This window comes from Streptomyces vulcanius (assembly GCF_042653945.1).
GTDB lineage: Bacteria > Actinomycetota > Actinomycetes > Streptomycetales > Streptomycetaceae > Streptomyces > Streptomyces mangrovi.
Genome location: NZ_JBHSFK010000017.1, coordinates 1 through 115,343, shown reverse-complemented (window position 1 = coordinate 115,343; position 115,343 = coordinate 1). Strand labels below are relative to the sequence as shown.

The 115,343-nt window shown below is 73.1% G+C and carries 87 protein-coding genes and 2 pseudogenes (1 of these 89 running past the window's edge); 25 read left to right on the top strand and 64 right to left on the bottom strand.

Features of this window, described 5'->3' with window-relative positions; genetic code table 11:
• Together ACFPIH_RS25655 and ACFPIH_RS25650 are read right to left on the bottom strand one after the other, a co-directional pair.
• Positions 1–1,255, bottom strand: the 5' portion of a protein-coding gene (locus tag ACFPIH_RS25655) for an ABC transporter substrate-binding protein (RefSeq protein WP_381167219.1). It extends 470 nt beyond the left edge of the window; 1,255 of the gene's 1,725 nt are visible here — the first part of the coding sequence; its start codon is at positions 1,253–1,255; its stop codon lies off the left edge, out of view.
• A 53-nt stretch (positions 1,256–1,308) separates the two neighbouring features.
• The gene (locus tag ACFPIH_RS25650) at positions 1,309–2,205 is read right to left on the bottom strand and encodes a proline iminopeptidase-family hydrolase (RefSeq protein ID WP_381167217.1); all 897 of its coding nucleotides are present in this window, start codon (positions 2,203–2,205) and stop codon (positions 1,309–1,311) included.
• Between the two features lie 239 nt (positions 2,206–2,444).
• On the opposite strand from ACFPIH_RS25650, the gene ACFPIH_RS25645 reads away from it, so the two are divergent.
• Positions 2,445–3,215: a FadR/GntR family transcriptional regulator gene (locus tag ACFPIH_RS25645; protein WP_381167215.1), complete on the top strand. Its 771-nt coding sequence runs from the start codon at positions 2,445–2,447 to the stop codon at positions 3,213–3,215.
• A gap of 21 nt (positions 3,216–3,236) precedes the next feature.
• On the opposite strand, the gene ACFPIH_RS25640 is transcribed toward ACFPIH_RS25645, so the two are convergent.
• Positions 3,237–3,458, bottom strand: a complete 222-nt coding sequence (locus ACFPIH_RS25640; RefSeq protein WP_381167213.1) for a hypothetical protein — start codon at positions 3,456–3,458, stop codon at positions 3,237–3,239.
• A 151-nt stretch (positions 3,459–3,609) separates the two neighbouring features.
• Here ACFPIH_RS25640 and ACFPIH_RS25635 point away from each other — a divergent pair, with 151 nt between their 5' ends.
• Positions 3,610–6,465, top strand: a complete 2,856-nt coding sequence (locus ACFPIH_RS25635; RefSeq protein ID WP_381167211.1) for a LuxR C-terminal-related transcriptional regulator — start codon at positions 3,610–3,612, stop codon at positions 6,463–6,465.
• Between the two features lie 8 nt (positions 6,466–6,473).
• On the opposite strand, the gene ACFPIH_RS25630 is transcribed toward ACFPIH_RS25635, so the two are convergent.
• From ACFPIH_RS25630 to ACFPIH_RS25510, 25 genes are all read right to left on the bottom strand, one after another.
• Positions 6,474–9,830 carry a phage tail family protein gene (locus ACFPIH_RS25630; RefSeq protein ID WP_381167210.1) on the bottom strand — a complete coding sequence of 1,119 codons (3,357 nt, stop codon included), beginning with the start codon at positions 9,828–9,830 and terminating at the stop codon, positions 6,474–6,476.
• On the bottom strand, positions 9,827–11,965 hold the full coding sequence (locus ACFPIH_RS25625) for an ATP-binding protein (protein ID WP_381167208.1): 2,139 nt from the start codon (positions 11,963–11,965) through the stop codon (positions 9,827–9,829). The genes ACFPIH_RS25630 and ACFPIH_RS25625 overlap by 4 nt, the downstream gene beginning before the upstream one ends.
• A 1-nt stretch (position 11,966) precedes the next feature.
• Positions 11,967–13,904 (bottom strand): hypothetical protein, encoded by a 1,938-nt coding sequence (locus ACFPIH_RS25620; RefSeq protein WP_381167206.1) that lies wholly within the window; start codon positions 13,902–13,904, stop codon positions 11,967–11,969.
• Between the two features lie 22 nt (positions 13,905–13,926).
• Positions 13,927–14,469, bottom strand: coding sequence for a hypothetical protein (locus ACFPIH_RS25615; protein WP_381167204.1), 543 nt, complete (start codon positions 14,467–14,469; stop codon positions 13,927–13,929).
• A 13-nt stretch (positions 14,470–14,482) separates the two neighbouring features.
• The gene (locus ACFPIH_RS25610) at positions 14,483–15,706 is read right to left on the bottom strand and encodes a hypothetical protein (protein WP_381167202.1); all 1,224 of its coding nucleotides are present in this window, start codon (positions 15,704–15,706) and stop codon (positions 14,483–14,485) included.
• Positions 15,707–15,726: 20 nt separating this feature from the next.
• The gene (locus ACFPIH_RS25605; protein ID WP_381167200.1) at positions 15,727–16,857 is read right to left on the bottom strand and encodes a hypothetical protein; all 1,131 of its coding nucleotides are present in this window, start codon (positions 16,855–16,857) and stop codon (positions 15,727–15,729) included.
• Complete coding sequence (locus ACFPIH_RS25600) at positions 16,854–18,149, bottom strand: hypothetical protein (protein ID WP_381167199.1); 1,296 nt, start codon at positions 18,147–18,149, stop codon at positions 16,854–16,856. The genes ACFPIH_RS25605 and ACFPIH_RS25600 overlap by 4 nt, the downstream gene beginning before the upstream one ends.
• Complete coding sequence (locus ACFPIH_RS25595; RefSeq protein WP_381167197.1) at positions 18,124–19,566, bottom strand: hypothetical protein; 1,443 nt, start codon at positions 19,564–19,566, stop codon at positions 18,124–18,126. Before ACFPIH_RS25595 ends, ACFPIH_RS25600 begins: the two co-directional genes overlap by 26 nt.
• Positions 19,567–19,621: 55 nt before the next feature.
• A complete protein-coding gene (locus ACFPIH_RS25590; RefSeq protein WP_381167195.1) occupies positions 19,622–21,766 on the bottom strand; it encodes a putative baseplate assembly protein in 2,145 nt (714 codons plus the stop codon).
• A complete protein-coding gene (locus ACFPIH_RS25585; RefSeq protein ID WP_381167193.1) occupies positions 21,763–23,841 on the bottom strand; it encodes a baseplate J/gp47 family protein in 2,079 nt (692 codons plus the stop codon). Before ACFPIH_RS25585 ends, ACFPIH_RS25590 begins: the two co-directional genes overlap by 4 nt.
• The gene (locus ACFPIH_RS25580; RefSeq protein ID WP_381167191.1) at positions 23,838–24,299 is read right to left on the bottom strand and encodes a GPW/gp25 family protein; all 462 of its coding nucleotides are present in this window, start codon (positions 24,297–24,299) and stop codon (positions 23,838–23,840) included. Before ACFPIH_RS25580 ends, ACFPIH_RS25585 begins: the two co-directional genes overlap by 4 nt.
• Positions 24,296–25,021, bottom strand: a complete 726-nt coding sequence (locus tag ACFPIH_RS25575; protein WP_381167189.1) for a phage baseplate assembly protein V — start codon at positions 25,019–25,021, stop codon at positions 24,296–24,298. Before ACFPIH_RS25575 ends, ACFPIH_RS25580 begins: the two co-directional genes overlap by 4 nt.
• An 8-nt stretch (positions 25,022–25,029) precedes the next feature.
• Complete coding sequence (locus tag ACFPIH_RS25570; protein ID WP_381167187.1) at positions 25,030–26,220, bottom strand: phage late control D family protein; 1,191 nt, start codon at positions 26,218–26,220, stop codon at positions 25,030–25,032.
• Between the two features lie 5 nt (positions 26,221–26,225).
• Positions 26,226–26,927, bottom strand: coding sequence for a CIS tube protein (locus ACFPIH_RS25565; protein WP_381167185.1), 702 nt, complete (start codon positions 26,925–26,927; stop codon positions 26,226–26,228).
• Positions 26,927–27,124, bottom strand: coding sequence for a putative phage tail protein (locus ACFPIH_RS25560; RefSeq protein WP_381167183.1), 198 nt, complete (start codon positions 27,122–27,124; stop codon positions 26,927–26,929). The genes ACFPIH_RS25565 and ACFPIH_RS25560 overlap by 1 nt, the downstream gene beginning before the upstream one ends.
• A 53-nt stretch (positions 27,125–27,177) precedes the next feature.
• Positions 27,178–27,693: a phage tail protein gene (locus ACFPIH_RS25555; protein ID WP_381167181.1), complete on the bottom strand. Its 516-nt coding sequence runs from the start codon at positions 27,691–27,693 to the stop codon at positions 27,178–27,180.
• A complete protein-coding gene (locus tag ACFPIH_RS25550; protein WP_381167179.1) occupies positions 27,690–29,537 on the bottom strand; it encodes a phage tail sheath subtilisin-like domain-containing protein in 1,848 nt (615 codons plus the stop codon). The genes ACFPIH_RS25555 and ACFPIH_RS25550 overlap by 4 nt, the downstream gene beginning before the upstream one ends.
• Positions 29,538–29,616: 79 nt before the next feature.
• Positions 29,617–30,081, bottom strand: a complete 465-nt coding sequence (locus ACFPIH_RS25545; protein WP_381167177.1) for a phage tail protein — start codon at positions 30,079–30,081, stop codon at positions 29,617–29,619.
• Positions 30,082–30,125: 44 nt separating this feature from the next.
• Entirely contained in the window at positions 30,126–32,183 is a 2,058-nt protein-coding gene (locus tag ACFPIH_RS25540; protein WP_381167175.1) for a phage tail sheath family protein, read from the bottom strand.
• A 15-nt stretch (positions 32,184–32,198) separates the two neighbouring features.
• Complete coding sequence (locus tag ACFPIH_RS25535; RefSeq protein ID WP_381167173.1) at positions 32,199–32,915, bottom strand: hypothetical protein; 717 nt, start codon at positions 32,913–32,915, stop codon at positions 32,199–32,201.
• Complete coding sequence (locus ACFPIH_RS25530) at positions 32,912–33,535, bottom strand: Pvc16 family protein (RefSeq protein ID WP_381167171.1); 624 nt, start codon at positions 33,533–33,535, stop codon at positions 32,912–32,914. Before ACFPIH_RS25530 ends, ACFPIH_RS25535 begins: the two co-directional genes overlap by 4 nt.
• A 247-nt stretch (positions 33,536–33,782) precedes the next feature.
• Complete coding sequence (locus ACFPIH_RS25525) at positions 33,783–35,300, bottom strand: alpha/beta hydrolase (RefSeq protein ID WP_381167169.1); 1,518 nt, start codon at positions 35,298–35,300, stop codon at positions 33,783–33,785.
• Between the two features lie 125 nt (positions 35,301–35,425).
• Entirely contained in the window at positions 35,426–36,748 is a 1,323-nt protein-coding gene (locus tag ACFPIH_RS25520) for a vWA domain-containing protein (RefSeq protein WP_381167167.1), read from the bottom strand.
• The gene (locus ACFPIH_RS25515; RefSeq protein ID WP_381167166.1) at positions 36,745–37,992 is read right to left on the bottom strand and encodes an AAA family ATPase; all 1,248 of its coding nucleotides are present in this window, start codon (positions 37,990–37,992) and stop codon (positions 36,745–36,747) included. The genes ACFPIH_RS25520 and ACFPIH_RS25515 overlap by 4 nt, the downstream gene beginning before the upstream one ends.
• 111 nt (positions 37,993–38,103) lie before the next feature.
• Complete coding sequence (locus ACFPIH_RS25510) at positions 38,104–39,612, bottom strand: hypothetical protein (RefSeq protein WP_381167164.1); 1,509 nt, start codon at positions 39,610–39,612, stop codon at positions 38,104–38,106.
• 196 nt (positions 39,613–39,808) lie between these two features.
• Between ACFPIH_RS25510 and ACFPIH_RS25505 the strand changes: the two genes are divergently transcribed.
• Both ACFPIH_RS25505 and ACFPIH_RS25500 read left to right on the top strand, forming a co-directional pair.
• Entirely contained in the window at positions 39,809–42,586 is a 2,778-nt protein-coding gene (locus ACFPIH_RS25505; protein ID WP_381167162.1) for an MGH1-like glycoside hydrolase domain-containing protein, read from the top strand.
• Complete coding sequence (locus tag ACFPIH_RS25500) at positions 42,583–44,031, top strand: alpha-amylase family protein (protein ID WP_381167160.1); 1,449 nt, start codon at positions 42,583–42,585, stop codon at positions 44,029–44,031. The genes ACFPIH_RS25505 and ACFPIH_RS25500 overlap by 4 nt, the downstream gene beginning before the upstream one ends.
• 45 nt (positions 44,032–44,076) lie before the next feature.
• Here ACFPIH_RS25500 and ACFPIH_RS25495 read toward each other — a convergent pair whose 3' ends face one another.
• From ACFPIH_RS25495 to ACFPIH_RS25460, 8 genes are all read right to left on the bottom strand, one after another.
• Positions 44,077–44,616 carry a DinB family protein gene (locus ACFPIH_RS25495; RefSeq protein ID WP_381167158.1) on the bottom strand — a complete coding sequence of 180 codons (540 nt, stop codon included), beginning with the start codon at positions 44,614–44,616 and terminating at the stop codon, positions 44,077–44,079.
• Positions 44,617–44,688: 72 nt separating this feature from the next.
• Entirely contained in the window at positions 44,689–46,443 is a 1,755-nt protein-coding gene (locus tag ACFPIH_RS25490) for a hypothetical protein (protein ID WP_381167156.1), read from the bottom strand.
• Positions 46,440–49,997, bottom strand: a complete 3,558-nt coding sequence (locus ACFPIH_RS25485; protein WP_381167154.1) for a vWA domain-containing protein — start codon at positions 49,995–49,997, stop codon at positions 46,440–46,442. The genes ACFPIH_RS25490 and ACFPIH_RS25485 overlap by 4 nt, the downstream gene beginning before the upstream one ends.
• A gap of 5 nt (positions 49,998–50,002) precedes the next feature.
• Positions 50,003–51,175: an ATP-binding protein gene (locus tag ACFPIH_RS25480; RefSeq protein WP_381167532.1), complete on the bottom strand. Its 1,173-nt coding sequence runs from the start codon at positions 51,173–51,175 to the stop codon at positions 50,003–50,005.
• Between the two features lie 35 nt (positions 51,176–51,210).
• Entirely contained in the window at positions 51,211–56,217 is a 5,007-nt protein-coding gene (locus ACFPIH_RS25475; RefSeq protein WP_381167152.1) for a hypothetical protein, read from the bottom strand.
• Positions 56,214–57,068 (bottom strand): DUF4132 domain-containing protein, encoded by an 855-nt coding sequence (locus ACFPIH_RS25470; protein ID WP_381167150.1) that lies wholly within the window; start codon positions 57,066–57,068, stop codon positions 56,214–56,216. The genes ACFPIH_RS25475 and ACFPIH_RS25470 overlap by 4 nt, the downstream gene beginning before the upstream one ends.
• Positions 57,069–57,180: 112 nt before the next feature.
• Entirely contained in the window at positions 57,181–57,570 is a 390-nt protein-coding gene (locus ACFPIH_RS25465; protein ID WP_381167148.1) for a cold-shock protein, read from the bottom strand.
• A gap of 88 nt (positions 57,571–57,658) precedes the next feature.
• Positions 57,659–58,522, bottom strand: a complete 864-nt coding sequence (locus ACFPIH_RS25460) for a LysR family transcriptional regulator (protein ID WP_381167146.1) — start codon at positions 58,520–58,522, stop codon at positions 57,659–57,661.
• A gap of 68 nt (positions 58,523–58,590) precedes the next feature.
• Between ACFPIH_RS25460 and ACFPIH_RS25455 the strand changes: the two genes are divergently transcribed.
• Entirely contained in the window at positions 58,591–59,454 is an 864-nt protein-coding gene (locus ACFPIH_RS25455; RefSeq protein ID WP_381167144.1) for an EamA family transporter, read from the top strand.
• A 6-nt stretch (positions 59,455–59,460) separates the two neighbouring features.
• On the opposite strand, the gene ACFPIH_RS25450 is transcribed toward ACFPIH_RS25455, so the two are convergent.
• Positions 59,461–59,856 (bottom strand): DUF5997 family protein, encoded by a 396-nt coding sequence (locus tag ACFPIH_RS25450; RefSeq protein WP_381167143.1) that lies wholly within the window; start codon positions 59,854–59,856, stop codon positions 59,461–59,463.
• A 58-nt stretch (positions 59,857–59,914) separates the two neighbouring features.
• Between ACFPIH_RS25450 and ACFPIH_RS25445 the strand changes: the two genes are divergently transcribed.
• Complete coding sequence (locus ACFPIH_RS25445; RefSeq protein ID WP_381167141.1) at positions 59,915–60,670, top strand: LysR family substrate-binding domain-containing protein; 756 nt, start codon at positions 59,915–59,917, stop codon at positions 60,668–60,670.
• A gap of 5 nt (positions 60,671–60,675) precedes the next feature.
• Here ACFPIH_RS25445 and ACFPIH_RS25440 read toward each other — a convergent pair whose 3' ends face one another.
• On the bottom strand, positions 60,676–63,462 hold the full coding sequence (locus ACFPIH_RS25440; protein WP_381167139.1) for a beta-L-arabinofuranosidase domain-containing protein: 2,787 nt from the start codon (positions 63,460–63,462) through the stop codon (positions 60,676–60,678).
• Positions 63,463–63,743: 281 nt separating this feature from the next.
• On the opposite strand from ACFPIH_RS25440, the gene ACFPIH_RS25435 reads away from it, so the two are divergent.
• A complete protein-coding gene (locus tag ACFPIH_RS25435) occupies positions 63,744–72,521 on the top strand; it encodes an amino acid adenylation domain-containing protein (RefSeq protein WP_381167137.1) in 8,778 nt (2,925 codons plus the stop codon).
• Between the two features lie 189 nt (positions 72,522–72,710).
• The gene (locus tag ACFPIH_RS25430; protein WP_381167135.1) at positions 72,711–73,769 is read left to right on the top strand and encodes a lactonase family protein; all 1,059 of its coding nucleotides are present in this window, start codon (positions 72,711–72,713) and stop codon (positions 73,767–73,769) included.
• A gap of 138 nt (positions 73,770–73,907) precedes the next feature.
• On the opposite strand, the gene ACFPIH_RS25425 is transcribed toward ACFPIH_RS25430, so the two are convergent.
• The 3 genes and pseudogenes from ACFPIH_RS25425 to ACFPIH_RS25415 form a co-directional block, all read right to left on the bottom strand.
• Positions 73,908–74,831 carry a sirohydrochlorin chelatase gene (locus ACFPIH_RS25425; protein WP_381167133.1) on the bottom strand — a complete coding sequence of 308 codons (924 nt, stop codon included), beginning with the start codon at positions 74,829–74,831 and terminating at the stop codon, positions 73,908–73,910.
• 188 nt (positions 74,832–75,019) lie between these two features.
• A complete protein-coding gene (locus ACFPIH_RS25420) occupies positions 75,020–76,030 on the bottom strand; it encodes an N-acetylglucosamine kinase (RefSeq protein ID WP_381167131.1) in 1,011 nt (336 codons plus the stop codon).
• Positions 76,027–76,404 (bottom strand): annotated as a pseudogene (locus tag ACFPIH_RS25415) (uracil-DNA glycosylase); the annotation flags it as partial. The gene ACFPIH_RS25420 and the pseudogene ACFPIH_RS25415, both read right to left, overlap by 4 nt.
• 234 nt (positions 76,405–76,638) lie before the next feature.
• Here ACFPIH_RS25415 and ACFPIH_RS25410 point away from each other — a divergent pair.
• On the top strand, positions 76,639–77,316 hold the full coding sequence (locus ACFPIH_RS25410; protein ID WP_381167129.1) for a uracil-DNA glycosylase: 678 nt from the start codon (positions 76,639–76,641) through the stop codon (positions 77,314–77,316).
• Between the two features lie 676 nt (positions 77,317–77,992).
• On the opposite strand, the gene ACFPIH_RS25405 is transcribed toward ACFPIH_RS25410, so the two are convergent.
• The 5 genes and pseudogenes from ACFPIH_RS25405 to ACFPIH_RS25385 all read right to left on the bottom strand — a co-directional run bounded on the left by ACFPIH_RS25405 (position 77,993) and on the right by ACFPIH_RS25385 (position 81,947).
• The gene (locus ACFPIH_RS25405; RefSeq protein ID WP_381167127.1) at positions 77,993–79,207 is read right to left on the bottom strand and encodes an MFS transporter; all 1,215 of its coding nucleotides are present in this window, start codon (positions 79,205–79,207) and stop codon (positions 77,993–77,995) included.
• A 125-nt stretch (positions 79,208–79,332) separates the two neighbouring features.
• Positions 79,333–79,929 carry a TetR/AcrR family transcriptional regulator gene (locus ACFPIH_RS25400; protein ID WP_381167125.1) on the bottom strand — a complete coding sequence of 199 codons (597 nt, stop codon included), beginning with the start codon at positions 79,927–79,929 and terminating at the stop codon, positions 79,333–79,335.
• 51 nt (positions 79,930–79,980) lie between these two features.
• Positions 79,981–80,592, bottom strand: a complete 612-nt coding sequence (locus ACFPIH_RS25395) for a hypothetical protein (RefSeq protein ID WP_381167123.1) — start codon at positions 80,590–80,592, stop codon at positions 79,981–79,983.
• Positions 80,564–80,766, bottom strand: a pseudogene (locus ACFPIH_RS25390) (uracil-DNA glycosylase); the annotation flags it as partial. The gene ACFPIH_RS25395 and the pseudogene ACFPIH_RS25390, both read right to left, overlap by 29 nt.
• A 95-nt stretch (positions 80,767–80,861) precedes the next feature.
• Entirely contained in the window at positions 80,862–81,947 is a 1,086-nt protein-coding gene (locus tag ACFPIH_RS25385; protein WP_381167121.1) for a WD40/YVTN/BNR-like repeat-containing protein, read from the bottom strand.
• A 300-nt stretch (positions 81,948–82,247) separates the two neighbouring features.
• On the opposite strand from ACFPIH_RS25385, the gene ACFPIH_RS25380 reads away from it, so the two are divergent.
• The gene (locus tag ACFPIH_RS25380) at positions 82,248–82,832 is read left to right on the top strand and encodes an Rv1733c family protein (protein WP_381167119.1); all 585 of its coding nucleotides are present in this window, start codon (positions 82,248–82,250) and stop codon (positions 82,830–82,832) included.
• Between the two features lie 311 nt (positions 82,833–83,143).
• Here ACFPIH_RS25380 and ACFPIH_RS25375 read toward each other — a convergent pair whose 3' ends face one another.
• A complete protein-coding gene (locus ACFPIH_RS25375; RefSeq protein WP_381167117.1) occupies positions 83,144–84,811 on the bottom strand; it encodes an acyl-CoA dehydrogenase family protein in 1,668 nt (555 codons plus the stop codon).
• Between the two features lie 81 nt (positions 84,812–84,892).
• Between ACFPIH_RS25375 and ACFPIH_RS25370 the strand changes: the two genes are divergently transcribed.
• Positions 84,893–85,675 (top strand): PaaX family transcriptional regulator C-terminal domain-containing protein, encoded by a 783-nt coding sequence (locus ACFPIH_RS25370; protein ID WP_381167530.1) that lies wholly within the window; start codon positions 84,893–84,895, stop codon positions 85,673–85,675.
• Positions 85,676–85,764: 89 nt separating this feature from the next.
• Here the strand turns inward: ACFPIH_RS25370 and ACFPIH_RS25365 are convergent, their stop codons facing one another.
• Both ACFPIH_RS25365 and ACFPIH_RS25360 read right to left on the bottom strand, forming a co-directional pair.
• Complete coding sequence (locus ACFPIH_RS25365) at positions 85,765–86,568, bottom strand: pectate lyase (RefSeq protein ID WP_381167115.1); 804 nt, start codon at positions 86,566–86,568, stop codon at positions 85,765–85,767.
• A gap of 64 nt (positions 86,569–86,632) precedes the next feature.
• Positions 86,633–87,610, bottom strand: a complete 978-nt coding sequence (locus ACFPIH_RS25360) for a pectate lyase family protein (protein WP_381167113.1) — start codon at positions 87,608–87,610, stop codon at positions 86,633–86,635.
• A 308-nt stretch (positions 87,611–87,918) separates the two neighbouring features.
• On the opposite strand from ACFPIH_RS25360, the gene ACFPIH_RS25355 reads away from it, so the two are divergent.
• Positions 87,919–89,220 carry an extracellular catalytic domain type 1 short-chain-length polyhydroxyalkanoate depolymerase gene (locus ACFPIH_RS25355; RefSeq protein WP_381167111.1) on the top strand — a complete coding sequence of 434 codons (1,302 nt, stop codon included), beginning with the start codon at positions 87,919–87,921 and terminating at the stop codon, positions 89,218–89,220.
• Positions 89,221–89,284: 64 nt separating this feature from the next.
• Here ACFPIH_RS25355 and ACFPIH_RS25350 read toward each other — a convergent pair whose 3' ends face one another.
• Positions 89,285–90,628, bottom strand: coding sequence for an FAD-dependent oxidoreductase (locus ACFPIH_RS25350; RefSeq protein ID WP_381167109.1), 1,344 nt, complete (start codon positions 90,626–90,628; stop codon positions 89,285–89,287).
• Positions 90,629–90,774: 146 nt separating this feature from the next.
• On the opposite strand from ACFPIH_RS25350, the gene ACFPIH_RS25345 reads away from it, so the two are divergent.
• Complete coding sequence (locus tag ACFPIH_RS25345) at positions 90,775–91,368, top strand: DUF6214 family protein (RefSeq protein ID WP_381167107.1); 594 nt, start codon at positions 90,775–90,777, stop codon at positions 91,366–91,368.
• 9 nt (positions 91,369–91,377) lie between these two features.
• Here the strand turns inward: ACFPIH_RS25345 and ACFPIH_RS25340 are convergent, their stop codons facing one another.
• A complete protein-coding gene (locus tag ACFPIH_RS25340) occupies positions 91,378–92,031 on the bottom strand; it encodes a DUF305 domain-containing protein (RefSeq protein WP_381167105.1) in 654 nt (217 codons plus the stop codon).
• Positions 92,032–92,222: 191 nt separating this feature from the next.
• Between ACFPIH_RS25340 and ACFPIH_RS25335 the strand changes: the two genes are divergently transcribed.
• A complete protein-coding gene (locus tag ACFPIH_RS25335) occupies positions 92,223–93,725 on the top strand; it encodes an LVIVD repeat-containing protein (RefSeq protein WP_381167103.1) in 1,503 nt (500 codons plus the stop codon).
• On the opposite strand, the gene ACFPIH_RS25330 is transcribed toward ACFPIH_RS25335, so the two are convergent.
• From ACFPIH_RS25330 to ACFPIH_RS25305, 6 genes are all read right to left on the bottom strand, one after another.
• Complete coding sequence (locus ACFPIH_RS25330) at positions 93,713–94,387, bottom strand: TetR/AcrR family transcriptional regulator (RefSeq protein WP_381167101.1); 675 nt, start codon at positions 94,385–94,387, stop codon at positions 93,713–93,715. The genes ACFPIH_RS25335 and ACFPIH_RS25330 overlap by 13 nt on opposite strands.
• Before the next feature lie 151 nt (positions 94,388–94,538).
• On the bottom strand, positions 94,539–95,246 hold the full coding sequence (locus tag ACFPIH_RS25325) for a phosphatase PAP2 family protein (RefSeq protein ID WP_381167099.1): 708 nt from the start codon (positions 95,244–95,246) through the stop codon (positions 94,539–94,541).
• 319 nt (positions 95,247–95,565) lie between these two features.
• Positions 95,566–96,501: a M56 family metallopeptidase gene (locus ACFPIH_RS25320; RefSeq protein WP_381167097.1), complete on the bottom strand. Its 936-nt coding sequence runs from the start codon at positions 96,499–96,501 to the stop codon at positions 95,566–95,568.
• Positions 96,502–96,579: 78 nt separating this feature from the next.
• Positions 96,580–97,128, bottom strand: a complete 549-nt coding sequence (locus ACFPIH_RS25315; RefSeq protein WP_381167095.1) for a DUF5134 domain-containing protein — start codon at positions 97,126–97,128, stop codon at positions 96,580–96,582.
• Between the two features lie 238 nt (positions 97,129–97,366).
• Entirely contained in the window at positions 97,367–98,122 is a 756-nt protein-coding gene (locus tag ACFPIH_RS25310; protein WP_381167093.1) for a VOC family protein, read from the bottom strand.
• Between the two features lie 198 nt (positions 98,123–98,320).
• Positions 98,321–98,713, bottom strand: coding sequence for a VOC family protein (locus ACFPIH_RS25305; RefSeq protein ID WP_381167091.1), 393 nt, complete (start codon positions 98,711–98,713; stop codon positions 98,321–98,323).
• 79 nt (positions 98,714–98,792) lie between these two features.
• On the opposite strand from ACFPIH_RS25305, the gene ACFPIH_RS25300 reads away from it, so the two are divergent.
• Positions 98,793–99,329 (top strand): GNAT family N-acetyltransferase, encoded by a 537-nt coding sequence (locus ACFPIH_RS25300; protein ID WP_381167089.1) that lies wholly within the window; start codon positions 98,793–98,795, stop codon positions 99,327–99,329.
• On the opposite strand, the gene ACFPIH_RS25295 is transcribed toward ACFPIH_RS25300, so the two are convergent.
• Positions 99,313–99,984 carry a glycerophosphodiester phosphodiesterase gene (locus ACFPIH_RS25295; RefSeq protein ID WP_381167087.1) on the bottom strand — a complete coding sequence of 224 codons (672 nt, stop codon included), beginning with the start codon at positions 99,982–99,984 and terminating at the stop codon, positions 99,313–99,315. The genes ACFPIH_RS25300 and ACFPIH_RS25295 overlap by 17 nt on opposite strands.
• A 263-nt stretch (positions 99,985–100,247) precedes the next feature.
• Between ACFPIH_RS25295 and ACFPIH_RS25290 the strand changes: the two genes are divergently transcribed.
• The 4 genes from ACFPIH_RS25290 to ACFPIH_RS25275 all read left to right on the top strand — a co-directional run bounded on the left by ACFPIH_RS25290 (position 100,248) and on the right by ACFPIH_RS25275 (position 104,158).
• Positions 100,248–101,645 carry a DUF6421 family protein gene (locus ACFPIH_RS25290; RefSeq protein ID WP_381167085.1) on the top strand — a complete coding sequence of 466 codons (1,398 nt, stop codon included), beginning with the start codon at positions 100,248–100,250 and terminating at the stop codon, positions 101,643–101,645.
• A gap of 41 nt (positions 101,646–101,686) precedes the next feature.
• On the top strand, positions 101,687–102,433 hold the full coding sequence (locus ACFPIH_RS25285; protein WP_381167083.1) for an SDR family NAD(P)-dependent oxidoreductase: 747 nt from the start codon (positions 101,687–101,689) through the stop codon (positions 102,431–102,433).
• A complete protein-coding gene (locus ACFPIH_RS25280) occupies positions 102,430–103,500 on the top strand; it encodes a threonine aldolase family protein (protein ID WP_381167081.1) in 1,071 nt (356 codons plus the stop codon). Before ACFPIH_RS25285 ends, ACFPIH_RS25280 begins: the two co-directional genes overlap by 4 nt.
• A gap of 82 nt (positions 103,501–103,582) precedes the next feature.
• Entirely contained in the window at positions 103,583–104,158 is a 576-nt protein-coding gene (locus ACFPIH_RS25275) for a transglutaminase-like domain-containing protein (RefSeq protein WP_381167079.1), read from the top strand.
• Between the two features lie 19 nt (positions 104,159–104,177).
• Here the strand turns inward: ACFPIH_RS25275 and ACFPIH_RS25270 are convergent, their stop codons facing one another.
• Positions 104,178–104,906 carry a lysophospholipid acyltransferase family protein gene (locus tag ACFPIH_RS25270; protein WP_381167077.1) on the bottom strand — a complete coding sequence of 243 codons (729 nt, stop codon included), beginning with the start codon at positions 104,904–104,906 and terminating at the stop codon, positions 104,178–104,180.
• 188 nt (positions 104,907–105,094) lie between these two features.
• Entirely contained in the window at positions 105,095–105,511 is a 417-nt protein-coding gene (locus ACFPIH_RS25265; protein ID WP_381167075.1) for a DUF4395 domain-containing protein, read from the bottom strand.
• Positions 105,512–105,586: 75 nt separating this feature from the next.
• Between ACFPIH_RS25265 and ACFPIH_RS25260 the strand changes: the two genes are divergently transcribed.
• The 4 genes from ACFPIH_RS25260 (at position 105,587) to ACFPIH_RS25245 (ending at position 108,741) form a co-directional block, all read left to right on the top strand.
• Positions 105,587–106,000 (top strand): TlpA family protein disulfide reductase, encoded by a 414-nt coding sequence (locus ACFPIH_RS25260; RefSeq protein ID WP_381167073.1) that lies wholly within the window; start codon positions 105,587–105,589, stop codon positions 105,998–106,000.
• A gap of 208 nt (positions 106,001–106,208) precedes the next feature.
• The gene (locus ACFPIH_RS25255; RefSeq protein ID WP_381167071.1) at positions 106,209–106,718 is read left to right on the top strand and encodes a flavin reductase family protein; all 510 of its coding nucleotides are present in this window, start codon (positions 106,209–106,211) and stop codon (positions 106,716–106,718) included.
• A gap of 218 nt (positions 106,719–106,936) precedes the next feature.
• Positions 106,937–107,725, top strand: a complete 789-nt coding sequence (locus ACFPIH_RS25250; protein WP_381167069.1) for an electron transfer flavoprotein subunit beta/FixA family protein — start codon at positions 106,937–106,939, stop codon at positions 107,723–107,725.
• 53 nt (positions 107,726–107,778) lie between these two features.
• Positions 107,779–108,741 (top strand): electron transfer flavoprotein subunit alpha/FixB family protein, encoded by a 963-nt coding sequence (locus ACFPIH_RS25245; RefSeq protein ID WP_381167067.1) that lies wholly within the window; start codon positions 107,779–107,781, stop codon positions 108,739–108,741.
• A 58-nt stretch (positions 108,742–108,799) separates the two neighbouring features.
• Here the strand turns inward: ACFPIH_RS25245 and ACFPIH_RS25240 are convergent, their stop codons facing one another.
• On the bottom strand, positions 108,800–109,723 hold the full coding sequence (locus ACFPIH_RS25240) for an endonuclease/exonuclease/phosphatase family protein (protein WP_381167065.1): 924 nt from the start codon (positions 109,721–109,723) through the stop codon (positions 108,800–108,802).
• 183 nt (positions 109,724–109,906) lie between these two features.
• Here ACFPIH_RS25240 and ACFPIH_RS25235 point away from each other — a divergent pair, with 183 nt between their 5' ends.
• On the top strand, positions 109,907–111,223 hold the full coding sequence (locus ACFPIH_RS25235) for a DUF6986 family protein (protein WP_381167063.1): 1,317 nt from the start codon (positions 109,907–109,909) through the stop codon (positions 111,221–111,223).
• 17 nt (positions 111,224–111,240) lie between these two features.
• Here the strand turns inward: ACFPIH_RS25235 and ACFPIH_RS25230 are convergent, their stop codons facing one another.
• The 3 genes from ACFPIH_RS25230 to ACFPIH_RS25220 all read right to left on the bottom strand — a co-directional run bounded on the left by ACFPIH_RS25230 (position 111,241) and on the right by ACFPIH_RS25220 (position 113,499).
• Positions 111,241–111,630 (bottom strand): VOC family protein, encoded by a 390-nt coding sequence (locus ACFPIH_RS25230; protein WP_381167061.1) that lies wholly within the window; start codon positions 111,628–111,630, stop codon positions 111,241–111,243.
• Between the two features lie 86 nt (positions 111,631–111,716).
• Positions 111,717–112,454, bottom strand: a complete 738-nt coding sequence (locus ACFPIH_RS25225; protein WP_381167059.1) for a hypothetical protein — start codon at positions 112,452–112,454, stop codon at positions 111,717–111,719.
• A gap of 7 nt (positions 112,455–112,461) precedes the next feature.
• Positions 112,462–113,499: a LacI family DNA-binding transcriptional regulator gene (locus tag ACFPIH_RS25220; protein ID WP_381167057.1), complete on the bottom strand. Its 1,038-nt coding sequence runs from the start codon at positions 113,497–113,499 to the stop codon at positions 112,462–112,464.
• Positions 113,500–113,732: 233 nt separating this feature from the next.
• On the opposite strand from ACFPIH_RS25220, the gene ACFPIH_RS25215 reads away from it, so the two are divergent.
• Positions 113,733–114,677: an ROK family protein gene (locus ACFPIH_RS25215; protein WP_381167055.1), complete on the top strand. Its 945-nt coding sequence runs from the start codon at positions 113,733–113,735 to the stop codon at positions 114,675–114,677.
• The last annotated feature ends 666 nt before the right edge of the window (positions 114,678–115,343 follow it).

Below are 115,343 nucleotides of genomic sequence, written 5' to 3'. Positions count from 1 at the left end.
CGTCGTCGTCCTGGACGACGATCCCGACCTCCTGCCCCGCCGTGCCGGACTGCTTCACCAGCTCCTTGGCCTTGGCGAGGTCCGCTGCCGTCCAGGTCTTTCCGCCGCCCTTGGTGTAGTCGCAGGAGTCGACGTGCCCGGGGAAGCCCGGCGGCAGGACCGTGCAGGCGGGGGAGGCGAGGTTCGTGCCGCCGTACAGCCGCACCACGGCGGACCGGTCGACGGCCCAGTTGATCGCCTGGCGCGCCAGCTTGTTGTTGAACGGTGCCATGTTGACGTTCAGCGTCGCGTACCAGAACGCGGTCAGCGGGTTCACATGCGCCCGGGAGGCGTACTTGGTGCCGATCTCGTTGAGCCGGTCGGCGGGCGGCGGGTCGTACATCCAGTCCGCCTGGCCGTTCTCGACGGCGGTGACCTCGGACTCGACCGTCTGGCCGAAGGTGTAGTCGATGGCGTCGGGGTAGCCCTGCGGCTCCGCCTCCCGCGACCACTCCTTGAAGTGCGGGTTGCGCACCAGCTTCAGCGCCCGGTTCGGGTCGTAGGAGGCGGCCATGTACGGGCCGGTCGTCGGCAGCGGCTTTGTGCCGGCGTCCTTCGCCGGAGAGTCCTTCGGTACGACGCTGGCGTGCGGGACGGCCAGCTTGTACGGGAACTCGGGGTCCGCCGCCGTGAGGTTGACGGTGACCGTGTTCGTCTTCGCGTCGCCGACCACGCCCTTGTCCAGGGTGCAGGAGGCCGGCGTCTTCAGGCAGGCGTCCGCGCCGACGATGCCGTTGTAGAAGGTGCCCGCGGTGGGGCTCGACACCTTGAAGATGCGCTGGAAGGACGCCACCACGTCGTCGGTGGTCAGTGCCTTGCCGTTGGAGAAGGTGATGCCCTTGCGGAGGGTGAAGGTGTACGTCTTGCCGCCGTTGGTCACCTTGGGCATGGCCGCGGCCAGGTCCGGTACGACGGTGAACGACTGCTGCCCGCCGACCTTCTTGAAGGAGAGCAGTCCGTCGTACATCGACTGGAACAACTGCCAGTACTGAAGTGTGTAGTTGACCTGAGGGTCGAAGCTGCCCGCAGCCGCGTGCGCGACCAGTTGCAGGGTGCCGCCCTTGTGCTGCGGCTGGAAGGCGGCCGAACCCGCGCCGGAGGAGGACGCGGTCGGGCCGGAGGACGATTCGTCGCCGGAGGACGAACAGGCGGCGGCGGTGAGGGTGAGGGCGACGGTGGCGGCGGCGAGGGCGGCCCGTCTCGATCTGCGGGACATGGTGAGGAACTCCCGTCGGGGGATCAGTCTCTGGCGTCTGAGTCGGTGGACTCTCAGTCGGTGGAGTCGAGGAACGAGCCCACGACCCGGAGGTAGAGCTCCTCCTCCTCGACGTGCGGCATATGGCTGGAGCGCTCGAACATGTGCCAGCGCACATCGGGGATGTGGTCGGCGAAGGGACGCAGGGTCTCGGGAGTGGCCTCGTCGAAGCGACCGGACACCAACAGGGTCGGCACCTCGATCTGATGCAGCCGGTCGATGACCGACCAGTCCTTCAGCGTGCCGACGACATGGAACTCGTTAGGGCCGTTCATCGTGTGGTACACGGTCGGATCGGCCGCGATGTTGTCCCAAGTGGCCAGTACTTCCGGCGGGTTGGGCACGAGACGGCACACATGCCGTTCGTTGAAGACCTGCTCGGCGGCCCGGTAGTCGGGGTGGTCGGTGGTCCCGGCCGTCTCATGGGCGTGCAGGGTGTGCTGGACCTCAGGGGGCAGCTCGGCGCGCAGTTCGGCCGCCGCCCGCAGCCACAGCTCCATGGAGGCGGGGGAGTTGGCGATGACCAGCCCGCGCAGCCCGGGAGGGCGGCGTACGGCGTGCTCGGCGGCGAGCATGCCGCCCCAGGACTGGCCGAGCACGTGGTAGGCCCCTGCGATCCCCAACTCCTTGAGGAGGTTGTCGAGTTCGTCGAGGAAGAGCTGGACGGTCCAGAAGTCCGCGCCCTTGTCCGGCAGATGCGTGGACGCTCCGGTGCCGAGCTGGTCGTAGTGGATCACGGGGCGTCCCTGCCGGGAGATGCCCGCGATGCTGAGGGTGTAGTGGTGGCCGGCGCCGGGTCCGCCGTGCAGGACGACCAGGGGTGTCCTGCCGGGTTCGCCGGTGATCCGGTACCAGGTGGACCAGCCGTTGAAATCGACGGTGTCGGTGTGGTTCGGTTCGGGGATCGCCACGGGAGAGCCTCCCAGACCGGCCGGAAACAGCCGATCGCTGTCTGAAACATAATGGGTGTGACGGTTGGATGAGATGGTGATTGGATAAAAGGTCAGTGCACAAGACCTTTTGGTGGGGCCGGGGCAAGTCGTAACGGTGCGTTTACCTGGGCCCCGCGCGTTAACAGAAGCGGCTATCAAGGGGGACTCAGCTGACATCCGTACCCGAGGCACCCGAACCGGCGGGCGAGTTCTCCCGGGTGCTCGACCGAGTCCTCCTCAGCGGTGCGCCCTCGCCGGAGCTGCGCCCGGTGCGCGTCGCGTCCGCGGTCGACGAGGTCTCCGACCGGCTGCTCACCGCGATCGCCGTCGGGGACTTCCTGCCGGGGGAGCGGCTGCCGGCCGAGCGTGAGCTGATCCGGCTGCTGGGGGTCAGCCGACCCACCGTGCGCGAGGCGATCGCCCGGCTGCAGGCCGTGGGCGTCGTCGAGATCCGCCGTGGCCGCAGCGGCGGCGCCTACGTCCGCGACAGCTGGACCGAGTCCTCGGCGGCGGCGGTCCGGCACACCCTGCTGCCCCGCTGGGAGGAGTTCGAGCAGCTCTTCGACCTGCGAGGGCTCGTGGAGGGCATGGTGGCCGCGACGGCGGCCCGGCGCCGCCGCCCCCGCGACCTCGAACCCATGCGGGACGCCCTGACGGCCTACCTCGCGTCCCGTACCCCACGCGACGAACAGACCGCGGACAGCGCCTTCCACCAGGCAGTCTGCGCCGCCACGGGCAATCCGCAGATCGTCATGCTCAGCCGGGACCTGCTGGCGCGGATCAGCCTCGGCTTCCCCGTCGAGCCCTGGGGCAAGGGCGAGCGGACCCACTTCCACCGGGGCAGCCACGACCACAAGGCCCTGTACGAGGCCATCGAGGCCGGTGAACCCGAGCGGGCCGAGAGAATCGCCCGGGACCACTTCACCATCAGCGCCGACATGATCCGGGACGTGCTGGCACGAGTCCGGGGCGCCGCGGAACCGTCCTGAGCGGAGGCGGACCGGAGTCCGTCAGACCTCTTGGGGAGCGAAGAGTTCGAGGTGGCCGCACTTGCGGCAGCGGAACGCGTCGATGCGGAAGCGGGGCCGGCCGAAGCGCTTGGCGCCGCCCATGGGGCCCAGCTTCAGCGGTCCCGGTATCCACCGCGCGAAACCGCGCGAGTGGTCGCCCGAGTCCTCGACGAATCCGGGTTCCAGGTCGAAGCCCTGGCACTGCGAGCATCTGATCTCCATGCGCGCACTGTAGAAGGAGAAGGTGACGCGGCGGCGGGGGCCCCGGACCGAGAACGGGTGAATTTCCGGCTCCGCACGGTTGCTTGGAGTAGTCGCGTGCCAAACTGGCACAAAGGGGGGAAGCGGCACCGGAAACGCGGGGGCGTCGCGTTTGCTGCGCCGGGGCGTCGCGCGCGGTGTGCTGGGGAGGATCGCGGAGACAGCGGTACTGGTCCGACTGCTGCGTGACGCGGTGTCAGGACAAGGTGGTGCCCTGTGCGTTGCCGGTGAGCCGGGAGTCGGCCGGACCACCCTGCTGCGCGGCGCCCTGACCCTGGATACCCCGGATCCCACCCCGCGCACCGTGCATATCACCGGCACCGAGGCCGAGTCGGGGCTGCGCTACGCGGGTCTGCACCAGGTGGTCCGGGCGCACCGCGCCGCCCTGCCCCACCTCCCCGTCACCCAACGTGACCTGCTGGACCGGCTCCTGGCCACCGGACTGCACCGCCCCGAGGACACCGGACTCGCCCTGGGCGCCGCGCTGCTCGGCCTGCTCGCCACGGCCGCCGCCGTACGGCCCCTGCTGCTCGCGGTCGACGACGCGCACCTCGTCGACCGGCCGTCCCTGGAGGCGCTGCTCTTCGTCGCCCGACGCCTGGCCGACGAGCCCATCGCCCTGCTCCTCACGGTGGAGGCGGACCGCACCGGCGCCCCACCGCCGCTGCGCCCCGCCGCGACGGGCGTACCGCAACTCCGGCTCGGTCCACTGGACCCGGCCGACGCCCGCACCCTGCTCGGACGGTCCGCCCCGCATCCCCTCGCCGGACATGTCGCCGACCGGCTCCTCGCCGTCGCCGAGGGCAACCCGCTCGCCCTCACCGAACTGCCCGCCGCCCTCACCTCCGCCCAGTGCTCCGGGAGCCAGCTGCTCGACGACCCGCTCGTCCCCGGCGAACGGCTGCGCGACGCCCACCTCCCCCGGCTCGTCCGCCTTCCGCCCGCCACCCGGAACGCCCTGCTGGTCCCCGCCACCGCGGGCGACCTCCCGGCCGACGCACTCCAGCGCGCCCTGGCACTGCTCGGGCACGCCCCCGACGCCCTGCTGCCCGCCGAGGAACAGGGCGTCATCGACGTCCGCGCCGGACGCGTGGCCTTCGCCGACCGCCGGCTGCGCCTCGTCGCCCGCCACGACGCCTGTACGTCCCGCAGGCGCGGCGTCCACCAGGCCCTCGCGCAGGTACTGACCGACCCCGCCGCCGCCCGCCACCGGGCCCTCGCCGCGGGACCGGGCCCGGACGGGACCCTCGCACGGGCCGTCGAGGCCGCGGCGGCCGAGGCCGAACGCACCGCCCCGGACCTGGCCGCCGAACTCTACGAACGCGCGGCGGGGTTCGCCGACGACCGCGACCACGCCGCCCGGCTGCTGTGCCAGGCCGCGCACGTCCGGCAGCGCGCCGGAGCGGAGGAGGCCGTACCGATCCTCCTGGGCAGGGCCACGGCACTCGCCGGCGCGCCCGAACTCCGCCGTGAACTGGCCGTCATCCAGGCCCGCCGGCGCGGCACGACCGCCCACCCACGCACCGCCCACCGGGCACTGCGGGACGCGGCGGGGCCGCTCACCGGCTGCGAACCGGACCGGGCGGCCCGGCTCCTGCTCGAAGCGGTCGACTCCGCCGTCCACGCGGCCGACAGCCGGGCCGCGCTCGGCAGCGCCTGGCAGGCCTACCGCCTCACCCGCCTGGGCGGCTCCGACCTCGCCGAGGCGGCGGCCGTCCAACTCGCCCAGGTACTCGCCCTGCGCGGCGAACGCGGCCAGGCCCGCGAACTGCTGCTCGCGGAGTCGGCCGGCGAAACACCGGGCGTGCTGGTGGGACGGGCCGAGGTACTGGGCCGGCTGGAGGAGTACGAGGCGGCATGCGCCTTGCTGGCCAGGGTGCTTGAGGAGACACCGGGGGTGGCTGGGATGCCCGGAGCGGAACAAGGGGGCAGTGTGCTGGGGGAGTTCGGGCGGTTTGGTGGGGTGAGTGGAGTCGAGGGTGGTGCCGTCGGTGGTTTGCGGGGTGGGGCTCTGGGGTGTCGGGCCTGGATCCGGCTGTGGACCGGTGACTGGTACGGCGCGCGGGCCGATGCCGAGGAGGCCGTCGCGCTCGCCGAACAGCGGCGGGACACCGCCCTCCTCGCCCAGAGTCTGGTCGCGCTCGGCCGGCTGGAGGCCGCGCAGGGGCGGGTCGCGGAGTGCCGGGCCGTGCTGTCCCGCGCCGCCGGCGTGGCACAGGTGCACGGCCTCGAACTCGTCCGGGGCCAGATCGCCGTCACCGAGGGCCTGCTGGCGCTGGGGGCGGGCAAGTACCAGGAGGCGGTGGCCGGTTACGAGCGGGCCGGCGCACTCGCACACGCGGCGGGCATCGAGGACCCGTCGGTGGCGCCGTGGGCGGCGAACCTCGTCGAGGCGTATCTGCGCAGCGGGCGTAGCGCCGAGGCGTACGCCGAACACGCCCGCTTCGACGCGGAGATGCGGCGCGGCGGACCGTCCTGGGCCCTCGCCGTCAGCGCCCGCTGTCGAGCCCAACTCCTGGAGGCCGACGGGGCGAGCGCGCCGGGCGCCGTGGAGGCGGCCTTCCACGAGGCGCTGGAGTGGCATGCGCGGGGCGCCGTCGTCTTCGAACAGGCACGGACGCTGCTCTGCCACGGACAGTGGCTGCGCCGCACCGGCCGCACCGCGGAGGCCCGCGCCGGCCTCGACGAGGCCCGTGCCGTGTTCGCCGCCCTGGGTGCGGTGCCCTGGGAGGAGGCCACCCACAGCGAACTCCGCGCGACCGGCACCCGCACCGGCCGCGACGAGGCCTGCGGCCGACTCACCGAACAGGAAACCCGCATCGCCGCCCTGGTCGCGGGCGGCGCCACCAACAAGGAAGCAGCCGCGGCACTGTTCCTCAGCACGAAGACCGTGGAATTCCATCTGGGGAACGTGTACCGGAAACTGGGCGTGCGGTCACGGAGTGAGCTGGCGCGGCGGGGGCTGTAAGAGAGGGTTCATTTCCTTCGCCGTTTGAAGATCATTTTGATCTTGGTCCCGAGGGCCAGGTGCTTGATGGCGTGATGGATACGGCTGCCGAAGACACGATTGACCCTTCTGTCCAGCATGGTCATCACGCGGATGTCGTCCTTGCCGCCGAGTTGCAGCTCGACGGGATGGTCCACGTCCTGCTTCTCGAGCTTCCGCAGCTCGGTCTTGTTGCCCTTGTACTTCTCTTCCAGCTTCCTGCGGAACGACTGCGTCTTGCTGGGATTGCGCTCAGGCTTCGTCGTGATCAGTTTCCCTCTCCTGCTCGCGTCTTCGAGTGCCTCGATCTTCGCTGTGAGGTCCTTCGGCGGATTGAGGGAAAACCAGGTCGCGGTGAGCCTTGCCGACATCGCGCCCGTCCTGTTCGTCTCGATGTCGAGTTCGAACGACACCTTCCGCCTGGTCTTCGCCCTCTTCTCCGGGTTGACGACACCTTCGACGTACCACGTGCCGTCCTCCGGGGCCGCTTTCAACGAGGCCATGCGGTAGCGAAGCTGGATAGCGGCCAGCACCGGGCCGATCGCCTTGGCACCCAGGTCGGACTCCTTGAGCGCGTTGACGGCATCGACTGCGGCGCCGACGCCTTTCGAGAGGTCGCGCTGCTTCTCCTGCCGTGTGCGCCGGTCCGCCTTCCCGACGAGTTTCCCGAACGCCCTCCTGCCGCCCGCCAGAAGTTTCTTCCCGAAGGCCGCCGCCTTGGCGATCATCTTGGAGACGAAGCCTCTGACCGGGGTGCCGATCTTCTCCAGGACCGCCTTGATCTTCGCCGGGATCGCGCCCAGTTTCAGCACGCGGGCCAGCAGGTCGATGGCGAGGGGGAGGGTTCGGGCCAGGGACGTCTCGATCTTTGTGGCGACCTTCTGGGAGACGCCGTTGCAGATCTCCTCCAGGGTGTCGAGGATGCCGTTGACGAATTCGGCCAGGGCGCGGGCCTTCTCCACCAGGAAGGTGAGGAAGTCGTAGACGGCCATGACGGCCTTGACCAGTGCGCCGGCCGGAGTGATCAGCGACAGCAGCCAGTTGACGCCCGCCTTCAGGACGGTGTCGACGACGAACTGCCTCAGCATGTCGAAGGCCTGCTGCTTCAGATCGCCGACCTTGTCGCGGATTTCCTCCCACAGGCCGCCGACGCCCTTGTCCCGGACGATCCCGATCACCTTGACCGCGCCACTCACCGTGTGGAGAACCGACTCGGGCATGTGCTTCAGCAGTTCCGCGCGGATGAACGCCCAGCTGATCCCCAGCAGGGACAGCACCAGCTTCACCACACCGCGCAGATCCCACTGCTCCGGCAACTCCACACCCGCCTGCGCGAGCGACCCGAACAGCCAGTCCTTCAGGGCCGCCTTGAAATGCGTGCCGATGTTCGCGAGGAACCCCATCAGCCCGGCCTTGACCGAAGCCCCCAGGTTGCGCAGGAAGCCGATCGGGTTCGTCACGATCCGGTCCGCCACCCCGGCCGCCCGTTTCACCACACCCAGCAGCAGGTTCTTGAGATCGAGCAGGACCTTCACCGCGCCGACGACGGCGTCCCGGGCCCGTTCCCACAGCCCCTTGTTGGCCTCCTTCACCTCGGCCAGCGCCGCGTCCGTCGCCTCCTGCGCCTGCGTGTAGCAGTCGGCGAGCACTTCGACGAGCCCGTCGGCCTTCTCGTCGACGGACGCCTCCAGCGCGTCGAACCGCTCGGCGAACCCGGCCGCCGTACGCTCCCCGAACTCCCGCATCCCCTTCTCGAGCCCCGCGACGTACGCGGCCATGCTGCGCCGGCCGTCGGCCGCCTTCTGCCGGGCCTCGTTGATCCGCTTCTCCACCACGTCGGCGACCGCGTCCACCGCGCCCCGGATCTCGGCGGTGTAGACGGCCGCGTGCGCCTTGTAGTCGGGACCACCGGTGAACCAGTTCAGCCAGGTCTTCTCGCAGGCCGCGAGGAACCGCGTCCGGGCCGGAACCGCCCGCCCCTCGAACAGCGTGCGGACCGTGTCGTCGAGACCCTTGAGCAGGGCCTCGACGGCCTGCTTGGTGTCCTCGTAGATCCCGGTCAGCCGGGCCGTGATCTCGGCGCGCCGGGCCTCCGTCCGGGCCTGCACCGTCTGCTTGCCACCCGTCACCGACGTGCCCGCGGCGGCCCGTGCGCCCGCCATGGCCTTCATCGCCGCACCGCCCAGTACCGCGGCGCTGCGCTCGGCCGCGGCCCGCTGCTCGGCCTCCTTGGCCCGCAGCGCGGCGGGCGCGGCGGCCGAGTCCCGCTCCGCGGTCCGCTTGGCCTGCAGGGCCGTGGAGAACGCCGGTTCGTTCGCCCGGGAGAGAGTCTCGTCCGTCAGTCCCGCCCGGCTCAGCTCCGTCGTCGTTCCGCGCACGTTCGCCGAGACGTCGAGCGCCTTGGCCGGCAACGGCGGCGGCACCGCGTCCGAGGCGGCGGGCGGGGCGGGTACGGGCGGCGGACGGTCCGGCGTCAGCGGTACGGGCGGACACTCGGGCATCCGCGCGGCGTCCGGCGGTGCCGCCGCGGTCGCCCGCAGCTCGCCCGCAGAGGTGTCGGCGGCGGTCCGTGCCTCGCCGGACAGCTGAGGCGTGAGGGTGTCCGGACGCGACGGGTCGGCGAGTTCCTTCGCCTTCGCCTCGGTCTCGGGCTGCTCCGCCATGATGCGCTGCTCGAACTTCGCGACGAACTCGGCGCGGGCGAACGGCTTCGCCTCCGCCGAGGCGATGGCCGCGGCCTGGTCCTGCCCCGCGAACGCCGCCCGCTCACCCGCCGGCGCCACGGCGGCGCGCTGGGCGGCGGCTGCCTCCGCGTCGGGCGCGGGGTGGCGGACCAGGGCGCGCTTGCCCGCCGCGACGTGCGCGGCGATCCGGCGCAGCCCCGGTGACGCCGTCGCCTTCGCTCCGACGGCCCGTCCGCCACCACCGGTGCCCTGTTCCGCCGACGGCCCCGCGCCCCGGACAGCCAGCGCTGCGGTCGCGGCGTTCCCGACGGCGGGCCGAGCCCGGCCCGGGCGCCGGGACGACAACCCCGAGGCGGACGCGGCGCCTTGGACGCCTGATCCGCCCGCGGCGGTACGGCCCTGCCGGGAGACACCGGTGCCTGCGGCTGCCGTGCGTACCTCCCGCGAGGTACCGGCGCCTGCGGCTGCTGTACGTACCTCCCGCGAGGCGCCGATATCCGCCCCAACGGCCCCCGTCGCCCCCGCTGCCGCCCGGCCCACCCCCTGTACCGGACGCCGCCGCCACGCCTTCAGCTTGCCCGGCGCCGGACGGGCGGACCCGGCGCCCGCCTGCGTCACAGCCGGTGGCGGCGACGGGGTGCTGGAGGACGGCGGCCCGCTCATACCCACTCCCGGTTGGTCACCGTGAAGGCCGGCGCGCCCAGCGCCAACTCCACCTCACCGGACCGGGGCAGCCGAGACTCCTGCCGGAACTGCCGGGTGATCGCCTCGGAGAGCTGCTCGCGGCCGATGACCGCGCTGCCCCGCTCCGCCGCGAGCAGCGCCGCGCCCCGGGCCACCGCCATGATGCCCGCGCCGGTGAGATCGAGCCGCCCGAGACCCGCGAGGCTCACCTCGGGGTCCAGGGGAGCGCTGTCGGGGAAGGCCGCGTGCCACAGCCGGATCCGCTCGCGCTCGCCGGGCCGGGTGAAGTGCACGACGAACTGGAAGCGGCGGGTGAACGCCTCGTCCAGGTTGCCCTGCAGGTTGGTGGTGAGCACCACCAACGCCGGGCTGCGTTCCAGCCGTTGCAGGAGATAGCCGACCTCCATGTTGGCGTAGCGGTCGGTGCCCCGCTGGACCGTGCCCCGCCTGCCGAACACGGCGTCCGCCTCGTCGAAGAGGAGCAGCGCCCCCGCGGCCTCGGCATGGGTGAACGCCTCGTCGAGGTTCTTCTCGGTCTCGCCGACCCACTTGGAGACGGTCCGCGCCAGGTCGACCCGGATCAGGTCGACGCCGAGCGTGCCGGCGACCACCTCGGCCGCCAGGGTCTTGCCGGTGCCGGGTTCACCCGTGAACAGCGCCTTCAGACCGGGCCCGCCGTGCCGTCCGCCGAACCCCCACTCCTGCGAGACCCGCGGCCAGGCCCGGAACGCCGCGGCCAACTCGGCGATCTGGCGCGCCTGTTCCCCGGGCAGCACCAGATCCTCCGTGCTCCGGGCCGGCGTACGCACCTCGGCCGAGCGGCCCGGCGCAGACGCCAGCACCCGGGGCACCGCCGCCTCCAACGGCAGCCCCCCGGATCCGGCGAACCGCACCGCCGACCTCAACTGGCCGGGCGGCAGCCGGAAACGCGCCGCCAGGTCGTCGAGGACCGAAGGAGCGATCCCGGCGCCCGCGGTGGCCGCGCTCCACGACTCCCGGCGCTCCCGGTAGCCGGGCTCGGCCGTGGTCTCCTCCGCGTAGCGGCCCGTGGCCAGCAGGGGCAGTGGGCGCCACGGCGTCCGGCCGGTGAGGACGACCGGAACCCCGGAGCGCGCGAGGAGGTCGGTGACGACCGCCGCGGCCCACTGCGCCTCGGGAGCGTGGAACGGGTCCGTGGACAGCCACAGCGCGGTGCCGAGAGCCGCCGCCGCGCCCAGGGACCGGCCCAGGCCGGCCCGTACGGCGTCGGGGGTGGGGCAACAGTCCAGGTCCGTGTCCGCCTGCCGCAGCGTCAGCCCCGCTTCCTCCGCCACGGCCCACGCGGCGTCGTAGCGTCCGCCCTCGGGCAGCCCCCACAACGCGACGACACCGTCGGGGCGGGATGTGAGATGCGTGCCCAGCCGCCCGGCCCGTTCCCGCGTGGGCCCGTCGAGCAGCGGGGGACACGGCGGCGCGACCCGGCCCGGGTCATGGGCGAGCAGCCCGGGATCGCCGGCGCCGTGCAGCAGGAAGCCGGGCAGCTCCGGGCGGACGGACAACGGACGCAGCAGGTCCGCCCCCGAGGCATCCCACGCCCCCTCCTCCACCAGCAGCCCGAACCGGCGCAGTCGCCCGTACGGGCCCAGCGCGGGCAGCCGTGCGTACCGCTCGGCCGGTGTCGGTGCCAGGACGGTGAGGATCAGCTCGGCGGTGGGGCGCCGCTGGTCGAGGTCGTCCACGAGATAGCCGAAGAGCAGGGCGTGTTCGGGCGCCAGCGCCGGGGCGAGACACAGCAGCAGCGCGTCGCACTCGAAGGAGTCCAGACCGGCGGCCCGCACGAGCGCGTCGAGCGGCAGCGTGATCCCCTCGGCGGCGGCCCGGCACCGGAGTTCCTCCTCGGCCGCCGGTTCCGGTACGGCGGGCGAGGGCGAGGGCGGCGCCACGGCGGCCGGGTCGGTGAGGTCGAGGAGCAGCGCGGCCTGCTGGTCGGTCACGCAGTACGGCGACAGCTCCACCCCGGCGAGCCGGGCGGACCGCTCCGCCCGCCGTTCGGCGGCGGCGCGCAGCGCGCGGTGGACGGCGCCGTAACGCAGCGTCAGATGAGCGGTCGCTGCCGCGGATCGTCGGGTCTCCATCTCATCCTCCGGTGAAGACGACGGTCCGCCCGCCGAACCAGGGAACGTCCGGTACGTCGGCGAGCAGCCGGTGGCGGTAGAGGTCGGCATGGCGGGGGCCCAGCGGCAGCCGGATCTCGACCGTGCCGTCGTGGAACGTCACCCTGGCGCTCAGGCCGCCGAAGCGTTCGAGGGCGGTCACGGGGTCGGGCGCCTCCCGTTCGGACCAGAGTTTCCAGGCGAGGTCGGCCAGGCCCACCCCGGCGGCCAGCGTCGTGGCGCACTCGACCGCCGTTGCCCGGCCGGCGCGGTCGGCGGGCCGCAGCTCGACCAGTTCCTGGGCGAACCGGGCGGCACGGGGAGCCTCGCGGGCCAGCCGCCGCGCGGCCCCGACGACCGCGTCGGGGGAGGGGGAGTTGGTCCAGCAGCGGCGCGGGCCGGGCACCCGGCTCAGCCGCTCGCCCCGGACCGGCGGCACATCGGTCACGAAGCGGATGCCGAGGATGTCCAGAGCGGACGTCAGCCCGCCGGCCACCGTGGGCAGCAGGACGAGCGGCCGGCCGGCGAGTTCCCAGGGTCGCAGCAGATCCGCCGGCCGTCGCGCCTCCACCATCGGGTACAGGCCGTCGACGTCCAGCAGGAGCAGCCGGTCCGGCGCCACCGCGTGCAGCAGCACCGGGCTGCCGGGGGTGTGCCCCCGGGCGGTCTGAAGCCCGAGCCGCGCGTCGAGCAGCGGCAGCAGCGGGCCCACCCGGCGTTCGAGATCCGCGACCGAGAAATCCGGGACACCACGACCGGCCACGACCGCTCCCGCTCCCGCGAAGACCGCGACGGAGCGGACCTCCTCCGGAGTCCGCAGCCAGCCGTGCGCCGGCGGCGGCAGCACCTTCCGCGCCAGACACGCGGCGAGGGCCACCGCGTCCTCGTCCGGCGCGCCACCGCCGGCGAGCACCGCGGCCAGCGCCGCCGCCCAGCCGCGGTCGTGCAGCGGCGGCAACAGGAGGAAGGGGAGCGCGTGTTCGACCTCCACGACCGTGCCGGACACCGGTCCGGGCCCGGGGCCGAAGGGGCGGGGACGTCCAGGTGCGGGGCGGCGGGGAAGCGGCGGACCGCCAGGGGACCGGAACGCGGACGCGGCGGGGTCCGGATCGGGTCCGGCGCCGGGATCGGTGTCCGTGACGTTCCTTCCGTCGGACGACGCGCGGCGCAACGCCGCCAGGACGGCGCTGGTGAGGCCGACGGCTCCGGCCGGTTCTCCGTTCGCATCCCCGGGTGCGGCGGGACCGGCGGGCGACGCCGTGCCAGACGCCGGCGCCTCCGACGTCGTACGGCTGCCCGCCGCGTCGAGGGCGCGTACCAGCAGCAGGAGTGTGCCGTGCGGCAGTCCGGCCAGTACGGCGTCCAGCGCGCCGCAGGCGGCTGCCTCGGCGAGCAGCCCGACCAGCACCCGGTCATGGTCGTGCTCGGCGGACACCGGGCCGTCTCCCCGGCCGGGCGGGACGTCGGCCCCGACGAGGCCCTCCATGAACGGGGGCGCACCGCCGGGATCCACGCACCGCACATCGGCACCGCCCGCATCCGGCGGGGCCACGGCGGCGTCGCCCGGGGGCATCGGCTCGGCGGCGGCCCGGAGCAGTTCGGCGAGGGTGACCGTCGACCTGATGCGGACGGGCTCGGTCAACTCCCGGTCCGGAGGCGCGGACCAGGCGTCAGGAAGGGCCTGCCCGGGTGCCCCCGGCAGGAGCGACGCGCCGCTGCCGTCGAGCGCTCCGGCCAGGTGCGCCGCCACGATCCCGGGCAGCAGGGCGATCGCGCCCCGGGCCAGCGCCGCCGGATCGGGTCCCCAGCTCCAGCCGCCCGCCCTGACCACGCGCACCCGGCAGTCGAGCACGGTGCAGCCGCCCAGAGCGGCGAGGAGATCACCGTCCCCGGGCACCGGACCGGTGGGAAACCTGGTCATGCCCGTCCGCCTCTCGTCCTGGTCAGCCGATCTCGACGTGGTAGGTCACGCTCACCGGCCGTCCCCGGACGAAGACCATGAACTCGTCCTCCGCCCCGACCGCGCCGTTGCCCAGCAAGGCCGTGCCGTTCGCGTCGAGGGCGGCGGGGACATGGAACCGGGGGGAGGTGCCGGCGCCCCAGTGGGCCGACGGATGCACCAGGGCGAGGACGGGGGCGCCGCCGTCGTCCGTCGAGCCGACCCGCAGCGACCCGGAGTCCGGCGAGACGCGGGGCGGGACGCCCGAGACCGGCCGCAGCTGCGGCTCCGCCTCGGCGGGGTCGACGTACCACTGCCAGGGCGCCGTCAGGAATCCGGGCGGCGCGGGCAGTTCCTCCGCGGTGAGGAGGCCGGCCATGGCCAGGACGAGCCCGGACGTGCCCGGTACGGCCAGCGGGAAGGCGGCGCCCGTGAGCTGCCGGACGACCGGCGGGGGCGCGGGGGCCGCCCGGGTGAGGGCGCCGACCACATGACCGGTGTGCGTGAGCCGGAGCACCGTGACGGTGGTTCCGGTGGGCTTCACCATGACTGCTGTCTCCTCACGAGAACGGGTCGGCCGGGCGGGCGGCCAGGACGACGTAGTCGGCGGTGCCCGGCAGCACCGACGGACCGCTGATGTCGCCGCCCGGGCCGAGGCCTCCGTACCAGGCGATCAGACACACCAGCCGCCGCGTCTCGTCCACCTCGCAGCGCAGTACGACGGGCAGCGCGCCGAACCGGGACGCACGGCCGGCGGTCCCGTCGGCGACGCCGTACGTCTGGAGCCGCGGTGTCACCTGCACATGCAGGACGATCTCGCCCGAGTCGACCTGGTCGGCCGTCACCGGCGGCGGCAGCGGCAGGACGACACCGTGGCTCGCGGTACCGGACTGCACGAGGACACCGCCGGTGACCAGCGGGCTGTCGACAGCGCCGCTGACGGTCAGCCCGCCGGTGACCTCCATGTCGCCGAGCACCCGGGTGCTGCCGTCGCCGAGGACCCGCAGCGCGGGCGCGAGGGCACCGGCCGCGTTGAACCGGCCGATGTCCAGGCTGCCGTCCGCGCCGCCGATCCGGACGCCCACCTTCCCGGCCACCGGGCGTGGCTCCGCCGCCAGTTCGAGGGTGCCGCCGCGCGCGGACACCCGGTCCGCCAGGACGCCCGCGTACCGTCGGCCGACCCCGTTGGCGCTCGGCAGCACCTCGGTGAACCCGCCCTCCTCGCCGCCGCCCCAGACGACGAAGCCCAGCAGCACCCGTCCCCGGTCGCCGCCGGCCAGCCGGTCGGGTCCCGCGTCGGGCGCGGGCGGCGCCTGCTCGGCCAGGTCGAGCTCGTCGCCCGGCTCGCCGACCACCAGGACGAACTCCTCCCGCGCCCGCGCGGCGGCCCCGGACCCGGCGCACGCACCGGCGGACGCGGCGGACCCGCCGGTGACCGGCCGATCGCTCCACATCAGCATCAGCGGACGCGGAGCCGTGTCGTCGGGGGAGGACAGCGAGAACCGCTCGCCGGGCGTGGACAGTTCCACCGGCGCGGGGACCACGATCTCCCGCCCCGAGGGGTCGACAAGCGTCCCCGCCCCGACCACGACGGTCTTGTACTCGTCGGAGCCGGAGCCGACGCGTGGACGGAGCGTCACCTCCAGGCCCGAGGCGATCCCCCAGGTGTGCAGGTGCCGTTGGTGACGTGCGGCGGCGTCCCGGCCGTAGCGGACCACGGCCGACAGGTCGTCGGCGGCCAGGATCTGGCCCTCGTGGAACTCGGGCCGCAGGGGTGCCGGCATGGCGAGCGCTCCTCTCGTGGCTAGGTGTGGTCACGCGACGGCTGACAGCCGGTGACGTCCAGCAGGTCCAGCACGAACGTCAGCAACTCCGGTGTCCCGGCGTCGCGTTCGACGAGCTCCGCCAGCCGGGGCCGCCACTGCGCCTCCGCCGGATCCGGCAGATGCGTGCCGCGCCGCCCGGCCGGCACCGCCCGTACGACGTCGCAGCCGTCCAGCGTGACCACGGCGATCAGGACGTCCGGGGCGCAGCCGTCGGGGCAGGGGACGACGAGCAGCGAGCGGACGGCCGCCCGCAGATACGCCTCGAAGGCGCGCCACGCCGAGTCCTTGCGGAGCCGGTTGAGCCGTACGTCGTTGCCCGGCTGCCGAAACGGGACCTCGCACAGCAGCTCGCGGGGAGCGCGGTCGCACAGGTCGCCGTTGACGTCGAGGCGGGCGGTGAGCCACTCCGTGAGCTCCTGCGAGGAGGGCCGGACCTCCCCCAGGCAGGACTCCAGGAACGCCCGCCGGTCGTCGAACCTGCGCCGCAGCAGCGCGCACAGCCGGCTCGCCTGAGCGTCCGGTACCCGGCGCACGAGATAGCGGTGGCCCTCGCGCACCCGGGTGGGCACACAGCCCGCCGGCGTACAGCCGTCGCCGGGGTCGTAGGGCGCGGCCGGTTCGGCGAACTCCTCCTCGTGGCGCAGGAACAGGCCGTAGACGCGCTCGGGGCCGGGCGGGCAGGGCTCGTCGTCCTGGCAGCCGCCGCCGGAGGCGCGGTACTCCCGGGCGAGGGCGACGACGTCCACGTCCTCGGCGCACGCCACCGGGATGTCGTTGCCCGCCCCGTCCACGGCGTGGCCCGGACCGATCCGCACGACGCCCGGCGCGCAGGTCCCGCAGTCGACGGAGAGCCCGCACAGGACCGCGCCGAGCCCCTCGGGCGACACGTACCGCAGCCGGTTGTGGGATCGGACGCGTCCGGCCGTCCAGGTGGCGAGCGCGCCGAGGTCGTCCTCGGTGAGCAGCTGGCCCGCGAAGAAGACCGGGCGTACCGGGCCGCCCGCCCGGAAACCGGGAGCGGGCGGGGCGCCGCCGCCGGAGGAGGAGGAGGAGGAGGAGGAGGCGCCGCCGCAGCCGCAGCCGCAGTCGCGTGTGCCGGTGGTGGTCATGACCGCACCTCATCGGTCTCGTCGGGCTCGGACCCCCTGGTGTCGTCATCCTTGGCGTTCTTGGGGTTGTCGACGAAGACCCAGCTCTCGAACACCCCCGCGCCGCCCGTGACCGTGCCCGAGGTGCGCGGGCCGGAGCCGTCCGGGGGCAGCAGGCCGGTCCGGTGCGGGACCGGGCCGCCGGGTCGCGGGACGAGTCCGCCGACATGGGTGCCGTCCACCGGCTCGCCGCAGACGTCCAGGATGAACGGGGTGCGCAGCACCAGGTGGACGCGGTCCTTGTCGTTGAGGTACTCGCAGTCGGTCTGCCGGATGGTGATCTCCTTCGTGGTCTCGCAGTCCGCCTGCTCGGGTTTGATCTCGGTCTCCAGGCGCATGACCGTGCCGTGCACGCCCCGGCCGCCGGTGATCTGGAAGATGTCGGCGATGCCCTTGGCCAGGGTCGCGGTGCGCACCGGCCGGGAGAACGCGACGGTCAGGCCCTGATCGCCCAGCAGGGCGCGGATCTGCGGGGTCGTCAGCCGGCCGCCGTGCTGCCAGGAGACCGACGTGATGACGGTGGGGCGACGCCGGGAGAGCGGTCGGCGCTCCTCCGGGTGGATCTGCTCCGGTGCGAGCGCGCGGTCCGGGCGTACGCCCTCCACCCTGGCCAGCAGCAGTCCGGGCCCGAGCACCCGCCCGTCACCGCATCCCGGGCGCGGGTGCTCGGTCCCCGGCCCGCAGGGGCACTGCGGGCCGCAGGGGTCGGATTCCGGCTGCCGGGTCGTGGCCCGCAGCGCGAATCCCTCCCGGATGTGGGCGTAGGCGGTGCGCGGGAGGGAGTCGCAGCCCTCGGTGTGCACGGCGCGGACGCTGTCGACCGGCTCCTCGCAGTGATGGATCGTCACATAGACCGTGACCCCGTCCGGCTTCCGCTCCTGGATCTCCTGCGCGGCACGGTGGCGTTCCTCCTCGTCGAGCAGCCGCCACAGGTCGTGCCGGGGCAGCGCACCGCAGGGCACGATCACCTCGTCCCCGTTGCGGTCGACGGCCACCCCGTCGGTGACCTCCAGCCAGGGCGCCGCCCGCCCGGGACCGGGGCAGTCGCCTGCGGGCGCCGGCACCGGGCGCGTCCACAGGCCGTACGCCACGCCGTAGCCGTGCAGGGCGAGGTTGTGCAGGCGCAGCCGGGCCAGGAACTGCTCCTGTTCCTGGCGGAGGTCCTGCGCGGACAGCAACTGGCCGTGAAAGTACGTCAGCCGCCGCCGGCCGGCCCGGGGGGCGCTGTCACGCCCGGTCGGAGGAGCCGTCATGGGGTCCTGCCTCTCTGCTGGTGCCGTTTTCCTCGCTGGTGCTGACCAGTTCCTCGCTGCTGCTGTCCAGCGCGACCGTGCGCACGCCCGCCCCCGAGGTGCCGTCCAGCCGGATGCCACGCCGTCCCGAGCGGTCCGGGCCGAGCACGGTGTCCGTGCCGAGGCGGGCGGCTCCCGCCGGGGACGGCCCGGGGGCGACGAGGAGCGTGTCCACGCCCACCGCGCTGCGCTCGCCCACGGTGAAGCCCCGTCCGCCGACGGACACGGCCGCCGAGGTGTGCGCGGGGGAGAGCCGTTCGACGAGGTCGGTCGCGGTCCTGAGCACCCCGTCGGCGCCGCCGGGGGGCGGCGGCAGCAGCACCCGGAACCGGAACGCGGTGCCGGTCAGCGGATCGTCGTCCGGATCGCCGAGCGAGCGCAGGGGCGCGCCGCCCCGCGCGGCGGGTCCGGCGAGCCGTGAGCCGAGGACCGCGGGGCCGCCCAGCCGCACCCGTGCCGCCGACCGCCCGAACAGCCGCACCTCGCCCAGCCGGGCGTCCCGGCCCACGGCACCCCAGGGGGCGTCGACCGGTTCCACGATCGCCGGACGGACGCCCAGCACGATCTCCAGGGCGAGGGCCAGCCCGCACGGCGTGCCGCGCCGCCGGCGCAGTTCCGGGGCCGCCTCGACGAGCCTGCGCAGCACAGCCGGCGGCAGCTGCGCGTTGCCCGCGTCGGGTGCGCCGGGCCGGCCGCCGTTGCTGTCGCCCCCGCTCCAACTGGCGCCGGGTGCCGGATCCGGGTCGGGGCCGAAGTCCAGGCCGAGCAGCCCCGCGATCCAGGGCAGCACGGCGTCCGGCACCCCGGCCGGGTCGAGCAGCGCGGGCGCCCGTTCGGTGGCCCGGTCGAGGGTCTCGGTCACCGAGTCGAACAGGGCGAGGAACCGCTCGGTGAAGTCGTCGGCCGTCGGATCCTCGCGGTAGACGGCCGGCAGGAGGTCGGCGGAGGTGGCCCGCGGCAGGTCCAGCCGCACCTGACGGACGGCGGGGCCCGGCGCGGTCGCGTCCGCGCGCCCCAGCAGCAGCCGTACGACGGCGAACCGGCCCGGCGGCTGGTCGACCAGCACGTCGTACGACGGTCCGGGGAGCGTCTGCCAGTCGTCGGGCCCCGGTGCCACGGCCTCCTCCGCGGTGGCCAGCTGAACGACCAGCGCACTGCCCGGCGGCACCTCGGCGGCCACCCGCACCCGATGCCAACGGCACCGGGAGACACCGCTGTCGAGCGGCACGGTGACCAGCACGGCCTCGGTCGCCCCGGACGGCAGCACCAGCGCGGCACCGTCCACCACCGGCTCCGGCAGCGGTGCCGCGGCACCCGGGTCCGGACGCCATCCGCCGGCGGAGTCGAGCAGGACGTGGGATTCGGCGCGGACGGTCATGGGCCGCACCTCCGCCCGGTGGGAATCGGTCGTAGCAGTGCAGTTGCCATACGGGTCACCGCCCCCGCTCGCCGTCGACCGACGCGGTGACCCGGCCGACCCGGACCAGCGCGTGCGGTGGCAGCGGTACGTCGGCGCAGGGCGGGGCCGGCAGTCCGTCCACCGTCAGCGCCAGCCGAGGCACGGCGGCCACCGCGTCGTCGGCGAGCAGCCGTCGCAGCAGCGCGGTGTGCGCGAGCGGTGCGCCGAAGGGCCGGCCGTCGCCCGCCGGGCCGCCGTCGAGCGGGTGCAGGAAACGGCGCAGTCCGTCCTCCGCGCGACGGACCGCCGCCGCCCGGTCGGCCCCGGTGACGAGCGCCAGCACGATCCGCGCGTCGACGCGGACGTACCGGGGCGGGGCCGTCACCACGGTGATCCCGGTCGGGGCGAGGACCCGCGTCAGATGGTCGGCCACGGCCGCGAGATCGCCGTCCGAGGGGAGCGGCGCCCCGGCCGTGTCCGGATTCTCGTCGGGCGGCACGACGTACACGCCGACGATGCCGGGCAGCCGGGCGCCGGGGTGGTCCGGGTGGTGTCCGGGCACGGCGTGTGCGCGGGCGACGCGGGCGCCGGGCGCGCGCAGCGCCAGCAGCGCGTGGTCGGTGGGGGTGACGGCCCGTCCGGCGGTCCGCAGCTCGGCGGCGCCGCGCCGCACGGTCGCCTCGAACCGCTCCGCGTCCGTCCCGCCCGACCCGGCCAGCGGGTTGGTGACCGACGCCACCCCCGGCACGGCAGTCCTCAGCACGGTCGCGGTCTTCGGCGCCACGGCCCCGCGCCGCCCGCCGCCGGTGCGGTACGCCAGTGCCTTCACCTGGCCCACGCCGGGCGGCAGGGCGAGCCCGTGCACTCCGTCCCCGAAGGTGAGCACACCGGACGCCGCGTCGAGCGCGAACACCCGGTCGGCGGGCCCCGCCAGGGCCAGGTCCGGCACCTCGCGCCACACACTCGCCGGCCCTCCGCGTGCGTCGTCCAGGGGGAAGAGGGGCGCGGCGGGATCGTCGGCCACCGCGATCGTCAGCGACCCCGGCACCACGGGCGGCGACGCCACCCGCAGCCGTACGCCCGCCCCCGCGTCCGGGTCCGAGGGATCCGCCGGCGCGGGGCTGAGCACCTCCTCGCGCACGGTCCGCACCGCGTCGGCCAGCACCGCGTGCGGCAGTACGGCGACCAGCCGCGGCACCTCGGCGTACGAGCCCGTGGCGAGCCGGACGCGCAGCCAGTGGGCCTCGGGCAGCTGCGGCCCACCCGGCGGGCGGCCGGTCCGCCATCCGGCGGGCAGCCTCAACTGCACGGTTCCGGTGGCGGCGAGACCGCTCGTGCGGTCCACCACGACATCCGCCGCGCGCACGACACCTCCATCGAGCACGGACCAGCGCAGGCCGGGCGGCGGCGCCCCGGGCGGTGCGACCGTGCCCCGCGCCGCCGCAGCCGGACCCCCGGGGCGCGGCGCCGCCACGAACGCGAGCGACAGCCCACCCTCGGGCGCCACCGGCGCGGTGAACCCCAGCCACAGCGCGGACCCGGGCTCCGCCCGCTCCCCGAACGGCGGGAACCCGTCGGCACTCGCCCCTGCGCCCGGCCGGATCTCGTCCACCGGACCCGGCAGTTCGCCCGTCGCGGGACGGCCCACCGCCAGGTACGCCAGCTCCGCGGGTGACACCCACATGTCGTCGGCCGTCTCCAGCACCACCTCGGAGCCGTCCTCGCCGGGCGCGCCGGCCTGGAAGCCCGCCGGGACCTGGACGCCCCCTTCGGCGGCGGCCGTCGCGGTCAGACACAGCACCGCCTGTGCCGGGGAGGCGGGCAGCGGGGTGACCCCGGCGATCCGCAGCAGTTCCACGAGCAGCTTGTCGGGCAGCCGGTCGACCCGGCCCGCCACGGCCTCGGCCATCAGGCCGAACAGGCGCAGCAGGGCGTCACCGGTGTCGTCGGGGCCGGTGCCGGTCCACTCCGGGGTGAAGCCGGGGGTGCGCTTTTGCAGCGCCGCCACCAGGTCTTCCCGGGTGGCGCCGAGGAGGAGTGGGTGGCCGTCTGCGTCCAGCATTGCCGTGCGGGTGTTTCCGGCGGGCGTCCACCACGGTTCGTCGGTGCCGGTCGTTTGTGGCTGGTCGCGCAGTTCCCCGCGCCCCTTTGGGGCGCGGTTGTCATCCGGCCTTTTCATTGTGGGACCTCCGCGCACACTGCAACCTTCAGTGGGCCCGGTAGTTCGCCGGGGCACAGCTCTGTGTCGCCGCAGGACTCGAACGGGCCCTCGTCCAGGGCCACGGCCACGGACCCCACCGGAGTTCGGTCGCCCGCCTCCGTCAGTGCCCGCTCGGCCACCCGCAGCAGTGCCGACGGGCGCAGTACCCCGCCGAACGGCCAGCCGGTGCCCTCGTCGCCGCCCAGGAGCGGATCGAGATGGCGGCGCACGGCGTCGGACACGAGCGCCCGGCGTGCGGTGTCCGCCGTCAGCGTCACGCGCACCCGGACCGGCCGGTAGCGCGGCGCCGCCACGAACACCCCGGCGCCCAGCAGCCGCGCCCCCGCCAGCCGGTTCCGTACGGCGCTCAGCGCGCCCGGATCGGGTACCGGCAGCGCGGTGACGCCGTGGGGCACCCGGGGCACGATCAGCGTCGTCACGGCGCCCGGCACACCGCGTCCCGGGTGCGCGGGGTGCGCGCCGACCAGCGCGTGGGCGCGGGCGAGGGCGACCCCCGGGGTGGTCAGCGCCAGCCGCTCGTGATCGGCGGCGGTCACCGCCCGGGACACCACGGCGAGCGCCGGGGCGGCCCGTCGGCGCGCGGCGGTCGGGCTCTCCGCCTCGGCACCGCCCTCCGCCGCCACCAGGGCACGCGCCGTGCACTGCGCGCCGGACGGTACGACATCGGCCGCGTCCCCGGTGAACTCCCAGTCCCCGGAGGGAAGTTCGGCCTCGCGGCGCCGCGCGAACCCGGCCAGCGCCGGAAACGCCAGCAGCGCCTCCGGTACGGCGGTGGCGGCGGCCGGCGCCGGATCCGCGCCGCCGTTGCCGGTGGGGCCGCCGCCCAGCCGGTACTCGGCCCGCAGCACCGTCCGCGTCGCGTCCCGCCCGGGCCGGGGGATCCGTCCGGTCAGCCCGTCGCCGAAGCGCAGCGCGCCCAAGGCCCGGTCGACCGTGAACACCCGGTCCGGCGGACCGCTGAACGCCAGGTCGGGCACGGCCGTCCAGTCGTACTCCCGGCCGTTCCCGGCGTCGTCCGTCTCCCACAGCGTGAGACGCCCGACGTCGATCAGCCGCCCGGCCGCTTCCCCGGGCAGCGCGACCACCAGGCCCGGCAGCGGCGGACGTCCGGTCAACTGGGCCGCCGTGGGCCCGTCCGCGCCCTCCGCGAGGCGCACGCGCCGGGCGTGCCGGGCCGGGACGGCGTTCGGGGCGAGCCGCAGCAGGCGCGGGGGAGCGGCGTACGTGGCCGCGGGTGCCGACAGCACCAGCTCCCGCTCCGTCCCGGCCGGTGTCGCGGGCAGCGCCAGCCGGACCACACCGGACCGGCGCAGCCCGCCCGTGCCGTCCACCACCGCCCCGTCCGGCAGCTCACGGACGGCGCCGACGGGACCGTAGGACCACGACAGCCGGGCCGGTGGCGGTACGTCGGGCACGGCCCCCGCGCTCCAGCCGTCCGGCGTGCCGGGGCCCTCCCAGGGGCCCGCGGGGTCCTCGAACACGAAGAGCAGGGCGAGTTCGCCGCCGCCGGGGAAGCCGTCACCGTTCGCCGAGAGGCGGACGCCGACGCGCGCGGGTGTGCCGTACGGTCCCGTCAGCGGCACCGGGCGTCCGGCCGCCAGGTCAGCCGTACGGTCCACTCCGTCGGCTGTTAGACCGGTCACCGAGACCGGCAGGACGTCCAGGTCGCGGTCCAGGCAGAACTCCGGGCCGCGCCCCGGCGCACGGTTGAACGACGCGCCCTCCCGAAGCCGCAGCCGGGCACCCGGCGTCTCCGGGACCACCTGGAGCACCGTGACCGCGGCCGTCGCGGGCGCCGGGCCGGGCACGCCCAGCAGCCGCAGCACCGCGTGCACCACCGCGTCCGGCACCCGGTCGAGCAGATAGACCTGCTGCTCCAGCAGATGCGCCTGGAGTTCCAGCAGCGTCATGCCCGGATCCACCGGGGCGTGCAGGGTCCACCGGCCCCCGGACTCCGCCGGGATCCGGGAGCGGACCGCCTCCATCAGACCCGCCCAGGTCAGGTCGTCCAGCCGCAGCGGCGCGAGTGTCATCGCCCACCACCCCCGCCGCCGCCCGGACCGAACGCGCCCGCGCCGTCGACCAGTCCCGCTCCGCCGTCCAGGTAGTAGGGGAAGACGAGCGTCTCGTGCCGGCCCGTCGCCCGCACCCGGTAGGCGACCGTCACCGTCACCCGCCACTCCTCGCCCGGCCGGGGCCGCGCCCGCACGTCGTCCACGGCGGCCCTCGGCTCGAAGTCCCGGATCGCCTCCCGCACCGAGTCCTCCAGTGCCCGCAACGCCCGTGAGCTGCCGGGGGCGAAGACCGACTCCGGTGCCCGCGTGCCCAGTTCGGGCCGCATCACCCGCTCGCCCAGCGCGGTGCGCACCAGCACCAGCAGACAGTCGCGGACACTGTCCTCCCCGACCGCGTACGCCAGCCGGCCCGACGCGTCAGGCAGCAGCGGGAACCGCCAGCCCCGCCCCAGGAAGTCCTCCGCGCCGCCGGTCACTGCGCCACCCGCACGGACGTCGACAGCGGTGGCGGCCCGGCGGGCACCATCGAACCCGTGACACCGGGCAGGACCGGGTGCGTGTGCCCGGTCAGCCAGGCCACGAACTGCGCCCCCAGCGGCACCGGTTCCGACGCGCCCGTGCCCAGCGAGACCTGCGCCGCGTCCAGCGTCACCGAGCCGCCCTTCACCGTCACCGGCCCGGAACCCGCGCTGATCTCCACCGACCCGTCGGCGGTCACCGTCACCTTGCCGCCGGACGCCGTACGCACCACCACCGACTTGTTCGCGTCGTCGAGCTCGACCCGGTGTCCGGCGGCGGACCTGAGCCGTACGGCCTGCGCGCCGGAGGTGTCGTCCAGCGCCAGCTCATGGCCGTGCCTGGTGCGCAGCAGCTTCTCGTCCCGGCCGCCGGAGCGGTGCGTGGGCGGTTTGTCGACGCCGTTGTACAGACACCCGATCACGATGGGGAACCGCATGTCGCCCTGGTCGAAGGCGACCAGCACCTCGTCGCCCGGCTCCGGTACGAAGGTCGCCCCGTACCCCTTGCCCGCGTACGGCTGGGCCACCCGGCACCACTCGGTGATCGTGCTCGCGTCGAACCAGGGCAGCCGCAGCCGCACCCGGCACTCCTTCTCCGGATCGTCCGCCACCCGCTCGACGATCCCCGTCATCACTCCGAAGTAGCGGCGGTCCACGACCGCGCCCGGCATCACCGACATGGCCGCCGTCACCGCCCCTCGGAGGTGCGCCGCGCCTCGAACGAGGTGAGGAAACCGGAGGAGTTGAAGGAGTGGGTGACCTTGGTCGTGTAGTACGAGCCGCCGAACCTGCCGCCCACCCCGCCGATCCGCAGCGAGTCCCCCGGCACCAGCTCGGGCAGGCCCGCCAACTGGCCCGCGCAGGTCACGAAGTCGTACGACCTGCCGCTCAGCACGCTCACCGCGATCGTCCGCGCCTCCTGCTCGGAGCTGACCGGGCGGTCCACGATCACCTCCTCACGGTCGCCCATCTCCTCGGCGGCCACCGCCGGACCGCTGCGCCCCGCGTCGCGCTCCGCCTGGAGATCCGCCTGGGTGGCGGTGCCGACGATCTCCCGCTTCCGGCGCGGATCCCAGCCCCGCACCGTCACCTTGGCCACCTGGTTCGCCACCCGCAGCGTCGGCCGGAACGAGATCAGGTTCGGCGCCGGGGACGTCCGCGCCGCCGGACCCTCCTCCGGACGCCCCGAGCGGGCGCCCCGGGCCAGCACCGAATACCAGAGGTCGAAGGTGCGGGTCTCGCGGGCCGACGGGCCCGGCCGGCCGTCGGCGGGACGGACGAAGTACAGACTCTCCACTCCGTACTCCGGGTCCGGCGCCACATAGACCTCCCGGTCGATGTCCTGGGCCCGTTTGAGCAGGAACACCACGTCGTCCACGTTGTCCTGCATCATCACGGGGTGCACGACGCCCTCCGTCTCGGCCACCAGCGGCAGGTCGTGGCGCTTGGCGATCTTCTCGGCGATCTGCCAGTCGGCGAGGTTCACGTGCTTCTTCTCCTCGTCGGACTGCGGCTTGCGGTTCTTCATCCGGGCCGTACGGTCCTGGCCGGCGATCTGCAGGGTCGGCGGGCCCGCCGACGGGAAGTCCGGCTGGACGGTGGTGATCTGGCCCTTGGCCACCACCGGCGGCCGGAGTCGGCCCGTGTAGCCGAGCCGGACCTCGACCGACTGACCGGGGGCGAGGTGCTTGGGGTCGTCGAAGCGCAGCCGCAGATTCAGCTCGTCCCAGTTGCTCAGGGTGAGCGAGAGGGTCCCGGTCTTGTTCAGCTCGCGCACGACCTGGATGTCGAGCACGCACTCACGCATCTGCCGGGTGAGCTCGGAGTCGTCGAGCGCGACCTCGAAGCAGGGAACGTAGGTGTCCGTCAGCGGAGTCATCCCGGTCACCCCCGCTCCAGCGCGGGCACGACGAGCGCCGTGCCGGGCGCCAGCCTGCGCGGATCGACCAGGCCGTTGGCGGCGGCCAGCTCCCGCCAGCGTCCCGCGTCCCGGTACACCGCCGCCGCGATCGAGGACAGGGAGTCGCCGCGCCGCACCGTCCAGACCTTCTCCACGGTGGGGGAACTCGTCGCGGACGCGAGCTGCTGCTCCTCGGCCGTCCGGAACTCCTTGAGCGTCAGCGACACCTTCGCCCGCGTCGGCGTGCCGTCCCGGTCGAACAGGACGTAGCTGACGGAGAGGCTGTCCGTGACACCCGTGAACGGGGGGTTCGCGCCCCAGACGAAGGTCACCACCGGCGGAGCGTGCGTGTTGCTCTGACGCAACGTCAGCTGCTGGAACGTGTCGAGCCAGCGGGACTGGACGTTGCGGCGCGGTGGATCGGGCTCCTCGGCCGCGTCCACGAGCGCGTCCACCTTGAGCGTGCGCGCCCCGCCCCGGACGAACTGCAGCGGCGGCGCGTCGAGCCCCGGCACACCGATCTCGGCGTACGTCACCGCCTTCGAGACCGCGTACTCCGTCGGGTTGACCGGGAACACCAGCAGCGGCGGCCCCGAGTACGGCACCGAGCGGGGCGGACGCACGATCAGCGTCGCCAGCACCGGCGCCGCGTCGCGCCCCGGGGAGAGCCCGGGCATAGGGAACATCACGCGCCTCCGCCCCGCACCCCGTTGACGCCCTCACCGGTCAGGGACGCCTCCTGCGCCAGCAGTCCGGACCGGCCCCGGGCGTCCTCCTGGCGCTGGGCCCACTCCCGGATGTGCTGGGCGAACAGCCGGGCGAACACCGCCGTGTCGTCCCCGCCGACCTCGAAGTCGACGGACAGGTGATGGATGGTCAGCATGTGCCTCTCCCCGAACGTGTGAACCGTGTGATTTCGTACGGCTGGGCTGCTGCTCACCCCAGCCCTGGCACCGCCTGCTCCACCGCCACCAGCCCCTCGTGCGCTATCTCCAGCTGCTCCACCGCCACCTCGCTGCGCTCCCCGTGCAGATCCGGGCCCGTCCACTTCGAGGCGAGGCCGCCACGGAACGCCCACACCGCGCCCGGCTTCCCCGCCGCGTCCATCAGCAGCACCGCCCCACTGCGCCGCGCGCCCAGCGGATTGCCCAGCCCGGCCCGGTACCAGGCCCACAGACCGGGGCCACGGGCCACCCCCCGGTGCAGCACGATCCGGTTCCACGAGTGGCGGACCGGGAACTGCCGCACCCGGTCGTTCACCCCGCCCTCCGGATAGGCCGTGACCTCGAGCTGCGCGCCGAGCCCGGTGACCTGCTGGAAGGCCCCCTGGGCGGTAAGCGGCAGCAACGCGGCCTGCTCCGGCGGCAGATGGGCGGCGGCCGGGCCCAGCACCACCAGGAAACGGAACTTCGGCAGCGGCTCCTCGAAGAACTCCAGCGTCTGCTCGGTCATGGCTCCACCACCTCCAGCCGGTCGCGCCCGCCCAGCACCAGCCGGATCGCGATGAACTCCATCGGTGCGGCCGGAGCCACCTCCACCTGGCACACCACCTGCCCCAGCGCGGTCCGCTCCGCGGGGTTCAGCCCCTCGTCGCAGCGCACCCGGAAGGCCTCGGCGGGCCGCTCACCGGCGAGGGCGCCCGCCTCGAACATCCCCAGCAGCACCTCGGTCAGCCCCTGCACCAGCAGCAGCCGCAACCCCGGGGTGTCCGGCTCGAACAGCAGTGGTTCGGCTACCGCGTGGGCCGCCCGCACCAGCCGGTGCAGCAGCCTGCGGTGGGCGATGAACCAGCCTTTGCCGACCCCCTCCGCCCGCTCCTGCGGTACCGCCGTGCGGCCGCCCCACACCAGCGGGCCCCGCCCCGGCGGACACCGCAGCAGGTTCGCCCCCGAGGCGTACACCGCGGCCTCCTGCTCCGGGCGCAGCACCTGGGCCAGATCGACGACGTCCTCCAGCAGGGCGTTGGCCGGTGTCGCGAACGCGCCCCGCTCACGGTCCAGCCGCGCCGCCAGCCCCGCGACATGACCCGACGCCGGTACCGTCCGCAGCGCCGGCGGCACCACGGCCAACGGATCGGGCACCCGCAACGGCGGCCAGTGCACGGCACAGGCCTGCAGCCCCGCCGTGTCGTGCCGCTCCCGCAGGTCCGCCAGCCAGGCCACGGCCCGCGCGGTCGCCGCCACCGGGTCCCGGCCGTCCGCGAGCGGCGGATCCAGCAACGCCAGCCGGTCCAGCGCCGCCGCGCACTCACGCACCAGCAGATCGGCCAACTCGTCCCGACGCGCCGCCCCGACCCCGCAACGGTCCAGATCGGGCAACGCCAGCAGGGCGGGCTCCGGCAGCCGCCCCATGGCGCGCACGGCATCGGCGTACCCGTCGGCCAGGGTCCCGTCGGCGTCCGGGGCACCGGGGCTGGGCCGTCCCCCGGCGAGCACAGCCGTCCGCACGCCTGCGGCCGGCCCGGCCGGCCCGGCCCGCCCGGTGGCCGAGCGGGCGGCTGGTGCCCGTCCGGTGGAGGTGATGGCCCTGTGCGGGTCTGCTGCCGGTTCCGTGGGTGTGGTGAGTGGGGGAGAGTCCGGCGCTGGTCCGGTGGGTGTGGTGGGTGGGTGCGGGTCTGCCGCTGGTCCGGTGGGTGTGGTGGGCGGGCGCGGGTCCGGTGCTGGTCCGGTGGTTGGGGGCGGGTTCGGTGCTCGCCCGGTCCAGGTGGCGGCGTGCGGGCCTGCCGCCGGACCCGTCGGTGTCGGTCCGTGGGGTACGAGTCGGATGAGTCGCGAGCCCGCCGCCACCGCGTCGGGGAGCGCGCCGAGGGGCAGCCAGCCGTACGACTCCGGTGGCTCCCCCGGCGCGTCGACGCGCAGCAGTGCCTGCGGACCGCCGGAGCCCGCAGGGCGGTGCCGGACCGTCACCCGTGTCCCGTCCGCCCAGCCGCCCTCGGACGCGGCGACCACCCGGCAGCCCGCCACCGGGGCGAACGGCGAGGGCGCCCCGGCCGGCCAGTCCGCCGAGGCCGCCGCGCGCTCTGCCGTCTCGGCCCGCAGCACCCACAGCGCCGTACCGCCGTTGGCGAAGAACCCGCGCACCGCGTACGGCAGGTCGAGCGCGCCGTCGAGCCCACCGAACACCGCGTCGAACGCCGCCCAGTCCGTGACCCGCACCGGAGTGGCCACGGGGCCGCGCCGGGTGCGTCCGGCGAAGCAGGCCACATCGGTGCGCAGCGGCTGGACCGGGTCCTCGGCGGCGACGGCCGTCGCGGTCAGTCCCGGCAGCGGCTGCTGCCCCAGGGCGGAGGCGGGCATGCTGTTCTCCAAGTCACGGTCGGTTGCCGATCACTTGCGGGCGGCGGCCGATGCCGGTGAGACGTCGGTCAGACGTCGGTCAGACGTCGATCTCGAGGGCCTCGACGCACAGTTCGAGCGTCTCCATGGCGATCTCGTTCTTCGCGGCGCCCAGGGACGGGCCGGTGTACTTCACCGGCCAGCCCCGGTCGAACTTCCACCGCATGACCTCGTGGCGGTTCTCGTCCAGCAGCGCGATCGACCCGGTGGCCCGCAGCGTGGCCGCCTCGCCGTTCATGGCGCGCTTGACCCACTGCCAGAACTCCACATGGCCGGTGATCCCGCGCTTGAGGACGATGTTCGACATCTTCGCGAGGCCCACCTGCTTGGTGACGTGGTTCTCCCTCGCGCTGCCGGCCCGGTACTCGATCGGCTGGATGTCCACGGTCAGCCCGGACACCTCGGTGAACGAGGCCTGCACATCCTGGCCGTTGGGCGCGACCCCGGTGACCTGGACGAGGAAGTTGTACGCGCCGTAAGGGTCGTCACGCTGAACGGGTGGCACAGCCGCCCCCTCTCCTGCGGCGAACGCCGCGCTGTCGGAAGTGGTCAGGTCGTGATCGACTCACGGGTCGCCTGCTGGACCCGTACGATCACGAACTCGGCCGGGTAGACGGGGGCGATCCCCACCTGGCAGACCAGCCGGCCCTGGGCCAGGTCGTCCTCCGTCATCGTGGTCCGGTCGCAGACCACGTAGAACGCCTCCGCGGCGGTGCTCCCGGCCAGCGCGCCGCCGCGCCAGACCCCGGTCAGGAAGCTCTCGATGCTCTGCCTGACCGCGGCCCACAACTGCTCGGAGTTGGCCTCGAAGACGACCCACTGCAGGCCCTCGTCGAGCGACTCCTCGATGAAGAGGAACAGCCGCCGCACGCTCACGTACCGCCACCGTGTGTCGTCGGCCAGGGTCCGCGCCCCCCACACCCGCTGGCCCAGGTTGGGGAAGGCGCGCAGGACGTTGATCCCGTCGGGGTTGAGGGTGTCCTGCTCGCGGCGCGTGATGTCGGAGACCAGACCGGTACCGGGCACGATTCCGCGCACCACGGTGTTGGCCGGCGCCTTGTGCACACCCCGGCGCACGTCCGTGTCGGCGTAGATCCCGAGCAGATGGCCCGAGGGCGCCGCCTCGACGGGGCCGGTGGCCCTCGGGTCCGGGTTCGGCACCCTGACCCAGGGGTGGTAGAGGGCGGCCCGGTCGGTGGACGGCAGCGAGGCGCGGAAGTCCTTGATCTCCTCCAGGGTGGCCCCGGGCCGTGCGTCGAACACGGCGAACCGCTCGCCGAGGAGGGTGCAGTGCGTGGTGAGGGCGTCGAGGACCGTGCCGTCCCACACGCCGGGGACCGCGCAGATCGCCACCTCGTCGATGTCCTCCAGGGCCTGGATGCCGGTACGGTTCCCGCTGCCGCCGTCCACGCCGATGTAGTCCGCCGCGGTGAGTTGGTGCCCCGCGCTGCACCCGCCGCCGAGCTTGAGGACGTCCATCGGCTTCGTCGGGTCGGTGCGGGAGAGTCCCGTGCCGAGGTGCGGCAGCGGGTCCTCGCCCACTTCGAGCGTGAGCAGCGCGTCCGGCTCGCCGTTCACCGTCGTCGCGAGGACCGTGAGGTCGGGGGCGGGCGGTCGGGACGCGGGCGGCAGGAGCAGGCTCCGGCGCGGGACGCCCGGGGACTCGTCGATGATCTCCAGCCGGAACCCCTGGACCAGCACGAGCGCGTCGCCCTTGACGGCCGGCTGGGCGAGCGGGCGGTCCAGCGTGACGGTGACGTTCGTCCCCGACGCGGCGTGGCTCTGCACGGTGTACAGGCCGAGGGGCTTCCCGGGATGGGCGGGGACGAGCAGGACGGTACTGAACTGCTTGATAGCACCGAGCGCGCCAAGCGTCACGGCGGCCGCCGGATCGGGTGCGGGTGCGGGTGCCGGGTCTGGGCCTGGCCCCTCGCCCCCTGCCGGGTCCGGGCCCCCTGCCGGGCCCCCTGCCGGGTCTGCGGCTGGCGTTGGGTCTGGGGCGGGTGCCGGGTCCGGGCCTGGCGCCGGGCCCCCGGCCGCGTCTGGGGCGGGTGCCGGGTTGGGCCCCGGGGCAGGCGAGGGGGCGGGCGCGGGGTCTGGAGTGGGCCCCGGGGCGGGTTCCGGGTTCGGGTCCGGTGCGACGACCTGGTGGGAGGCGCCGCGGGCGAGCCGCAGAAGCGCCGTCAGACCGTCACCGCCCTCGCCCGTCTGCCTGGCCGTCGCCGAGAGAACCAGGCTCGACTCGCTACCCGTGCCGTCGTCGATGACCTTCTTGGCCGCCGTGCTGCCCTGCGCCGGAGGCACCCGCTTCACGTACAGCCGCTGCCCGCCGTTGTCGAAGAAGCCCTTCACCGCCAGGGGCAGCAGCCACCAGCGGATGCCCTTGCCGTCGGCGACGCCGACGGCGGTGCTGTCCGGCTCGGGGAGGAACCCGCCGAAGAGCCGGTGGAACTCCAGCAGGCTGGTCACCAGCTTGGGCTTGCCGGAGTCCGGGCCGCGCGCGGTCACTCCGACCATGCCGGCCGTGCTGGTGGCCACCCCGGTGATGGGCCGCGGGCCGGTGGAGATCTCCTCGACGTAGACGCCTGGGCTGAGGTATTCGGGCATCGGGGGCTTCCTCCGCTACGGGATCTCGATGAGCTGGTCTGAGTCGCGGACGGTCCGCGCGGTCGGGTGGACGGACGCCTCCCCGGTGTCCGCACGAGCCGTCACGGTGAACCATTCGGCCTCGGGGTCGTCGGGCCCCCCGCTGTCCGGCGGCGGCGGTGACTTGCTCCCGACCCGGCGCAGCGGCAGCCGGAACGAGCCGTCCCCGGCCGTGGCGGCGTACTCCGCCCACTCCGGGATCCTCGGCAGATGGCCGCCGTCGGTGCGGGCCCGGCCCACGACCGTCGCCCCGGCCACCGCCGTGCCCCCGACCCGCCGCACCCGCCCGCGCAGCAGCCGGGTCCCGGGCGGGAACGGATAGGCCGGCAGCGGATACAGCCGGATCCGGGTCGCCCGGGGAACCGTCCACGACGGGGCGTCGAAGCCCACCCCGTCCGGGTGCTCGGCGTCCAGCAGATACGGCGAGACGAGCCGCACCCGCAAGCGTCGTACGGCGGCCGGTACGGGAGCGGGGTGCCGGCTCGCCAGGGACGGCAGGACCAGCGCCCCGCCCGGTGTCCTGACCACCGGCACACCGTCCTCGGGCACCCACCCCCCGCTGTCCAGCCGTCGCTCCACCAGGGCGGTGAACGGCAGTTCGGGCGGGCGCCCGGTGAACGCGTCCTGCGGCAGCAGCCACACCGGTCCGGTCACGATCCGCACGATGTCCGGCACCGGGCCGCCGGCGCTCACGGCCGCTCTCCCGTGCCCTGTCCGATACCGACGCCGCCACCGGTGACCGGTGCCGCCCCGGTGACGTCCCGGGAGGCCAGATTGACCACCCGCACCTCGTAGTTGAGAGACAGCCGGTAGGGCTGCGAGATCGCCCACCAGACCTTGGCCCGCTCGTCAAGCGACAGCGGCGCCAGCCGCAGCTTCAGCGACTCCCCGGCCGCGGCGACGCTGTTGCCCTGTGCCGCCGGCACCAGCGACGGCCCCTGGAGGATCGCCTCGTCGTACAGCGCCCGCATCGCCTGCCCCAGAATCCGCTGCTGGGCGTCCGGGGTACCACCGGTGGGCACGAGCAGGTAGCGCAGCAGCAGCGCCATGTCGGGCCGACGGCTCTCCTGGCGCACCGCTCCGGTGAACGGGTCCTCGACGGCTGTGTGGCGCGGTGGACGGTTACGGGCGCTGGGGTCCTCGGCGACCTCGTAGAGGAAGAGCTCCAGGCCGAGCGGGCAGTTGCCGCCGTGGGTCCGGCCGACGAGCTCGACGAGCCGTACGGTGGCCTGGTCGTCGGACTCGCTGACCGCCTCTCTCAGGACGTGCAGCAGGATGTCCGACACATCGGCGATCACATCGGCACTGCCCACGCGCTCACCCCCTGCTCGCACGCCACCGCCGACACCGCCCCTAGCTGGGACGACACCGGCCGACCGGTCCTCTGCGAGGCTAGGGCCGCGGGCGTCGCCCCCACTTCAGGGAAATCCCTGGGTCGGTCCCCTGGGCGGGCGTGCGCGGGGCGCGAGCCGGGTGGGGGATGCGCCGGGGGCCGGGTCGGGGGTGCGCCGGGGGTCACCCGAGGTGAACCGGGGTCACCTACGGGCGGCTCCCGGACAGTCACCCGACGGACGGCTCCCGCGGGCAGAAGGCGTCCTCGGCCGGGCGTATCCCGGTCTCCAGGAAGCGGGACACCGTATCGTCGCCGCAGGCGTTCCCGTTGGTCAGATAGACGTCGTGGCCGGTGGAGTCGACGGTCACCATGACCGCGCGCCCGCCCAGCGCGGCTCGCAGCCGCTGGGCGCCGCTCAGCGGGGTGGCGACGTCGCGTACGTTCTGCACCAGCAGGAAGCGGGACGGCCCCTCGTCGGTGATCCGCACCGGAGCCTGCTTCGGCGGGTGGGGCCAGGCGGCGCACAGCATCGCGTTACGGGGCATTCCCGCGGTGAGCGGGTACTCCTCCCGGCTCACGGCCACCTCCCGCTGGTAGGCGTCGGCCGATGTCGGCCAGGCCACGTCGTTGCAGAGGGTGGCGGCCCCGACCGCCGTCACGTTCTGCAGTACCGACTCCGGCGGAGCGGCCGGCGCGGGCGGCACCGTGCCGTTCCCGGCGGCCAGCATCAGCTTCGCCAGGGCGGGGAAGCGGCTCGGGGAGTACAGGCTGTCCAGCATGGCCTGGCGCAGCACATTGCCGTCGAGCACCTCGGGGTTGGCGCCGGGCCAGGGGATCGGCTCATGGTCGAGACGTGCGGCGAGCCGCAGGAACAACGGCCGTACCTCGTCCGCGCTTTCGGCGACCCGATTCGGATTGCCCGGCGCCGAGGCCCACGCCGCGAACTCGGGGAAGACGTCCTCGACGCCTCTCTCGTGGGCCGCGAGCCAACCGCGCCCGACCCGGCGCGGATCGGGGTCGTCGTTGCTGTCGAGCACCACCCGGTCGACACGGTGCGGGAACAACTGGCCGTAGACGGCGCCGACATACGTGCCGTACGACACTCCCCACGCGGAGAGCCGGCGCTCGCCGAGCGCCGCACGGATACGGTCGAGGTCCCGGGCCTCGTCGGCCGTGCTGATGTGCCGCATCAGCTCACCGCCGTTGCGCGCGCAGGCGTCGGCCATCCGGCGGGCGGTGGCCATCGTCTCGGTCACGGACCCGTCGGCGGCTGGCCACGGCCGTAGCCGTGTGGTGGCGAGGTCGGCGCGGTCGAGGCCGCAGCTGACGGAGGTGGACGGTGCCATCCCGCGCGGGGCGAACCCGACCAGGTCGTAGGTGTCGCGCACACCCTGGGGTAACCGCTGCCCCTTGCCGGAGGGATCGGCCAGGCTGGTGCCGCCCGGCCCGCCGGGGATCAGCAACAGCACGCCCCGCCGCTCGGCCGGATTCTCCGCGGGGATACGGGAGATCACGACATCGATCGTCGGGCCCGAGGGGTCGGCGTGGTCCAGGGGCACTTCGACCGTGGCGCAACGCTGTCTGGGATCGAGCCCCTGGCCCGCGCACTCCGACCACCGCAGGGCGGGCGGGGATGTCGTCGCGGCGGCGGTCAACGGGGCGGTGAGCGAGAGGAGCACGGCGGAGGCGGCGAGCCAGGCGGCCCGCGCGGTACGGATCGGCTGCTTCGCCTTTCTCGACTGCATCGGCTTCATGTTCGACTGCATCGGCTTCATGCACACGAGCCTCGCGGATCACGACCGCCCCCCACATCCGGGCAACACCCCATCTCCACTGGGGTTTTCCCCCATCCCACCCCTGTCGCCGACCCCTAGCCGATCTCCACCACCCGGGCCCACGCGGGGGGCAGATCCGGCTTGTACTCGGGGTCGTGCTCGCGCCACCCCCGCCGCTGCCGGGGGAAGAGACCCACGACCGTCCGGCACGCCGGACGCGCCGTGGGCCACGGCGTCTGACCGTCCGTCAGCACCACCACGACATCCGGCCGGGGCTGCGCCCGGAGCGCTCTGGCGAACCCCGTCCGCAGATCCGTACCCCCACCGCCCACCAGCGGGATGCCCTCGCCCTGGCACAGCGGGTGCACGACCCGGGCCGCCGCGTCGCACGACAGCACGGTGACCAGGTCGCGGCGCCCGCCCAGCGCCTGGGAGACCGCCGTGACCTCGAGGAGCGCGCTGCCCAGTTCCGCGTCGCTGACCGACCCCGAGGTGTCGACGATCACGGAGACCCGGGGCGGCCGGCGCCGCAGGCTCGGCAGCACGGCACCCGGCACCCCTGCCGACCGCCGCGACGGACGGCTGTAGGAGTAGTCCTCGCCCGCGCCCGCCCCCGAGGCCGCCGAGCGGACCGCCGCCCCCAGCAACTCCCGCCAGGGCTGCGGGGGATGGAACGCCTCCTCCGCCCACCGCCGCCACTTCTTCGGGGTGCTCCCCGGACGGCCGTTGATGCCCTCGGCCACCCGGAAGCGGACCGCGTCCCGCTCCTGTTCGCTCAGCCCGTGCGCGCCCTCCGGACCCAGGTCCCACTCCCGCTCCAGGCCGTCGGCGCCGCTGCCGCAGTCGAGCCAGGCAAGCCACTGCGCGTCCGGCCCGACCCTGAGCACCCGCAGGTACTCCTCCATGAGCTTTCCCTCGTCCAGCCGCAGGGACCGCGGATCCACCACGTCCTTCGGCCGGACCAGCCCGTCGCCGAACGCGTCGTCGTTGATCTCGCAGTCCGCCGCGATGTTCATCCGCAGCCGTTCCCCCGGGCCGGTCAGACCGCGCTCCCGGGCGACGCGGTCACTGCGCCCGTGATGGTCGCGCAGCAGATGCGACACCTCGTGCACCCAGACCCCGGCCAGTTCCTCCACCGGCATCCGGTTCACGAAGGCCGGCGAGACATAACACCGCCAGTGCCGGTCGACGGCCATCGTCGGCACCCGCCGCGACTCGACGACGTGCAGCGCGAACAACGCCGTCGCCAGGTAGGGACGCGCCCGGGCGGCGTAGAGGCGGGCCGTGAAGAGCTTGTCGAGGTCGAGGGAGGGGCCGGCCTCCGATGCCTCCGGCGCGTCGAGACCCACGACCCCTGTCCCCGCCGTGACCTCAGGTGTCTCAGGTGTCTCTGTTGTTTCCGGTGTACGGGGGTTCATCGGGCCGCCTTCTGGCCGGCCGTCACCCGGGCCTTGGTCTGTTCCGCATGCCGGGACAGCGAGACCACCCCGGCGAGCTGTTCGATCGTGTCCGGGACGTCCCAGTCCTCGCGGCGCAGCGAGGCGAGGGTCGTCGCGGGGACGACCACCAGGTCCGGCGCCCCGGTCTCCAGCGCCCGAACCAGCAGCGCCCACGCCGCGTCCCAGCGGGGCTTCTCGAGGCGCTCGCGGACCGCGGCCACCACCCCGTCGAGTACGGCCTGGCGCAGATCCCCGCGCTCGGGCAACTCGGCCCCGGAGGGGTCGGCGAGCAGTTCCTCGGGGTCCGGGAGATCCAGCCGGTCCAGGCTCGCCAGCAGTTCGAGTCCTGGCCCGTCGCCGACCGTGCCCCGGACCAGCAGCGAGAGCACGTCCCGGGCGGAGCCGGCCGCGGTCGCGAACGCGACCAGATGCAGCGTCATCTCCCAGCTGCGGGGCGACGGCCAGGGCCCGCCCCGACGGGTCTCCCCGCTGGGCAGCCGGTGGACCAGCGTCGGACGCGCGGTGAGGAACGTGCACACCGCGCGGCGCGCGAACTCCACGGCCCGCGGCAGCTGCTCCGGGTCGAGCCGGGGCAGCGTCGCCCGGGGCCAGGTCCCGCCGAGACCGCGTACGACGATCTCGTGGTCGTGGGTCCACTGCAGATGGACGAACCGGTTGGCCAGCGGCGGGCTCAGCTCCCAGCCGTCGGCCGCCGAGGAACGGGGGTTCGCGGCGGCCACGATCCGCACGCCGGGCGGCAGCTTCAGCGTGCCGATCCGTCGCTCCAGCACCAGCCGGAGCAGCGCGGCCTGCACCGCGGGCGGCGCGGTGGACAGCTCGTCGAGGAACAGCAGCCCCCGGCCGGCCCGCACCAGGCGGACCGCCCAGTCCGGCGGGGCCATCGGGACGCCCTGCTCTGCGGGATCGTCCCCGACGATGGGCAGCCCGGAGAAGTCGGACGGCTCGTGCACGCTCGCGATCACCGTGGTCAGCGGCAGGTCGAGAGCCGCGGCGAGCTGGTTCAGGGCCGCCGTTTTGCCGATCCCCGGCTCGCCCCACAGCAGTACGGGCAGGTCGGCGGCCACGGCCAGGGTGAGCGCCTCCAGCTGGGTGTCGGCGCGCGGTTCGGTGTCCGTGTCACGCAACAGGGCCGACAGGGCACCGGCGACGTCGAGTTGGGAGTCGGCGGATTCGGGCATGGCGAAGGGAATGCGTGTGGGCATGTCAGATCACCTTTGGCTTGGGAGCGAGAACGTGAGAGGGCGGCCCTCAGGTCAGCGGGCCGGGTGTGCGAGGGCAGGTTCTCTGTGGTCGGTTCGGTTCGTTTGGCTAGGTCAGCGAGGCTGCCCGTGACGTGGATGTGAGCGGACGTGGTCCGGACGGCGGAACTCGGCCGGACGTTGGACGGGTCCGGGTCCGGCCAGCCCCGCCCGGAACAGGCCGTAGGTGATCCGTCGGCGCGAGGCCGCCTCCAGCGCGTCCCGCAGCGCCCCGTCGCGCAGCAGCGCCTCGGGGCCGAGCAGTCCCTCGACGACGGTCAGCGCGCCGGCGAGGTCGCCGTGGCTGAGGCGTTCGCGGACGCCGTCGAGACAGTCGGGGCGGCGGTGCGCACGGTCGATCGCCTGGAGACAGGGCAGCGGCGTGCCGGTCAGCGCGACCAGCAGTTCCTCCCGCCGGATCTCCTCCGGGGCGTGGTCCAGCGGTGCCAGGACGCCGTCGACCAGGGCGATCCGGTGCCGGGCGCCCCGGCATTCGACATAGCGCGCCTGCCCCGCCGTGTCCGAGGGACGCGTGGATCCGGTCGGTGGCGAATAGCCCGGCACGAGCGCGGAGGCGACCAGCGGATGCAGCCGGTCGGCCTCGACCGCACCGGTGCGGATCAGGTCCAGGTCGGGTGGCACCCAGGTCGCCGCGTCGGGCAGCACGGGAAGCGAGGAGACGGCACCACCGGTGGGCGCCGCCGTGATCCGCCCACCGGGTTCCCCGTCCGCGCCCAACTCCAGGGCCAGCCTCCGTCGCCCCCCGAGCCGTACGAGCACGGTGCCCCCCTGCCCGGACCGCCCCTCGGCATCGAGCAGGATCCCCGCCTCGTCCGCCCACCGATCGACGGCACAGCGCCGCTCCAGGAAACCCGCACCGACATCCCCCGACGCGCAGCCCGGACACGCGCCGCTTGGGTACGGCCCGCTTGGGCACGCGCCGCTCGGACCCACACCGCTCGGGCACGCGCCACCCGGACCCGCCCCGCCCGAGCCCACCCCGCCAGGACCCGCCCCACCCCCTCCCGAACCCTCCGCCACCCCACCCCGGACCCGCAGTTCCCCCGCCCTGCGCGCGTCCCACAGATGGCGGTGGAGGTCGAGCCGGAACCGTCGGTTCGGACTGGGATGCGGATGGTGCCGGGCGGTGCCGTCCTCGGAGCGGAAGCCGTCCCACAGCGCGAGGCTGATCCGCTGACCGGCGTCCGCCCAGGCGGGTGCGGTGCGGACGACGAGCCGCACCGGGCGTTCGCCGAATTCACCGTCGTAGCGGGCCAGCGTGAGGGTGAGTCCCGGCCGCAGCAAACCGTCGGGCGCGACCCTCGGCAGGTGCCAGCGCAGCAGATCGGGAGCGAGCCCCCGCAGGTCGGCACGGACGCGGGCCGCCAGCTCCCGGCCGTGGACGCGTGCCACGGAACGCAGTTGGAGATCGACGTCGAAGCCCGCGGCGGCACACGCCGCCGCCCAGTCGCCGACCAGCCGGCGGGCGGTCGCGGTCTCGATCATGGAGGGCGGCACGGCGTACTCGCGTACGCGCCGCCAGAAGGAAAGCCGGGAATCCCCGTGCGCGGTCGAAGGGAGCATCAGCACTCACCTTGCGCGGACGGGGCCCCCAATCTACGGAGAGAATGAGTGATCGTCATCCCGGTGATCGTAGCGCGCCCGCAGCGGTCTGTCAGCTGACTTTTCACGCCCCATTCACGGCCATTGCGACCCTTTCGGAGCCGGCCGTGGTACCCACGAGGGTGGACGCACGGTCCGGTCGGCGAGAGGACGGGCGATGACCAACGGCAGTGAGCACGACGCCGAGCAGGACGCCGAGCACGACGCCGAACGGCAGCGGCTGGCGGAGGCCGACGCGGGCCGGGCGCCCTGGCGGCGCTGGGGGCCGTACCTGAGCGAGCGCCAGTGGGGGACGGTCCGCGAGGACTACAGCACCGACGGCGACGCCTGGTCGTACTTCACCCACGACCAGGCCCGCTACCGCGCCTACCGCTGGGGCGAGGACGGCATCGCAGGCGTCAGCGACGAGAAACAGCGGCTGTGTCTCGCCCTGGCGCTGTGGAACGGCCGCGACCCGATCCTCAAGGAGCGGATGTTCGGGCTGACCAACGCCGAGGGCAATCACGGCGAGGACGTCAAGGAGTACTACTTCCACCTCGACAACACGCCCACCCACTCGTACATGAAGTACCTCTACAAGTACCCGCAGGCCGAGTACCCGTACGCCGACCTCGTCGACACCAACCGGGCGCGCGGCCGCCGCGACTTCGAGTACGAGCTCCTCGACACCGGTGTCTTCGACGAGGACCGTTACTTCGACGTCGTCGTCGAGTACGCCAAGGCCGGTCCGGAGGACCTGCTGGTCGAGATCACCGCGCACAACCGCGGCCCCGACCCGGCCACCCTCCACCTCCTGCCGACCCTCTGGTTCCGCCACACCTGGTCCTGGGCGGGCGGCTCCGCGGTCCCCGTGCTGAGCGCCGCGGAGGGAGCCGTCCGCGCCGAGCACGAGGAACTCGGCACCCGCTGGCTCCACCACACGGGCGCGCCCCTCTTCACCGGCAACGAGACGAACAACGAGCGCGTCTTCGGCAGCCCCAACACCACCCCGTACGTCAAGGACGGCATCGACCGGTACGTCGTCCACGGTGAGACCGGAGCCGTCAACCCGGCCCGTACCGGCACCAAGTCGGCCGTCCACCACGTCCTGACCGTCCCCGGCGGCGAAAGCGCCACCGTGCGTCTGCGCCTGACCGACCGTCAACTCACCGACCCCTGGCAGGACTTCGGCGGCGTCCTGGACCTGCGCCGCACCGAGGCCGACGCCTTCTACGCCGCCCTCACCCCGGACGGCATGGGTGAGGACCGGCGGCGCCTGGTCCGGCAGGCCCTCGCCGGCATGCTCTGGAGCAAGCAGTACTACAACCTCGACGTCGAGCGCTGGCTCCACGAACACGGCGTCGACCCGCTCGCCGCCGACCCCCGGATCCGCAACAGCGCCTGGTACCACATGGTCAACGACGAGATCATGTCGATGCCGGACACCTGGGAGTACCCGTGGTTCGCGGCCTGGGACCTCGCCTTCCACACCCTTGCCCTCTCCATGGTCGATCTCTCCTTCGCCAAGGGCCAGTTGGAGCTGCTGCTGCACCGCCTCCACCTCCACCCCAACGGCCAGATCCCGGCGTACGAATGGAACTTCGGCGACGTCAACCCGCCCGTGCACGCCTGGGCCGTCCTCTTCGTCTACGAACTCGAGAAGCACCGCACCGGGCACGGCGACCGGGCCTTCCTGGAGAACGCCTTCCACAAGCTGACGAAGAACTTCACCTGGTGGCTCAACCGCAAGGACGCCGACGGCAACAACGTCTTCCAGGGCGGCTTCCTCGGTCTGGACAACATCGGCGTCTTCGACCGCAGCGCACCCCTGCCCACCGGCGGCCACCTCGACCAGGCCGACGGCACCGCCTGGATGGCGCTGTACTGCCAGAACCTGCTCGACATCGCCATCGAACTCGCCGTCGACAACCCGGTCTACGTCGAGCAGGCGCAGATGCTGTTCGAGCACTTCGCGTGGATCGCCGTCGCGATGAACCGCATGGGGAAGGACAACGCCAGCCTCTGGGACGAGGAGGACGGCTTCTTCTACGACGTCCTGCGTCTCCCCGACGGACGCGCGACCCCGCTGAAGGTGCGGTCGCTCGTCGGCCTGATCCCGCTGGCGGCGACCAGTGTGATCGGCGGTCGTGCGGACCGCGCCTTCCCCGAACTGGTCGCAGAAGCACAGGAGTTCATCAGGCGTCACCCGGCGGTCGAGGCCGTCGTCGAGCAGCAGGACCTGGGCGTCGGGGTCGACGGCCGTTATCTGTTCGCCCTGTTCGGCGAGGACCGGCTGCGGCGCGTGCTGGCCCGCATGCTCGACGAGGACGAGTTCCTCGGCCCCTACGGCATCCGCTCCCTCTCCCGCCACCACGCCGGCCACCCGTACACCTTCGACGTGCACGGCGAGAGGTACGGCGTCGGCTATCTGCCCGCCGAGTCCGACTCCGGCATGTTCGGCGGCAACTCCAACTGGCGCGGGCCGGTGTGGTTCCCGATCAACATCCTGCTGATCCGCGCCCTGTTGAACCTGCACAGCTACCACGGCCCCGGTTTCACCGTGGAGTTCCCCACCCGTTCCGGCCGGCAGCTGAACCTCTACGAGGTCGCCCGCGAGATCTCCGACCGCCTCACCGCCACCTTCCTGCGTGACGAGGAGGGCCACCGCCCGGTGCACGGCGCACAGCCCAAGTTCGCCAAGGACCCGCACTGGAAGGACCTGATCCTCTTCTACGAGTACTTCCACGGCGACAACGGCGCCGGCCTCGGCGCCTCCCACCAGACCGGCTGGACCGGCCTGGTCGCGGTCACCACGACCCTCTTCCGCTCCCTCAGCGCCGACGACTGGCACCGCGGCAGCCGGGACTCCCTCAAGCCCAGGGAAGACCCGAGGGAAGACGCGATCGAGGACCCGGGGGCAGACTCGATGGGCCACCGTGAGGAGCCCCTGTCATGACCGTCATTCACGAGATCAACACCCTTGTGTGGCTAGGTGAGTTGAGCCGCCGCCACGGCCGCCGTGTCACCCTGGGCGACGTCCCCGGCGAGGTCTGGGACGAGGTCGCCCGGCCCGGCGTGGACACGGTGTGGCTGATGGGCGTCTGGGAGCGCAGCCCGGCCGGCCTGCGCATCGCGCTGCGCGACGACAACCTCCTGACGTCGTTCATCGCGGCCCTGCCCGACCTCACCGAGGCGGACATCGCCGGATCCCCCTACTGCGTACGGGAGTACGCCGTCGACGCCTCCCTCGGCGGGCCCGCGGGGCTGGCCGCCGCCCGCGCCCAACTCGCCGCGCGCGGACTGCGGTTGATCCTCGACTACGTCCCCAACCACATCGCCCCCGACCACCCCTGGCTCACCGGCCACCCCGACCGCCTGATCCAGGGCACCCCCGCCGACCTGGCCCGCGAGCCGGACGCCTACCTCGAGGCCGACGACCGGATCTACGCCCGGGGCCGCGACCCGTACTTCCCTCCCTGGCCGGACGTGGTCCAGCTGAACGCCTTCAGCGACTCCCTGCGCACCGCCACGGTGGACACCCTCGTCGCCATCGGCGACCAGGCGGACGGCGTGCGCTGCGACATGGCGATGCTGCTGATGAACGACATCTTCGCCAGGACCTGGGGCGAGGTGGCGGGCCCGGTTCCGGCCGAGGACTTCTGGCCGTACGTCGTCCCGCGCGTCCGCGCCCGCCACCCGGACCTGCTGCTCGTCGCGGAGGCGTACTGGGACCTCGAAGGCGCCCTCCAGCAGCAGGGCTTCGACCACTGCTACGACAAACGCCTCTACGACCGGCTGCTCCACGAGGACGCCGGATCCGTCCGCGCCCATCTGGGTGCCGACCTCGCACACCAGCGGGGTCTGGTCCGCTTCCTGGAGAACCACGACGAACCCCGGGCCGCCGCGACCCTGCCCGGCGCACGGGAACGCGCGGCGGCCGTGACGGTGGCGACCCTGCCCGGCGCGACCCTGTGGCACGAGGGCCAGTTCGAGGGTCGCCGGGTCCGCCTGCCGGTCTTCCTCTCCCGTGGACCGGACGAAGCCCCCGACGAAACCCTCCGCGCCTTCCACGCCCGCCTGTTGTCGGCCGCGGCCGGTGTACGCCGCGGCGATTGGCGGCAGTCGGCCACCGTCGGCTGGCCGGACAACGACTCCCACCGCGGTCTGCTGGCCTGGACCTGGACGGACACGGACGCCCGCCATCTGGTCGTCGTCAACCACTCCGACCGCCCCGCCCAGGCCCGGCTGCCCCTGCCGTGGGACGAGCTCCGGGGCCGTGAGCACCGGCTGACCGACGTGCTCACGGACCGGACGTACGACCGCGACGGCGACGAACTCACCGACCCGGGCCTGTTCGTGTCCCTCGACGCCTGGGACACACACGTCCTCCGGGTCGAGTGACCCGGACCGGGACCCGGCCTCGGGACGACCTCGGGCCCGGACCGCTCAGCCCATGCTCTTCGCCCCGTCCAGGGACTCACGGATGATGTCGGCGTGACCGGCGTGCTGGGCGGTCTCGGCGATGATGTGCAGCAGCACCCGGCGGGCCGACCACCGCGCGCCCGGCTCGAACCACGGCGCCGTCGGCAGCGGGTGGTCGGCGTCCAGGCTGGGCAGGCCGGCGACCAGCTCGTCCGTACGGCGGGTGACCTCGTCGTACTCCTTCAGCACTCCGTCCAGCGTCTCGCCGGGCAGCATCCGGAACGAGTCCACCCGCGCGGCGAAGTCGGCCTCCGTCATGGCGTCGAAGTCGCCCATGGCCGAGGGGCCCTCGACGATGAAGTCGGCCCAGCCGCGTTCCGTCTCGGTCACGTGCTTGATCAGGCCCCCGAGACACAGCTCGCTCGCGGTGGTCCGCTGCCCGGCCTGCTCGTCGGTGAGGTCGCGGGTGGTGAAGCGCAGGAAGTGCCGTTGCTTGCCCAGCGCCGCCAGCAGGTCGGCGCGCTCGCCGGTGACGGCCTGGCCGGGGGTGGTGGAGTCGCTCATGGTCCTCTTCTCCCGTGTGGGGTGTTCCGCGGTCGAGGACCACGTTAGGAGCCGTATAGGTCGGATCCTGACCTAAAGCGCCGTGGCTGGACGGGTTCCTGTCCGCGCGCCCCAGGCCGCCTCGCACAGTCCCCGCTCCACCTCGGCCGTGTAGTGGGCGGCGGCCAGCCAGGAGCGGGCGAACCGGGGCGTGTCGGCCGGGAGAAGACGGCCGAAGGCGTCGCGGGCACGGTCCGCGGCCGTGGCGTGCAGGTCGTCGAGGAGATCGGCGGCGGTGGCGAGACCGACCCGGCGCAGCCGGGCCGCGTCCCCCGCTCCACCCCCTGGGAGGGCCAGCACCCGGCGTCCCCCGGACACCGCCTGCTGGACACGGCGGCGCAGCAGGTGCAGCGGTGCCTCGTCCGGTACGGGCACCGCGGCGGGCGGGGGCGTCGGCGCGGGCAGGTCCGCGCGCCGGAGCCGGTCCAGGCCCAGGTCCACGCGGGCGCCGGGCTGGGTGGGGTGCTCGGCGGCGAGCAGCAGGGCGCGGGGGAGCGGCCCCGCCGCCAGCCGGCCGACGATCCGCAGTCGGCTGCCCGGCGCCGCGGCCAGCAGCCGCATGTTGTCGCGGTGGGGGAGCGCGGGATCGTCGTGGGCGGCGGCGAGCCGCAGCGTCAGCCCGTCGCAGGCGGCCAGCAGACAGTCGCCGGCCGACTCCCGGACCGTGCCGATCAGGGTCACTTCGAGGAAGAGCAGCTCATGCCCCTCGCCACCGAGGGCACGGGTCACCTGTTCGGTGACGGGCACCGCCCACAACGCGTCGAGCGGCTCCCCGCGCCAGTCGGCGCCGGACGCGCGTACGGCTCGTACCCCCGCCCCCGCGCCCAGCCGGCCGGTCGGCGAGACCGTCGCACCGGACACGGCGAGCCCCGCGCGCGACAACTCGCGGTGGGTGAGCGCGGTGTCGCCGATCCGTACGGTCCGGTCGGCGGCGCCGGTCGCGCGGCCGGGCCCGCCCGGGGCCACGTCGGAGACGGTGTAGAGGCGGCCCTGGGCGTCGGCGGTCCAGGTCACCGCGCCCGCGTACCCCGTCGCCGTGAGGACCGGCTCGGAGAACAGCCCGTACAGCCGCAGCGAGCCGTCCGGCGTGTACGGCTGCCGTACGGTGCCGCGCAACGCGGTCAGCTCCGCGCCGGTGGCGTAGGGCAGTTGGTGGGCCACCCCCAGGACGGCGCGCAGGGCGTCGACAAGTTCCGGGAGCCGGTATGCCGGGTCGGCCGAGCGGGCCGAGCGCACCCCGGTGACCACGGAGACCGCCGCAGCGGCGGCCCGGGGGAGCCCGGCCAGCCGCGCGGTGTGCGCGGCCCGCAGCAGCTCCGCCTGGAGCACGGCACCGGCCCCGTCGGTCCCGGCCTCCAGCACGGCGGCGGCAGCGTCGAACACGGCGCGGGCGGCGGTGAGTTGATCGGGCGTGGGGGAGTCCGGTTCCGGAACCGATGCCGGCGTCGGAGCCGGAGCCTTCTCCTCCTCTTCCCGAGGCGCGTCCTGGACGGCGACCGGTGCGGCCGAGGCCGCCGCCGCGCGGTGCAGACAGTCCGGGGCGAGCAGACAGCCGCAGCGGATCGCGTCCGCGCTGCTCACCACACCGCCGGGGGCGTGCAGTTCGAGGTCGGTGTCGTCGTCGACGGCGATCCGTACGGTGTCGCCCTCGACCACGACGGGACGCGCGGCCAGCTTGGCGACTCCCGCGTCCAGCCGCTTGCGCAGCCGGGGCGACAGCGCCTCGACGAGTTCGGCGGTCACGGAGGGGGCGACCGGAGGCAGCCCCGCACCGGTGCTGGTGCTCATGCGATCTTCTCCCCTACCCAGCGGGCGAGTTCGAGCGGACTGAGGGCGGCGACCGGCATGCCCGCGGCGACGAGCTGACCCGCGACCCCCGTGGAGTAGCGGGGCCGGCCGGAGTCGTCGAGGCTCGCGCACCCCAGGACGTGGCAGCCCGCGCCGACCAGGGTCCGCACCTCGGCGAGCAGCCCGCCGAGCGGATAGCCCTCCTCGAAGTCGCTGACGACCACGACCAGGGTCCGCGACGGCACCGTCACCAGCTCGCGCGCGTGCCGCAGACCCGCCGCGATGTGCGTGCCGCCGCCGACACTCACCTCCAGCAGCAACGACAACGGATCCTCCACGTGGCCGGTGAGGTCGATGACCTCGGTGGAGAAGGCCAGGAAGTGCGTGGACAGGGTGGGCACCCCGGCCAGGACCGAGGCCGTCAGCGCGGCCCACACCGTGGACGCCTCCATGGACCCCGACACGTCCGTCACCAGGATCAGCCGCCAGTCGGCGGCCCGCCGCGCACGCGTACGGAACACCGGGTGCTCGGGGACGACCCGCACCGTTCCGTCCGGCGCGCGCCGCGCGGTGGCGAGGTTGGCCCGCAGGGTGCGGGGCAGGTCCAGGCCGCCGCCCGGCCGCCGGCTGGGGCGGGGCAGGGTCGTGCCGTGCAGGGCGGGCCGCAGCCGGGTGGCCAGCTCCCGGGTGAGCGCCTCGACCAGCCGCCGGACGAGGGGTCGCAGCGCGGCCAGCCGGGCCTCGGGCAGCCCGCCCGCGTGCCGCAGCACCGTGCGCAGCAGGTCGACCGAGGGACGGACGGCGTCCGGATCCAGCTCCGCGAGGACGTCCTTGCGGCCGGCCGCGGCCGCCGCTGCCAGCACCTCCTCCCGGACACCCGGCCCGAACAGCACCGCCAGCTCCTCCGACCACTCCCGCACCCCGGGATACGGCGCCTCCCGGCCCCCACCGGGCCCCGCCCCCGTCAGATCACCCCGGCTGCCCTCGCCGCGCCCGCTCCCGTACAACTCGTCCAGCGCGGTCGCCAACGGCAGGGCGGAGGACGCCAACCGCTCCGTCCGCCGCCCCAGCACGAGCCGCCAGCGGTCGGCGGGCGCGAGCAGCCTCTCCTCGCCCGCGGCCGCGGTGAGGCCGTCTCCGAGCGCGCCCGGGGCGGGGTTCCCGAGGAGACCGTCCTCGGGAACCCCGCCCCCGGCGGCCGGCGGCAGCAGGCCCAGGGACCGCAGGGCGGTCCGTGCCGTCAGGTCGGCGCCGGTCCAGATGGCCAGGGACGTCGGGTCGATGCCTCCCGTGTCGGCCAGGTGTGTGGTGTCGAGGCGTTCCTCGACACCGGCGAGGAGCCGGTCGCGGGCGGCCGGGCTCAGGGTGTCGAAGCCGCCCCGCAGCGCCGGGAGCCGGTCGAGGAACTCCCGGTCGGGCAGCTCCGACACCCGGTCGAGCAGTGGCTCCAGCGCCGGGGGAGCCGCCTCCAGCAACGGCCCCGCGGCCGTCAGCAGCCCGCAAAGCCGGGCCGCCAGCGCGGACCGGGTGCCGGCGTCGACCGCTCCGTCGACCCACGAGGCCACCCGGTCGCCGAACGCCCGCGCGTCCTCCTGCCCGAGCAGCACCCGTACGGCCCCGGCCGCCCCGCGCATCAGCGGCGAGCCGTCGGCCGCCAGCCGGTCCAGCGCGTCCATGAGCCGGATACCGCCCAACAGGTCGGCGCGGTGGGCGAGTTCGAGCAGGGCGTGGGCATCGGCCGGATCCTCGGACCCGGTCAGCCCGTCCACCTGCCGCACCGCCGCCGAGGTGAGCAGCTCGGCCGCGGCGACCGCCCGCGCCGTACGGTCCTTGTCGGCTCCCAGCCCCGCGACATGCCCGGCCCGAAGCCGGTCCAACAGGGCCAGCCCGGCGAGGAGTTCGGGCAGGGTGCCGGCCTGGGGCAGCACCTCGGCGACGTCGTCCAGCCGGTCGTCCGCCAGCCCGGGCAGTCCGCACTCCGCCGCCCGCGCCAGCCCCTCCAGAACCTGCGCGCCCGTCGACCCGCCCTCGGCCCGCTCCGCGCGCCGCCGCTCCCGCAGCACGCCCTCGGCCGCCTGCGCCGCGGTCACCCCGCGCACCCCGGCCGCGGTGAGCATCGCCGCCGTTGCCGGGGTCCAGCTCACCGCCCACCGCGACGTGAGCGCCTCGGCGCCGCCCGCCCCGACGACCTCCCTGGCCTCCCCGTACGGCACCCCGCACACCGTCAGCCGCCGCAGCAGCAGCTCCCGGCGCCGGTCGAGGTCGGAGCGCAACGGGTCCAGCCGCAGATCCCGGCCGTCGGCACCGGGGCGGCTCTGAGGCCCGGGCAGGCCCAGCGCCGCGGCCTCGGCCTCGACCGCCGGGAGGAGACCACTGCGCGGCGCCTGCGGGGCGGGACGCCCGGCCCGGGTGCCGACCAGCACCCGCTCCATCGCCCGCGCCACGGCCCGGCCGCGCCCGTACGGCTCGCCCTGCGCGAGCACCGTCTGCACCGCCTCGACCAGCTCACCCCGGCCCGCCGCGGGCAGCCCGCGCAGCCGGGCCAGGTCCGAGGCCAGCCGGGTGATCTCCCTGGCGTCGGGGGGCCCGGACGGATGCCCGAGCGAGCGCAGCTCCACACACACCCGGACGGCGGCCCGCGTCAGCGCCTCCTCCAACGCCGCCGGACTGCCCGCCGCCCGCAGCACCATCTCCTGCCACTCCGGATCCCGGATCCCGGCGGGATAACCGGACCGCTCGTCCAGGAGGGCGTAGGTGTAGGGGATCAACGACGTCGTCCACGAGGAGCCGCTCCCGCCGGAGGCCCCGGTGCTCTCCTCTTCCGGCTCGGCCGGTCCCGTCAGCGCCGGGGCGTGGAACGCTCCCACGACCACCGCCGCCCGCTCGCCCCCCGCGGTCGCCTCCGCCAGCCGCGCCCGCATCCACCGCTCGCGCAGCAGGTCCACCTCGGGCACCCCGCCGCAGGCCGCCGCGTCCGCGCGCAGGGCCCAGCCCGCCAGCAGGGCCGCCCGGCGCAGTGCCTCGGGCGGGGAGCCCGGCGCGGTGGCCTCGACGAGGCGGTCCCACAGGTCGTCCCCGGGGCGCCCCGTCAGACGCGCCCGGAGCGCGCCGCTGAGCCCGAGGGACTCGCCCTGGCCGGGGCTGCCACGCCCCGCGCCCCAGCCCCGGTCCGCGAGCGGCAGATCGCAGGCGATCACCGGTACGCCGTGCCGCGCGGCCCAGCGCACCACGGCCAGCTCGGGCGAGAAGTCGGCGAACGGATAGAACGCCGGACCGCCGCCGCCACCGGCCGGACCTTCGCCGCCCCGTCCGCCACCGGGCGCGGCGGCGAGGGCTACCGGCGCCCGCGTCTCCTCGTGCGCCAGCCACGGCAGCCACTCCTGCATCTCGGCGGGCAGCTCGACGAGCACGACGTCCGGCTCAGCCTCCGCCAGCAGCTCCGGCACGGCCGCGGCCAGCGAGGGCGCGTGGTGCCGTACGCCGATGAGGAAGGGCCCGGCCGGGTCGGTGAGCGCGGCCAGCGCCTCGTCGGGGGCGGCGATGGGAAGTGTCACGGCCCTCAGCCCTCCAGGACCGTACGCAGGTCCCACAGGGTGCGCCAGGTGGCGGAGCCCTGTTCGGCGCGGCGCCGCACGGGACCGTCCCAGTAGCCGCGCAGCCGGGCCGCGTCGGCCGGGTCGTCCTTGCGGACCACACCGAGCAGATGCCCCGGCAGCAGCCCGAGCACATCACGGTCCCCCGGGAAGTACGCCGCCGCCAGTGCCAGCGCACCCGCCACGGACACCGCTTCCGCCGTACTCATCACCGTGGACGGCCGCTCCACCTCCCACCCCTCCGCCGACCGGCCCTCCCGCAGATCGCGGAAGGCGGTGACCAGGGCCTCCAGGACGGCGTCGTCGACCTGGAAGGGCGCCCCGGCCCGCTCCACGGAGGCCCGCGCCTGGCTGCGCACCAGCGCGGTCTCCGCGTCGAGGTCCGGAATCGGGCCGACCGTCTCGAAGTTGAAGCGGCGCTTGAGGGCCGCGGACATCTCGGAGACGCCCTTGTCCCGGAGGTTGGCGGTGGCGATCAGGCTGAAACCGGGCGCCGCGTGCGCCAACGCGTCGTCCGTGCCGGTCAGTTCGGGCACCGCGATGCGCCGCTCGGACAGCAGTGACACCAGCGAGTCCTGCACTTCTGGCAGACAGCGGGTGACCTCCTCGACCCGGGCGATCCCGCCCCGCCGCATGGCGGCCAGCACGGGCGAGGGCACCAGCGCCTGCCGGCTGGGCCCCTGCGCCAGCAACAGGGCGTAGTTCCAGCCGTACTTGAGCTGGTCCTCGGTCGTACCGGCGGTGCCCTGCACGACCAGCCCGCTGGTGCCGCACACGGCCGCCGACAGCAGCTCGGACAGCATGGACTTGGCGGTGCCGGGCTCGCCGACGAGCAGCAGACCGCGCTCCCCGGCGAGCGTGACGACACACCGCTCGACCAGCGCCCGGTCGCCGACGAACTTGCCCTCGACCACCAGCCTGCGCGGCACCCCCTCGGGCGCCGCGGCGTCGTCGGGCAGCTTCAGCGCGCGGCCGTCGCTGCCCATCACGAAGGTGACGACCGCGCGCGGGGTGAGCCGCCACGCGGGCGGACGCGGGCCGTCGTCATGGGCGGCGAGGAAGGCCAGTTCGGTCGCGTACCGGTCCTCGGGCGGGACTATCTGCCGAGTGGAGTCCGGAGCGGGGGCGGTGAGGGTCATCGGTGCGGTGTCTTCCAGGTGCGGTGGGACGGTGGTCATCGGCGGCGGCCCTTGCGGGTGGCACGGGTGGTGAGTTCCTCGTACGCCGGGGCGTCACCGGCGCGGACGCGGTCCCACGCGCGCGTGAACAGCTCGGGCACCGGCCCCAGCGGGACGGCCCGGGCGTAGCCGTGGACCGGGTAGAGGCTCTCCTTCCAGAGCTCCACCGGCAGCGCGGGGGACGTCAGGTCCAGCCAGCCGCACGGCAGGAAGAGGGTGCGCCCGGCGCGTGCCCGCTTGGCCTCGACGACCAGGTCGGTCGCCGCGAGCTCGGCACGGGCCTTCTTCATCCGGGCGGGCTTCCAGCCGGTCCAGCGGGCGCAGTTGCGGTCCGTGGGGTCGGGGAGCGCGAGCAGCATGAGATACAGCGCCGCCGCGTCCTCGCCGAGCCCGCGCGCGTCGGCGACCTCGGCGACCAGCCCGGGCACCCCGACGGTCGGGTCCTGCGCGTACCCCGAGGGCCCCTCGGGATCGTGGCCGGCCGCGACGGCGCGGGCGAGTTCCTCGCCGAGGAGGGTCCGCAGGGCCGCCATGCCGTGGCCGCGCCCCTGTCCGACGATCCCCTCGACGAGCCCGAACACCGGGTCGTCGGGGCCGGCGAGCGCGCCGGGCCGGACCAGCACGGTCTCCTGTCCCGAATACCAGGGGCGCAGCACCAGCGCCTCGCCCGCGTGTGTCATGCCGTCCGCCCCCGCGCCGCCCTCGGCGGGCATACCGTACGCCTTGCGCAGTTCGACGGCGCTCGCGCCGCCCTTCGCCGCCCACGCGACGTCCAGGTCGAGCAGCAGCCCGGGGTCGGCGACCCGGCGGCGCACCGCGGCCAGGCTCGCCGGCAGCGCGGCCCGCAGCGGGTGGCCGTAAGGCAGCGCGTAGGCGAGCCCGGCCAGGGCGGTCACGGCGTGTGTCAGGGCGTTGCGGCCGGGCAGGGCCTGCGGGTCCTCCGCGGCCAGGTTGCCGTCCTTGTCGTTCCGCTGGACCGTGGTGCGGGCGATCCAGGAGGTGCGCCCCGGGTTGAGGACCTCCTCGGCGGCGCCGGTGGGCAGCCCCGCGAGCGAGAGCTCGGCGGCGAGGTCCTCGGACAGCCGCACGACACCCTCCAGGAGTCGCCGCCAGGTCCGCCCGACCGCTTCTGTGTCGGGTCCGGTCGTCCACAGGTCGGCCGGGTTCTCGGGCAGCAGATCGCCGATCATCGGCTGCCAGTTGCCGGGCTCCAGCGAGGCCAGCAGGGCGTCGCCGAGCTCCTTCTGGCGTGGCTTCAGACCGGTCGCCGCGATCACCTCGTCGGTGAGCTGCGACGGCTTCCCGGCCAGCAGCAGCGCCGCCTGCACGGGCCCCAGCCCACCACCCGTGGCGGCGCCGAGCGCGGCGACCGCCTCCTGCTGCCAGGGCGCCGGGCCCTTGTCCCGGACGAGCCCGGCGACGGCGGTCAGCGCGGCGGCGGGGAACACCGGCGGGTGCGCGGTCTCCCGCTCCAGCGTGAAGTGCGCGACCGCGCCGAACGTCCCGGCCGGATCGTGGTCCAGGGCGAGCCACTGCACCCGCTCGACCTGCCGGTCGAGGTTCTGGCAGCCCAGGACGACGACGGTACGGCCGTCCCGGCGCAGCACCTGCCCTGCGCGCTCCTGCTTCTCGTGCGGCTCGCTCAGCACGACCGTGCGCACCGACCCGGCCCCGGTGGCCAGCGGTCCCTCCGTGATCGCCTCGAACAGCAGGAGCAGCGCCTCGCGGTGCGCCTCGGTGGTGGCCGGGGAGGCGGCGCGGTAGGCGAGCGGGCGCAGGACGTCCAGGACGGGCGGCCACACCACGTTGATGCCCGGCACGGTGAACTCGTCGCTGTTCCAGCCCTCGGCGGCTCCCGTGCGCCGCAGCGTCTCGGGCAGCGGCTTGCCGTCGGCGGGCCCGGCGGACAGCACGTGGTTCACGGCGCGGATCTGGCGCAGCGCGTTCCAGCGCAGCTGGCTGCCCCACCAGCCCTGCAGACCGGTGAGGCCCTTCACGGCCTCGCGCAGTGTCTCGTCGTCGCCGTGCTCGGGGCTGTAGTCGGCGAACATGCCCTCGACGCGCCGGGTCGCCACCTTCGGCCGCTCGACCGGGGGCGCCACATACGCGGCCGTCGACTCCGCGAGCCGCAGCACCGCCCGCACCAGCGCCGCCACACCGGCGACGAGCGGGGTCCCGCCCAGCCCGGGCAGGGCACGGGAGACGACCTCCCGCAGCACCTCGTCCGCGCTCGGGACGACATCCCGGGCCGCGGAGGTGCCGTCGACCGCGCCGGCCGCCGCCAGTTTCGCCTGCCGTTCCGTCAGCGCCAGGGCGCAGGCGTCCAGTACCTCGGCCGCCCGCTCGTCGGTCAGCGCGCGCAGGACGGCGGACGCCTTCTCGTCGCGTGGACGCAGCGCGTGCCAGAACTCCACCGGCGGCACGAACCGGGTACCGGAGGCGAACTCGCCGCCTGCCGCCATCGGCGACACCCGGCCCAGTTCCCCGGCGGCGGAGGTGTCGCTCCCCGCGTACAGGGCGACCTGCCTGCCGGAGAGGACGACGACCGGCTCGGCGCCGCCGGGCAGCCGCAGCGCGCCGAGCGGAACGCCCCCGTCCGACGCGGTCAGGGCGACGCTCCGGCCGTCCGGTGTGCCGGCGACCGTGCGGGCCTCGGCACCCTCGCCCTCCTTGCGCACCCAGCGGCCCAGGACGGTGCCGTCGGTGCCGAACGGGCTCCGCTCCAGGCCGGGCTGGAGCGGCAGCACCTGGCAGTGCTGCTGGAGCAGGGTGGCGTCCTCCCGGATTCCGGTGCGCAGGAACGCGGGCAGCGAGGCACGCTCGTGTGTACCGGTCGCGGGGTCGTACTCCAGCCACACCTGCTGCCGGCCCTGCCTGCCCTGACGCCAGTACGAGGTGCCGTCGCCCAGGATCGGGCGGCGGGGCGGCAGGACGGTGTCGCCGGCGTGCAGGGTGCGCCCGCCCGTGACCCGGCCGCCGCCGGGCAGCGGGACGGAAGGGTCACCGGCGTCCTGGGCGCCGTACCAGTACTGGGGGATCTGCTCGCCGCCGAGGGCGAACACGTCGGCCGGGCGGGCCGACCAGTAGCCGAACTGCTTGCCGTCCTGACGCCACATCACCAGCAGCTCGCCGTCGGTGAAGCGGAACGACGGACGGTTCCAGCGGTCCAGCTCGACGGGCAGCCGCAGCTCGTGTTCCAGCAGGATCTCGTCCGGGCCCACGACGAACACCTTGTGCGCACGGGAGACGATCAGCGCGGGCCAGGCCTCTTCGACGGTCATCGTGTTGTCGTGGTCGCGCTGGGGCTTGGTCTCGGCCTCTATCCGGCGGACCGCCTCGTCGAGCGCGGGCCAGCCCAGCTCGTCGAGGACGCCGGCGCGCAGGGTGTGCCCGAGCAGGGGCGCGGCCCGGTGCGCGGCGATCAGGGCCACGGCGGCGGGGGCGACCTCGGCGGCCACCCCACGGAAGGGCCGCAGCCGTTCGAGTGCGGCACGCGCGGCGGGCAGACCGGCGGCGGCGGTCAGCTCCCCGGCCGCGTCCTGAAGCCAGTCGCGCAGGACGTCACCGAGCACGGGGTGGGCGGCCAGGTCCGCGTGCTGGTCGCTCGCGCGGTTGTAGCCGCCTATGGCGCCGACGGCGACGTAGAGCAGGCGCCGCAGCCGCGGGTCGGCCGCCGTCGCCGTCAGGTCGCGGCGGCCCGGCAGGGTCTCGCGCAGCCAGCGGTCCAGGGACAGGTGAACGATCTCGTCGGAGCCCGGCAGCGTCAGGGGCACGCCCTCCGCCACGCACAGGTCCAGCAGGTCGAGGTCCGCGCCCGCGTGCCAGCGGCCCGAGACGATGTCGACGGGACGGCCCCCGTCCCGCAGCCGGGGTGCCATCCTCGCCACGAGCGCGAGGGTGGCCGGGGAGCGGTCGCTCGAGGTGCCGCCGTGCTTGCGGTGCTGGGCCCAGCGGCCGAGCCAGTCCACGGGGTCGACGTCCCCGGACGCCTCGGACTCGCCGGTGAGCAGCAGGTCCGCCCCGCACTCCGCCAGCAGCGCCAGCCAGAACTCGTCGTCATCGACGGACCGGCCCAGACCGGCCGGCATGATCTCCAGCAGCCGTCCGCGCACCTCCGGCCGCCGCTCGGCGAGCACGACGAGCGTGGCCCGGTAGGAGTTCCAGAAGGACGCGGGCGCCCGGACCGCGGCGGGCGAGGCGAGCAGGTCGGCGACCAGCGCGCACTCCTCGGTGACCCGGTCGAGCCCCGACGCCTTGATCAGCCCGCGCGCGTCCTGCGGCAGCGAGGCGTACGGCGGCATCCCGGCCGCGCACCGCTCCACGATCAGCTGCCGGAACTGCGCCCATGCCTCGGCGGGGCTGAGCCGCCCGGCGAGCGCCCTGACGTGCTCCTTGAGCGCCTTGACGGTCAGCGCGCCGGCGAAGGCGAACTCCAGGAACACGGCACGCTGCCGCTCCTCGTCCACCTTCAGGGCGTGCACCCGCTCGGCCTCCCGGGCCTTGCCGAAGAACGCGGCGGCGTACGTCGTGTTCTCGTGCTGGAGGAAGACCCGCGCGGCCTGCTCGTAGAACGTGGGCAGGAAGTGCGGCACCGCGCGGCCGAGCCGGGTGCCGAGTTCCTCGAAGCCGTCCTTGGCGTGGCCGGGGCGGGACTTGGCCTGCCGCGCGAGCCGCTCGACGTCCTTCACCAGCGCCAGCGCGTGGTGGCCGTTCGCCGGGTCGTTGACCAGCGCCCAGGCGGGGAATCCGAGCGTCACCCGGCGCACCTGCCCGACCTCGGGCGTCTCCGGCTCCCGGGCCAGCCCCAGGAAGTCCAGCGCGAGATCCTCGGCCTCCCCGAGGGTGCCCGGCACCAGCCGGACGATCCGCCGGTCGTCCAGCGCCGGATGGCCGTACGTGCGGACGGTGAGCGTGTCGGCGTCCTCGCGGGCCGGGCCGCCCGGGGGCAGGACCGCGCCCGCGTCGAGCAGCGCGCCGGCGGTGTTCTCGTCGTAGGCCCTCATGCCGCCCGCTCCTCGTCCTCGATGTCGCGTCCGGCGTACAGCGCCGCCGCCATGCGCATGCCCTCCGACCAGGCCACCGGGCCGACCTGACCGAGCTTCAGCACCCGGCCCGCGGAGTCGGTGAACACCAGGGGGCCGGTCTCGGTCTCCTCGTAGCTCTCGTAGTCGCCGACCCACACCCGGGCCTCGACGGTGCGGCCGTCCTCCAGGACGGAGAGCACCGCGTTGCCGCCGCGCACGCGATACCCGAGCTGGGTCACGCGGCCGTGCAGGAACCGCTGCTCCTTGAAGGCGCCGCCCGCGTACTCCTCGACCGAGGTGCCCTCGGCGTCCAGCACGGCGGGCCGGTGCCACACCTCGCGGAACAACTGCTGGGCGCGCTGCTCCACCCCCAGCTCGACGGCGAACTCCCGCAGCTCCTCCAGGTCGGCCAGCAGCACGGGGTGCGGCAGCCGGACCAGGTCCGGGGTGATGCGCACGGTGTCGCCGTCGAGGTCGACCAGACCGAGGCCGCGCTCCGGGTCGGCGTCCCGCAGGAATCCGGCCACCTCGCCGTCGGCCCCGGTGACCACCAGGTCGCGCAGGGCGGCCCGCCAGGCCGGATCCGGCCACACCCGGGCGACGACCGCGAACGGCACCGGCAGCGAGCGCACCATCCACCGCTCCACGTCGGTCAGGCACTGCCGCTCGTGCCGTTCCAGCCATTCGGTGAGCTGACGCAGGCCCACCACCGCCGGATCGTCAGCGATTTTCGGCGGTACGGACTTCAACTTCCGTCCTGCCGCGTTGCGGCACACCACCTTGCCGTCGTCGAGGGCGACCTCGTAGTCGCCTGCCGACACCCACCCCATTCGAGCCTCCCGCACCCGCAGCGATCAAGTGCTGGGAACTCTAGATCCAGCTACTGACAACGGGGCCCCGGCCGGTGTCCGGCCGGGGCCCCGTCGCTGGAGCGGGGGCGTCTCAGCCCTCGACCCAGCCGTGGTTCTTCGCGAACTGCGAGAGCCCGGCGCGCACCTGGACGATCTGCTCCCCGGTGAGCGAGGGCGCCGCCGTCAGCAGGGCCTCCGTGACGTCCCGGACGAACTCCTCCGTGCTGAGCACATCGCACAGCACGTCGTCGTCGGCCGCGAGCGGCTTTCCGTCCGCGCCCCGCGCGAGCCGCACGCCGGACGCCTTCGGGCCGCGCTCGCCGTCCTCGATCTCGAACTCCACGACGATGCCCCGCCGCACCTGCGACTCCGGCATCAGCATGTCGTTGACGTGCAGGAAGACATCCTCCCCGCCGTCGTCGGGCGCGATGAACCCGTATCCGCGCTGGCTGTCGAAGCGCACCACACGACCAGCAACCATCCCAACCCCCAGCAACCTCGAAACACCCACTTCGGTGAACCTGCCCAGATCGTAGTCAAACCGACGGCCCCGGGCGACTCCCGGGGGGTCACGGTGTCCGGTACAGCTCCGTGAGCAGCTCCACCACGGCCTGTGTCGCGGGGTGCGGGTCGTCGCGCCACCACGCGAGACGGACCGCGACGGGCTCCGCGTCGCGCACCGGACGGTAGACGACACCGGGCCGCGGATACTGGTTGGCGGTCGACTCGGCGGTCATGCCGACCCCGCGGCCGGTGGCGATCACCGTCAGCCAGTCGTCGACGTCATGTGTGTCCTCCGTGGCCGGGCGGGCGTCCGGCGGCCACAGCTCGGGCGTGGTGGTGCCGGTACGGCGGTCGATCAGCAGGGTGCGTCCGCTGAGGTCGGCGAGCCGCACCGAGCGCCGCCGGGCCAGCGGATCGTCGGCGGCCAGGGCGCACAGCCGCCGCTCCAGGCCGACGATCGCCGAGTCGAACCGCCGGTCCGCCGGCGGCCTGCGCACCACCGCCATGTCGCAGGCGCCCTCGGCCAGCCCCGCGCTCGCGGAGTTGACGCGGACCAGCTGAAGCACGGTCTCCGGACGCCGGGCCGCCCACTGCCGCTGGAAGGCGAGGGTGTGCCGGCCCAGCGCCGACCAGGCGTAGCCGATCCGCAGCCGGGTGTGCCCGGAGGCGGCCTCGCGCACCAGCGCGTCCACCTCGCCGAGCACCCGACGCGCGTGCGCGGCCACCCGCAGCCCGGTCGCGGTCGGTGCCACCACCCGCGAGGTGCGCCGCAACAGCCTTACGCCCAGGGCCCGTTCGAGTGAGGCGAGGGTGCGGGAGACCGCCGCCTGGGACACTCCGAGCACGGCGGCGGCATCGGTGAAACCGCCCTCGTCGATGATCGCCACGAGGCACCGCAGCTGTCGTAGCTCCACGCCCGCACCATCCATGACACCAGCGTATAGATCCTCCCACGCATGCATTTTGCGCAAGGCCGTGACCGGCGGACCATCCGGGTATGTCCGCAGCTCCCGCAACCACCGTGGTCCCCGCACCGCACGCCCTCGGCATCGCCACCATGGCGGGCAGCGGTCTGTCCAACCAGACCGGCGCCGCGATCGGCTCCCTGGCCTTCCCCGTGCTCGGCCCCGCGGGCGTGGTCGCGGTGCGCCAGTACGTGGCCGCCGCCGTCCTGGTCGCCGTCGCCCGGCCGCGCCTGAGGTCCTTCACCCGGCACCAGTGGGTACCGGTCCTGCTGCTGGCCCTGGTCTTCGGGACGATGAACCTCTCCCTGTACACGGCCATCGACCGCGTCGGGCTCGGCCTCGCCGTCACCCTGGAGTTCCTCGGCCCGCTGGCCCTCGCCCTGGCCGCCGCCCGGCGCCGGATCGACGCCTGCTGCGCGGTGATCGCCACCGCGGGCGCCGTCACCCTGATGCGCCCCCAGCCCTCCACCGACTACCTCGGGATGGGCCTGGGCCTCCTGGCCGCGGTGTGCTGGGCGTCGTACATCCTGCTCAACCGCACCGTAGGCCGGCGCATACCCGGCGCCCAGGGCTCAGCGGCGGCGGCGACCGTCTCCGCGCTGGCGTTCCTGCCGGTCGGCGCGGTCCTGGTCCTGCGGCATCCGCCGACCGCCGAGGCCGTCGGGTACGCCGTCGTCGCCGGGGTGCTGTCCTCCGCCGTGCCCTACCTCGCCGACCTGGTCACCCTGCGGCATGTGCCCCCGGCCGCGTTCGGCCTGTTCATGAGCGTCAACCCGGTCCTCGCCGCGCTGGTCGGCCGGATCGCGCTCGGCCAGGAACTCGGGCTCGTCGACTGGTCGGCGATCACGGCGGTCGTCTGCGCGAACGCCCTCAGCATCCTCGCGCCCCGCCGCTGACCGGGCTCAGTCGTCCTCGGCGGCCGCGCGCTCCGCGTCACGCTTCTTGATCCGCTCGGCCTCCTTGCGGACCTCGGCCTGCGTGGCGCGCTCCTTCTCCAGCCACTCGGGCCGGGCGTCCTTGAGCTCCTGGATCTGCTCGGTGGTCAGCGCCTCCGTGACCCCGCCACGGGCCAGACCCGCGATGGACACACCCAGCTTCGCCGCGACCACCGGACGGGGGTGCGGGCCGGTCTCGCGCAGCACCCGCAGCCACTCGGGCGGGTTCGCCTGGAGCTCGTTCAGCTCGGCGCGCGAGACGACACCCTCCTGGAACTCGGCGGGCGTGGCGGGAAGGTACACACCCAGCTTCTTCGCCGCCGTGGCGGGCTTCATCGTCTGGGTGGTCTGCTGCGACTTCATGCGGCCCAGACTATCGGCCGTGGACGAATGGTCCGACCACAGCCGGTAGCCTGGCATGATGACCGACTCGGCGGACACCCCCTCGTTCCGGCTCGCGTACGTCCCCGGAGTGACCCCCGCCAAGTGGGTGCGGATCTGGGAGGAGCGCCTGCCCGGCACCCCTCTCGCCCTCCTCCAGGTGACCCCCGCCGAGGCCCTCGAGGTCCTGCGCGACGGCGCCGCCGACGCGGCCCTCGTACGCCTCCCGGTCGACCGTACGGCGTTCAGCGCGATCCCCCTCTACACCGAGGCGACCGTCGTCGTGGTCCCCAAGGACCATGTGATCACCGCGGCCGAGGAGATCACCCTGGACGACCTCGCCGACGAGGTGGTCATCCACCCCCTCGACGACGTCCTCGGCTGGGAGCAGCCGCCCGGCGAGCCCGCCTTCGAGCGCCCGGCCACCACGGCCGACGCCATCGAACTGGTCGCTGCGGACATCGGCGTCCTGGTCGTCCCGCAGTCCCTGGCCCGCCTCCACCACCGCCGTGACCTCACCTACCGCACGGTCGTCGACGCCCCCCAGTCCGGAGTGGCCCTGTCCTGGCCCGAGGGCGCGACCACCGACCTGGTCGAGGACTTCATCGGCATCGTCCGGGGCCGCACGGTCAACAGCACCCGGGGCCGTGCCCAGCAGCAGCCTCCGGCGGCGGAACGCAAGGGCGAGCGCAAGCCGCGCAAGAGCGCCGCGAGCAGTGGCGGTAAGGGCGGCGGCGGGAAGGCCGGCGGCGCCCGCCGGGGAACCGGCGGCGGCAAGCCCCGCCGCCGGTCGTAGGAATTTCAGGGCACGTACGTCGCCCCGCGCGCCGTGCTCACCACCGTCACCCCGTCCGCCTGTCCGAGCAGCCCCGCCGCCACCCACGCGTCCACCACGGTCCGCACGCGCGCGACGAGCGCCGTCTTCGAGGCGAACGGCGCGCCCGCCCACACCTCGTCGAGCAACGTCGTCCCGTCCGCCTTCGCGGGGTTGGCCACGCCGGAGTCACTGTTCCCGAACACCACCCGGGGCTCCACGCGCCGCACATACGCGTGCGTCGGATCCTCGGTGCCCTCGAAGAAGGGCGCGAACTCCGTGCCGTCGAGCGTGAAGTGCAACGGCTTGCCGCTCACCGGCGTGAAGGAGGGCAGCAGATCGCCGGAGAGGGCCGCGTTGCGGTAGAGCCCGAACTCCAGGTACGAGGTCGCGGAGTTGCGGCCGACGAGGTTGACCGGGCCGTGGAACAGGGTCTGCAGGGACGGGTCGTCGAGCGTCTTCTCGACCCGCAGCCGGAACGGCATGGCCACCCGGACGACGTCCCCTTCCCGCCAGGTCCGGGAGACCGTGAAGTAACTCCCCGGCGTCGGAGTCCCGCCCACCGCCCGCCCGTTGACCGTCACCCGGAACCCGGCCGTCGCCCAGGCCGGCACCCGCAGCCTGAGCGCGAAGGCGCCGGTACGCCCCCGCACCGTGAGCGTGGTGCCCTGCTCGCGCGGGAAGTCGGTGGTCTGGGTGACCGTGACCCCCTTCTCGGACCAGGTCAGCGTGGACGCGCTGAAGAGGTTCACGTGCAGCGAACCTCCGTCGGCCGCCTTGAAGTACACCGAGTCCTGGTACTTGGTGGCGCTCTCCATGCCGGTGCCCTCGCAGCAGGTGGTGCCCTGCTTGGGCGTGTAGTCGCGCACATGGCCGGGGGTGAGCCCGATGAAGTACGTGACGAGCGGCTTCTCCGCGTCGGCGGTGTCCTGCCTGGAGCCCAACACCTGGTTGAACAGGGCCCGTTCGTAGTAGTCCAGGTAGGCCGGGTCCTGCTCGTGGAAATACAGCGTCCGGCTCAGCTTCAGCATGTTGTAGGCGCAGCACGTCTCGGCGGTGGCCGTGCCGATCGTGCCCGCGATCACGTCCCGGGCCCTCCAGAACTCGGCCGTGCTGGTGCCGCCGATGCCGTACATGCGGTGCGGTACGACCATGTCCCAGAAGTTCCGGGCGGCGTTCAGGTAGCGCTCCTCGCCGGTCGCGTCGTACAGGCGCAGGTATCCGGTGAAGATCGGGATGTGCTGGTTGGCGTGCAGCCCGTCGAGGACGTCGGTGTTCGCGGCGCAGGCGTCGATCAGCGAGTTGAGGTCGAACAGACGGGCCAGCGCGAGGTGTTCGGCCTTGCCGCCGATCGCGTGGAGGTCGCAGACCGCCTCGACGATGCCGCCGAACTCGCCGCTGGAGAACAGGCCCCACATCCGCTGGAGCGTCGCCGCGGGCAGCTTCGACAGCCGGGAGTACATCCAGTCGCCCATCCCCGAGGCCAGGTCGAGGGCGCGGTCGTCGTCGGTGGCGAGATAGGCGTCCAGCAGGCCCCGCAGGATCTTGTGCGCGGTGTAGTAGGGCGCCCACACCTTGGTGTAGTCGCTGCCGGTCATCGACTCCAGCAGGATGAACTGGGTCTCCGGGTAGGCCGCCAGGAACCCGGGGTGACTGGGCCCGCCCCAGGTGCGGCGCAGGGTGGCGGTCAGACCGCGCCCCGAGGCGTCGGCGAGCGTGGACGCCGAGGTCTCGCTGAAGGAGTACGAGACGAGGTCACCCGTCGTCCGGGTGCTCTGCAGCGCCGCGACCTCGGCGGCGCCCAGCGCCCGTGACCACACGTCGAACCCGTCGAAGGCGCCCGCGAAGACGGGATCGGAGGCGTAGTTGGACCGGCCGAGCCAGTTGTTGGCGAGGGTGCCGAGCGCGGCCGGGGTGAGGGACATGGCGGTGTTGCCGGCCACGGCCGTGCCGTTGACGTACAGGGTGCCGGTGCCGCCCGCGATCGTCACCGCGAGGTGGCTCCACTGGTTCAGCGGCAGCGCGGCCGTGCCGTTGAGCCCCTGCTCGGCGCCCGCCCCGCCGGTGGTGATCGCGAACCGGGGCACCCCGCTCGCGTTGCGGGCGGTCAGGTACAGATACCGGCTGGTGTCGTTGCCGAAGTCGAAGACACGGGCCCAGTTGCCGTCGTGGGTGGGCCTCACCCAGGCGGCCAGGGTGACGGCCGAGGCGCCGCCGAGGACTCCGGCGGGCAGGTCGACGTACTGGTACGAGCCCCGGACGTTCTCCACGGCCGTCCCGGACCTCCCCGCGACGCTCAGCACGGCCGGATCCTGCCGCAGCGCGGCGCGGACCTCGGTGAGCGCGCCGACCATCGTGGCGATCCGGTCCGCGAACACCTGCTCCCCGGTGGACGCGTACGCCTGGGAGAGCATGGTGAGGAAGTGGCCGGTGTAGTGGCCGCGCAGATTGCCGTTGGCCTCGCCGTCGAGGCCCTCCCAGCCGCCGGGCGCGACCGCGCCGAGCGTGGCGAGCCCGGCGTTGGCCCGGAAGACCTGGAGCAGCCTGTTCACGTCGTAGCCGCGGGCGTGGTCGAGCATCAACTTCCGCTTGTCGGCGAAGATTCCGGAGCCGAGCGCGACGTCCCTGAGCGGGAAGGGCAGCAGCGTCCAGGAGGCCGGCGGCGGCAGCGTGGCCGCGAGGGCCTTCGGTGCCGTCGCCGCGCCGGCCCCCGGCACGGCGGCGGCCAGGATCGCGCTCTGGAGAAGGGTCCGTCTGCTGAGGGGCGGTGCCATGTGCTGCTCCTCCGGTCCACAAAGGGGTGTTCGATACAGGCCGTTCAAGGCGTTCGGTATTGCGAACGGTGTGCGGATGATCGACCAGACGCTAGAAGGGGGACGGCGGAGCGTCAACGGGTCCGACAAAAAACGGAAGTTGCGCGCGGCGCGCGGTCTCGATCTTCCTGTTGGTCTGTCATTCACCGTTCCTCGCAGGTGAGTTCACATGGGACAGGGAGTCTCCGGTGGCGCTTGCGAGCCTCGCTCCGCCCACCACGTCCCGAACCGAGGAAACCACCATGCTCGTCCCCCTGACCCCTGTCCCGGCGCCCTCGCCCGGTTCCGACGACCCACCGGCCGACCTCGGAGTGCTGGCGGCCGTCGCCCGGCACGCGCACGGCCGTCCCGACGACTTGGCACTCACCGACGGTAGGCAGGAGATCTCGTACGGGCGGCTGCACGCACTGGTCCGCGGCTGTGCCGAGGAACTGCGGCGGGCGGGTGTCCGGCCGGGCGACCACGTCGGTCTGTGCGCGCGGCGTGCCCCGGCCACCGTGGTGGCCATGCTGGGGCTGCTGCGGATCGGCGCCGCGTTCGTACCGCTCGACCCGGCCGACCCGGCCGAGCGGCTGCGGTCGATCGCCGAGCGCGCCGGGGTCGGCGCGGTCGTCTCTCCCGCCGGCTGGGCGGCGGAGTTCGAGCGGGCGGGGCTGCGTGTGCTGCCGCTCTTACCACCGCCCGGCACATTTACCCCGGAGCCGGGGGACGACGACGGGCCGGTCGCCGGGGCGGACCCCGGTCCGGACGGTCTCGCCTACATCAGCCACACCTCGGGAAGCACCGGACAGCCCAAGGGCGTGGCGATCCCCCGGCGCGCGCTGGACCACTTCTACCGTGAGATCGCCGCCGGGTACGGTCTGTCGCTCGCCGACCGGGTGCTCCTGTTCTCCTCGATCTCCTTCGACGGCAGCATCGAGGAGATCTTCCCGCCGCTCTACGCGGGCGCCACCGTCGTCATGCGGAGCGAGGGGGCGCTCTCCTCCCCCGGCGAGTTCCTCGACCGGTGCGGTGAACTGGGTCTCACCGTCCTGCACATACCGACCGCCTACTGGCACGAGGTCGTCGACGCCATGGTCCACGACGGACTGCGGTTGCCCGGCTCGGCCCGCATCGTCAGTGTCGGCGGCGAGGCGATCCGGCAGGACCGCGTCGCCGACTGGCGGCGGCTGCACACCGGCTCCCCGGTACGGCTCGTCAACGTCTACGGTCCGACCGAGACCACCGTCGTCTCGACCTGGGGCGACCTGGCCGGACCGCTCGCCGTGGCAGGACCCGTGGACGCACCGGCGACGATCGGCCAACCGCTGCCGGGCGTACGGATCCGGATCGTCGGAAGCGACGGCCCTGTCGCCCCCGGGGAGGAGGGGGAGCTACACATCGGCGGCCCGACCGTGGCCGCCGGGTACGTGAACCTGCCCGAGCTGACCGCCGAGCGGTTCACCACCGGCCCGGACGGCATCCGTTACTACCGCACCGGCGACCGGGTGCGGCAGCTGCCCGACGGCAACCTCGCCTACCTGGGCCGGATGGACCGGCAGATCAAGGTGCGCGGCTTCCGGGTCGAGCCCACCGAGGTCGAGCGGGTACTCCTCGCGGACTCCCGGGTCCGGGACGCCGTCGTCCACTACGACGCCGCACGGGCCACGCTCGTCGGCTACCTGCTGTCCGCCGGCGAAACCCCGGCCGGTCCGGCCGCGCTGACCGATTCGGACCTGGCCGAGCTGACCTCGAGACTCGCGGACGCTCTGCCCGCCCATGCGGTCCCGTCCCGGCTCGTGCCGGTCGAGACGTTCCCCATCAACTCGCGTGGAAAGGTGGACGCCGAGGCGCTTGCCGCGCTGCCCCTTCCGCCGGCCGGCGGCGCATCCGGCCCCCGGGCGCCGGAGGCCCCGAGCGGCACCGGAAGAACCCTCGCGAACCTGATCTCCGAGGTACTGGGAGTGGAGCCGCCCGGCACGGCCGACTCCGTGTTCCAGCTCGGCGCCAACTCACTGACCGCGATCCGTCTCGCCGCCAGGATCGAACGCACGTTCCGCGTCCGGTTCACGCTCACGGACCTGTACACGAACCCCACGGTGGCGGCGCTGTCCGCACTCCTGCCGGAGGCCGAGCCGAACACCGCCCCGGACCTGCGGGAGCCCACCGGTGGCACCGCCCCGGATCCGCGGGAGTCCACCCCCGGCACCAGCCCCGAACGGCAGGGGTCCGCGCCCGGAACCGACCTGGACCAGGGGGAGTCCGTACCCTGCCCCGCGGCCGACGACCGGCTGCCGCTCACGCCGTTCCAGCAGGACGCCTGGCTCGCCGAACAACTGCACCCCGGTACACCCATGCACACCCTCGGGCTGCGCTACCGCGTCACCGGCCCCGTGGACCCCGCCGCCGTCATCGCCGCACTGCGGCAACTCGCCGAGCGCCACGAAGCGCTGCGCGCCGTCTTCGACCAGACGGACGAGCGACCGCTGATGGTCTTCGGCCAAAGGACGCCGGACATCGATGTCGAGGTCCACGACCTGAGGGAACTCCCCGCCGCCCGACGCGAGACCCGGCGCGGCGAACTCGCCGCCGCCCGCGGCCGTACCGTGCTGGACCTCGCCACCGGCCCGCTGCTTGCGGCCAGCCTGCTGCGGCTGGACGACGACGACTGGGAACTCGTCGTCGCCGTCCACCACCTGGTCTTCGACGGCTGGTCCGCCGCCGTCCTCGCCGACGACCTCGCGCACCTCCTGGACGGCGCCAGGCCCGCCCCCGCCGACCGCTTCTCCCCGCATCTGCGCCGGGCACGGCGGTCCGCCACGGACCCTGCCCGGCGGGCCGCCCTGCTGAGCCACTGGACCAACCGGCTCGACGGGATCGACCCGGATGTGGAGATCCCGGCCGACCGGCCCCGCCCGGCCGTGCGCTCCTTCTCCGGCGGCAAGATCGAACACCGCCTGGACCCCGCGCTGCTGACCCGCGTCGACGAAGCGGCCCGCGCGTCCGGGACCACGACGCACACCTTCGTCCTCGCCGCCCTCCAGACCCTCGTCGCCCGGCTGACCGGCCGCACCGACATCACCGTGCTCGCACCGGTCGCGCACCGCGACGCCCCGGACTCCGAGCGCGGCGTGGGCCCCTACATCAACATCCTTCCGCTGCGCACCGACCTCTCCGGTGACCCCGACTTCCGCACGGCGCTGCGTCGCGCGACCGAGACGGTCGTGGACGCGCTCAGCCACCCCGACCAGTCGCTCTCCGAGCTGGTCCGCGCCCTGCCGGTGACCCCGCGCGCGGACCGCGGGCCGCTCACCCAGGTGATGCTGATCGTCGTCAACACACCCGCCCCGGTGGCCCGGCACGGCGCCATGACCGTGGAACACCTCGGGGACACCTTCCAGGGAACCACGAAACTCGACCTCACCGTCATGCTGGACTTCCCGGCCGGGGGGCCGGTGCTGTCGCTGGAGTACGCCACCGAACTGTTCGACCGCAGCAGTGCGCAGCGGCTGCTCGAGAACCTGCTGACGCTGCTGGCCGACGCGCTCGACGAACCCGCTGCGCCGATCAGCCGGCTGACACTGCTGTCACCGGAACGGCGCCGGGAGGTGCTGGCCGCGGGCCACGTGGCGACCGCCCCGGCGGACGCGTCGCAGGACTCTTCGGCCGCGCCCGGACAGGGCGGCGTGCACACCCTGTTCGAGGAGCACGCCCGCCGCACTCCGGACGCACCCGCGGTCACCCGGGGCGGCGGCCCGCACTGGAGCTACGCCCGGCTGGACCAGGAGGCCGACCGGCTGGCCCGTCGGCTGCGCGCCGCCGGAGTCGGCAACGGCGACCGGGTCGCGATCCATCTGCCGCAGGGCCCGACCGGGTACGCGGCGGTCCTCGCGGTCTGGAAGGCGGGCGCGGCGTACGTCCCGCTCGATCCGCGCCATCCGGCCGAGCGGCTGCGGCACATGTTCACCGACAGCGGTGCGTGTGCCCTGCTCACCGACGGACCGGGCGACCCTGCCGGGTTCACCGCACCGGACGGCGTCCCGGTCGTCGTCACCCATGAGGCCACCGATGTGGACACCGGCACACCGGGAACACCGGCCGCGCACCCGGTCACCGCCGCCGACCCCGCGTACGTCCTGTACACCTCGGGCACCACCGGCCTGCCCAAGGGGGTCGTCGTCTCGCACGGCAACCTTCACCACGCCGTCGCCATGTGGCGACAGGCGTACGGCCTGACGCCCGGCCTGTCCCATCTCCAGGCCGCCAACTCCTCGTTCGACGTGTTCGTCGGCGAGACCGTGAGGGCTCTCGCCACCGGGGGCCGGATCGTCGTCTGCCCGCACGAGACACTGCTCGACCCGGAAGCGCTGTACGGCCTGCTCCGTGCCGAGAAGGTCAACGTCGCCGAGCTGGTACCGACCGTGCTGCGCGGCCTCCTCGACCACGCCGGGACCCTGCCCGGAGCCGTGCTGCCCGACCTGCGGCTGCTCGCCGGCGGCGCCGAGAAGTGGTACGTCCACGAGTACCGTCGCGCCCTCGCCCTGGTCGGCCCCGGCGGACGGGTCGTCAACTCGTACGGCGTCACCGAGGCCACCGTCGACAACGCCTACTTCGAGGGGGACGTCAGCGGTGACCCGGACCGGGCGCCGCTGCCCATCGGCCGGCCGTACCCGGGCAACCGGCTGTACGTTCTCGACGCACACGGCCGCCCGTTGCCCTTCGGTGTCCCGGGCGAGCTGTGGATCGGCGGCCCCGGTGTGGCCACCGGCTACCACGACCGGCCCGCCCTCACCGACGAGCGCTTCCGCCCCGACCCGTTCCACCCGGTCCCCGGCAACCGGATGTACCGGACCGGTGACGGCGCGCGGCTGCGCGCCGACGGCGTGATGATGTTCCTCGGCCGCCTCGACGACCAGGTCAAGATCAACGGCCATCGCATCGAACTCGACGAGGTGGAAGCGGCGCTGGCCGCCCAGCCCGGCGTACGTGCGGCGGCGGTCGCGGTCCGCCCCGACACCCGGGGCATCTCCCGGCTGGTGGGGTACGCCGTCCCGGTCGACCCGGCGCAGCCGCCGACCGCGGAAGCCCTGCGCCGCGGGGTGCAGGAGATCCTTCCGCACTACGCGATACCCGCCAGGACGGTGATCCTCCCCGCGCTGCCGCTGAGCGCGAACGGCAAGGTGGACCGCAAGGCACTGCCGCAGCCGCCCGAACAGCCGGACAGCGCCACCAGGACCGAGCCGCGTACCGGCCTCGAGAAGGAACTCGCCGCCCTCTGGGCAGAGGTGCTGGGCCACCAGCGGATCGCGCTGAACGACGGGTTCTTCGACCTCGGCGGAGACTCCTTCGCCGCCCTGCGCCTGGTCCGCCTCGTCGAGCAGCGGTGCGGCGTACGGGTCGCGCTGCTGGACCTGTACCGCAACGCCACGGTCGAGCGGTTCGCCGAGCACATCGAAGAGCGCACCGGCGCCGCGAACCCCGAGGACCCGGCGCGGGCCGGGACACCGCGAGCCGGCGGCGAGGGGTCACTGCTCCAGCGGTTCACCCCGGACCGCGGACGTCCCGCGGCGGCCACCCTGGTGTGCATCCCCTACTCGGGCGGCCACGCGCTCGCCTTCGAGCCGGTCGCCAGGGCGCTGCCGGACCACTGGTCGCTGTACGCGCTCCAGAGCCCCGGCCGCGACTGGAGCCGTCCGGACGAGGAGGCCCTGCCGTTCGACGAACTGATAGACCGCTGCCTGGACGAGATGCGCGAACTGCCGGGCCCGCTCTACCTGTACGGACACTGCCACGGCTCGGCCATGACCCTCGAACTGGGGCTGCGGGCCGAGGCCGAGGGCCTTCCGCTCGCCGGTGTGGCGATCGGCGCGATGTTCCCGATGGCCCGGCTGCCCGGACGGTTCTTCGACTGGGTCTACCGGCACTTCCCGGTCGACCGGCTGGTGTCGGACCGCGCCATCCTGGAGGAGATCCGCGCGCTGGGCGGCGGGATGTCGGAATTCGACGACCCGGACGAGTACGCCTTCGCGATGCGCTCGGTACGTCACGACGAGCGCGGCTCCGAGCACTACTACGCCCGGACGCTCAGCCGGGGACGGGGCCAGGTGCTGAAGGCCCCGCTGCTGAGCGTCGTCGGCTCCAAGGACCGGGTCACCGAGCTCTACACCGAACGCTTCCGGGAGTGGCACCACTACGCGGACGACGTCGAACTGGCGGTGATCCCGAAGGCGGGGCACGGATTCCTCAAGCACCAGGCGGCGGAACTGGCGGCGGAGGTGGCCGCCTGGGCCGGGCGCACATCCGCACCATCGGATTCCCCGCCGGACCCCGGCTCACCCACGAGGGCTCCCGCGACGGCGGGGACTGTGGAGACGGCGGGGACGGCGCGGGCTTCCCGGACGCTGCCGCCCGTGACCGCCCTGCCGCAGCCGTCCGGACCCGAACCGAGCCTGGGCCGGTTCTCCGCCGTCGCGGCGGGTCAGTTCGTCTCGACCGTCGGCAGCGCGCTGAGCCAACTCGTCATGAGCCTGTGGGTGTACCAGCGGACCGGCCAGGTGACCTCCTTCGCGTTCGTCGCCGCGGTGTCGCTGCTGCCCGGTCTGCTGGTCGGACCCCTCGCCGGTGTGGTGGCCGACCGCTACGACCGCCGGAAGGTGATGCTGTCCAGCGACCTCGCCGCCGGACTCGCCGTGCTGGCGATGATCGCGCTGATCACCGGTGACCGGGTGAGCATGCCCTCCGTGTACCTCCTCTGCGGACTGACCTCCGTCGCCGGCGCCTTCCAACGGCCCGCGTACCTGGCGGCCGTGGCCCAGCTCGTACCGAAACCGTTCCTCGGACACGCGGGCGGCATCACCCAACTCGGCGCGGGAGCGGGCGCGTTGTTCGCGCCGATGCTCGGTGCGGGTCTGCTGAGCGTCGTCCCCCTGCCCGTCATCCTCATGATCGACGCGGCCACCTTCGGCGTGGCCGTGGCCACACTGCTCCTGGTCCGCTTCCCCGACCGGCTGTTCCGCCGTCGGGAGGAGCCCGTCAGCGCGGAGATGCTGAACGGCTGGCGCTACATCACCCGGCGGCCCGGACTGAAGTCCGTCCTCTGGTACTTCGTCGTCGACCACGCCCTGTACGCCGCCGGGTTCGCGCTGATCACCCCGCTGGTACTGATCGAGTACGACACCGCCACGCTCGGCGTGGTACTCAGCGGCGGCGGCCTCGGTTCCCTGCTCGGCGCCCTCGCCATGAGCGTGTGGGGCGGTACCCGACGCCGTACCGACGGAATGATCATTTTCATGGGGGTCAACAACCTCGGCCTGCTCGTGATCGGGCTGGCCGGCCGCCCCTGGATGCTGGTCGTGGGCATGTTCTGCATGGCGTTCACCGAGTCCCTCATCGACGGTCACTGGATCGCGCTGCTCCAGCGGAAGGTCGGCCTGGAGCTCCAGGGCCGGGTGTTGGCCATCTACATCACCGTCGTCACGGCCACCCTGCCGCTGGGCTACCTGGTCGTCGGGCCGCTGGCCGACCATGTCTTCCGTCCGATGCTCATGCCGGACGGTGCGCTGGCCGGCTCCTTCGGAACCGTGCTGGGCACGGGCCCCGGCCGCGGTCTCGCCCTGGTCATCGTCGCCAGCGGCCTGCTGCTCATGCTCTGGACCGTCCGGGCCTGGTTCAACCGCAGGCTGCGCTTCGTCGAGGACGTCCTGCCGGACGCGATCCCGGACGCGGAGACCGAGGACCGTGACACCGAACAACGGCGCGCGGACGAAAGGCTGCTGCGCGCGGCGGGCGGCTCCCCGTCGATCGGAACGACCGTCACCGCGCCGACGGCGGAGGAGGAGTGGCTCGACACCTGGCGCACGGTGTACGACACCTCGTACGCCGGCTCCTGGGACGCGATGGGGGAGGACTTCACCGGCTGGGACAGCAGCTATGACGGCACGGCCATCCCGGTCGCTGAGATGCGGGAGTGGCGGGACGCCACCGTCGACCGCATCCTGCAGACCCGCCCGCGCAGGGTCCTCGAGATCGGCGTCGGCAGCGGGGTGTTCATGGCGTCCGTCGCCCCGCAGTGCGAGCAGTACGTGGGCACCGACCTCTCGCCGGTCGCCGTCGAGACCCTCGACAGGCAACTCGAAGCGCACCCCGCACTCCGGCAGCGGGTGGAACTGCGAGCCCAGCCCGCCCATGTCACCGACGGGCTGCCGGAGGGCCACTTCGACATCGTGGTGATCAACTCGGTGGTCCAGTACTTCCCGAGTGGCGACTACCTGACCGGGGTGCTGACGGGCGTGCTACGCCTGCTGGCGCCCGGCGGACGGGTCTTCCTCGGCGACGTTCGCAACCTGCGGCTCCAGGAATGCCTCACCGGCGCGGTGCAGCGGCGGCGAGCACCCGCCGGAACGGACCCGGCGACGCTGCGCGGGCTCGTCGGCCAGGCCATGGAGACGGAGAACGAACTGCTTCTGGATCCGGCGTACTTCACGGCTTTCGCCGAGCGGTCCGACGCGGTGGTCGCCGTCGATGTGCGCACGAAGCGGGGCGCGGCCCACAACGAGCTGAGCCGGTACCGCTACGACGTGCTGCTGTCCACGTCCCCGGCCGAGGTCGTCGCCATGGACTCCGTGCCGACACTCGCCTGGGGTACGGAGGTGACGAGCCTGGACGACCTCGCGGAACGCCTCGCACACAACCTTCCGGTCCGCGTCACGGGCGTGCCCAACGCCCGCCTGCGGGAGGATCTCGACGCGCTGGACGAGCCGGCCGGCACCCTCACCGTCCGCACCGGCGGACCCAGGCCCCCGGCCTCGGATACGGCCCCCGACCCGGAGGAGTTCCACCAACTGGGCGACCGCCTCGGCCACTGGTCGGCCGCCACCTGGTCGCCGACCGACGACGACTGCCTGGACGTGGTGTTCGCACCGCGTGCCGACATCGAGGGACGGTGCGTCACGGGCCTCCTCGCCCCGGCACCGACGTCCCTGGCGCACCGTCCACTCACCAACACCCCCGGTGCCACGCCGGTTCCGGCAGAAGCCCGGTAGGGACCGGGCCGCCCGCCCGCCCCGACCGGCAGACAGGCCGGTCGGTCGGTCGGTCTCCGTGTGCTCGGCGAACACGCGGCCCAGGAAACCGGCGTGGGGAACGCGCCCGCACCTCCACCCTGGTCTAGACCGCCGCCGATCTGCTGCTACCGTCGCCCCCGACAGCGGCGACCCGGGAAGGGGAACAGCGTGGCAGACCTCGGCGGACGGACTCGACGGGCGTTCATCGGTTCGTTCACGGCGGCGGGCGGGCCCGGGATCGTGACGGCCGCCGTGGACCCCGAAAGCGGCGCGCTCACCGCCCTCAGCAGCGTGAACGGTGTCCCCGACCCCTCCTACCTGACCCTGTCCGCGCGCGGGGACACGCTCTACGCCGTCAGCGAGACGGCCGACGGCGCGGTCGCCGCGTACCGCGTCACCGGGGACGTACCGGAACCCGTCGGGGCGCCCGTGCCGGTCGACGGGAGCGGCCCCACCCACCTCGGCCTGTTCGACGGGCATGTGCTCACCGCCAACTACGGCTCCGGCAGCGTCACCGCCGTCCCCGTTCACACCGACGGCAGCCTCGCCAAGGCCGCCTCCGGCGTTCTGCGGCACACCGGCTCCGGCCCGCACGCCCGGCGCCAGCAGGGCCCGCACGCCCACCAGGTGCAGTCCGACCCGAGCGGGCGCTGGGCGGTCAGTGTGGACCTCGGGACGGACTCCTTGCGGGTGTGCGCCCTGGCGGACGGCAGCCCCGTACTGCACCGCGAACACGCGCTGCGGCCCGGCTCCGGCCCGCGCCACCTGGCCTTCCACCCCGGAGGCTCGTACGCGTACGTCGTCAACGAGCTCACCCCGACGGTCACCGTCTGCCGCTGGGACGCCCGCGAGGGTTCCCTGAAGCCCCTGGCCGAGGTCGCCGTGCTGTCCGGCGCGCCGGCCGGGGACGCCTACCCGTCGGGCATCGTCGTCGCACCCGACGGCCGTTTCGTGTGGACGGCGACGCGCGGCGAGGACGTCCTGTCCGTCTTCGCGGTGGAGGCGGAGGGGGAGGTGCTGCGGCTGGTCGGCACGGTTCCGTGCGCGGGTCACTGGCCCCGGGACCTCGCCGTCGCCGACTCCGGCCGTGTCCTCTACGTCGCGAACGAACGTTCCGGGGACGTCACCTGGTTCACCGTCGACCCGACGACCGGCCTGCCCCGGCCCACCGGCTCCATGCCCGTCCCGGCGGCCTCCTGCGTGGCTCTGGCCCGCCCCGTTCGCTGACAGCGCCACTCCCGCGCCGGGCCTCCCGCGCCACGCGTCGCACGCACTCCGTCCGGGGCCGCACGGCATACCGAAGGGCCCGTTCCTGGGGAAGCGGGCCCTTTGCGTGGTGCGGCGTCCTCCGTGGGGGGAGTTCGGTCAGCGGACCGGAGCGCCTTGTGACTGCTGCGGGGCGATGCCCAGCGCGGTCGTGTACTTGGCCAGCGCGAGCTTGCCGATCGCCGGGTAGGGGCCGAGCGCCTCGGCGGCGGAGCAGCCGGCTTCCTTGGCCGCCTCGTCGATCAGCGCGGCGTCGATCTCCGGGCCGATCAGGTACGGCGCCAGCGCCAGCTGCTGGGAGCCGGAGGAGCGCAACTGCTCGGCCACGGAGGCGATGGAGCCGTCCTGGTCGAGGGCCGCGGCCATCACCGGCACGGCGAGCCGCGCGGCGAGCAGCATGCCGGTGATCCCGGCGGCCTGCACGGCCTCGTCGCCGCCCACGGAGGCCAGGATGATGCCGTCCGCGGCCGTCGCCACGGTGAAGAGCCTGGCACGGTCCGCGCGGGCCAGCCCCGCCTCGGAGAGCCGTACGTGCAGCGCCTCGGCGAGCAGCGGGTGCGGGCCGAGCACATCGGTGAGGTCCGCGGCGATCCGGCTCTCCATGACGGCCTGGCGGACCTGGCGCAGCAGCGCGCTGTCCGGACCGGCCAGCAGGGGCACGACCACGGCCACCGGACCGTCGGGCCGCTTGACGTCCATACCGGCGGCGCGGGCGTGCTCGTAGCGGGCGCTGCGCTCGTCGGCGGCGTGCACGAGCACGGCCTGCAGCGTGGGGAACTCGGCGTCGTCCCCGTCCAGGTACCCGATGCGCGCGTCCAGGCCGGGGAGCTCGGAGCGGGCGATGCTCACGATCTCCTCGGCGAGGCCGCGGGTCGCGGCACTCGGCACACCCGGTACCGCGAGGACGAGCGAGGGCGCACCCTCGGGAGCCGCCAACGGCTCGGGTCGACGGTGCCGCCCGGGCTGGCGGGGGCGCGGCATTCGTACTGGCAGGCCGGACGCGGGCCCAGTGGGGGAGCTCATGGCGCCGCATGTTACTTGTTTCCTGGGCTCCCCTGTTCGGGGAGGGTGCAGGTGAGCGGATTCCGTCCGGTTTTGTCTGATGAGTTACGTACGGATCAGAAGTGATCAGCGTGTTTTTCGGGATTCTTGCCGCTGAAGCGAGTAATCCCTCTTTTGGGTAACGGTGTACGACTCGTTCCGTACGTTCCCTACGCTCCCCACACCGGCGGGGAGCCCACGACGGACAGCATCCCCTCGTCCCACGGCAAGGTGAGCATGTCCGTCGCCAGGTCGACGGCGAGCCGTACCGCGCCGTGCAGCGGATCGCCCTGGGCCGACACCCATCGCACATGCGGCAACCGCCGCGCCAACTCCTCCGACAGGGGGATGAGGAGCGGGTCCCCCAGGTTCGACAGGCCTCCGGTGAGGGCGAACGGCGGCTCGCCGCCGGTCGGACAGACGGCGACGGCCGCGTCGACCAGGTGCCCGGCAGCCGCACGCAGGATGTCCGAGGCCACCGCGTCCTGCTCCCGCTCCGCGCAGTCGGCCACCCGGGGCGCGAAGGAGGCGAGCACGGCCGCCCGGTCCGGGCGCGGGTAGAGCAGGCCCGGCAGCCCTGCCATCGGCCCGAACTCCTCCTCGGCGCGGGCCAGCAGCCGGACCGACCCCCCGCGCCGCCCGTCGTGGGCGCGCAGCGCGGCCTCAAGGCCCGCCCGCCCGATCCAGGCGCCGCTGCCGCAGTCGCCCAGCAGATGGCCCCAGCCGTCCGCCCGGCGCCACGCCGTGAGATCGGTGCCGACCGCGATCAGACCGGTGCCGGCGGAGACCACCGCGCCGGGGCGCGGACCGAGGGCGCCGGTGTACGCGGTGACGGCGTCGGCGGCGAGCGCGGTGGTCCGTACGCCGAACTCCCGCGCCAGGGCACCCGGGAGCTCCTCGCGCAGGGCGGCCCCCAGCGTGGCCAGCCCGGCCGCGCCCACCACGGCCGTGGCCGGCCGGGGCACTCCCGTCTCCGCGAGCAACGCCCGCACCATCGGCACCAGTTGGGACATCAGATGGTCGGGGTCGATGCCCCGCTCCCCGGTCCGCACCGGCACCCGCGAGTTCCGCTCGGCGAGCGCGCCACGCCCGGCGGTGCCCACCGCGACCCGCAGGCCGGAGCCGCCGGAGTCCACGGCGAGGATGCCATGGGCGCGCTCCTGACCCGCGGGGACGCTCACGGCAGACGCCAGTCCACCGGCTGGCCGCCCTGCCGGACCAGAAGGTCGTTGGCCCTGCTGAACGGCCGCGAGCCGAAGAAGCCGCGGTCGGCCGGCATGGGGGAGGGAAGCGCGGACCCCGCCGAGGACAGGTCCCCCGGCAGCGGACGGAGATTGCGGGCGTCGCGGCCCCACAGGATGGACACCAGGGGCTGGAGAGCCCTGTTGAGCAGCAGCAGCACGCCCTGCTGCGTCCAGGGCGTCAGATCGCCGTTGGACGGCTGGGGCAGGCCCAGGCCGGTGTTCAGCTCCCGGTAGATGTTGATCAGGCTGCCGGGCAGCGGGCGGACGTCCGGCGCGACCGAGAGGGACAGTCCCACCGCGTGTGCGGGAGTTTTGAGATCCGGGTATCGGGGATGAGGAGTTGACCAGGCATGATGACCATGGCGGAGTGGCTTGATCACTGGGCGCGACAAGATCCCCTCCTTAACTGGTGAGCGGCTGCGCGATCTGCTCGACCGGCTCGCGGATCTCGACGAGGAGCAAGATTAGCGCTTGGGGGGTGGCCCCGGTGCGGAGGCTTCCCCGCGTGTGCGGGGCGCCTGTGTGTGCCAGTAGAGTGACGCGCCGTGGCACGACGACCTTTGCATGAACTTGTTGAAGCGGGCTGGGCGAAGGCTCTTGAGCCTGTGGGCGAACGCATTGCCGCTATGGGTGACTTCCTGCGGGCCGAGATAGCGGCCGGCCGGACCTACCTGCCGGCGGGGGCGAATGTCCTGCGCGCCTTCCAGCAGCCTTTCGATGACGTCCGCGTCCTGATCGTCGGCCAGGATCCTTATCCGACGCCGGGTATGGCGATCGGGTTGAGTTTCGCGGTCTCGCCGGAGGTGCGTTCGTTGCCGGGGAGTCTGGAGAACATCTTCCGGGAGCTCCATACGGATTTGGGGCTGCCCAGGCCGTCGAACGGTGATCTGACGCCATGGAGTGAGCAGGGGGTGCTGTTGCTCAACCGGGCGTTGACGACGGCGCCTCGCAAGCCGGCGGCGCATCGCGGCGCGGGCTGGGAGGAGGTCACGGAGCAGGCGATCCGGGCGCTGGTGGCGCGTGGTAAACCGCTGGTGTCGATCCTGTGGGGGCGTGACGCGCGTAATCTGCGGCCGTTGCTCGGGGATCTTCCTGCGATCGAGTCCGCCCATCCGTCCCCGATGTCGGCGGACCGCGGTTTCTTCGGTTCGCGGCCGTTCAGCAGGGCCAACGACCTTCTTGTCAAGCAGTCTGCGCAGCCGGTCGACTGGCGCCTGCCGTAACCACGACTGCCGAAGCGCGTGAGTTCCGTTTCGAGTTGCCTACCGCCGACTGCGGGGTTTGCCCTCATCGACAGGGCCTATGGATCTCTGTAGCGATCGGATTCCCAGGAACGCACGAGGGCGCGGCATCTCACGCCGCTCCTCTCCTGCGGAGTCTCTCGTTCCGGTGCAGGCCGGTCTCCGCAAGGGGGGAAGCGGCGAGTTCCGCGAAGGTCAGGCGTGTGCCCGGTACGGAAGCGACGGAGAGCATGTGGGCGCATGTTGGTGAACAGTCCTGTAGATATCCTCGCACCAGGCCGTCGAACTTATCTCACGTCGGACGCGATCCAGATCCCAGCCGTGTACCGGAGGCTGCGCGGTGACCGCGGGGACCCGGCCGTGGTACGGCCGATGCCCGTCCCGCCCGCCCTCCCCGCCCGGGATGTGGGCAGGAAGGATGCCGGTGACGTCGTTCCCCCGCCGACGCTCCGCAGCGCTGGCAGTCGAGGGCCGACACGGAGGCGCGGCGGACCGGAAGCGACGCAGCGGGGCATCCTCGGCCGGCGGTCACCGGCCGTCAGGGTGGCAGTGACTTGTTCTCCTGCACGGTCACGCTGGACGACGAACTCCAGACACCCGTGCAGGCGGTGTCGAACCTCGTACGCGCCTTCGTGGCACCCCCCATTTCCGCGCGCGCTCAGACCTGCTCGGTCTGCTTGGCGGCGGTGCCGTCGCCGGGTTCGGCGGCCTCCGCCGCCTCCGCGGCCGCCGAGGGAGCGGAGCGGCGACTGAGGTCGGGCAGGACGGTTGCCAGGCCGGCCAGGGCCATGGCCGCGCCGAGCCAGAGCGGCGCGCGCAGGCCCCAGACGTTGATCGCGACGGCGCCGATGCAGGAGCCGAGGATGATGCCGAGGGTGATGAAGGAGGAGTGGACGGTGTTGACGAGCGGGCCGGCGTTGCCGGTGCGCTGGACTCGGGTGACCATGGCCGGGTTCATGGTGACGCCGACCAGGCCGATGCCCATCATGCAGATGACGGCCGGTACGGGCAGGTCGGCGAGGAGGGCGAAGCCGGTCAGGAACACGGTGTTGAGGACGAGTCCGACGGCGAGGACCGGGATGGTGTGGCGGTCGGCGAAGCGGCCGACGATGTTGTTGCCGACGACGGTGGCGGCGCCGTAGGCGATGAGCAGGACGGGGACGGTGCCGGTGGAGAAGCCGGCGAGGTCGGTGAGGATGGGGTTGAAGTAGCTGAAGGCGGAGAAGGTGGCACCGATGATGAGCGTGCTGGTGGACAGCACCAGCCACAGCTTGGGCTTCCTGAAGACGCCGATCTCCTGGCGTAAGCCGCCGCCGCCCTCGGTGCGCACGATGCGGGGGACGCCGAACCAGGTGGCCGCGGCGGCGATCAGGGTGATTCCGGTGATGGTCCAGAACGCCGCACGCCAGCCGAAGCGTTCGCCGACCAGGGTGGAGATGGGCAGCCCGAGCAGGGTGCCGAGCATCAGGCCGTTCATCGCGAGCGCGATCGCCCGGCCGCGGACCTCGGGGCGGGTGATCTGGGCGCACATCGAGATACCCACACCGAAGAAGGCCTGGGAGGCGATGCCGGTGACGATCCGCGCGGACATCATCGTGGCGTAGCCGGTGGCCGTGGCGGCCAGTACGTTGCCCGCCAGGAAGATGACGAACAGCACCATCAGTGCCGTCCGGGGCGGGAGCTTCATGAGCGCCACGGTCAGGAACGGCCCGCCGACCGCCATGGCCACCGCGAACGCGGTGATGAGGTATCCGATCTGAGGGATGGTGGCGTTCAGGCCGTCGGCCATCTGGGGCATCAGTCCGGCAACCACGAACTCGCTGGTCACCATGGCAAAGATGCCGAGTGCCAGGACGTATACGGCACGGGGCACGGTCCGGTCTCCTCAGGGGTCGACGCCGACCGGCACGGGGGCCGGATGGCGCGGTGCTGAAGGGTTATGTATTGATCGGTTCAAAACGCGGGTATGCGTGAACATCGCCCAGGGGCGAGCGTGGGTCAGTGGGTCATTGCGTCCAGGGTGACTTCGGCGATCGACTCCAGCGCGGCCCGGTCGGCCCCGCCCTGGCTCGAGATGCGCATGCCGCCGATCGCCGCGTTGACGAAGCGGGCCAGCGCTCCGGCGTCCCGCCGGGAGGTGATGCTGCCGTCCCGGCGGCCCTCCTCGATCACCGCACGCAGCACCGCGAGTCTGCGGGCTGTGTCGCGCTCCAGCATTCCCGCCGCCCGGCTGTCGCGAGCGGCCAGTTCGACCGTGGTGTTCACGGTCAGACAGCCGAGGCTGCGGCCGCCGGCCCGGTGCTCGGTCTCGCCGTCGACGACCATGGTGAACAGGCTGCGGATGCGGTCGAGGGCACTGTGTCGCGTGTCCTCCAGAACGGCCAGCTGGGTGGTGGTCATGGTGTCGATGTAGTGGGCCAGTGCACGCTCGAACAGGTCATGCTTGCTCTTGAACGTGTTGTAGATGCTGCTGCGCCCCAGCCCGGTGGCTTCGCACAGGTCCTGGGTGGAAGTGGCCTCGTAGCCCTTCTCCCAGAATGTGTGCATCGCCGCGTCCAGGGCCCGCTCCTCGTCGAACATCCTTGGTCGGGCCATGAGTTGACCATAGCAATTTTTGAATCGATCAGTCCAATAACTGGAGTGCCGTCACGGAGCTCCCGCCTGGTAGCGCGCCCCCAGTACGGACGTGTGGCCGAGTCGTCCCCCACATACAGGGAGCTCAGGTCCCTTACATCGACTCTGAGATCCGGAGCACCTGTGGTCCGGGTGCAGGAGGCGCCGTCCCGTGCGGCCCTCCAACAGCGAGGTGCCAGCCCTGTACCCGGCTGAGTCGGCCACCTCCAGCACCAGACTCGCCTCGATGCCGTGGGTGCGAGCGGACAGGTCGCGGGGTGTGTCGAGGACGCGCAGCCACATGTAGTCCAATTCGGGATCAGACAGGAACTGATAGACGGACGTGACCTGATGGCCCGTGAAGTTCTTGCGGAAGTAGGCCGACTTCAGCCCGACGCGCGCGATCGGATTGGCGCCCACCGGGTTGGGGGCGCCGGTAGCGTCGATCTGGGTGTAGAGGCTGAGCCGGCCGAACGCCTTGGCGTTGACGTTGAACAGGCTGCTCAGGTGGCGGTACTCGTCGTCCGGGTGGCTGTGCCGCTCGTGCCAGGAGCCGAAGTTCTTCAGCAGACGGCCGAACGATCGCGGCCCGCTGCTCGGCGCGCTCCTCGGGTCCATGGCCGAGGGCGGCATGGTGATCTCCATCGGAGCGTCGTCGGGGGACCTCGTCGAAGGGCTGCTGAAAGGTCCTCAGGACGTTCTGCCCGGCCGGGAGACAGGTGCGTCCCGCGGCGATCTCCGTGCGCAGGAAGCCGCCCATCTCGGCGATCCGCCCGGCTGCCGGTGCCAGGCCGCCTTCGCCCCGCCCGCTTCGACGATTTCATGCGAGGGCGTGGCGCCACGGCGTCACCCTGCTGCCGTACACAGGTGGGTGATCGACCCGTGGCCGACGCCCTCGCGTGCCCCTGCCCGGCTCATGCGACCACCGCGGCGCGCACGCACAGCACATCGGGCAGATGGGAGGCCAACTGCCGCCAGCTGTCGCCGTCGTCGGCCGACGCGAACACCTCGCCGTTGCGGTTGCCGAAGTACACGCCCGCCGGGTCCGCGTCGTCCGTGCGCAGCGCGTCGCGGAGCACCGTGCCGTAGTGGTCCTCCTGCGGCAGGCCCGCCGACAGCGGCTCCCAGCTGCGGCCCGCGTCCGCCGTACGGAACACCCGGCAGCGGCGCTCGGCGGGCACCCGGTCGGCGTCGGCGTTGATCGGGAAGACGTACGCCGTGTCCCCGCGCGTGGGGTGCGCGGCGGCGGCGAAGCCGAAAGTGGACGGCAGGCCCTCGCCGATGTCCGTCCAGTGCCCGCCCGCGTCGTCACTGCGGTACACACCCCAGTGGTTCTGCAGGTACAGGCGGTCCGGGCTGCCCGCGTCCTGGGCGATCTTGTGCACGCACTGGCCGAACTCCGGGTTCGGATCCGGCAGGAACACCGCGGAGACACCGGAGTTGGAGGGCTCCCAGCTCGCGCCGCCGTCGGTGGTGCGGAACACGCCCGCCGTCGAGACCGCCACCGTCACCTTCCGCGCGTCGCGCGGGTCCGTGACGATGGTGTGCAGGCCCTCTCCGCCGCCGCCCGGGACCCACTTCGAGCGGGTGGGGTGCTCCCACAGCGGGCGGACCAGCTCGAAGGTCTCGCCGCGGTCCTCCGAGCGGTACAACGCGGCCGGTTCCGTGCCGGCGTACACCACGTCCGGCTCGGCCGCCGCCGGGTGCAGCTGCCACACCCGCTCCAGGGAGGCCTCCGTGTCCTTGGGAAACTTCACGGCAGGCTTGGCCGGTTCGGTCCAGGTCCGGCCCAGGTCGTCGGAGTGGAACACCGACGGGCCCCAGTGCGCGCTGTCACCGCCCGCCAGCAGCCGCGGGCGGTCGCCCCGGGTGTCGATGGCGACCGAGTAGACCGCCTGTGCGTTGAAGTAGGGGGATTCGTCGAAATCCCAGGCGCCGCCTCGCCGGCGCCCGATGAACAGGCCCTTGCGCGTGCCCACCGCGAGCAGAACCTCGGTCATGCCGATCACCTCCGCTGTGTCCTTGGCCTCTTCGGCCTCTCCAGACCTGTTCCTCCTGGACACCGGCCAGTCTGCACCCCGCCACTGACAGTCACCTCCGGAAACGGTGTCACCGCAGGTCATTGCGGTTGCGTCGGTCGGTGACCGCATGACATCGGCCACTTTCCCCGGGACGCCTGCGCGGGCGCCGGGAGCCGTGGGACCGTCGGGACGAGGGACTCGCCCTGAGCATCAGGCCCGCCCGCCGCGTATGGGAGGGCGGTCGAGGATGTTCGTGCGCTCATGAGGAGGAAGCCTTCGATGGCGTTCCGTGGTCCGAAGGTGTGGCTGTGGCGCTGGCGGCGCAACCCGCTCAAGCGTCCCGCCGACACGATGGAGGCCTGGGTGTTGCTCGGTGCCTGGGCGCTGACCGTTCTTGCCGGGGTTCTGGTGGGGTGGGTGGCCGCCGGATCCGTCGAGGACGAACTGGCCAGAGAACGCGTCGAGTGGCGCCCCCTCGTGGGCAGGCTGACCGAGGCGGCGCCGGGGGACACCAGCGAGCGCCCCGGCTCCTCCGTCGCCGACCGGGTCTGGGCGAAGGTCGGCTGGACCGGCCCGGACGGCTCCGCCCACACCGGCCAGGTCCGGGTCGCTCCCGGCAGCGAGGCCGGCACTCCGGTCACCGTCTGGACGGACCGGCAGGGCCGCATGGTCACCGAGCCGGCCTCCCCCGCCCAGGCCAAGATGCGGTCCTCCCTGGTCGGCGGCCTCGCCGGCATCGGCGCCGCCGCCCTTCCCTTCGCGGGCGGCCGAGTCCTCAGCGGCCGCCTGGAACGCCGCCGCATCGCCCAGTGGGACACCGACTGGGCCCGCTTCGCGACTCTGTGGGGCCGCCCGACGAGCTGACCCCCGGGGCCTTCGGGACGCCACCGGGTGTGCACGCGGGTCGGCGCCCCGGTGGGGACGGTGGTCTCTGGCGGGGACGGTGGTCTGGGGGGCCTCCGGAAGGGGCCGTGGCCTCCGGCAGGGACTGTGGCCTCCGGCAGGGCCGTGACCTCCGGCAGGGACTGTGGCCTCCGGCAGGGCCGTGACCTCCGGCAGGGACCGCGGCCCGGGAGGGGGCCGTGCCCCCAGGGTGGGACAGCGCCCGCTGGGGCAGCGGAACCCGGCGGCCCACGCTGGGTCGGCGGTGCGCACCTCCCCCGGGACAGGGGTACTCAGCCCCCGCCAGGCAGGCTCCGCCCCAGGATGCCCGTGATGTCGGCCCCCTCCGGGAGGGTGCCGAAGGCGTACCCCCAGTCGCCGCCGAGGCGGGTCGCGCAGAAGGCGTCGGCGACGGCGGGCGGGGCGTGCCGGACCAGGAGGGATGCCTGGAGGGTGAGGGCCATCTGCTCCACCAGCCGCCGGGCACCGGACGGTGTCGTCGTGCCGAGTCGCGACCGCAGCCGCGCGACCGCCGCGTCGAGCCGGGCGTCCGCCCCCTGCGCCAGGGCCAGCTCACCGAAGAGCGCGTCCGCCGTGCCGGGCTCGCGGGACAGCGCCCGCAGCACGTCGAGTGCGTTGACGTTCCCGGAGCCCTCCCAGATCGACAGCAGGGGCGCCTCCCGGTAGTGCCGGGGCATGCCGGAGTCCTCGACGTAACCGTTTCCGCCCAGACACTCCAGGGCCTCCGCGGTGAAGGCCGGCCCCCGCTTGGTCACCCAGTACTTGCCGACGGCCGTCGCGATCCGCCGGAACGCCTGCTCACCGGCGTCCCCGCGCACCGCGCGGTCCGCCGCCCCGGCCAGCCGCAGCGTGAGCGTCGTCGCGGCCTCCGACTCCAGCGCCAGGTCGGCCAGCACGTTCCGCATCAGCGGCTGGTCCAGCAGCCGCGCCCCGAACGCGCTGCGGTGCCGTACGTGATGACCCGCCTCGACGAGCGTCCTGCGCATCAGCGTCGCCGACATCATCACGCAGTCCAGACGCGTGCAGTTGACCATCTCGATGATCGTCTTCACGCCCTGTCCCTCGGGCCCGACCAACCAGGCCACCGTCCCGTCGAACTCCGGTTCGGAGGACGCGTTGGAACGGTTGCCCAGCTTGTCCTTCAGCCGCTGGATACGGAAGGTGTTGCGGGTGCCGTCGGGCAGTACGCGCGGCACGAGGAAGCAGGACAGCCCGGCGGGAGCCTGCGCCAGCACCAGGAACAGGTCGCACATCGGCGCCGACGTGAACCACTTGTGCCCGCGCAGGGTGTACACACCGGGCTCCGCCGTGGGCGTCGCGGCCGTGGTGTTCGTCCGGACGTCGGACCCGCCCTGCTTCTCGGTCATCCCCATCCCGGCCAGCAGCCCACGCTTCCCGGCGGGCACCCGCAGCCCCGGGTCGTACTCGCGACCGCTCAGCAGCGGCTCGTAGACCTTCGCGAGCTCCGGCTCGCGGCGCAGCGCCGGGACGGCGGCGTACGTCATCGACGTCGGGCAGCCGTGACCCGCGTCGGTGTGCCCCCAGACCAGCCCGCCCGCCGTCCGCGCGACATGGGCGCCGGGCCGGTCCTCGGCCCACGGCGTGCCCGCCAGGCCCTCGGCGACCGCCACCCGCATCAGCTCGTGCCAGCTCGGATGGAAGTCGACCTCGTCGACCCGCCGCCCGTACCGGTCGTGCGTCCGCAGCACGGGCTCGTGCCGGTTGGCGAGTTCCGCCCACTCCTGCGCCTCGACCCCGCCGGCCCGCACACCGAGCCCGCGGATGTCCGGCTCCGCCCAGCCTGCCCCCTCCCGGCGCAGCCCCTCCAGCAGCGCGGTGTCCTCGGAGGCGTCGTACGGGCTCAGCGGCGGCGGCTGATTGGTCACGTCGTGCGTGGTGTGGGGCGGCTGCGCCGGTGACTGCGTGAGGATCGGGGTCATACCGACCATGTTGCACTCCTGCTGCGGTCGCAGCAATAGTGCAATATAAGATCGCACGTACAGTACGTATCCATGCGCTCCATGCGCTCCCTGCGGAGCAACGAGTCGGCGGAGCCGGGCGAGCTGGAGCTGCGCCCCCTTTCCGCGCGGTCGGTGGTCCTGAGCCTGCTGCTCGGGACGCACCCGCCCGAGCTGCCGGCCCGGGACCTGGTGCGCGGGGTGGAGCCCTTCGGGGTCGGCGGATCGACCGTGCGCGCGGCGCTCAGCCGGATGGTGACCGCCGGTGACCTGCGGCGGACGGATGCCGTCTACCGGCTCAGCGACCGGCTGCTGGCCCGCCAGGGCCGCCAGGACGACGCCCTGGATCCCGACACGCGCGCGTGGGACGGCGACTGGGAGATGGCCACGGTCACCGCGAGCGGCCGGGGCCCCGCCGAACGCGCCGAACTGCGCACCCGGCTGGCGGCCCTGCGGCTCGCCGAGCTGCGCGAGGGCGTCTGGCTGCGGCCGGCCAACCTGGGCCGCCCCTGGCCCCCGGACCTGGGCGAGGTGCTCCAGCGGTTCACCGCCCGCCCCGAGACCCCCGCCCACGACCTCGCCGCGAGCCTGTGGCCGCTCGGCCCGTGGGCGGACACGGTCAGAGCCCTGCTGGACCGCGTCGACCGGTCGCCCCGGCCCGCCGACCGCTTCACCGCGCTCGCGGCGGTCGTACGGCATCTGCTCGCCGACCCCGTGCTGCCCGCCGGCCTGCTGCCCCCCGACTGGCCGGGCGAGGCCCTGCGCGCCGCGTACCGGGAACACCAGCGGGAGCTCGTGGCGCTGGCCCGCAGCGCGATGGGCCAGACGCTCAAGACGGACCCGTAGCGGGAGCGACGGCGCCGCGGACACGGGTACGGCGGCCGTGCGAAGCGCCGTGCGGGGACGCTTCGTACGGCCGCCTTCACCGTGGGGGTCTACTTGTAGGTGATGTCCGACGTCGCGTACTTGCAGTACGTCGAGTCGGGGCCGGTGCCGTTCGTGGTCGGCTCCGCTCCCGTGTTGTTGCCGATGTACTTCTGGCACGGGATGATCTTCTTGCTGCTGTCGCCGACGATCGTGATGTTCTTCAGGGTCGCGCTGTCGCCGTAGTTGGTGTTGATGCCGACGAGCCTGCTGCCCGAGTAGGTCGCCTCGATGGTGTTGAGGTTGATCGTCCGCTTGTACTGCGTCGAGCAGTTGCCGCAGGAGCGGATGAAGGTGCCGAAGGTCTGCACGGCGAAGTTGGAGACGTTGAGGGTTCCGGCGCCGTTGAACTGGAACACCTTGTCGCTCGCCGACCGGGCGCCACCGCCCGAGACGGTGTACACGTTGGACGACGACGAGCCGCGGAACGTCGCCGCGTCCTCGCCGACGTCCTCCCACCAGACGTTCTGCAGCGTGCAGCTCCCCTTGCAGTGGATGCCGTCGGCGGCGGGGGCGCCGATGATGACGTTCTTGAGGACCGCGCCGGCGGCCAGCTCCAGGATCGGCCCCTGATCCTCGTCCTGATTGCCGCTGCCCAGGTCACCGGTGCCGTAGAGGCGGAGCATCCCGTAGTCCTTGGTGCCGGACACCGGGATGGTGGCGGAGACCGCCTGGCTGCCGCTCGCGGTGGGCCAGGTCGCGGCGTGCGCGGGAGTGGCCGCGCCACTGGTCATGATCATGCCAACCGAGACGGCGAGTGCGGCCAGCGCGCCGCCCAGTGCGCGCCCTCGGCGCGGAAGTGCTGGTGAAGTCATGTCCCAATGCCTTCTTCCAGTGGGGGATGGGGAGTTGTCTCTCTGTTGCCTTACCGGTGAACCGTCAGAGCTTTCCGGCGCCCGCCCCCGCCGTCACCGACGCGACGACGGTGGACGCAGGCTCGGCGGTGTAGCCGTACGGTGGTGCGGTGAACGTGCCGACCTGCGACACCTCGGTCGCGGCTCCACCGAGGTCGTTGCCCCTGAGGTTGGCGTAACCGTCGGCGTCGCTGTCGCGGTTCGTGGTGACGGCGACGGCCGTCGAGCGGAAGACGTTGTTCTCGACGAGCAGCTGCGCGCCCATGCGCGAGTGGACGGCCGTCTCGGCACCGACGACGTAGTTGTCGTAGAAGTGGCCGGTGCCGAAGCGCAGGCTGGGGATGCGCGAGTAGACGTTGCTGAAAAGGTTGTGATGGTACGTCACCCTCAAGTGGCCGGTGTCCTCACTCGCGTTGTTGTCGCTGTGGCCGACGAGTGAGCCCTTGAAGTGGTCCTTGAAGGTGTTCCAGGACACCGTCACGTAGTCCGAGGCGTGATTGATGTCCAGCAGGCCGTCGTAGTAGTCCTTGTCGTGATCGCGGTCTGCCGAGAAGGAGTTGTGGTCGATCCACACCTTCGCCGACGCCTGCACCTCGATGCCGTCGGCGGGCTTGAGCGGCTTGCTGATGGTGAGGTTGCGGACGACGACGTTCGTCACCTTCTTGAGGCGCAGCCCGCCACCGGTGAACCCCGACGACGAACCGACGCCCAGGACCGTGGTGTTGGACCCGATGTCGACCTGACCGCTCAGCGTGATCAGGCCGTTGACCTTCACGACCTTCGCGGCACTGCCGGTCACGGCCGCCTTGAAGGCGTCGAGCGTCGAGACGGTGACCGCCGCGGCGCCGCCGCCTCCGGTCGTCCCGGCGCCGAACCCGACCGGCGAGGCGTCGGCCGCCCCGGCGGGACGGGGGATGACGAGGACCGCCGCTGTGGCCAGGGCGGCGGCTGTGACCGCGAGGGCGGACCTTTGCGCCTGTGTACGTGGGGGGCCTGTGCGCATACGGGTGCGTCCCTTCGGTGAGCTGGGTTGATCTCATATCTGAACAACGTCTTCGTATGAGAACAACTGGAGCGGGCAGTGCAAGGGATGATGCGGACTCTGGGGGACCTCTGCGAGCGGCTCGGTCACACTGCTGAACGGAACGTAGAGGGCAAGCGCTTTCTAGTCAACGCTTTGCGCGAAACAACGGAGTGCCGTGGGAGCGCTTCCATGGAAGGCATGCGCATGCCACCATGCGGCTGCCGGCTCCTGCTGAGCCCCGTCACGTACGACGTCCCCCGAGCCGCCGATACAGAAGGGACAAGCACGTGTCCAACTCCCCAAGGAGAGCGCTGCGTTCGTTTCTCGGCGCGCTGTCTCTCCTTCTCGCCGCCGCGTTCCTCACCGCGCCCGCCGCCTCCGCCGACACCCCGGCCGCGGCACCCGTCCCCGCCGCCACCCTCACCGAGGTCACCGGCTTCGGCACCAACCCCAGCAACCTCCAGATGTACGTCTACGCCCCGGCCACCGTCACCGCCCACCCGGCCGTTCTCGTCGCCGTGCACTGGTGCGGGGGCTCGGGGCCGGCGATGTACTCGGGCACGGAGTACGCCCAACTCGCCGACCAGTACGGGTTCGTGATCGTCTATCCGTCCGTCACCCGCAGCAGCAAGTGCTTCGACGTCTCGTCACCGCAGGCGCTCAGGCGGGGCGGTGGCAGCGACCCGGTCGGCGTCAGGTCGATGATCGACTGGGTGACCGCCGCCTACGCCGCCGACACCGGCCGTGTCTACGCCACCGGCATCTCCTCCGGCGCGATGATGACCAACGTCCTGCTCGGCGACTACCCCGACGTGTTCGCCGCCGGAGCGGCCTTCTCCGGCGTGCCGTTCGCCTGCTTCGCCACCACCGACGGCTCCGAGTGGAACAGTGCCTGCTCCGGCGGCACCGTGATCCACACCGCCCAGGAGTGGGGCGACCTGGTGCGCGGCGCCTACCCCGGCTACACCGGGCCCCGCCCACGGATGCAGGTGTGGCACGGCACCGAGGACGACGTGCTGCGCTACCCCAACTTCGGAGAGGAGATCAAGCAGTGGACCAATGCGAAGGGCGTGGGCCAGACCCCGGCCGCCACCGACTCGCCGGCCGCCGGCTGGACCCGTACCCGCTACGGCGGCACGGGTGACCAGGCCCCCGTGGAGGCCATCAGCCTTCAGGGCGTCGGGCACAACCTGTACGCCTGGGGCATGGCCGCACGTGTGCTGACCTTCTTCGGCCTGGACAGCTCGGGTCCCGTTCCGCAGCCCGAACCCGGCGGCTGCCGGGTGACCGTCACCACCAACGCGTGGAACACGGGCCTGACCGCCTCCGTGACCCTCACCAACACCGGCACCACCACCGTCAACGGCTGGCAGCTCGGCTTCACCCTGCCCTCCGGCCAGAGCGTCACCAACGGCTGGGGCGCCACCTACACCCCGGCCTCCGGCGCGGTGACCGCCACGAACGCGACGTACAACGCCACCCTCGCGCCCAACGCGAGCGTCACCATCGGCTACCAGGCGACCCACACCGGCAACAGCGCGTCCCCCGGCGCGTACACGCTCAACGGAGCGTCCTGCACGGTGAGTTGACACCCGGTGGGCGGCCTGTCCCACAGGCCGCCCACCAACGGGCGGCAGGGAGCCGGAACGACGCCTACACGGACTGCCGGCCCGCCGCGGCCCGCAGCGCGGCCCAGTCCGGCAGCTTCACCACACCCCGCCCCAGCGAGGCCCCGAGCTCCGCCTCGGCCCGCTCGATCGCCAGCCACCCCTCCCACCCGACCGGCTCGGCCCCGGCGGCCATCAGCAGCGGCAGCGCGTCCCCCGGCACGTCCTTGCGTACGAGTTCGGCGGCGTCCGCGAGCAGCGAGGTCACCGTCTCCTTCGCGCACGGCCTGTTGGTGCCGATGACCCCGGTCGGACCGCGCTTGATCCAACCCGCCACGTACTCGCCCGGCGCCACCGAGCCGGCCCGCAGCACCCGCCCCGCGAGGTGCGGCACCGTGCCCCGCGCCGTGTCGAACGGCAGCCCCTCCAGGGGCACTCCGAGATATCCCACCGACCGCAGCACCAACTGCGCCTCGACGTCCTCGAACCGGCCGGTTCCGGTGACCCCGCCCAGGCCGTCGGGCGCCGTCCGCTCGAAGCGCACCGCACCCACCCGCCCACCGTCGTCGAGCAGTTCGACGGGCCGCAGGAAGAACCGGAGCCGGATCCGCCGCCGTACGTCGCGCTCCGGCCGGGCCGTCCACCCGCGCATTGCCTCCACGTTGCGGCGCTGCGCCGGCGGCAGCCCGGACGGGTCGCCGTACGCCGGATCGAGCGCCAGCTCCGACTCGTCCACGACCACGTCGGTGTCCGGCAGGCCGCCGAGCTCCCGCAGCTCCTTGGTGGTGAAGCGGGCCTGGGACGGGCCGCGCCGGCCCACGGTGTGGATCTCCGCGATCCCGCTCGCGGTGAGCGCGGCCAGCGCCGCCTGGGGCATGTCCGTGGGGCTCAGCTCGGCCGCGCCGCGTGCCAGGATCCGGGTGACGTCCACCGCCACATTGCCCACACCGATCACCACGGCCGAGTGGACGCCCCGCAGGAAGTCCGAGGGCACGCTGTCGGGGTGGGCGCTGTACCAGGACACGAACTCCGTCGCCGACCAGCTGCCGGGCAGTTCCTCGCCGGGGATGCCGAGCCGGCGGTCGGCCGCCGCGCCCACGCAGTACACGATCGCGTGATACAGATCGCGCAACCGGGCGACGGACACCCCGCCCGCGCCGACCGTGACCCCGCCGAGGAACCGCACCCGCTCGTGCTCCAGCACGGTCCGCAGGTTGCGCTGCAGGGACTTGATCTTCTCGTGGTCGGGGGCGACGCCGTACCGCACGAGGCCGTACGGGCACGGCAGCCGGTCCAGGACGTCGACGACTACCGCGGGATCCTGCTGGACGAGGCTCTGGGCGGTGTAGACCCCGCTGGGCCCTGAGCCGACGACGGCGACACGCAGCACTGCGGAACTCCTTACCCCGGGGGCCGGAGGAGATCGCCCGTACCTCCAGCATCGCACCGCCGCCGCTCCGCTGTCAGGGTGCTGTCCGGCCGGGGCGCGTGCGTGTCCGTTCGTATGGAAAGTGATCATGCGGTTACGTTGCGTATGTGCTAGAAGCATCGTTTCTTAGTCTTTCTGATCGTTCCGCCGAGGACGGCACGGTCTCGGTGCGGCCGGCGTGGGAGGTGCAGGAGGGCGACGACGGCGCCACGGCCTGGTTCGACGTCCGGCTGGCGTTCACCGACGGGGCGTGTGTGGAACTGCTGGCGGTGGTGTCCGGGGGGCGCGTGTCCATCGAGGACGTCCGGGCCAGGCCCGCCCTTTCCCTGGTCGACCTGACGGTGCTCGCCGACTGGATCGAGGGCCCGCTGTTCGAGCGATGCGCCGAGGGTGTCCCGGCGTCCGACGGCGCGGACGGCCCGAGCGCCGCGTATCGCCCGAGCGCCACGTATGGCGCGGGTGGCGAGGGTGAGATCGGCGACGGGGCGGAGGCCGGCCCCCGCAGGGCCCGCCCCTCCTGGCCGCGTGGCGTCGAGGGGCGCTGGCTGGTCGCGCAGGAGTACCGCGCCGCCCAGGAGGACGGTGCCGACCCGGTCCTCGCGGTGATGTGCGCGACCGGGCACAGCCGGCGCAGATCGCTGCGGCTGATCGCCCAGGCGCGTGACGCGGGCTATCTGAGCCCACGTCATATCCGGCGCTGAGGAGCGGACTTACCGCCCGTCGGTGCCCTGCATGTCCCGCATCCGTGCGATCTCACTCGTCTGCTGTGCCACCACGTCGTCCGCCATCTCCTCGACCAGCAGGTTGTTGCCCTGCGCCTTGACGTCCGTGGCCATGCTGATCGCGCCCTCGTGATGGGTGATCATCAGGGTGAGGAAGAGGGTGTCGAAGGCCGTGCCGTGCGCCGCCCGCAGCTTCTTCAGCTGGGCCTCGGTCGCCATTCCCGGCATCGCGGTGTGCTCGTGGCCGCCGTCCGTCTCCGCCTTGCCGTGGGTCTTCAGCCAGCCCTTCATCGCCTCGATCTCCGGTCCCTGGGCGGCGGAGATGCGCAGGGCCAGGCGCTTGAGATCCGCCGATCCGGCCTGGTCCGGGGCGAGTTCGGTCATCTCCAGGGCCTGGGTGTGGTGCCGGATCATCATCCGGGCGTACGACACGTCCGCCGAGTTGGGAGTGTCGTCCTCGGCGCGCTGCTTCGCCGCGTCCTGCGCGGAGAGCGTCCGGTTCGCCTCGCCCGGCTTGCCCGGCACGATCACCGAAGGACCGGTCGCGGCACCCGACTTGGCCTCATCGCCGGAGTCGCAGCCCGCAAGGGCGAGCACGAGCAGCACGGCCGCGGTGGCGAGGGATGCGCGACGGACGGACACAACGGCCTCCTGGGACAGGCGAGTTGACGATCTCGGTCTTCCCGCATCGATCTTCCGGCTTCGGTCTTCCCGCTATTGATCAGGGAAATTCATTACGAGTGCGTTGCCGACCCTTGATCTGTGCATGATGAAGACGATACTTCAGTGGACCGTGCACCGTTCCTGCGGGAACGGCAACGAGGGAGGAAGCAGTGACCCTGTTGAACGATCCCCGAACTCGGCGCAGACGTGCGGCAGTTGCCGCCGCGTGTACCGGGCTCCTGGCCGCGCTGCTCACCGCGGTACCGGCAGCCGCGACCCCCGACCCCGGGGACGGCCCGGCCGCGGAGCGCAAGGTCTCCAGCGGCGCCCAGGCCGAGGTGAGGGACGCCATCGCCGACGGCGAGATACCCGGGCAGGACGAGATCGTCCACTCCGACAACGTCGAGCACCTCACCAACATCCCCAAGGACGTGTTACCGGGCACCAATTCGGACCTCGCCTTCCAGGGCAGGTACGCCTTCTCCGGTAACTACGACGGCTTCCGCATCTTCGACATCAGCAACCCGAAGTCCCCGAAGACCGTCTCCCAGGTGCTCTGCCCCGGCTCGCAGAACGACATCTCCGTCTCCGGTGACCTGCTGTTCCTGTCCACCGACTCCTCGCGCAGCGACAGCAGTTGCAACAGCACCACGCAGCCCGCGACCGAGAAGTCCTCCTGGGAGGGCATGAAGGTCTTCGACATCAGCGACAAGAAGAACCCGAAGTACGTCGCCGCCGTCGAGACAGCCTGTGGCTCGCACACCCACACCCTGGTGCCCGAGCGCAAGAACGTCTACGTCTACGTCTCCTCGTACTCGCCCAGCGCCACCTACCCCGACTGCCAGCCGCCGCACGACGGCATCTCGGTCATCAAGGTGCCGCGCAAGGCCCCCGAGCGGGCGGCCATCGTGAACTTCCCCGTCCTCTTCCCCGGTGAGGGTCCGGACGGCGGCGGCAACCCGGGCTCGCCCACCAACCCGGGCGTGTCCAAGACCACCGGCTGCCACGACATCACGGTGCTGCCCGAGAAGGACCTGGCGGCCGGCGCCTGTATGGGCGACGGCATCCTGTTCTCCATCAAGGACCCGGAGAACCCCAAGGTCATCGACCAGGTCCAGGACAACGTGAACTTCGCGTTCTGGCACTCGGCGACCTTCAACCAGAAGGCGAACAAGGTCGTCTTCACCGACGAGCTGGGCGGCGGCGGTGCGGCCACCTGCAACGCGGCCATCGGCCCGAACCGCGGCGCCGACGGCATCTACGACATCGTCGGCAAGGGCGACAAGCGCAAACTCGTCTTCCGCAGCTACTACAAGATCCCCCGCTACCAGGCCGACACCGAGAACTGCGTCGCCCACAACGGCTCGCTGATCCCGGTCAAGGGCAAGGACCTCATGGTCCAGGCCTGGTACCAGGGCGGCGTCTCCGTCTGGGACTTCACCGACTCGTCGAAGCCGAAGGAGATCGCCTACTTCGAGCGCGGCCCGCTGAGCACCACGACCATGCAGACCGGCGGCTCGTGGTCGGCGTACTACTACAACGGCTACATCTACTCGAACGACATCAGCAAGGGCTTCGACGTGCTGAAGCTCAGCGACCGGCGCACGGATCCCGCCAAGCGGGTCCATCTGCGCGAGCTCAACGTCCAGACCCAGCCGGACTACTTCGACTGACCGTCGTGTGCCGGATCCGTCGCGAAGAAGCGCGACAGATCCGTGTCGCACCTCCCGCCGGGCGCCTCGGCGTCCGGCGGGTGCCCCATCTCCCAGTCCAGCCGGTAACGCTCGAACAACTCGGCGCGCAGGGTCGCCAGCGGCAGCGCCGCGTTCGGCAGCACCATGGTGTAGACGGCGCCCATGAGCTGGGAGCGCAGCATCGGGTAGTCGTGGCCGACGTCCAGCGAGCCGTGCCGGGCCGCGGTGTCGCGCAGCAGCTCCGCCAGCCGCTGCTGCTCCGGACACTCCACGAACCCCTCGGCGTGCAGCATCCCGGCCATGTGGTCGCGCATCAGCACCGTACGGTCCCGGGCCAGCCCCAGAATCGCGTCGATGGCCCGCGCCATCCGCTCCCGGCCGTCCTCGGTGCGCGGCTCCCGCTCCAGCGCCTCCTCCAGCGTGCGGTGCATCAGCCGGTGCACGGCCGACTGCACCAGTCGGCGCTTGCCGGGGAAGTAGTACGACACCAGCCCGCGCGCCGAGCCCGCTCGATCCGCTATGTCACCGAGCGTCGTCGCCTCGTATCCGCGCTCGCCCACCAGTTCCACGGCCGCCTGCAGCAGCCTCTCCCGTGAACGGCGCCGCAATTCTTCATTGACCGAGGCGCTGCGCGGGGACATCCTGTAACTCCTGCGTTGACTGGTTGCCAGCCAACTATACTCAGCGCATCCCGGCGACTCCGCACGGAGCCGGACCGGGCTGCCGTCCGCTCTGGGCGACGCGGGGGATCGTCCAGAGTGGGCGCACCTTCGCCCCGATGGTGGCCTGGGGCTACCGGAATGTGGGTTCGCCGGGCGCTGGGTCGCTCACGGGGCGCCACCGCAGGTGGGCCGAGACGGCCAGGGTGACCACCAGCGCGCCCAGGAGCCAGCCGCCGAGCACGTCCGAGGGCCAGTGGACGCCGAGCCAGACGCGGGTCAGGCCCACGCCCACCACGGAGACCACGGCCACCGTCACCGCCGTACGCCACAGGACGCCGTCGACGCCGTGCCGGCGGAGGAGCCACAGCAGAAGCCCGAACACCACCGTGGCGGTCAGGGCGTGTCCGGACGGGTACGCCGCGTAGTGGGCGGAGTCGACGGGGTCGGGCCAGACCGGGCGCTCGCGGCCGACCGCCGCCTTCAGGCCCTGCTGGAGCAGGGTGCCCAGTGCCGACGTGAGGACCAGCCAGCCGGCCGTCCACCAGTCCGCGTGCCGCCATACCAGCCACACCGCGACCGTGGCCCCCAGCAGACGCATGGTCACCGGGTCCCACACCCAGTCCGTGAGGATGCGGCACACCCGAGTGATGTCGGGCTCGGCCACGGCCCAGCGATGGGTGGTGCGGGAGACGGCGTCGTCGGCGGAGAGCAGAGGCTGCCACTCCGCCGCGACCAGGGCGAGGAGGAAGGCCGAACACACCCCCAGCACCACGGAGACGCGTACGGCCGTGCGCGGCGTCGGCGGGCTGGGCGGCGAGTCGACGTGCAGGGAGTGCATACTGCGATACTCGCCGACCCGTGGGGCCGAATGCGAACCCGGGGTCCTTCGACGCGGTCCGGGGCGGGGTCGGCCCGGCGGGTCGGGGGTGAACTCGGGGTGCACCCCAGCCCGTACGGCGAGGGGTGTGCCTTCGGTCCGTCCTGCGAAGGCTCCGCCCAAGGGGCTGGGGAGGTGAACCCCGGTGCCCTGGCCCGTCTGGTGAGGTTCGGTTCAGTGGGCTTGGGGCGGACCTGGTGTGCCTTCGGCCCGTCCGGCGAGGGCTCCGCCCAGCGGGCCGGGGGTGGACCCCGGGTGCCCCCGGGCCGTCCCGGAAGGCTCAGCCCAGTGCTCGTAGGCCGGGTACCAGTGCCACCAGGACCGGGATCACCGGGACCAGCGAGGCGGCCGCCGTCAGCCGCAGTCGACGGCCCGCGGTGAGCCGGTTCGGGGGTGTGAGCAGCCGGTTCACGCGGTGCGGGACATGCGCCTGCGGAGTGGGGGAGGGGCCGAACACCCCGCGGTCCTCGTTGAGTTCGACCAGCGCGAGGGCCGTCGTGAGCCGGCCGAAGCGGCGGGAGGCCATGTCGTCGGCGGCGAGTTCGACCAGCCGGTGCATCTCGGCACGGAACGCGGCGAACACCGGCACCCGCGGAAACCCGTTGGCCAGCGCGGACGACGAGTGCAGCAGCCAGTCGTGCCGTGCCTGCGCGTGCCCCTGCTCATGCGCGAGTACGGCGTCCAGCTGACGCCCCTTCAGACGTTGCAACGCGGCAGTGGTGACCACCAGTTGGGGAGCCGCACCCGGCAGCCACCACGCGTCGGGCCGCACGCCCTCCAGCACCACGAGCCGCCCCGCCGCCGGCTCCTCACCCGGCAACAACGGCGCCCGCAGCAGCAGTTCGGCCCGCCGTGAGCGACGCCGGGTCCGGGCCCGCGCGACCTCCCGGACGAGCATCGCACCGCTCCACAGCCCGCCGCAGGCCAGCGCCACCGCGGTCGCCGCGGCCCAAGGCCCGGTCGGACCAAGGGCGTAGGCCTCCACGACCCCGTGCGGGGCCGAAGCGAAGACGTGTCCGCGCACCGCCTGCCAGGCCGACGCCGCGCTCAGTGTCATCGACAGCGCACAGCACAGCAGCACCGCCACCACCACGCACTGCCACACCCACAGCGCGACCACCGGTTCACGGTCCGGCCAGTCCGCCCGGGCGAGCAGCCGGGGCGCGCCCACAGCGGTCAGGGCGCCGAGCAGCAGCAGGACCGCGGGGACCATCATGAGCAGCACCCTATGAGCGGGCCACCGCTCAGGGGTACGACTTGTTACGGCAAAGTGACGCAGACCACGAGGCGCTGGTCACATCGTGAGCAGCATCGCCAGCATCCCGATCCCCATCGACAGCCGGCAGGCCCGCACGAGTTCCGGCCGGTCCCCCCAGGCGAGGGCCGTCCCTCCGATCCCGGCTCCGGCCACCGGCAGCAGCCGGACGCCGGAGACGAGGACGTACGCCGTGAAGTACAGCAGCAGCACGCCCGTCAGCAGCGGGACCCCGGAGCGGGGACCTCCGTGCTCGTGCGCGGGGGAGGCCGCCATCACCGCCGCCATGTAGACCATCGCCGAGGCACCCACCAGGTGATGCAGATGGTGGGCGCTCACGCGGGCCGCCCACAGCGCCCGCAGCGCCGCCGCGCCGAACACCGTGGCGTAGACGGCCCAGGCCCAGCCGGGCGGGGCGAACACCGCCGCGGGCACCGCCATCACCGCCATCCCGAACCCCATGAGCGCCTCGCCGCCCGCGGCCCGGCGCTGCTCCTCGACGCTGCTGCGCATCCGCAGCAGACAGTAGGTCCCGGTCGCCGCGCACAGCGCGACGAGCAGCCAGCCGGGCGAAGCCGGTCCGTGCACGCGCACCTCCCCGCTAGTCGGTCGCGTCGAGGGTTGCGATGCCCACGGCACGCGGCGCGCACGCGAGCGCAAGGAGGTACACAGGGAGCATTCGAGGGGGGCACGGCAGCTGCAACTCGCCTACGAGGCCTACGAGACCGCCGTACCGGAACCCTGCACGGCGACCGGCAGGGCGAACCCGCCGATCCGCCTGCGGACACACCCAGGCGTTGCGGGCCCGAGTTCCGAAGCCCGAGGCTCAGGCATTGCGGTACACACCGAACACCGCCCCCTGCGGATCCCGCAGCACCGCGATGCGCGGACCGGCCGGCACCGTGGTCGGTTCCGTCAATGCGGTGCCGCCCGACTTCACCGCCGTATCCGTCGACGCCTCCACGTCGGCCACCGCGAAGTACGGCAGCCAGTGCGTGGGCACCTCGGGCGGGAACCGGTCGTCCATCGTGATCATTCCGCCGAAGTCGGCGCCGCCGACACCCCACTGGAGGTAGTTCTCCGAAGAGCGCACGGTCCAGCCGAAGACGGTCGTGTAGAAGGTCTCCGCCCGGACGGGATCGCGGGTCAGCAGCTCCACCCAGCCCAGCGAGCCGGGCGCGTTGAACAGCCCGGCACCCGGGAAGGTCCCCGCCTGCCACAGCTGGAACGCGGCACCCGCCGGGTCGAGGGCGACCACGAACCGGCCCACGTCGAACACGTCCATCGGACCGACCAGCACCCGGCCGCCCGCCTCGGTGAGCAGCCGCCCGCTGACGTCGGCGTCGGTCACCGCGAAGGACACGCTCCAGGCGCACGGCTGAGCCTCCTGGTACAGCGGGGTCAGGGCCGCCACGGCCGCCTCGCCGAGGTGCGCGACCGTGTAGCCGCCCGCCTCCTGCCGCGGATCCGTCTCCGCGCGCCAGCCGAACAGCTCCGCGTAGAACCGTTCGGCCGCCTGAAGGTCGCTGGTTCCCAACTCGGCCCAGCAGGGCCCACCTGGGACGGGTGCGTCGAGCTTCATGGCGTTCCTTCCGGCCGTCGGATCGGGAACCCCTACCAGCACGCTAGCCCCGCCCCCGCCCACCGGCATCCGCTGACCAGGACCCGGGGCCTGTCGGGCGGACCATGCCGGAGAAGCGGGGCCCGGCGCGCTCACCAGGGCCGATCCGGTACCGCCTTCCTCCGGCCGGATCCGCCGGACAGGCCCTCGCCCGCCGCCTCAGATCCCCGGCCGGTACCGGATCGGATGGTCCGCGGGCACCTCCACCAGCACGATCGGTGTGCCGTCCGGATCCTCGATCCACATCTCGACCAGCCCCCACGGCTCCCGCACCGGCGGCCTGACGATCCCGACCTCCTTCGCCCGCAGTTCGTCGTGGGCCGCCGCGACATCCGGCACCTGGAGCCACAGCCGTACGGCCGGGTCCGGCGGGCCCTCGGAGTGGCCCGAGAGCTCCAGGAAGCCGCCGCCGAGGAAGTAGACGACCCCGCGCTCCGGCCCCGTACCGAACTCGCGGTATACGGCGAGGCCCAACTGCTCGCCGTAGAAGGCACGGGAGCGCTCGGGGTCGGTGGGCCGCAGGAGAGTCCTGCTGCTGAGTACGTGCACCATGCATCCGGAGATTAGTGGCAGCATGGCGCTCGCCGCCCCGCGACCCGTAGCCGGAGATCACAGATCGGAGTGCCCCACCATGGAAAGCGCCGCCGCACTCACCTTCCGCGACGCCACCGACGCCGACGTGGACGCGCTGGTCGCGCTCGTGGAGTCGGCCTACCGGGGGGACGACAGCCGGGCCGGCTGGACCACCGAGGCGGACATCCTCCAGGGGCAGCGGACCGACCCCGAGGGCGTGCGGGAGGTCATCAAGTCGCCCGACAGCCGGCTGCTGACCGTCGAGCGCGAGGGCCGCGTCGTCGCCTGCTGCCAGCTCGAACACCGCGGCGACCACGCCTACTTCGGCATGTTCGCGGTCAGCCCCACGCTCCAGGGAGCCGGCCTCGGCAAGGTCGTCATCGCGGAGGCGGAGCGGCAGGCCAGGGAGATCTGGGGCGCCACCGAGATGCACATGACGGTGATCTCCGTGCGGGAGGACCTCATCGCCTGGTACGAGCGGCGCGGTTACCGCCGTACCGGACGCACCAGCCCCTTCCCCTACGGCGACGAGCGCTTCGGCATCCCGCAGCGCGCCGACCTGGAGTTCGAGCTGCTGGTCAGGAAACTGGTCTGATCTCCGGGTAGTCGGTGGTCGCGCCGTCCAGCTCCAGTGCCCGTACGAGCCGCAGCTGCGACTGGGTGTTGACCACCCAGCCGATGACCCGCAGATCGCGCCGGCGGGCCTCCTCCACGATCTCCAGGGTGACCCGCCGCAGGTTCAGACAGACCGTCGTGGCGCCCACGTCCCCGGCGCGGGCAACGATGTCGAGGCCGTAGCGGCTGCCGATCAGCGCGGTGCGCACCCCGGGCACCAGCCGGGCGATCTCGGCCAGCGCCTCGTCGTGGAACGACGACACCTCCACCCGCTCCGCCAGGTTGCGCTCGCGCATCACCTCGGCCAGTGCCCGCGCCGCCTGCACGTCCTTGATCTCGGCCTGCAGCGGCAGCGCCACCGCGTCCAGGACCTCCTCGAACACCGGCACGCGCTCCCCGCGGCCCGCGTCCAGCGTGCGCAGCTCCTCGAGCGTCTGGTCGGCGATGGGCCCGGTCCCGTCGGTCGTCCGGTCCACGTCGGGGTCGTGCATGATCACGAGCGCGCCGTCCTTGCTCAAGTGAAGATCGAGCTCGACGACGTCCAGGCCGGCCTGCTCGGCGGCCACGAAGGAGCGCAGGGTGTTCTCGGGCTCGACACCCATGACTCCGCGGTGACCGATGGTGACGAAGTTCAAGACGGGACTCGCTTCCGTCGACGGCGCGGGTGGAGAAGTCCGCAGCGTAACCGCCCACCGCCCGTCATGGACACGTGTAGACCGCCAGACGTTGTCCGTCGTGCGAGCGCATCGGCGGAAGTATCTGCCTCGTCGATGTCCGGCAGGAAAAAGTGCGGTGAAGATGCGGTCACGCAGGACAATCTCCCGAGGCCGCACTTGCTGGAGGAAACCTCAGACGCATACGGTGTCCATACGCGAGGTTCTCCAGTGGAGGGTGGGACATGACGGAAATTCTTGTGCAGGCGGCTGTGGGGGAGAAAGTTCCTCCGGCGGTCAGGGTGATCGAGCACCCGGCGTGGCCCGTGCTCAAGGATGCCGTGGAGCGGATCCGCCCCTGGCAGTCCAAGGACGGCTCGGTCGACCTCACGGCCGAGGGCGCCCCCGGGCGCGCGGAGGCCGAGCGGGCCGTCCGTGCCGTGTCCGGGGCCGTGGAGCAGCTGTCGCCGCTGCTCCCGCACGACGGCGACTACCACCGGGCCCTGGTGCGGGATCTGCGCGCCTGGGCCGAGAGCGGCTTCGGCGTGCCGGACTTCCTCGACTCCCTGCTGGCCTTCCAGCCGGCCGCGAACCGCCGCGACGGCCTCCAGCATCTGGTCGTCTTCCCGATGTACACGCAGAACGGCAACCCGGACCGCAACCTGGAAGCGGTCGTGCTGCGCATGGTCTGGCCCGAGTGGCTGGCCGACCTGGAGCGCACCCGCTACGACAACCCGCTGTTCTGCGGCATCACCTTCGAGGACTTCACGTCCGGTTACGACACCAACTCGGCCGTGCTCTTCCCGGAGACCATCGCCGTCCGTCAGGCACCGGAACGTTTCTCCTGGGGTGGCATCTTCTGCGACCGCGAGGCCGCCCGCTTCCGCCGCGTCACCGACGCCGCCGTCGGCATCCTGGGCATGGAACTGCCCGAGGACATCGCCGCCATGGTCCACGACCAGAAGCGCTGCGAGGAGGCCTTCGTCCTGTGGGACATGGTCCACGACCGCACCCACAGCCACGGCGACCTGCCCTTCGACCCCTTCATGATCAAGCAGCGCCAGCCGTTCTGGATGTACGGCCTGGAGGAGCTGCGCTGCGACCTCACCGCCTTCAGGGAAGCCGTGAAGCTGGAGACCGACGGCGTCCCGCAGGCCCGTGACGTGCAGTACGCGGTGCTCTTCGACCGTATGTTCCGCTTCCCGGTCACCGGCGACCGCGTACGCAACTACGACGGCCTCGGCGGCCAGCTCCTCTTCGCCTACCTGCACAAGCACGACGTCGTCCGCTGGACCGACAACAAGCTGCACATCGACTGGCAGCGCGCCCCGCAGGTCACCAACCAGCTCTGCGCCGACATCGAGAAGCTCTACCGCGACGGCATCGACCGCCCGAAGCTGGTCCACTGGTTCGCCGGGTACGAGCTGGTCGCCGCCTACCTCGCCCCGCACCCGGGCTCGAAGTGGGCCAAGGGCCCCGACGCCCTGGACCTGACCCAGCCCCCGCGCAAACTCGTGGATGACGTGCTTCCCGACGAGTTTCCGCTCAGCATGTTCTATGAGGCACTGTCCAAGAAGCTGAAGAACGTGATCGCCTCCACCAAGGGCATCACGGCGGACGGCGCCGAGCGGATCGCCGCGTGAGCGACCGCCGTACCGAGAACACTGCTCAGGAGGCGAGGAACATGGGGAACGGGGCACTCAGCGGTGCGGTGATCGCGGTGGCCGGCGCGGGCGGACCCGCAGGCCGGGCGGCACTGCTCAAGCTCGCCCGGCAGGGCGCGACGGTCGTCGGCTCGGACAACGACCCCGAGCGCCTTGCGGAGGCCGTCGACCACGCCCGCTACGAGGCCGGCGGCGCCACCGTCACCGGCGACACCGTCGACCTGCTCGACCTGAAGTCGACCCATGAGTGGGCCGCCCGCATCGAACACGACTTCGGCCGTGTCGACGGCCTGGTCCACCTCGTCGGCGGCTGGCGCGGCAGCGAGACGTTCATCAAGACCAGCCTGGACGACTGGGACTTCCTGGAACTGCTGCTCGTCAAGACCGTGCAGCACACCTCGCTGGCCTTCTTCGAGGGCCTCCAGCGCAGCGAGCACGGCCGGTATGTGCTGATCAGCGCGGCCGGCGCCTCGAAGCCCACCGCGGGCAACGCCGCCTACGCCGCCGCCAAGGCCGCCGCCGAGGCCTGGACCCTCGCGCTGGCCGACGCCTTCCGCAAGGCCGGGGGCGCCGAAGGACCCACCTCCGCGGCTGCGATCCTGGTGGTGAAGGCGTTGGTGCACGAGGCGATGCGCGCCGACCGGCCCAACGCGAAGTTCGCGGGCTTCACGGACGTCAGGGATCTGGCCGAGGCCGTCGCCGGAGTCTGGGAGAAGCCCGCATCCGAAGTGAACGGACAGCGTCTGTGGCTCACCGAGCAGCCGTGAACCCTCCGAAGACCGACGCGCGCCGCCATCACGACCCGGACGTCCGCGGTTTCGCCAGCGACAACTACGCCGGGGCCCACCCGGAGGTGATGGCCGCCCTGGCCCTGGCCAACGGCGGCCACCAGGTCGCCTACGGCGAGGACGACTACACCGAGAACCTCCAGCGGATCGTCCGCAGCCACTTCGGCCCCACGGCGGAGGCGTTCCCGGTCTTCAACGGCACCGGCGCCAACGTCGTCGCGCTCCAGGCGGTCACCGACCGCTGGGGAGCGGTGATCTGTGCCGAGAGCGCCCACATCAACGTGGACGAGGGCGGCGCGCCCGAGCGGATGGGCGGTCTGAAGCTGCTCACGGTCCCCACGCCCGACGGCAAGCTCACCCCCGAGCTGATCGACCGGCAGGCCTGGGGCTGGGACGACGAGCACCGTGCCATGCCGCAGGTCGTCTCGATCACCCAGAGCACCGAACTCGGCACCCTCTACACCCCGGACGAGATCCGCGCGATCTGCGACCACGCCCACGCCCACGGCATGAAGGTCCACCTGGACGGCTCCCGCATAGCCAACGCGGCGGCCTCCCTGGACGTCCCGATGCGGACGTTCACCAACGCCGTCGGCGTCGACATCCTCTCCCTCGGGGGGACGAAGAACGGCGCGCTGTTCGGCGAGGCGGTCGTGGTGATCGACCAGGACGCCGTCCGCCGTATGAAGCACCTGCGCAAGCTGTCCATGCAGCTCGCCTCCAAGATGCGCTTCGTCTCGGTGCAGTTGGAGGCGCTGCTCGCCAGGGATCTGTGGCTGCGCAACGCCCGGCACGCCAACGAGATGGCCCAGCGGCTCGCCGAGGGCGTGCGCGCCGTGCACGGCGTGGAGATCCTCCACCCGGTGCAGGCCAACGGGGTCTTCGCCCGGCTGCCGCACGAGGTGAGCGAGCGACTGCAGAAGCGGTTCCGGTTCTACTTCTGGGACGAGGCGGCGGGCGTCGTGCGCTGGATGTGCGCGTTCGACACGACCGAGGAGGACGTGGACGCCTTCGTCGCGGCGGTCAAGGAGGAGATGGCCCGCTGAGGGGTGGAAGTTGATGCATAGATATGCGGTCACCTGAAAAGTCATTGACGCTCGGGTGATCACGTTTCTATGCTTTCCCCCCATGGAGCTGATCCAGGAGAACCCCGACCTGTCCGCCTACTTGGCTGCTGGCGAGGTCATCGACCACGACCATCCGCTCGTCAGGGAAACGGCCGCCAGGCTGGCCAAAAATGCCACTGACTCGTATGCCTATGCACGGCTGGCGTTCGAGTTCGTCCGCGACGAGATTCCCCACTCGCAGGACTCGGGCGATCCGCGCGTCACCTGGCGCGCCTCCGACGTGCTGGAGCAGCGCACGGGCATCTGCTACGCCAAGGCCCACGCGCTGACCGCGCTGCTGCGGGCAGAGGACATCCCTACGGCGCTGTGCTACCAGAAGTTCGACGTGGTGCACGGTCTGGTCGCCGTCCGCTTCAACGGCGCCTGGCACCGCCAGGACCCGCGCGGCAACAAGCCGGGCGTGGACGCGCGGTTCTCACTCGACGGCGAACAGCTCGCCTTCCAACCGGATTTCGCGGCGGGCGAGCTGGACCACCCCGTGCTGTACGCGGCACCTCACCCGGCGGTGCTGGACGCGCTCAGGGCCGCGCCGGACCGGCCGTACCTGTGGGAGACGCTCCCGGGCGAGCTGCCCTGAAGCGTCCCTCCGACGGGCCTCAGTGGGCGTCGGCCTCGCGCACCTGCTCCGGCGTCGGCGCCGTACCGCCCAGGTGGGCCGGCATCCACCAGGTGTCGTTCGCGTCCTTCGGGCGGACCGGGTAGGCCCGCTGAGCGGCTTCCAGGAGCTCCTGGACCCGCTCGCGCAGCTGACGGGTGATCGCGCCCGCGTACTTGTCGCGGGACGCTTCGATCGCCTCGCCCACCCGGATGGTGACCGGGGTGTGGCTGCGCTTGAAGTTGCGCGGGTGCCCCTTGGTCCACAGCCGCTGCGTCCCCCACACGGCCATGGGGATCAGCGGGACGCCCGCCTCCTGGGCCATCCGCGCGGCACCCGACTTGAAGCTCTTCAGCGTGAACGACTGCGAGATGGTCGCCTCCGGGAAGACCCCGACGATCTCGCCCGAGCGCAGCGAGTCCAGCGCGTGCTGGTAGGCCGCCTCGCCCTGCTTGCGGTCCACGGGGATGTGCTTCATCCCGCGCATCAGCGGCCCGGAGATCCTGTGGCGGAAGACGGCCTCCTTCGCCATGAAACGAACGAGACGTTTCTGCGGGAGCGCGGCCAGGCCGTCGAAGATGAAGTCGAGGTAGCTGATGTGATTGCTCACCAGCACGGCACCGCCCGAACGCGGGATGTTCTCCGAGCCCTTGCAGTCGATCTTTAGGTCCCAGGCCTTGAAGAGGGCCTGGGCCAAGCCGACGACGGGACGGTAAACGAGCTCTGCCATGGGCGGGGCGGACCCTTCCTTCTGCCCGGGAAGGTGTTCCTCCCGCGGGCAAGTTACGCAGCCGTAGGTTTACGGCATCTCGCAGATGGTGCCCGAAGAACGGCCGGGGGGCCACCCCTGGTGCCCGGCCGGGACGAGATCCGCGTCACTTGGCCCCCTCTTGTCCACCTCGGGCTTTTAAGCCCCCTTTACTGCGTGCGTACCGTCACCCGCCTGACGAGCAGGTACATCTCGCAGCCCAGGCAGTATCCGAAGGCGGCATTGAGGAAGGCGGCTGCCAGCGCCGCGCCGGTCGCCGCGAGCCCCAGCCACTCCGGGCCCAGCGTCAGGCCGACCAGCCCCACACCCGCGAAGGCAAGGCCCACCGCCTGCGCGAACCGCGGCGGCTCCGGCGCCTCGAACTCGGCCGGCGGCCCGATCCGCGGCCGTACGGCCGTACGGAACACCCAGCCGTAGGGCGAGCGGCCCACTCCGCCCGCCGCGCCGAGCGCGAACGCCAGCGTCTGCCAGGCCAGCAGCCAGGCACTGCCCGTGATCAGCACCGCCGCGAGCACTACCGTCGTCACGGCGGCCCCGAAGCGCGGGCCTCTCGCATCTATGTCCATGAATCAAGCATTCCGTATGGGAAAGGATTCCTGGGCGCGGGAATCTTTGCAGTCTCGTGAACGCTGGAGCGGCTGATGACCGGAGTGATGGTGTGCGTGGCGGTGCTCGCGGCGGCGAGCGCCTTCGGAGTGCTGCATCGGCGGCGGAGCGGGAGGGTACGCGTGCGTGCGCGCGACGACGAGAAACGGCTCGGCGCCGGCCGGCTGGGCGGCGAACTGGGGGAGCGGGCCACGCTCGTGCAGTTCTCCAGCGCCTTCTGCGCGCCCTGCCGGGCGACCCGCCGGGTCCTGGGCGAGGTGGCGGGCATGGTTCCCGGGGTCGCCCACATCGAGATCGACGCCGAGGACCGGCTGGACCTCGTACGTGAGCTCGACATCCTCAAGACCCCGACCGTCCTGGTCCTCGACGCCGCCGGCCGCGTCGTGCGGCGCGCCACCGGCCTGCCGCGCAAGGCCGATGTCATCGCGGCACTGGGGGAGGCGGTGTGACGGGCCGTCGGGGGAGGGGAAGCCGGCATTCGGATCCCGGGACGTACTTGACTGCGCGTACCACCCGTCGTCAGCCTGACCACATGCCCGAGGAACTCCTTCTCCACGCGCGGGTGCACGTCGACCTGGTGCGTACCGCGAGCGCGCGCTGTCCGGGCCGTTGAGCACCCACGGACCCCGACGCCCCTCCCCGCAGAAGGACAACTCCATGACGGCCACTCCCGGCCTCGGTACCGCCCGGCTCGCCTCCCCCGAACTCCTGCGCTCCGTCTTCCGGCGGCACGCGGCAGGAGTCGCCGTGATCACCGCCGCCGGCGCGTCCGGTCCGGTCGGCTTCACGGCCACCTCCCTCACCTCCGTCTCCGCCGAGCCCCCGATGCTCTCCTTCGGCGTCGGCACGGGTGCCTCCAGCTGGCCCGCGATATCCGGCGCCGAGCATGTGGGGGTGCACCTGCTCGGCGACCACCAGCAGGAACTGGCCGCCACCTTCGCGCGCAGCGGCGCCGACCGCTTCGGCACGCCGACCGTGTGGCGCGAGGGTCCGGAAGGAGTCCCCGTCCTCGACGACGTGCTCGCCTGGCTGGTGTGCCGGGTCGTCGCGCGCGTGCCGGCCGGGGACCATCGCATCGTGCTGGCCGAGGTGGTCCTGGGTGATCCGGAGGGCGTGGGCCGGCCGCTGCTCTACCACCAGGGGCGGTTCACCGCTCTGCGGGATTGATCACGGCCCGGCCCTCCTGCGAACCCGTCGAGTTCCGGTTACGCTGCGTTGCAGACGTCACAGTTCAAAGCGCTTGCTTAGCGGGCAGGAACTGGGTGTACTGACGAGTAATATTTCGTTCGGAGCGCGGGCCGCCCCGATCGGGATCGGCCGCTTGTGGCGCCTATGCTGCCTGAAAGAAGGCAGCCGAGAACTGACGATGCAGTAGGAGAGCCGGCGTGAGCTTGAGGATCGTTGTCACTGTGAAGTACGTGCCCGACGCCACTGGCGACCGGCACTTCGCCGATGACCTGACCGTCGACCGGGACGACGTGGACGGTCTGCTCTCCGAGCTCGACGAATACGCCGTCGAGCAGGCGCTGCAGATCTCCGAGAACTCCGACGACGACGTGGAGATCACCGTCCTGACGGTGGGCCCCGAGGACGCCAAGGACGCGCTCCGCAAGGCCCTCTCCATGGGCGCCGACAAGGCGATCCACGTCGAGGACGACGACCTGCACGGCACCGACGCCATCGGCACCTCCCTGGTGCTCGCCAAGGCCATCGAGAAGGCCGGCTACGACCTCGTGATCTCCGGCATGGCCTCCACCGACGGCACGGCCGGTGTCGTCCCGGCCCTGCTGGCCGAGCGCCTGGGCGTCCCGCAGGTCACGCTGCTCTCCGAGGTCTCCGTCGAGGACGGCACGGTGAAGGGCCGCCGCGACGGCGACGCCGCGAGCGAGCAGCTGGAGGCCTCCCTGCCGGCCGTCGTGTCGGTGACCGACCAGTCGGGTGAGGCGCGCTACCCGTCCTTCAAGGGCATCATGGCCGCCAAGAAGAAGCCGGTGCAGGCCTGGGACCTGTCCGACCTCGAGATCGAGGCGGAGGAGGTCGGCCTGGAGGGCGCCTGGACCAAGGTCGACTCCGCGGCCGAGCGCCCGGCCCGCACCGCGGGCACGATCGTCAAGGACGAGGGCGAGGGCGGCAAGCAGCTCGCCGAGTTCCTCGCGAGCCAGAAGTTCATCTGAGGCTCGACCCGCCGAACCGCCCCTCAACTTCGTTTCGCAGGAGAGCAAATCCCATGGCTGAAGTCCTCGTCTACGTCGACCACGTGGACGGCGCCGTCCGCAAGCCCACCCTCGAGCTGCTGACCCTCGCCCGCCGCATCGGCGAGCCGGTCGCCGTCGCGCTGGGTGCCGGCGCGGAGAACACCGCCGCCGCGCTCGCCGAGCACGGCGCGGTCAAGGTCCTCACGCACGACGCGTCCGAGTACGCCGACTACCTGGTCGTACCGAAGGTCGACGCGCTGCAGGCCGCCGTCGAGTCGGTCTCCCCGGCCGCCGTCCTGGTCCCGTCCTCCGCCGAGGGCAAGGAGATCGCCGCCCGCCTCGCGCTGCGCATCGGCTCCGGCATCATCACCGACGCGATCGACCTCGAAGCCGGCGACGAGGGCCCGGTGGCCACCCAGTCGGTGTTCGCCGCGTCCTTCACCACCAAGACCCGTGTCGCCAAGGGCACCCCGGTCATCACCGTCAAGCCCAACAGCGCCGCCGTCGAGGCCGCCCCGGCCGCGGGCGCCGTCGAGGCCCTCGCCGTCTCCTTCTCCGCCCAGGCCACCGGCACCAAGGTCACCGGCCGCACGCCCCGTGAGTCGACCGGCCGCCCGGAGCTGACCGAGGCCGCGATCGTGGTCTCCGGCGGCCGTGGCGTCAACGGCGCGGAGAACTTCGCGATCATCGAGTCCCTCGCCGACTCCCTCGGCGCGGCTGTCGGCGCCTCCCGCGCCGCGGTGGACGCCGGCTGGTACCCGCACACCAACCAGGTCGGCCAGACCGGCAAGAGCGTGTCCCCGCAGCTCTACATCGCCAACGGCATCTCCGGCGCCATCCAGCACCGCGCCGGCATGCAGACCTCGAAGACCATCGTGGCCGTCAACAAGGACGCCGAGGCCCCGATCTTCGACCTCGTCGACTACGGCGTCGTCGGCGACCTCTTCGACGTCGTCCCGCAGCTCACCGAGGAGATCAACACCCGTAAGGGCTGATCACCGCAAGGCTGTCCGAGGCCCCCGTGACCGCGCAGGTCACGGGGGCCTCGCACGTTCACTTGAAGCTCACCGTCGCCAGCACCGGCAGATGGTCGCTCGGATAGCGGCCGTCCACGGTGAAGGTGTCGGTCCACGCCCGGTGCACCGTGACGTCCGGCGTCGAAAGGATCCAGTCGATGCGCTCGCCGTCGGGCCTGAGCGGGTGCCAGCCGTTGAACGTCCCGAACACCGGCCCGGTCTGCTGTGCCGTGTCCCAGGTGTCCACGAGCCCGGAGTCCAGCAGGGTGCCGTAGGCCTGGTCGGTGTGGGCGACGGCGTTGAAGTCGCCGGTCAGCAGGACCGGACGGGAGGGGCCCAGCCCCCTGATCCGCTCGGCGATCAGGGCGGCGGCACGCACGCGTGCGTACTCGCTCCGGTGGTCGAGATGGGTGTTGAGGACGTGGAACTCCCGTCCCGGGTGCAGCCGGTCGTGGAAGAGGACCCGGGTCACCAGTCGGGGGAAGGCCGCGCCCCAGGTGTTGGAGTCGGGCACGTTCGGCGTGTCGGAGAGCCGGAACACATCGTGCTCGAGGGGCTTGAGCCGGCGGACGTCGTAGTAGATCGCCACCGACTCCTCGTCACCGCTGCCCGGGGTCCCGATCCAGTCGTAGTGCGGGCCGAGGTCGGCCCAGACGGCCTGGATCTGCTGGAACTGGCCCTCCTGGGTGCCCATGACATGCGGGGCGGTCCGCCGTAACAGTGCCCGCATCACCGGGCGGCGGTGGACCCAGCTGTTGCCGCCCTGGTCGACCGGGACCCGGAGGTTGAACGTCATGATCTTCAGCGGGGGAACGGGCCTCGGCTTCGAGGGCGGGGCCGGCGACGGGCTCACCCGGCGCGGCGTGTCGGCCCCGACCACACCCAGCAGGGGTACGGCGACGGCTGCCGCGACCATCGTTCTCAGTCCCGTCCGCCGGCTCGGCCCCGCGGTGCCTGTCATGTGTCCCCTCTCGCCCCGTGGGCCAGGATGGAGGTGGGAAGGGTGCGTACGGAAGAGGAAAGGGATGCGTAAGTGATCACACGCGACCGTGGGGTGGACGGGGTGTTGACCCGCCGAAAGGTCCACGGCAAGCTGCGTTTTGCGGACTGTTGATTCCATGAAGCGGAAAACAGGAGGGTACGGATGGGGAAGGGCCCACAGGAGACGGTGACGACGGAGACGGTGACGACGAGCCTCGCGGGCACCGTCAGCGAGGAGATCAGCGCCTCCCTCGCCCCGGTCGACGCCGAACTCGAGCGTCGCTACCCCGGAGACCCCGGCACCCGCCAGCCCGTCCACACCGTCTACGTCCCCGCCGACGCCTTCGCCGCCGACACCGTCCGCACCTGGGGCGACCGCGCCCTCGCCGCCCTCGACGAACACGCCCCCGACGCCGCCTCCTTCGCCGCCTGTCTCGGCCTCTCCGACGGACTCGCCGTGCCCGTGTACGCGCGCGTGCGGGCCAAACTGGAGCGCGAGCCGATCGAGGACCTGCGGGTCGACTTCGAGGACGGCTACGGCCCCCGCCCCGACGCCGAGGAGGACGCGGCGGCGGCCCGGGCGGCCCGGCTGGTGGCCGAGGCGTACGCCAAGGGCACGGCCGCCCCGTACATGGGCATCCGTATGAAGTGCCTGGAGGCCGCCGTCCGCGACCGGGGCATCCGCACCCTCGACATCTTCCTCACCGGCCTCATGGAGGCGGGGGGCCTCCCCGAGGGCCTGGTGCTGACCCTGCCCAAGGTGACCTACCCGGAGCAGGTCACCGCCATGGTGCGGCTCCTGGAAGCCTTCGAGAAGGCCCGCGATCTGGCACCGGGGCGGCTCGGCTTCGAGATCCAGATCGAGACCAGCCAGGCCGTCCTCGCCGCCGACGGCACCGCCACCGTCGCCCGCATGATCCAGGCCGCAGAGGGCCGCGCCACCGGCCTGCACTACGGCACCTTCGACTACAGCGCCTGCCTCGGAGTGTCCGCCGCCCACCAGGCCAGCGACCACCCGGCCGCCGACCACGCCAAGGCCGTCATGCAGGTCGCCGCGGCGGGCACCGGCGTACGCGTCTCGGACGGCTCCACCAACGTGCTCCCCGTCGGTACGACCGAGAAGGTCCACGACGCCTGGCGGCTGCACTACGGCCTCACCCGCCGGGCCCTCGCCCGCGCCTACTACCAGGGCTGGGACATGCACCCCGCCCACATCCCCACCCGCTACGCGGCTGTCTTCGCCTTCTACCGCGAGGGCTTCGCGCAGGCCGCCGAGCGCCTCTCCCGGTACGCGGGCCGGGTCGGCGGCGATGTGATGGACGAACCCGCCACCGCCAAGGCGCTCAGCGGCTATCTGCTGCGCGGACTGGACTGCGGGGCCCTCGACCTCGCCGAGGTTGCCGACGCGACCGGGCTGTCCCGGACGGCCCTGGAGGGCTTCGCGGCACCTCGGCGAGGCGATCTGACGGTTTCCGGCTGACCGGGTACCGGCTTCCGCTACTTCCCGGGGAACGTGTACGGGTGCGTGATGATCTCCATCCCGTGCCCGGCCGGGTCCATGAAGTACACGCCCCGGCCGCCGTGGTGGTGGTTGATCTCACCGGGCTGCTTGCCGTGCGGATCCGCGAAGTACGTGACCCCGGCCGCCCGGATCCGGGCGAACGCGGCGTCGAACTCCTCGTCGGAGACGAGGAACGCGTAGTGCTGCGTGACGATCGACTCCGCGGGGATCGTGGCGAAGTCGAGGGTGACTCCGTTGGCGGTGTCGACCGGGACGAACGGACCCCACTCGGTGCCGACTTCGAGTCCCAGAACGTGTGCCAGGAACTCGGCGGACTCCCGGTTGTCGCGGGAATGGACGATGGTGTGGTTCAACTCGACGGACATGTGTGGAATGCCTCCGTAAGGCAAACTCACGGGCGCCTCCATGCCTCACCCGGACGGTGACCGACACGCGATGCCGTACTCCGATCCTAACCGCACCGCAGGTGTTCGAGCCCGGAGTCCGTCACCATCTTCTCCTCCGCGAACAGCCGGGTGCCCCGCTCGCACCGGGTCGGGTCGGCCCGGGCGCGGGCGCAGAACTCCTCCGGGGAGGCACCGAAGAGCCGCCTCAACTCCGGTGAACCGGCCAGGAGTTCGGTGATCAGGGGGCGCTGTCCCGGATGGCTGCGCGGGGCGCCGGCACCGTTGTGCAGCACGCCGTGGCGGTTCACGTACGAGAACACCTCCGGCAGGGTCTCGCCGTTCTCCAGCTCCACCCGGAACGCCGGTTCCGACAGCACGACCCGGTCGTAGTTCGGCTCGGTCGCGTCCACGGCTGCGAGTTGCTCGCCGTCCAGCCAGATGACGAACAACTCCCGTGCCGTACCAGGGGCGTTGACGGGAGATGCTGAGACGTACCCGACGCGGCTGACGTGTGCCGAGACCCCGACACCGATGCCCGTGACCCGGGTCCGCACCATCGGGATCGGTGAGACGATCCCCAACTCGGCCATCTTGTGCCGCAGCTGACCGGGGGAGGCGTTGGAGCCGACCGCCAGGACCGGGGTGCGGCCGGGATGCGTGAGCCGGTCCAGCGGGAGCAGCAGATCGCCGTCGAGCAGCCCCGACCCCGTCGGCCACACGCCCGGGTAGAGAAGCGGATGGTCGCGCGGCGCGTGGGCCAGGCCCAGCGCCTCCAGGGTGAGTCCTTCGCGGAGTCCGTCCATGCTCGCCTCAGTCCGCCGGGGGCAGCTCGCCCGAACCGCGGGCGACGAGCCGCGTCGGCAGTTCGATGCGCTCGGGGATGATCAGAGCGCCCTCCAACTGTCCGAACAGCCGCTCCGCCGCCGTCCGGCCGAGGGTCGCCGCGTCCTGCGCGACCACGGTGACACCCGGCTGGAGCAGGTCGGCCAGCTCCAGGTCGTCGAAGGCCACCAGGGCGACCGGACGCGTCTGCTCCGCGAGTACCCGGATCACGGTGACCGTCACCCGGTTGTTGCCGGTGAAGACCGCCGTCACCGGCGAGGGCCCGGCCAGCATCTCCTCGGCCGCCCGGCGCACCCGCCCGGGGTCGGTGGTGCCCAGTGAGACCCAGGCGTCCTCGACCGCTATCCCCGCGTCCTCCATCGCCGCCCGGTAGCCGCGCAGCCGCTCGACGGCGGTGTGGATCCGGGGCATGTCGCCGATGAACCCGATCCTGCGGTGCCCGTGCGCGACCAGGTGGGCCACGCCCTCGCGGGCCCCGCCGAAGTTGTCCGACAGAACGCAGTCGGCGTCGATCCGCCCGGCCGGCCGGTCCACGAACACCGTGGCCACGCCCGCCTTGATCTCGGGCTCCAGATAGCGGTGGTCGTCGCCGGCCGGGATCACCACCAGACCGTCCACCCGGCGCGCGCACAGGGCCAGCGCCAGCTCCTGCTCACGGTCCGGGTCCTCGGCGCTGGAGCCGTTGATGAGCAGCGCGCCGTGAGCGCGGGCCACCTCCTCGACGGCGCGGCTGAGCGGGCCGTAGAACGGGTCGGCGAGATCCTCCAGGACCAGGCCGATGCTCGCCGTACGGCCCTTGCGCAGCACGCGCGCGCTGTCGTTGCGGCGGAAGCCGAGCGCGTCGATCGACTCCTGGACGCGGCGCTCCGTCTCGGGCGTGACCCCCGGTTCGCCGTTCACCACGCGCGAGACGGTCTTGAGTCCGACCCCGGCGCGTGCCGCGACGTCCTTCATGGTCGGACGGTTGCCGTAGCGGCTGAGGGGGCGGCGGGGCGTCTCGGGCACGATGCGGGGTCCTGTTCCTGTCGTCCACGGGACGCCGTCACCCCACCGTCCACAAAATGTTGCTGAGAGGGGTGGCCGCATCCCTGGGTTTGTATGAGGATGTGGCGTCGAGCATAGAGCCTGGACAACGTTGTCAGCTGCGGGAGACACTGTTCACCGAAATCTCCGGCCATGTCCCCCACTACTGTCCGGCCGGGCCCTATTCCAGGTTGACGGGGAGAACCGAGACTTTGATGCAGACCGACCTCGTGGCCGCGCTCGACATCGGCGGCACCAAGATCGCCGGGGCGCTGGTGGACGGCCACGGCGCGATCCTGGTCCGCGCGCAGCGGCCCACACCCGCGCGGGAGAACGGCGACACCGTGATGCGGGCCGTCGAGGAGGTGCTGACGGAACTGACCGTGTCGCCGCTGTGGCCGCGCGCGTACGCCGTCGGCATCGGCAGCGCGGGCCCGGTGGACGCCTCCGCCGGCACGGTCAGCCCGGTGAACGTGCCGGGCTGGCGTGACTATCCGCTCGTCGACCGGGTGCGGGGCGTGACCGGGAGCCTTCCGGTGGAGCTGATCGGCGACGGCGTGGCGATCACGGCGGCCGAACACTGGCAGGGTGCCGCCCGCGGCCATGACAACGCCCTGTGCATGGTGGTCTCCACCGGCGTCGGTGGCGGTCTGGTGCTCGGAGGGCGGCTGCATCCCGGCCCCACCGGCAACGCCGGGCACATCGGCCACATCAGCGTCGACCTCGACGGTGACCCGTGCCCGTGCGGCGGGCGGGGCTGTGTGGAGCGGATCGCCAGCGGGCCCAACATCGCCCGCCGGGCGCTGGAGGGCGGCTGGCTGCCCGGCCCCGACGGCGACACCTCCGCGGCGGCGGTGGCGGCGGCGGCGCGGGCGGGCGACCCGGTCGCGATGGCCTCCTTCGACCGGGCCGCGCAGGCGCTGGCCGCCGGTATCGCGGCGACCGCGACGCTCGTCGAGATCGACATCGCGGTGATCGGCGGAGGCGTCGGCAAGGCGGGCGACATCCTCTTCGCCCCGCTGCGACGCGCCCTCGCCGACTACGCCACCCTCTCCTTCGTCCGCCGCCTGACCGTCGTACCGGCCCAGATGGGCACGGACGCGGGCCTGGTGGGCGCGGCTGCGGCGGCCCTGGCGGGGGTTTCCGCGGCACGGGTGTGAGGGCGTGACGGCACCTTTGTGCAGGAACGTTCAGCCGGGGCGGTGTGGGGGCGGTGCCGGGCTGTACGAGCGGATGGGCGCGCCGACGGCGATCGTCGGCGGCCGAGGCAGGGCCGGCGGGATGCCGTCGGCCGCGCGGGCGGCGGGTCGACCTTGGGGCGCGGGCAGGGCCGGCACGCGCCGCGGGGTGTGAGCCGGTGGTAGGCGGGCCGTCGCGACCTGTGGGCGCCGGGGTGTGTCGATACCGGCCGTGGGCGAGCGCCGGGGCGCAAGGGTGTGTCGTACCGGCCGTCGGTGAGCCCCGGGGCGCCGGGGTGGGTCGCGCCGGGCGACGAGCCCGGGGCGCAGGCGCGCGTTGACGGTTCCCTTGGCGGGCACGGTAGGGCCGGACGAGGCGCCGCCGGCTGCGGGCGTCAGCGGGTGAGCGGCGGGCGGTAGGCCGCCCGGGCCTGCGGCGGGCAGGCGTCTGCGGGGCGTGTGTCGGCGGTGCGCGGGCCGTGGGGGGTGCCGTGGCGGAGGGGTCGGCCGCTTGCGGGTGTTGCCATGGGCGTGGAGGCCGGCCGTTGGTAAGGGGCGGGTGTGAGTGCGCGGCGGCAGGTGTTGGCCGGGGGGTCTGGGGGTGGGGCGCGTCGCAGCTGTTCGGTCTCGGCTGTCACATCCTGATGC

Excerpts from the sequence above, each read along its gene's own strand:
- ACFPIH_RS25245 (WP_381167067.1), top strand. The coding sequence starts at position 107,779 with ATGGCTGAAGTCCTCGTCTACGTCGACCACGTGGACGGCGCCGTCCGC.
- ACFPIH_RS25615 (WP_381167204.1), bottom strand. The coding sequence starts at position 14,469 with ATGGTGAAGCCCACCGGAACCACCGTCACGGTGCTCCGGCTCACGCAC.
- ACFPIH_RS25515 (WP_381167166.1), bottom strand. The coding sequence starts at position 37,992 with ATGCCCACACGCATTCCCTTCGCCATGCCCGAATCCGCCGACTCCCAA.
- ACFPIH_RS25300 (WP_381167089.1), top strand. The coding sequence starts at position 98,793 with ATGGAAAGCGCCGCCGCACTCACCTTCCGCGACGCCACCGACGCCGAC.
- ACFPIH_RS25610 (WP_381167202.1), bottom strand. The coding sequence starts at position 15,706 with ATGCCGGCACCCCTGCGGCCCGAGTTCCACGAGGGCCAGATCCTGGCC.
- ACFPIH_RS25570 (WP_381167187.1), bottom strand. The coding sequence starts at position 26,220 with ATGACTCCGCTGACGGACACCTACGTTCCCTGCTTCGAGGTCGCGCTC.
- ACFPIH_RS25495 (WP_381167158.1), bottom strand. The coding sequence starts at position 44,616 with ATGAGCGACTCCACCACCCCCGGCCAGGCCGTCACCGGCGAGCGCGCC.
- ACFPIH_RS25470 (WP_381167150.1), bottom strand. The coding sequence starts at position 57,068 with ATGGGGTGGGTGTCGGCAGGCGACTACGAGGTCGCCCTCGACGACGGC.
- ACFPIH_RS25270 (WP_381167077.1), bottom strand. The coding sequence starts at position 104,906 with ATGGCAGAGCTCGTTTACCGTCCCGTCGTCGGCTTGGCCCAGGCCCTC.
- ACFPIH_RS25445 (WP_381167141.1), top strand. The coding sequence starts at position 59,915 with ATGACCGACTCGGCGGACACCCCCTCGTTCCGGCTCGCGTACGTCCCC.
- ACFPIH_RS25565 (WP_381167185.1), bottom strand. The coding sequence starts at position 26,927 with ATGTTCCCTATGCCCGGGCTCTCCCCGGGGCGCGACGCGGCGCCGGTG.
- ACFPIH_RS25275 (WP_381167079.1), top strand. The coding sequence starts at position 103,583 with ATGGAGCTGATCCAGGAGAACCCCGACCTGTCCGCCTACTTGGCTGCT.
- ACFPIH_RS25640 (WP_381167213.1), bottom strand. The coding sequence starts at position 3,458 with ATGGAGATCAGATGCTCGCAGTGCCAGGGCTTCGACCTGGAACCCGGA.
- ACFPIH_RS25555 (WP_381167181.1), bottom strand. The coding sequence starts at position 27,693 with ATGACCGAGCAGACGCTGGAGTTCTTCGAGGAGCCGCTGCCGAAGTTC.
- ACFPIH_RS25380 (WP_381167119.1), top strand. The coding sequence starts at position 82,248 with ATGGCGTTCCGTGGTCCGAAGGTGTGGCTGTGGCGCTGGCGGCGCAAC.
- ACFPIH_RS25450 (WP_381167143.1), bottom strand. The coding sequence starts at position 59,856 with ATGAAGTCGCAGCAGACCACCCAGACGATGAAGCCCGCCACGGCGGCG.
- ACFPIH_RS25505 (WP_381167162.1), top strand. The coding sequence starts at position 39,809 with ATGACCAACGGCAGTGAGCACGACGCCGAGCAGGACGCCGAGCACGAC.
- ACFPIH_RS25225 (WP_381167059.1), bottom strand. The coding sequence starts at position 112,454 with ATGGACGGACTCCGCGAAGGACTCACCCTGGAGGCGCTGGGCCTGGCC.
- ACFPIH_RS25465 (WP_381167148.1), bottom strand. The coding sequence starts at position 57,570 with ATGGTTGCTGGTCGTGTGGTGCGCTTCGACAGCCAGCGCGGATACGGG.
- ACFPIH_RS25540 (WP_381167175.1), bottom strand. The coding sequence starts at position 32,183 with ATGCCCGAATACCTCAGCCCAGGCGTCTACGTCGAGGAGATCTCCACC.
- ACFPIH_RS25525 (WP_381167169.1), bottom strand. The coding sequence starts at position 35,300 with ATGCAGTCGAGAAAGGCGAAGCAGCCGATCCGTACCGCGCGGGCCGCC.
- ACFPIH_RS25595 (WP_381167197.1), bottom strand. The coding sequence starts at position 19,566 with ATGACCGTCCGCGCCGAATCCCACGTCCTGCTCGACTCCGCCGGCGGA.
- ACFPIH_RS25550 (WP_381167179.1), bottom strand. The coding sequence starts at position 29,537 with ATGCCCGCCTCCGCCCTGGGGCAGCAGCCGCTGCCGGGACTGACCGCG.
- ACFPIH_RS25370 (WP_381167530.1), top strand. The coding sequence starts at position 84,893 with ATGCGCTCCCTGCGGAGCAACGAGTCGGCGGAGCCGGGCGAGCTGGAG.
- ACFPIH_RS25500 (WP_381167160.1), top strand. The coding sequence starts at position 42,583 with ATGACCGTCATTCACGAGATCAACACCCTTGTGTGGCTAGGTGAGTTG.
- ACFPIH_RS25290 (WP_381167085.1), top strand. The coding sequence starts at position 100,248 with ATGACGGAAATTCTTGTGCAGGCGGCTGTGGGGGAGAAAGTTCCTCCG.
- ACFPIH_RS25600 (WP_381167199.1), bottom strand. The coding sequence starts at position 18,149 with ATGACGGCTCCTCCGACCGGGCGTGACAGCGCCCCCCGGGCCGGCCGG.
- ACFPIH_RS25455 (WP_381167144.1), top strand. The coding sequence starts at position 58,591 with ATGTCCGCAGCTCCCGCAACCACCGTGGTCCCCGCACCGCACGCCCTC.
- ACFPIH_RS25285 (WP_381167083.1), top strand. The coding sequence starts at position 101,687 with ATGGGGAACGGGGCACTCAGCGGTGCGGTGATCGCGGTGGCCGGCGCG.
- ACFPIH_RS25435 (WP_381167137.1), top strand. The coding sequence starts at position 63,744 with ATGCTCGTCCCCCTGACCCCTGTCCCGGCGCCCTCGCCCGGTTCCGAC.
- ACFPIH_RS25360 (WP_381167113.1), bottom strand. The coding sequence starts at position 87,610 with ATGCGCACAGGCCCCCCACGTACACAGGCGCAAAGGTCCGCCCTCGCG.
- ACFPIH_RS25440 (WP_381167139.1), bottom strand. The coding sequence starts at position 63,462 with ATGGCACCGCCCCTCAGCAGACGGACCCTTCTCCAGAGCGCGATCCTG.
- ACFPIH_RS25320 (WP_381167097.1), bottom strand. The coding sequence starts at position 96,501 with ATGATGGTCCCCGCGGTCCTGCTGCTGCTCGGCGCCCTGACCGCTGTG.
- ACFPIH_RS25365 (WP_381167115.1), bottom strand. The coding sequence starts at position 86,568 with ATGACTTCACCAGCACTTCCGCGCCGAGGGCGCGCACTGGGCGGCGCG.
- ACFPIH_RS25330 (WP_381167101.1), bottom strand. The coding sequence starts at position 94,387 with ATGTCCCCGCGCAGCGCCTCGGTCAATGAAGAATTGCGGCGCCGTTCA.
- ACFPIH_RS25425 (WP_381167133.1), bottom strand. The coding sequence starts at position 74,831 with ATGAGCTCCCCCACTGGGCCCGCGTCCGGCCTGCCAGTACGAATGCCG.
- ACFPIH_RS25460 (WP_381167146.1), bottom strand. The coding sequence starts at position 58,522 with ATGGATGGTGCGGGCGTGGAGCTACGACAGCTGCGGTGCCTCGTGGCG.
- ACFPIH_RS25310 (WP_381167093.1), bottom strand. The coding sequence starts at position 98,122 with ATGAAGCTCGACGCACCCGTCCCAGGTGGGCCCTGCTGGGCCGAGTTG.
- ACFPIH_RS25625 (WP_381167208.1), bottom strand. The coding sequence starts at position 11,965 with ATGGAGACCCGACGATCCGCGGCAGCGACCGCTCATCTGACGCTGCGT.
- ACFPIH_RS25620 (WP_381167206.1), bottom strand. The coding sequence starts at position 13,904 with ATGACCAGGTTTCCCACCGGTCCGGTGCCCGGGGACGGTGATCTCCTC.
- ACFPIH_RS25235 (WP_381167063.1), top strand. The coding sequence starts at position 109,907 with ATGGGGAAGGGCCCACAGGAGACGGTGACGACGGAGACGGTGACGACG.
- ACFPIH_RS25260 (WP_381167073.1), top strand. The coding sequence starts at position 105,587 with ATGACCGGAGTGATGGTGTGCGTGGCGGTGCTCGCGGCGGCGAGCGCC.
- ACFPIH_RS25400 (WP_381167125.1), bottom strand. The coding sequence starts at position 79,929 with ATGGCCCGACCAAGGATGTTCGACGAGGAGCGGGCCCTGGACGCGGCG.
- ACFPIH_RS25475 (WP_381167152.1), bottom strand. The coding sequence starts at position 56,217 with ATGAGGGCCTACGACGAGAACACCGCCGGCGCGCTGCTCGACGCGGGC.
- ACFPIH_RS25590 (WP_381167195.1), bottom strand. The coding sequence starts at position 21,766 with ATGAAAAGGCCGGATGACAACCGCGCCCCAAAGGGGCGCGGGGAACTG.
- ACFPIH_RS25560 (WP_381167183.1), bottom strand. The coding sequence starts at position 27,124 with ATGCTGACCATCCATCACCTGTCCGTCGACTTCGAGGTCGGCGGGGAC.
- ACFPIH_RS25230 (WP_381167061.1), bottom strand. The coding sequence starts at position 111,630 with ATGTCCGTCGAGTTGAACCACACCATCGTCCATTCCCGCGACAACCGG.
- ACFPIH_RS25520 (WP_381167167.1), bottom strand. The coding sequence starts at position 36,748 with ATGAACCCCCGTACACCGGAAACAACAGAGACACCTGAGACACCTGAG.
- ACFPIH_RS25215 (WP_381167055.1), top strand. The coding sequence starts at position 113,733 with ATGCAGACCGACCTCGTGGCCGCGCTCGACATCGGCGGCACCAAGATC.
- ACFPIH_RS25385 (WP_381167121.1), bottom strand. The coding sequence starts at position 81,947 with ATGACCGAGGTTCTGCTCGCGGTGGGCACGCGCAAGGGCCTGTTCATC.
- ACFPIH_RS25325 (WP_381167099.1), bottom strand. The coding sequence starts at position 95,246 with ATGCACTCCCTGCACGTCGACTCGCCGCCCAGCCCGCCGACGCCGCGC.
- ACFPIH_RS25605 (WP_381167200.1), bottom strand. The coding sequence starts at position 16,857 with ATGACCACCACCGGCACACGCGACTGCGGCTGCGGCTGCGGCGGCGCC.
- ACFPIH_RS25480 (WP_381167532.1), bottom strand. The coding sequence starts at position 51,175 with ATGACCCTCACCGCCCCCGCTCCGGACTCCACTCGGCAGATAGTCCCG.
- ACFPIH_RS25630 (WP_381167210.1), bottom strand. The coding sequence starts at position 9,830 with ATGAGCGGGCCGCCGTCCTCCAGCACCCCGTCGCCGCCACCGGCTGTG.
- ACFPIH_RS25490 (WP_381167156.1), bottom strand. The coding sequence starts at position 46,443 with ATGAGCACCAGCACCGGTGCGGGGCTGCCTCCGGTCGCCCCCTCCGTG.
- ACFPIH_RS25510 (WP_381167164.1), bottom strand. The coding sequence starts at position 39,612 with ATGCTCCCTTCGACCGCGCACGGGGATTCCCGGCTTTCCTTCTGGCGG.
- ACFPIH_RS25240 (WP_381167065.1), bottom strand. The coding sequence starts at position 109,723 with ATGACAGGCACCGCGGGGCCGAGCCGGCGGACGGGACTGAGAACGATG.
- ACFPIH_RS25255 (WP_381167071.1), top strand. The coding sequence starts at position 106,209 with ATGACGGCCACTCCCGGCCTCGGTACCGCCCGGCTCGCCTCCCCCGAA.
- ACFPIH_RS25575 (WP_381167189.1), bottom strand. The coding sequence starts at position 25,021 with ATGTCGGTGATGCCGGGCGCGGTCGTGGACCGCCGCTACTTCGGAGTG.
- ACFPIH_RS25395 (WP_381167123.1), bottom strand. The coding sequence starts at position 80,592 with ATGGAGATCACCATGCCGCCCTCGGCCATGGACCCGAGGAGCGCGCCG.
- ACFPIH_RS25375 (WP_381167117.1), bottom strand. The coding sequence starts at position 84,811 with ATGACCCCGATCCTCACGCAGTCACCGGCGCAGCCGCCCCACACCACG.
- ACFPIH_RS25265 (WP_381167075.1), bottom strand. The coding sequence starts at position 105,511 with ATGGACATAGATGCGAGAGGCCCGCGCTTCGGGGCCGCCGTGACGACG.
- ACFPIH_RS25305 (WP_381167091.1), bottom strand. The coding sequence starts at position 98,713 with ATGGTGCACGTACTCAGCAGCAGGACTCTCCTGCGGCCCACCGACCCC.
- ACFPIH_RS25585 (WP_381167193.1), bottom strand. The coding sequence starts at position 23,841 with ATGACACTCGCGCCGCTGCGGCTGGACGACCTGACCTGGGCGGGTCTG.